The organism is Streptomyces sp. NPDC044064, assembly GCF_056434245.1.
This window is the reverse complement of sequence record NZ_JBWKFN010000001.1, coordinates 197,929-313,271: the sequence shown is the minus strand read 5'-3', so window position 1 is coordinate 313,271 and position 115,343 is coordinate 197,929. Positions and strand designations below refer to the sequence as shown.

Below are 115,343 nucleotides of genomic sequence, written 5' to 3'. Positions count from 1 at the left end.
GGCGGCGCACTGCTGCCGGACGTCCAGCAGCATCTCTCCGTCTGCCCCTACTGCCGGCACGCCGCCGAACAACTGGGCCAGATCGAGGCCGGACTCGGCGTGCTGCTCGCCGAGGCGGTCCTCGGCTGGGGCGCCCGCCGGTACCTGGAGTCGCGCCCCGGCCGTCGGCGGCCCGGCCCCGCGCGCACCCGGGGCACCTCCCGGCGCTCCGGCGGCCGCAGACGCGGCGGCGGCAAGCCCGGACTGCTCGGCAGGGTCGCGGTGCCCGGTGGCCGTCGGCGGGGCACGGCGGAGCCCGGGACTCTCACCCGGACCCGCGGGCGCCGGGCGGCGGACGACGGCTGGTCGTCCAGGACGCTGCTCACCGGAGTCGGGGTCGCCTCGGCCGGGCTGCTCGCGACCGTCCTCGCGATCAGCGTGTGGCCGGACAGCGGCGACGCCACCGACCCGGTCGCCTCGACGGGCGCCGCCCCCGGCACCGACGCCCAGTCCCCGACCGGCTCGGCCACCGCACCCGGCACGGCGGGTCTTCCCACGGCCGGCCGGCCGACCCGGCTGCACAACGCCGCCGCCGACCTGTGCCTGGACATCAAGGGCGAGCCCGCGGCCGGCGCGAGCGCCACGCTCGCCGTCTGCTCCTCCGCGCCCACGCAGCGGTGGACGTACGAGACCGACGGGCTGCTGCGCAGCGCGGCCGGCTCCGGCCTGTGTCTGGACTCGCACGCCGACGCTGGCGTCGTCATCCTCGGCACCTGCGCCGACGCGGGCGCGCGGCGCGGTGACGACGTGCGCTACGGCCTGACCGCGCAGGGCGAGTTGCTGCCCCGCTGGGACGAGACCCTCGTCCTCGCCACAGCCGGCGAGAGCGCGGGCGCCGACATCGTCGTCAAGGTCAGGGACCGCTCCGCCGGGCAGCGCTGGCTGACCGACGGGCCGTCGGCCGGCCCCGGCTCGCTGTCGATAGCCGGTACCCAAGGGCCGTCCGCACAGCCCGCGGAGCTGCCCGGAACGGGCACGTAGCAGCGATCGGTGTGTCCCGCCGCCGGCCGGCGGCGGGACACCCGCCCGTCAGCCGGCGGCCTCGACGAGGTCGTCCGCCGTGACGGTGGCCGGGGTGGCGTGCCCGGACAGGGCGAGCGTGAGGTCCAGCTCCGCGAGCACACAGCGGACGACGTGTTCCACGCCCGCCTGCCCCTCCAGGCCGAGCCCGTACACGTACGGCCGCCCCAGCAGCACCGCCCGGGCGCCGAGGGCGAGGGCCTTGAACACGTCGTCGCCGGTGCGCACCCCGCTGTCGAACAGCACCGTCAGCCGGTCGCCGACCGCGTCCGCGATCCGGGGCAGTGCGTCGGCCGCGGCGACGGAGCCGGCCACCTGCCGGCCCCCGTGGTTGGAGACCACCACCCCGTCCATCCCCGCGTCCGCGGCGAGCCGGGCGTCGTCCGGGTGCAGGACACCCTTGAGCACGATCGGCCCGTCCCAGTGCTCGCGCAGGAACGCCAGGTCGGGCCAGGTGTGGCTCGCGTCCCCGAACAGCCCGAGGAAGTGCAGCACCGCCGCGTTCGGGTCCACGTGCACCGGCTTGTCGAGACCCGACCGGAAGGCCGGGTCGGTGAAGTAGTTGGCGGTGCCCACCCCGTGCAGGAACGGCAGATACGCCTGGTCCAGATCGCGCGGCCGCCACGCCAGCAGCGGGGTGTCCAGGGTGACGACCAGTACCGAGTACCCGGCCGTCCTCGCCCGGGCGAGGAAGCTCCGGGTCACCTCACGGTCCTTGCCCCAGTACAGCTGGAACCACCGCTCGGCGTCCCCCATGGCCTCCGCCACCTGCTCCATCGGTGTACTCGACGCCGACGACAGGATGTAGGGCACCCCCTGCGCGGCGGCGGCCCGGGCGGCCGCGGACTCGGCGTCCGGATGCATGATCGAGAGCACGCCCACCGGGGCCAGGGCCAGCGGCGCCGGCAGGGAGCGGCCCAGCACCCGTACCGACAGATCGCGCTCCTGCACGTCCCTGAGCATGCGCGGCACGATGCGGCGCCGGGCCAGGGCCGCCCGGTTGGCGAGTGCCGTGCTGCCGTCGCCCGCGCTGCCCGCCACATAGCCCACCGGGCCGGGCCCGAGCCGGTGCGCGGCCAGCTCCTCCAGCCGGGTCAGGTCCGTAGGCAGCCGGGGCACGGCCCCTGACATCCCGTTGAGATAGATCTCGTACTGGAAGTCCGCCCAGTGCTTCGCCATCCGGCCGTCCGCCTCTCGTTGCTGAGTACGCGCTGCGGCCCGACCATACTGGCGAGTAGACGCACGTCGGCAGGGGGCCTCGGGCGCGGCCGGCCGCTTCGCCGGGGATTCCGGCCCGGCGGCCGGCGACGGCCCGTACGGCGCTCAGCCGGTCCGGGCGACCGCCCGGACCGGAGCGCCGTCCGCCCCGGGCAGCCGCAGCGGGAAGAGGAACACCTCCACCGCCGCCGCGCCCACCAGCCGCTCCAGCCCGGTGAGGTTCTCGGCGATCACCCCGCCGGCACCGCACAGCACCCGATGGGCGGGCAGCCCGAAGTCGGCCTGTGGATCACCCGGTTGGGGCGTGGGGTCGACACTGAGCGCGTCGACGGCCACCGTGCGTGCGCCCGCCGCCACCACGGCCCGGGCCGACTCCGGGGTCAGCCAGGGGTGCGCGAGGTACGCGTCCGTGCCCCAGTGCGCCGACCAGCCGGTGACGAGCAGCAGCAGCGCGCCCGGCGACTCGGCGAGCGCGTCGAGCGCGGGGGCCAGCAGGGCCGGGGTGATCGGCGCCTGGGCGGGCAGCCCGCGGACGTCGGCCACGACCGCGGGCCCCGCGAACCGGTCCAGCGGCAGCTCGTCCAGCCGGGGCCAGGCGTCGTCGACGTGGTACGGCGCGTCGACATGGGTGCCGGACTGCGAACCCATGTGCAGGGACAGGACGTTGACGCCGTCGGCCGGAGCCCGCAGGGCGGGCGAGACTGTGACCTCCGGGTCACCGGGATAGACGGGCATCCCGGTGACCACGGGCACCGACAGGTCGAACCACCCGGTCATCGGCCGCCCTCGGCCGCGAGCACGGTCGGCACCTCGTCCGCCGGAGCACCCGGACCGGTGATCGGCGGCACCGGGGCCTCGACGGTACGGGCCAGGCGCGCACCCTCGGGCCCGTACACCGCCCGGGGTTCGGGGAACAGCCGCAGCAGCGCCAGGAACAGCACGGCGGCGACCGCGAGCGACAGCGGCAGGCTGATGTCGACGCCGTTCGCCAGGTCGCCCAGCGGTCCGACGAACTGCCCCGGGATGTCGGTGAACAGCACGCCGATCACGGCGGCCACCCACCAGGCCGTCATACCGCGCCAGTTCCAGCCGTGCGCGAACCAGTAACGGCCGCCGCGCTGACGGCGGTTGAAGACCTGGAGGGCGTCCGGGTCGTACCAGCCGCGGCGGGTGTAGAAGCCGAGCATCATCACGACCATCCACGGTGTGGTGCACGTGATGATCATCGTGGCGAACGTCGAGATCGACTGCACCAGGTCGAGGCCGAACCGGCCGATGAAGATGAACCCGATGGACAGCACCCCGACCAGCAGCGTCGCCCGGACGCGGGACAGCTTCGGGAACACCGACGAGAAGTCCAGGCCGGTGCCGTACAGCGAGGTGGTGCCCGTCGACATGCCGCCGATCAGCGCGAGCAGGCACACCGGCAGGAAGAACCAGCTCGGCGAGATCGCCAGCAGTCCGCCCACGTAGTCGGGCGCGGCCGGGTCGACGTACTTCGGGGCCTTCGTCGCGATGATGCTCGCGGTCGCCAGACCGAAGACGAACGGCAGCAGCGTCGCGATCTGCGAGAGGAACGCGGCACCGACCACCTTGCGGCGCGGGGTGTCCGCCGGGATGTAGCGCGACCAGTCGCCCAGGAACGCCCCGAACGACACCGGGTTGGACAGCACGATCAGGGCCGCACCTATGAACGACGGCCAGAACAGCGACTTGGTCGCCGCGTCCGCCGAGGCCGTGAAGACACCGGCGTACGAGGCGTCGAAGTCACCGGCGAAGGCGATCGCGCCGAGCAGGAACAGCACGGTCGCCGAGGTCACGGCGATCTTGTTCACGAAGAGCATGAACCGGAAGCCGTAGACGCACACGGCGAGGACCAGCCCGGCGAACAGCGCGTAGGCGACGACGTAGGACAGCGTGCTGCGCTCCAGGCCGAACAGCCGGTGCGCGCCGCCGACCAGGGCGTCACCGGAGCTCCACACCGAGATGGAGAAGAACGCGACGGCCGTCAGCAGCGACAGGAACGAGCCCACCACCCGGCCGTGCACACCCAGGTGCGCGGAGGACGCCACGGCGTTGTTGGTGCCGTTGACCGGGCCGAACACGGCCATCGGACACAGGATCAGCGCGCCCGCGACGACCCCCAGGAGGGTGGCCGCGAGTCCTTGCCAGAAGGAGAGCCCGAACAGGATCGGGAACGCGCCGAGGACGCAGGTCGAGAACGTGTTGGCGCCGCCGAAGGCGACCCGGAACAGGTCGAGCGGGGTCGCGGTGCGGTCCGCGTCCGGGATGCGCTCGACGCCGTAGGGCTCGACCTCGGTCAGGGACGGCGGCGCGGCGGGGGAGTCGGGGGACTGAGCGGTCAAGGCAGGCTCCAGCGAGTATGCGGCGGTGGAGCGCTTCGTGGCGCGGCGGTGGCAGACGACCGGCGCAGCCGCAGGGGTGTGCGACGCGGGAGGGAGGACGTCCCGGAGGGGTCTGCTGACGGTAAGGCGCCGGAGAAGACCCCTGCCAGAGGACGTTTCATCCATCTTCGCCGTCATCACTGGAGGAATCGACCACCTCCTCGCCGTCCGGTCCCTGCGCCCTGACCCGCTGGACGTGTTCCAGGGACTCGCGCAGCTCGGTCAGCCAGTCGTCGGTGTGACGCTGCACCAGACGCACGCACCAGGCGAGGGCGTCGCTGCGGCTGCGCGCCACGCCCCCGGCGATCAGGGTGTCCAGGACCTGCCGCTCGGGCTGCCGCAGCCGGGTCATCACCGGCGCGGCCACATGCGTGAACAGGGCGCGCTCCGCACCGCACACCACGCCCCAGGACACCTTCCGGCGGAACAGGTGCTCGGCCTCGCGGGCCACCTCGATCCGGGCGTCGCGGGTCCGCTCCCGGAACTCCTGGATCCGCGCCCGTACGGCGGCCTCCCGCTCGGCGTCCGAGGCGCCCTCGGCGAGCCGCGGCTCCGGGACGCGCCCGATCACGGTGATCTCCTCGCGGTCGGGGGTCACCTCGACCAGTTCCTCGAAGAGATCGTCGGGCAGGCGGCCGGCGAACCAGCCGCGCAGCTTCTCTCTCTGCTCTGTTGTAATCATGTAATCACAATTACTCCGACCGTTTCATGAACACAAGGCGTCACGAAGGGGTTCGCCGAGGGCTGAGCCGGAATGTTTCAGGCCTATTAACTAAGCGGTGGTTTTCAGCCATCCGACCGCCATCGGCGATCAAGAACCGCTCAGTCATGGGGTCGACGCGGTCGATTTCCGTAACTTCACGCCACTGTTTCAACACGCAAGGTTACTGAAAGATGTGGGTTCGATGTGTGTTTCGTCGACGGACTCGGCAGAGTGTCGCTCGCCGCTCCGGCGCCGACCGGCCTGGAGCGCGAACCGTCTACTCGAGCGGAAGGATGCACACAATGCGGAACACCGCGCGCTGGGCAGCGACTCTCGGCCTCACGGCCGCCGCCGTCTGCGGACCCCTGACCGGGGCCGCCGGCGCTGCACCGGCTGCCGGCCCGTCGTCGCTCTACGCCCCTTCGGCGCTGGTCCTCACCACCGGCCACGGCGACAACGCGGCGACGGCCACTCCGGAGCGCGCCGTCACCCTGAACTGCGCGCCGACGGCCTCCGGCACTCACCCTGCCGCAGCCTCTGCCTGCGCCGAACTGCGTGGCATCGGCGGCGACTTCTCGGCCCTGCAGGCCCGGGACGACGTCTGGTGCACCAAGCTGTACGACCCCGTGGTCGTCACCGTCCAGGGCGTCTGGCAGGGCAAGCGCGTCTCCTACGAGCGCAGCTTCGGCAACACCTGCATGAAGGATGCGCTCAACAGCAGCGTCTTCTCCTTCTAGGGACCGGGATCGCGCGGTCCCCGCATCGCCGGATCAGGCTCGCAACTGGGGAGTGCGGCCCCTGGAGCGGGGAAACCGCGATCTCGCACCGGGACCGACGGGCGGAGTGGGGCCGCCCGCCGGCTTCCGGGCACCAAGCCGCTCCCTGGGCACGGCCTGTGGGGGGTCGTCCCGGGGAGCGGCGAAAAACAACTGGTTTCAACAGGTGTCCACACCACTGATTGGTGACTCGTGTCGTACACGGGGTGACGACGCCAACACCCGCCCGTGCACGGACAGTTGCCGTGCCGGGCGGCGACGTGTTCTCGGACGCCCCGCCACGGAGTGCGCAGCGGCCACCAGGCGCTGCCGACGCCTTGCGCGCATCTCCACCACGACAACGCGGAGGGGCCGCCGTCTCCCTGCTGACGGCGGCCCCTGCGGCCATGGACCCGGTCCTACATGTGGACGACGGGTGCGGCCCCGGCGTCCTGCTTCGGCACCCCGCGCCGGTAGAGCAGGAACGTGATGACCGTGCCCGCGGCGAAGAAGCCCGCCGACCACCAGAAGGCGGTGGTGTAGCTCTCGATCGTCGCCTGCGCCTGCACCAGCTTGCTCGCGGGGTTGTGGCCCGAGAGGTAGTCGGTGGCGGCGCTCGAGGCGAGGGTGCTCAGCAGAGCCGTACCGATCGACCCGCCCACCTGCTGCATGGCGTTGACGGTCGCCGAGGCGACACCCGCGTCCTCGGCCGCCACCCCGCCGGTGGCCAGCTGCATGGCCGGCGGCATCACCATGCCGAGGCCGACGCCGATCACGATCAGCTGCGGCAGTACCGCGCTGATGTAGTGGGAGCCGAGCCCGATGCCGGTGAGCCAGGCCATGCCGGCCGTGGCGATCGCGAAGCCCAGCGGGATGACCGCCTTCGGACCGATGCGGGGCATCAGGACCGTGGTGCCGACCTGTGCGGTCACCATCAGCGCGCCGACCATCGGCAGGAACGCCACGCCGGTCCTGGTGGGGCTGAAGCCGAGGTTGAGCTGGAGGTAGTAGGTCAGGAAGAGGAAGACGCCGAACATGCCCGCGCCGGTGATCAGCACCGCGAGGAACGAGGCGCCCCGGTCACGGTCGAGCAGGATGCGCAGCGGCAGCAGCGGGTGCGCGGCCCGGGTCTGCCACCAGGCGAAGGCCGTCAGCAGGAGCCCGCCCGCGATCAGGAAGCCCCAGGTCAGCGGCGAACCCCAGTCGTGGGTCTCGGCGTTGGAGAAGCCGTACACCAGGGAGAACAGGCCGGCGGCGACCAGGACCGTGCCCGGCACGTCGAGCTTGGCGTCCGCGGCGTCCCGGTGATTGCCGAGCAGTACCCAGCCGCCGGCGAAGGCGACGACCGCGATGGCCACGTTCACGTACAGGGTCCAGCGCCAGTCGAGCGCGTCGGTCAGCACACCGCCGAGCAGCAGGCCGACCGCGCCGCCGGCACCCGCGATGGCGCCGTACACGCTGAACGCGCGGGCCCGTTCCCGGGCGTCGGTGAAGGTGGTGTTGAGCAGGGACAGCGCGGCAGGCGCGAGCAGCGCACCGAAGGCGCCCTGCAGGGCGCGGGCGACGACCAGCATGGTGAAGCCGTTCGCGGCGCCGCCGAGCGCGGAGGCCGCGGCGAAGCCGACGACGCCGATGAGGAAGGCGGGCTTGCGGCCGAAGAGGTCGGCTATCCGCCCGCCCAGCAGCAGCAGTGAGGCGAAGGCCAGCGCGTAGGCGGTCACGATCCACTGCCGGCTGTCGTTGGAGAAGCCGAGGTCGGCCTGGGCGGACGGCAGGGCGATGTTCACGATCGTGGCGTCGAGGACCACCATCAGCTGGGCGACGGCGATGATCGCGAGGATCCACCACCGCCTGGCCGAGGCCTCGGCGTGAGCCTTCGCGAGGGCCCCCGTGCGGGGGCCGTCGGTCAGGGTGTTCTGGGGCATGGGGAACCACTCCAGGGAAGTCGTTCGAGGAGTTCGAGGGGGAGGCGCGACAACGGCATAAACGAAACCGTTTCGTACACATGGAGGCTAGAGGAGTTTCAGCGAAACGGCAACGTTTCGTTTTCCGGAGTAGTTCGACCTGGCCCCCTGGTGCTTCGGTGTCCGCTACGGTGGCGCCGTCGGCATGGGGGCTCTGAGTCGGGAATCGGTTACAGGTGGTAAACATTTCTTCTGGTCCCGTCGCGGTGATCCTGACCGCGCTGCAGGTCGAGTACGACGCGGTGCGGGGGCGACTCGAGGGCCTCACCAGGGACGACGTCGACGGTGGCACGATCTTCGAACGGGGTCGGCTGCCCGGAACCCCGTGGACCGTCGTCCTGGCGCAGACCGGTCCCGGCAACGACAACGCGGCCGTGGTCACCAAGCACGCCCACGATCTGTACCGGCCGAGGGTGCTGTTGTTCGTCGGCGTCGCCGGCGGGCTGAAGGACGACGTCCGGATCGGCGACGTGGTGATCGGCGAGCGCATCTACGACTACCGCGAGAAGCAGAGCCCCCGTGGCGACCACTACCGCCCGCGCGGCTGGGAGGCGCCGTGGCGGCTCGTCCAGCACGTCCAGCGCATGAGCTTCGGGCCCGATGTCGCCGGCCGGGTACGGGTCGCGCCGATCGCCTCCGGCAACGTCGTGCTCGACCGGGAGACCTCCGAGCTGGGCGAGGTGCTGCGCGGGAACTACGACGACGCCGTCGCCATCGAGATGGAGAGCGCCGGTGTCTGCCGGGCCGCCCATCTCATCGGCGGACTCGACACGTTGACGATCCGGGGGATCAGCGACAGGGCCGACGGGGGCAAGGGCCGGGCGGATGCGGGCGGTTCCCAGGAGATCGCGGCGTGGTGCGCGGCCGCGGTGGCGGTGCGGATCCTCGCATCGCTGGCTCCTGAGGGGGAGACTCCGACTCTTCCCGATGTCGGGCGTGTTGACGGTGCTCCCAGGGTGGGTTCGGCGTCCCGGGAACTCCTGGGCGAGTCGGCCGCCGGGACCGACGAGTCCGGGCCGCCGGAGGAGGGCGAGCCGCCCACCGTGCCCCCGCCTCGCCGCCGACGGACGCTGCTGTCGCGGGCCCGCTTAGGCAGGAGGGCACAGCCCGCCGGGCGTACCCGCACCACCCTCATGGCCTGTGGAGCGGTGGCCTTGGTCGGAGTGCTCGTCGCCGTCCTGCTCAAAGCCACGGCCGATGCCGGCCCTCCGGACGGGGACTCGGCGCTGAAGTCCTGCAAGGTGTCTCAGGCCCGTGTCAAGCTTCACATCGCCGCGTCCATCGACCTCTCGAAGTCTCTGAGCGACGCCGCCCGTGCCTACGGGGCGCGGCGAAGCCCCGACGGCACCTGTGTGCAGATCGACGTGTCGTCGGTCAACTCCGGTACGGCCATGCGCGCCCTGCGCGAAGGCTGGCCCGAGGGCGACGGGCCGCGCCCCGACGTGTGGTCGCCCGCCGGTAGCGAGTGGATCGACCTGGCCCAGACTCCCGCGACGAGTGCAGCGCCGCAACTCCTGCCGGAGGGTGAGCCGCAGTCCATTGTGACCAGCCCGTTGACCATCGCGATGCCGAGGCCGATGGCGGAGACCATGGGCTGGCCGGAGGCCACCATCGGCTGGAGCGACCTGGCCAAGTGGGCCGAGGACCCCACGCACTTCTGGGCGGAGCACGGAAACAAGCAGTGGGGCGCCCTCAAACTGGGGAAGACGAACCCCGATTACTCCACGTCCGGACTGAACGCCACCATCGGCGCCTTCTACGCGAAGACGGGGACCACCGGCGAGCTGTCCATCCGCGACGTCGACTCGTCCGCCAATCAGGCCTTCGTCCGCAACATCGAGAAGTCCGTGGTCCACTACGGCGACACCACCCTGACGTTCCTGGCCAATCTGCGTGCCGCCGATGACAAGGGCGGCCGCGAGGAGGTGCTCAAGTACATCTCGGCCGTGACGGTCGAGGAGAGCGCGGTCGTCGCCTACAACAAGGGGTATCCGTGTGGGGCCTACAGCTTCACGCGCGGCTGCGAGCAGCGGAGCAAACCGAAGACGCCCCTCGTCTCCTTCTATCCGAAGGACAGCGACCCGGCCAGCGACCACCCCTACGTCCAGCTGCGGGGTATCGGCACGGCGAAGCAGAAGGTGTCGGACGACTTCCTGACCTACCTGCACAGCACCGACGCGTACCGGAAGTACTTCGCGCCGTACGGTTACCGGACCTACAAGGGGCAAGCCCTCGCTCACACGGGGATCGACCAGGGCCACGGGGCCCTCGAAAAACCGCAGACCAAGGGCTACGACGCGCCCGACGGCAAGGTGCTCTACCGGCTGCAGCAGGTGTGGGCGGGTCTGCGCCGCAGGGCCAACGTGCTCGTGGTCATCGACACCTCCAAGTCGATGGACGACAAGGTGCCGGGCGCTGGCCGGACCAAGATGGAGCTGCTGCAGGACGCCGAACCGGCCCTGTTCGACGGTTTCGCCAAGACCGACCGCGTAGGACTGTGGGAGTTCTCGAACGCGGCCAATCTGGGCGGCAAGCACCACTACCTCCCCCTGGTGGACATCGGCCCGATGGGGGAGAAGCTGACGGACCACCACGGGCTGACCCGTAGCGACGCACTCAAGGGCGAGGTGAGCGGCCTTGTCCCCAACGGCGCGACCGGCCTGTACGGCACGGTCGACGCGGCGGTGGACACCATGCGTGAGGACTACGACCCGGCGGCCATCAACGCCATCGTGCTGCTCACCGACGGCCGCAACGAGGGTGTGCCGCCCACTCCGACCCTCAAGGACGTGCTCGCCAGGATCGGCACCCCGGACAAGCGCGTCCGCGTGTTCACCGTGGCCTACGGGTCGAAGGCCGACCAGCAGGACGTGAACGGCAGGACCGTGCTGGAGGAGATCGCTGCCGCCACCGGCGCGCACGCCTACGACGCCAAGGATCCGAAGATCCTCAGTGACGTGCTGACCAGCGTGATCTCCAACTTCTGAGGCCCGGCCCGCTGGTCCCACGACCATACATTCCTTGACGGGAATATAACTGAAGAGGCATATTGGTCCTATGTCCGACGCCGCGCTCTGGACCGCTCTCGCCGACCCCCACCGGCGGGCCATCGTCGCTCTGCTCCTGGAGCGGCCCCGGCCCGTCGGGGAGATCGTGGAGGCATGCGGACTGAGCCAGCCGAGCACCTCCAAGCATCTGAAGGTGCTCCGCGAGGCGGGTCTGGTGCGGGTCAGGCAGGACGCGCAGCGCCGCGTCTACGCCCTCGACCCGGCCCCGATCGCCGCCCTCGACGCCTGGCTCGCCCCGTACCGCAGGCTGTGGAACAGCAGCCTCGACGCGCTGGGCCGCCGCCTCGACGAGACGTCGGACGACACCTGACACCCCACGTCGCGAAGGACGAAACGCCATGTCCGTCGACCTCACCGGCACCTATCTGACCCTCGACGACGGCCGCCCCGCCGTCCGCTTCAGCCGCACCTACGACCATCCCGTCGACCGCGTATGGCAGTTCGTGACCGACCCGGACGAACTCGCCCAGTGGTTCCCCTCCCGCGCCGAGATGGACCTGCGCCCCGGCGGAGTCGTCCGGTTCAGCGGCGACCCCAACCTGCCGGAGTCCACCGGCAAGGTGCTCGCCGTCGACCCGCCCCGCCACCTCTCCTTCGAGTGGGGCGGCGACGAACTCCACTTCGACCTGGAGGCGGCAGGCGAGGGACGCACCCGGTTCACCCTCACCAACGTCCTCGTCGCCGAGAACACCGCCGCCCGCAACGGCGCCGGCTGGGAGGTCTGCCTCGCCGCCCTGGACGCCGAGGCCCGCGGCACGCGCCTCGAGGGGCCCCACACAGGGGCGAGCGCGCCCTGGAAGGAGTTCTACGACGGCTACGTCGGAGCCGGTGTGCCCTCGGGTGCGCCAGTGCCGGGCCTGGACTGACCCTCAGGCCCGGACCGGCCCGCGGGTGAACACCCGGATGAGCGCCGCGCGGAGCGGACCGGGGGCGGCCGGGGACACCCGCACGCCGAGATACCCGTCCGGGCGTACGAGGAACGCCTCGCTCCCGGATGCCCCGTACCGCTCGCGGAACTCACCACTGCCGTCGCGCAGCACCGGCACGGGCAGCGGGCCGGCGTCCACGCCTTCCGGCAGCACGCAGTAGAGGTCAGCCGGTCATGCGCGAGACTGCGCGCCGTCTCGGCCAGTTGCGCGAATCCCCTGGTCCCGTCGGCGGAGTCCGCGTGCAGCAGCAGGACGTGATCGCGCTCGCGCAGCACGTCGTACAGGCGCAGCGGAAAGGCCGCGAGCGGGTCCAGCAGGCCGCCGCAGTCCGGCGCGCGCTCGCCCGCGGCCGGACCGGGACCGGCGGCCGGGCCGGGCTCGACCAGCGGACTGTCCGGGTAGGCGACCAGCAGCTGTGCCTCCCGCAGCCCCACGGTCACGGGATCGTCCGGGTCGGCCTGGACACCCTGCGCCGCGTGCCGCAGGGTGCGGCCCACCACTTCGACCCCGACCGGTCTGCGCTCGGCGTGATAACTGTCCAGCAGCCCCGGGCGGGCGATGCCCCGCGTCGCGAGGGCCAGCTTCCACCCCAGGTTGTAGGCATCCTGGATACCGGTGTTCATGCCCTGGGCGCCGGTCGGCGGATGGATGTGCGCGGCGTCGCCGGCCACGAAGACCCGGCCCTCGCCGTAGCGGTCCACGATCCGGTGGCTGATGCGGAACACCGACGACCAGCGCATCCCCGACGCGGTCGTCGGCCAGGGGGACAGCCGGTCCAGGACCGCCTGGATGTGCTCCAGGCTCGGGGCGCGACCCGTGTCCAGGCCGTGTGCGACTGCGCCCTGCGCCTCCGCCCGGTCCTGCTGCGAGAGTTCCGGCGGGACCCGCATGGACATGCGGTAGCGGCACCGGCCGGGCAGCGGGATGCACACGAGCAGGTCGTCCACCCCTCCGTCGGGGGTGCGGTGCATCGAGCGCACGGTCCATCCCGGTGCCAGGTCCCAGTCCACCTCCACGTCCGCGAGCATGTACTCCTCCGGCAGCGCCCCGCCCTCGAAGGCGAGCCCCAGCGTCTTGCGCACGACGCTGTGCGCGCCGTCGCAGCCGACCAGGAAGAGAGAGCGGACCTCCGGCTCCTCGCCGTCCGCGGTGCGCAGCCTGCTGGTGACGCCGTCGGCGTCCTGGGCGAAGGACAGCAGCTCCGTGCCGCGCTCGATGCGTCCGCCGCAGCATGCCAGGCGCTCTTCGAGGATGCGCTCCGTCTCGTACTGCGGCAGCGCCGCGAACCCGTACGGCACCTCCGGCGGAAGTGACAGCTCCATGCGCCCCTGTTCGGCGCCGTTCACGTACGTGAGCTGTCCGAGCAGCGGGACGGCCGCGTCCAGGGCCGCGCGGGCCACGCCCGTCCGGTCCCAGACCTCCAGCGTCCTCGGCTGGATGCCGACCGCCTTGGCGTACGGCAACCGCTCCGGAAGCCTGTCGACGAGCCGGCAGGCGACACCTCGCCGGCTCAGTTCGAGGGCGGCGGTCAGGCCGACCGGTCCCGCACCGGCGATCAGTACCTCGGTGTCCGTCATGAGCGTCTCCCGTGCTGCCCCGGGCACCATGGTCGCCCGGGGGGACCGGCGCGGCGACCCGGCCCACCGGCGCCGGACGCCCTATGCCAGCTGCCTGCGCACCAGCTCGTGCAGCCGCCCCCCGGTGTCCGCGAGCAGCTGGGCGGGCGGGCCCTGCTGGATGACCTTGCCGTCCTCCATGACGACGACCCGGTCCGCGTCCAGCACCGTGGACAGGCGGTGGGCGATCACGATGCGCGTGGCGTTGAGCTTGCGGGTGCTGTCGATGACGATGCGCTGGGTGTCGTTGTCGAGGGCGCTGGTCGCCTCGTCGAAGAAGAGGATGCGCGGGCGCCGGATCAGCGCCTGGGCGATCATCAGGCGCTGCCGCTGCCCGCCGGAGATCGCTCCGTTGCCCGCGACGATCGTGTGCAGGCCCATGGGCATGCGCTTGATGTCCTCCGCGAGACCCGCCATCTCGGCCGCCGCCATCGCCTCCTCCGGCGTGTACGGCTCGGTGCCGCAGATGACGTCCAGGATGGAGCCGGTGAACGGCTGCGCGTGCTGGAGCACGACCCCGCACTGCCGGCGCACGGCCGACTGGTCCAGGGCCGCCAGGTCCTGCCCGTCGTACAGGACGCTGCCCGAGACCGGCTTGTCGAAGCCGATGAGCAGCCGCAGCAGCGTGGACTTGCCGCAGCCGCTGGGGCCGACGACCGCCACGAACTCGCCCGGCCGGACGGCGAAGGACACGTCGTCCAGGACGAGCGGGCCGTCGTCGGCGTACCGGAAGGAAAGCCGGCGGGCCTCCACCGCGCCGGACAGCGGGCCCGGCCGGGTGCTGGCCGTGCGCACCTCGGGCGTGGCGTCCAGGACCGGCTTGATCTCCTCGAACAGCGGCAGCGCGGCAACCGCCGAGACGAAGGAACCCGTGAGCTGGGTGACCGAGGTCAGCACCATCGTCACCGACGTGTTGAAGGTGAGGAAGGCCGCCGCCGACATCGCGCCCCTGGCCGGACCGGCCAGCAGCATGAACATCAGCAGGGTGCACACCGGCAGATAGACCGCGCCCAGCACGGTGGTGAGGTTCTTGATCCGGCCGACCTTCTGCTGGAGTTCCCGGCTGCGCGCGAACTCCCCCGCCCAGGCTGCGTAGGCGTAGTTCTCCGCCGCGGCGACTCGCAGCTTGGGCAGGCCGCGCAGGGTCTGGAACGCCTGGTTGTTCAGCTTGTTGCCGAGTGTCACGAGCCGTCGCTGCCAGCGCACCTGCCACAGCCCGAGTCCCAGGAACACGGCCGCGATGACGACGAGCATGCCGATCGCGGCGAGCGCCATGGGCACGCTGTACCAGAGCAGCAGACCCAGGTTCATCGCCCCGACCGTCACCGACTGCGCGACCACCGGGCCGACGCCCGCCAGCAGGCGGCGGATCGCACTGATGCCCATGGCGGCACTGGCGAGTTCACCGGTGGAGCGCTGGGTGAAGAACCGGGTCGGGAGCCTGAGCAGCCGGTCCCAGACGGCGGGTTGGAGCGCCGACTCGATGCGGCCCTCCAGACGCAGGATGGTCAGGTTCTCCAGCAGCGTGAACGCGGCCGACACGACTCCGCTGATCATCACCGCCAGACAGACCTGGACGATCAGACCGGTCTGGGCCCTGGGCACGTACTCGCCGAGCACCTTGCCCGTGGCGATCGGCACCAGTGCGCCGATCGCCACCGTGACCAGCCCGGCGAGCATCAGGTTCAGCAGGTCGCCGCGGGTTCCGCGCAGGCTGAACCGGAGCAGCCCGAGCGGGCTGAGCCCCCGCTCGGGCAGCGGCCGGTAGAACATCACCGCACGCGGCTCGAACTCCTCCGCGTTCGCCTTCTCGATCGGCGTCTCGCGTCCGGTGCCCGGGTGTACGGCGACATAGCCACCGCGCCGCCAGAGCAGGGCGACCGGCGCCCCGGACAGTGCCCGGTGTCCGACCAGCGGGCCCACGTTCTCCCGCCACCAGCGTCCGTTCAGACGGACGGCCCGGGTGCGCACCCGGGAGGCCAGGGCCACCCGCTCGACCGGGTCGAGACGTTCGCTCTCGGTGCCGCTCTGCGCGGGCTCGGCCAGGGTGATCCCGGCCGCCTCGGCGACGAGCTTGCAGGCCGCGTGACTGGCGTCGGCGTCCGCGGCCGTCGTACGCCGGGCCGGGCGTTTGCCGATGGAGGCGAGCAGGGTCTGGTCGGCCTGGGCGCGGACCGCCTCACCGGCCTTGATACCGGCGGCAGTACGCGTCTCGTGCGTGCGCTCCAGCTGCTCGATCCACCGGTCCAGCGCGGTCAGCAGCCGGTACTGCTGGTCGACCATGCTCTGCCACAGCGCCGGGTCCATCAACAGGTCTGCGGCGGCCTCCGCGCCGTACAGGGAGCCGTACTGCACGCTGCCCGGCGGGACCTGCATCCAGAACACGTCGTCGTCCGCCGGGGCGGCGGACCGCTCCTCGGCCATCGGGGCCTGGAAGAGGACGGACAGACCGCGGCCGACGCCCAGCGCGACCGCGTACTCCAGCGGGCTCGACGCCGGAGGCACGTACTGCGGGTTGCCGTACTCGTCGTACGACCACGTCTGGGTGTGGGCCGGCTGATACAACTCGCGCAGGTTGATCCGGTGCACCACACAGTCCCGCGCCGGGCGCGCGACCAGGGTGTGCTGCGGTCCGGCGACCGGGCCGAGCAGCAGCGCGCCCGCCTCCAGCCGGCCGAGGTGGTGCCAGTGGCCCTGCTGTGCGGCGTCCACCGCGAACAGGTCCAGCGCACCGGCCGTGACCAGCCACAGCACCTGCGGACCTTCCAGGTCCAGCCGGTTGGAGCCCGCGCAGTCGACGCGCGTGCCCATGGACCCCAGCGCACCGAGTACGAGATCGCCTTCGTATCCCTCCTGAACAGTCGTCATCTCACCGCTCCCTGACCAGTGCGGCGTACGCGCCGCCGTGCGCCACCAGCTCCTCGTGCCGCCCGCGCTCGACGACCGTGCCGTGCTGGAGCACCACGATCTCGTCGCTGTCGCGGACGGTGCTCAGCCGGTGGGCGATCACCACACAGGCGCAGCCGCGCCGGCGCAGGTTGTCCATCACGACCAGCTCGGTCTCCGCGTCCAGCGCGCTGGTCACCTCGTCCAGCACGAGGATGCTGGGCCGCCGAACCAACGCCCGGGCGATCTCCAGGCGCTGGCGCTGCCCGCCGGAGAAGTTCCGGCCGTCCTGCTCGACCTTGCTGTGCACGCCGCCGGGGCGGCGCATCACCACGTCGTACAGCGCCGCGTCCCGCAGCGCGTCCAGGACGGCCTCGTCCGGGATCGACGGGTCCCACAGGGCCACGTTGTCGCGGACCGAGCCCTCGAAGAGGAACACGTCCTGGTCCACGAAGGAGACCGAGGAGGCGAGCGTGCCGCGCGGGATGTCCTCCAGCCGGCGGCCGTCGATGCGGATCACACCGTCCCAGGGCGTGTAGAGACCCGAGATCAGCCGGGACACCGTCGACTTGCCGCTGCCCGAGCCGCCCACCAGCGCCACCTGCTGCCCGGGGCCCACGGTCAGGTCGAACCCGGTCAGCAGCGGCTTGTCCAGCGGGCTGTAGCCGAAGGTGACGTTCTCCAGCTCGACGTGCCCGTGCAGCCGCCGCGTGGAGTCGGCGCCGCCGGGGCGGGCGTAGAGCGGGTCGGCCTGGAAGTTCTCCACGTCCTTCAGCCGGGCCACGTCGGCCGCGAAGTCCTGGATGCGGCCCGCCACGCCGTTGAGCCGGGTGAGCGGCGCCGTGAAGCGGGTGACCAGCGCCTGGAAGGCGACCAGCAGACCGACCGAGATGTGCCCCTCGACCGCCCGCATTCCGCCGATCCACAGGATGAGCGCGCTGTTGAGCGTGGCGAGCGCCGGCGCGACCACCCCGAGCCAGGCGCTCGGCACGCCGAGCCGCTGCTGCTCCTCCAGCGTGGTGGCGTGCTGTCCGGCCCACTTGCGGAAGTAGCCGTCCTCGCCGCCGGTCGCCTTCATCGTCTCGATCAGCTGGAGACCGGTGTACGACGTGTTGGTGAGCCGTGCGGTGTCCGCGCGCAGCTTCGCCGTGCGGGTCGCGCGCAGCCGCACGACGAGCCGCATCGCCACCACGTTCAGCAGGGCCACGCCGATGCCGAGGAACGTCAGCTGTGGGTCGTAGGTGTACAGCAGCACGGCGTACAGCACGACCACGATCGCGTCCACGCCGGCCGCCGCGAGGTCGCGGGCCAGGGTCTCGGCGACCTGGTCGTTGGACTGCAGCCGCTGCACCAGATCGGCCGGGCTGCGCTGGGAGAAGAACGTGACCGGCAGCCGCAGCAGATGACGCAGGAACCGAGCGCTGGAGAGGGTGGAGGAGATGATCCGGCCGTGCAGCAGGTTGGCCTGCTGGAGCCAGGTCAGCACCAGGGTGAGCAGGACACAGGTGGCCATCGACGCGAACAGCACGCCCAGCAGCGAGGTCTGGCCGCCGATGAGGAACATGTCGATGTAGGTACGGCTGAGCGCGGGCACCGCCGCGCCCACCGCCACCAGCAGCAGACTGGCCAGCACGGCGGCGGGCAGGGTGCCCGCGGTGCCGCGCAGCCGGGCCGGCATCGCGCCGAGCACACCGGCCTTGCGGCCGCCCCTGGTGAAGCCGTCGCCGGGCTCCATCACGAGCACGACACCGGTGAAGCTGCCGTCGAACTCCTCCATGGGCACGAACCGGCGGCCCTTCGCGGGGTCGTTGATGTACACCCCGCGCCGGCCGAAACGGCGGCCCATGCCGTCGTAGACGACGTAGTGGTTGAACTCCCAGAAGAGGATGGCCGGTGCCGTCACCTCGGCGAGCGCGGCCAGGTCCATCTGCATGCCCTTGGCGGTCAGGCCGTAGCTGCGGGCCGCCTTCAGCAGGTTGCTGGCGCGCGAGCCGTCGCGGGAGACACCGCAGGCGATGCGCAGCTCCTCCAGCGGGACGTGCCGGCCGAAGTGGCCGAGCACCATCGCGAGGGAGGCGGCGCCGCACTCGACGGCCTCCATCTGCAGCACGGTCGGCGTACGGACCGCGCCGCCGCGGGCCTTGGGCACCGGGCGCCGGGCCGGGGCGGCTCTTCTGCGGCCGCGGGTTTCCTGAGTCGTGCTCACGGCAGCAGCCAATCGACGGGACGCTGGTCGGCCAGCCGGATCGAACCGGAGGCGAGGGTCATGGAGTCGAGCCGGTACGGCGGCCCGTCGGCGGAGGACCACCGGAAGCCGCTCTTCGTGCCGGACGACCGGTCGAGCGCGACCAGGACCGCCACCGGGCGGCCCTTCTTCGTGAACTGCTCGCCCAGCTGGCTGTCCCCGAGGAACGCGGCGATCGACTGGGCGGACTGGGCGGTCCGGTCCACCGACTTCACATGTCCGCGCAGCACGCCGTACTGCTGGGTCGGCACCGAGGACACGGTGAGGTCCACGGCGGCGTGCTCCGGGATGGCCGCGGCGTTCTCGGCGGGGACGTAGACGGTGGCGTACAGGGGATCGGAGGCGTGGGCGACCTTCTCCACCGCCGCGATGTTCGCACCGGTCCGGATGATCTGGCCGATGGTGGCGGCGAGTGCGGTGACGCGGCCCGCGGCGACCGTGCGGACCACGGAATCGCCCTGACTCGTGCGCACTTCGAGGACGGGAGCGTTCGCGGGCAGCCGTTCGCCCTGCTTGGCGAGTACGGCCGTGACCTGGCCGGCCACGGGGCTCTGCAGCAGATAGCTGCCCTGCCCGTGGGTGAGGATGGCCTGCGCGCTCAGCGTGGAGGCGACCGAGCCGGTCACCGCCCACACGGAGGCCGCCGCCATGACGACGACGGTGACGCCGAGCGCGAGCCAGCCCTGGGGGCGGGCCAGCCGCACCGGAAGGTCCAGCTCCTCCGGCGACTGGAGCTTGGCGAGGGCCTGTTGGCGGAACTGCACGGAACTTCCCTCACCCGAGGAGAGACATCGTTACGACCTGCATCGGGCACCCACGGGCACCCGAGAGTCCCGGAGCCGGGGGGCGGCTCCGGGACTTCGGTGACACCGAGGCGCGATCAGAGACCGGCGACCAGGCCGGTGACCGGGGCCACGTTCAGGCCGGTGACACCCTCGACGGTGCCGACGACCGTGTCGACCGCGCCGGAAACCGGGGCGATGCCGTTGACAGCACCGGTCACGGAGTTCAGGGCGTTCACGGAAAGGCCGCCGGAGACGTTGTCCAGCTCGGCGTCCGAGATCTCGACGGTCTCAACCTGGGGGGTGGAGTTCATGGTGGAACTTCCCTTCGTATGGATATTTCACAAGGGGGAAAGCGGCCCCCCTCTGGGGACAGACGACGGCCGCGACCGCGGGTGCCGGAACCCCCGTCTCCGGGAGCCCGGGGGACCCCCGCGGTGCGATGGATCAAAGCACGCACGCGGGCCGCGCTTCCAATCAAGCAGGCCTCTCACCAGCGCACTTGCCCCACTCGGAGACCCAACCGTGCAGGCGCGCGCACGGCTTGTCGGCGACTCCTTCACATGCCGCACGGCATCGCCCCACCCCGGCCCTTGTCCGCCGGGCGATGAATCCGGCACTGGGCGCCAAAGGCGCGCCGGGGGGCGCGCGGATGTGCAGAACCGGCGGCGTCGGTGACTTGGTTGAGTATTCAATGTGCAGATTCCCTGAAGCGGGGATTCCGCTAAGTGATCGGAACGGACCGCTACTGACCGGTAGCTGAGCGTGTCGATGCGTCCGTGCAGAGATGTGCCGGTGCGTCAGCGCAGAACTGTGCCGGTGCGTCAGTGCGCAGGCCTGTCAGCCCATCAGCGCGTAGACGGTGCTCGCGCGGGCTGCGAGCACGCCTGACGCGGCGTCGGTCAGCGTGATGTCCGCGAAGGCCATCCGTCGGCCCAGCTTGGTCAGGACCGCCTCGATCAGGACATCCGAACCGGTCACCGCCCGCTGGAAGGACGTCGACTGCTGGACCGTCGTCATCGGCACGAAGCCGCCCCGCGCGGCCGAGACCGCGATCACCGTCGCCGTGTCGGCGGCCGCCATGAGTGCCTGCCCCGACAGCCCGCCACCCTCCCGGGCCAGCCGCTCCGACCAGGGCAGACGCAGAACCGCGCGGTCCTCGCCCAAGGCCTGGACGGACAGTCCGAGGTCGAGCACCCAGGGAGCGAAGTTGGCGGAGAGGATCTTGTCGGCTTCGGCGGTGGTCATCGTCATATGGGGGATTCTTCCCGGCCGCCCGGCGCGACACGCGGAGCGTGGCTGATTCACCTCCCAGGGGCGGAAGTTGGCGAACGGAATTGAACGCACCGCATGACCCGGCCGTACCTACAGCCATCCAGGCGCCCCCGATCAACTGCCCTACAGCGGCAGACCCCCGTCCCCAGGAGGTCGAGAATTTTGAGTCACAAGCGAATGCCCAAGCGTAAGGCCGCGATAGCGGTGGGCGGTGTCGCGGCGCTCGGAGCGGCGGCCCTCCTGCTGCCCAACGCCAACGCGTCGCAGGACCAGAACAACACGGCGGGCGCCGCCGGCACCGCGAAGACCCTGAAGGCCTCGGACGCCTCGGACCTCTCCACACGGTTGCAGAAGCTGCTCGGAGACGCCCTTGCCGGGTCCTACTACGACAGCGGCAAGAAGCAGCTGGTCGTCAACGTGGTCAACGGCGACAACACCGTCATCCAGCAGGCGGAGAAGGCCGGGGCGGTCGTCCGCCAGGTCGAGAACAGCGCCTCCGAACTCAAGGCCGCCGCAGGGACGCTGAAGACCAAGGCGACCATCCCGGGCACCGCCTGGGCCGTGGACCCGCGCACCGACAAGGTCGTGGTCACCGCCGACTCCAGTGTCACCGGCGCCAAGTGGAACCGGCTCCAGTCGACCGTGCAGAGCCTCGGCTCCGGCATGGCGACCCTCAAGAAGTCCGCCGGCACCTTCAAGACCTTCGTCTCCGGCGGCGACGCCATCTTCTCCCAGGTGCAGGGCGGCAACGTGCGCTGCTCCCTCGGCTTCAACGTCAAGGCCTCGGACGGCAGTCCCGCCTTCCTGACGGCCGGTCACTGCGGGGTCGCCGCCAAGGACTGGTCCGACTCGCAGAACGGCCAGCCCATCGCCACCGTGGACCAGGCCAAGTTCCCGGGCAACGACTTCTCCCTCGTGAAGTACAACGACGCCACCACCCAGGCGCCCAGCGAGGTCAACGCCGGCAACGGCCAGACCGTCCAGATCACCCAGGCCCAGGACGCCACCGTCGGCGAGACCGTGTTCCGGATGGGCTCCACCACCGGGCTGCACAACGGCCAGGTGACCGGTCTCGACGCCACCGTCAACTTCCAGAGCGAGACCGACCCCAACGGCGTCGACACCGTCAACGGCCTCATCCAGACCAACGTCTGCGCCGAGGCCGGCGACAGCGGCGGCTCCCTGTTCACGCAGGACGGCGGCGCGGTCGGCCTCACCTCCGGCGGCAGCGGCGACTGCACCAGCGGCGGCGAGACCTTCTTCCAGCCGGTCACCGCCGCCCTGCAGGCCACCGGCGCCACCCTCGGCGACGGCGGCAACGGCGCGGGCGACCAGGCGGGCACCGCCGACCCCTCGGCCTCGGCGGGTGACCAGGCCGGGGCCGGTGACCAGGCGGGCGGCGACCAGGTCGGCGGCTCCGCCGACCCGTCCGCCTCGGCCGGCGACCAGAGCGGCACCGGCGAGGGTGCGGGTACCGGAGACCAGTCCGGCGCCGGTACGGGCGACCAGTCCGGCGCGGGCACGGGCGACCAGTCCGGTGCCGGTACGGGCGACCAGTCCGGTGCCGGTACGGGCGACGGGTCCTCGTCCCAGACCGACAGCCACTGACCCTCCTCCGGCGGGGACGCCGAGCCGTCCCACAGCGGGATCCGGCGGCCGGCCTCCGGACGCAACCGTGAGGCCGGCCTCTTGAGGGGGTCGGCCGAGCGGCCTGCGGCGTGAGGGTCGGGTCGTTCCCAGGGTCCCTGGCCGGCCCACGTCGGTTCCGGTCGGCAGGGGTGGTCCGGCCCTCCGGCGGGAGGGCCGGGCCACGGGCGTCGGGGGCGGTGGCTCAGCCGTCCTCGTGGGCCCGCAGCAGCAGGACCGCCACGTCGTCCACCCGCTCCCGGGCCGCCGCGCTGTGCCGTACGAGTTCGTCGGCCAGGTTCTCCAGCGGCTGGTCGCCCGCATCGGCGAGCAGCGCGCCGAGGTCGACGAGGGAGTCCTCGATGTCCACGTCGGGAGACTCCACGAGACCGTCCGTGTAGAGGACGAGGACCGAGCCCGGGGCCAGGGCCACCTCGGTCGTCGGGTACGTGGCCGACGCGTCGATCCCGAGCAGCGGGCCGCCGGCGAGGTCCAGCACCCGCACCTGTCCGTCCGGGCGCCGGAGCAGCGGTGGCGGATGCCCCGCGCGTGCCATCACGGCCTGGCCCTGTGCCGGGTCCAGCCGCAGGTACAGGCAACTGGCGAACAGGTCGGCGCCCAGGTCGATGAGCAGCCTGTTGGTGCTGCTCATCACGTCCTGCGGCGCCTGGCCCACCGTGGTGTACGCCCGTACCCCGGTGCGGATCTGTCCCATCAGCGCGGCCGCCGTCACGTTGTGCCCCTGGACGTCCCCGATCACCGCCGCGGCCAGCGGCCGGGTCGGCACCAGGTCGTAGAAGTCGCCGCCGATCTCCATGCCCTGAGTGGCCGGCAGATAGCGGGCGGCCGCCTCGATTCCGGGCAGCGCCGCCAGCGTGCGCGGCAGCAGCGACTCCTGCAGCCCCTGCGCCAGCCGGTGCTTCGCGTCGTACAGCTGGGCGCGCTCCAGCGCCTGCGCGATCAGACCGCCGAGGCTGGTGAGGACCGCCCGTTCGTCGGTGGGGAAGGCATGCGGGTCGGTGTACGCCAGCACGCACGTGCCCACCGGCCGGCCGGACGCGATCAGCGGCAGATACGCCCAGGACCCGAACCCGTCCGGGGGCCGGTTCGGGTACAGGCGCACCAGCTGCTCCCACGAGTCGAAGAACGCCGGCACCCCGCTGTTCAGGGCCTGGGTGCCCGGGGTGCGTTCGCTCAGCGGCAGCCCGTCGAAGCGCTCCACCACGTACGGGTCCGCGTACCCGCGGTGCCCGAGCACGTGCAGCCGCCCCGCCTGCGAAGCGAGGATCACCAGCGCCTGGCAGCCGACCGACGGGGCGACCTCGTCCCACACCAACTGCACGACGTCCTGCACTCCCACCGCCTCGGTCAGCGCCGCGGCCAGGCTCAGCACCTGAGTGATGGTCACCAGCCGCGAGGGCCCCGGCCCCGTCCGCGGCGCCTCCCGTGCCATCTCCGCAACCGCCCGCGCCCGGCTGATCCGCACACTCAGCCCCGTCGTGCTCGGATACATCCGGAACGACAGCCACTCGCCCGGCGGGCGCAGCGCCACGAACGACGTCACCTGCTGGCTGATCAGCGCGGCCCGGTACAGGTCTTCGTACATCGGGTCGTTCAGCCACGGCACGGACACCCACGGCAGGGTGCCGAGCAGCTCCCCGGCCGGTCGCCCGAGCAGTTCGGCGGTGGCCGGGTTGACGAAGACGATCCGGCCGTGCAGGTCCAGCGACATCAGCCCGTACGGCAGCCGGGACACCATGCGCGCCGCCTCCAACGAGCCCAGCGTGTCCGACACGCCCGACAGCGGCGTGGCCAGCAGGTCGACCTCGGGGCCTATCCGCCGGTTCTCCGCGGCGGCCCGCTCCAGCCGCAGCGCCAGCCGCTCGCAGGCCGCCGTCAGAATGTCGCGCTCCCGGCCGGACAGCTCCGGCGGATGCACACCGGGCCAGGTCACGAACACGGCGCCGTACACGGTCCCGGCCGTCGCCACCGGCAGCGCGGCAAGGGCGAACGGGTACGGCAGCACCACCGAGATCCGCGGATAGCGGCGCGCCATCTGCTCCTCGCCGCCCACCCACACCAGCTGCCGGTCGCGCACCGCGTCCGCCACCGGGATCGGCGCGTTCAGCCCGACCCGCTCCCACGGCGCCGCGAACGCCCGGGGCATGCCCGCCATCACCGCCATCTCGAGGACCGGCTCGTCGGGCCTGAGCAGGTACACCGCCCCGGAGTGCGCGTGCACGTCCTCGATCATCGAGGCCAGCGCGATGGACAGCAGCGGATGGCCGCCCCGAGTGCGGTCGGCCGCCGGTGGCCGTGCCGGCCCTGCCCCGTCGGACACGCCGACCACCTCCTCGCCGGGCCGCGCGTCACGCCTCGGGGTCAAGGCTGCCCCTCGGGGGCGTGCGGCGCACGGCGAGCGCGTGTCGCGCGCCGTCGGCCGCGGCCGTGACCTGCGCAGGTGCCCGGGTACCGCGGGGCCCGCGCATACCCCGTCGGGACCGGACCATGCCCCCGCTGTCGATGCGCGCGGCAGCGTACGGGCGCCGTGTGTGCGCCCCCGCGCACCTTGATGGCCGATTCTCCGCGCCCGCGAACGGCGAAACGCGCCCAAGAATGGGGCACGCGCTGAACACCTGAAGATGCGATCCCGGCGATACGGGGCGAAGTACGGCCGACTGGAGGGGCGGGCATTGATCCGGGTACTGCTGGTGCACGACGCGTGTCTGGTGCGATCGGTTCTGGCCGAGTGGTTACGGGAGGAGCCTGGCCTGTACGTGGAGGACACACCCTGGCGTGGCGCGGCCGCGCGAGTACGGTCCGGGTGCCCGGACGTGTGCGCGGCGGACCTGGACTGCGCCGACGGCCATGGCGCGCCGCCGCTCGGCGACCTGTGCCCGCCCGGCACGGGCGGCCGGCCGCCGGCGCTGGTGGTGCTTGCGAGTACGAATCGCCCGGGGCTGCTGAAGCGGGCGGCCGAGGCGGGTGCGCTCGGCTTCGTCGACAAGGCGGGCTCGCCGGAGCGGCTGGTGCGCGCGATCCGCTGCGTCGCGGAGAGGGAACGTTTCGTCGATGCGTCGCTGGGCTTCGGCTTCCTCAAGGCGGCGCAGATGCCGCTCACCAGACGCGAGCTGAGCGTGCTGTCCCTGGCGGCCGGCGGGGCGTCCATCGCGGAGATCGCCGGCAGCCTGCACCTGTCCCACGGCACGGTGCGCAACTACATGGCGGCGATCACCCGTAAGACGGGGGCACGCAACCGCATCGACGCGATCCGGATATCCCGCGGTGAGGGATGGGTGTGATCACCGGACGGGTGCGGTGGGCCGCGCCGTCCAGCCGCCGACCAGGTCCCGGTACAGGGCCGAGGTCCGCAGCAGTTCGTCATGGGGGCCGCAGGCGGTGCGGGAGCCGTCCAGCACCAGGACGCGGTCCGCGCGGCGGGCCGAGCTGATGCGGTGGGCGACGACCACCAGGCTGCCGCCCGGCCGCGCCCCGAACGCCCGCTCGGCCCGTGCCTCCGCCGCCGGGTCCAGATGACAGGTCGCCTCGTCCAGCAGGGCGAGCGGGGCGGGTGACAGATAGGCCCGGGTCAACGCGATCAGCTGCCGCTCGCCCGCCGACAGCGCGACCGGATCGACCCGGCCGCCGGGCCCGCCCAGCGCCCGCAGCAGCGGCGTCAGCCCGACCGCCTCGGCAGCGGCCAGCAGCTCCGCCTCGGGCACCGGGTCCCGGCGGAACAGGCCCAGGTTCTCGGCTAGGGTCCCGCCGTGCACGTACGCCTCCTGCGGGATCAGCACGCGGGAGGCGGCCGCTTCCGCTCCCGGCACGGCGTGCCCGTACACCCGGATCGCCCCCTCCCGCGCCTCCAGGAGCCCGGCGACGAGCCCCGTGAGGGTCGACTTGCCGACCCCGCTCGGCCCCACGACGGCGAGGTGCGACCCCGCCGGGACGGTGAGGTCCAGTCCGTCGAGTACGGGCTCGCTCGCGGGGCCGTAGGCGAAGGTGACGGAGGTGAGGGCCAGGGCGGGGGCGGCGGGCGGCGGGGTTTCCGTGGTCCGGGGGGACCCGGTCCGGACCACGGGCCGCCGTTCCCCGAAGACCGTCGGCGGCGCCAGACGCCGCAGCACGACCGTGAGCCGGGACCCGCTGGTGCCCAGGCCGTGGACGAGGTTCTGGAGGGCGGGGAGCAGGGACTGGGCGACGTAGGCGAGGGCGCCCACCAGTGCACCCGGCGTCACGCCGTGGCGCAGCAGCCAGGGCGCGGTGGCGAGCAGCAGGACCACCGGCAGCTCGCCGCCCACCGCGAGCGCGGCCACCCGGGCCACGCTCCAGCGGGCCAGGGCGCGGGCGGCCCGCTGTTCCGCGTCGACCGACTCCGCGACGGTGGCCGCCACCCGCGCCTCGGCACCGGCGGCCGTGACGTCCCGCAGCCCCTGGCACACCGCGCCCAGCTCCTCGGCCAGCGCCTCGTCGGCGGCCAGGAAGGCCTCCTGGCGCCGGGCCAGCGGCCGAAGCGTCGCCGCGAACAGGCACAGCCCGGCCAGCAGCGGGGGCACGACGATCGTCAGCAGCAGCGGGGCCAGCGAGAACAGGCCGACCAGCGCGCCGGCGACGGTGAACAGGAAGGAGCGGGAGACCAGCACGAGTCCGGCCAGTGTGTCCCGGGCGATCTCCACCTGCTGGGTGAGCCCGGACAGCGCCCCGGCGTCCGCCTCCCGCACCCCGCGCCCGACCACGCTCGCCACCAGCCGGTCCCGTACCGGCTCGACCAGTGCCGCGACCACGCCGTACACCCGCCCGGTCCCGTACGCGCCGGCGGTCACCGCGAGCCCGGCCGCGCCGAGCCACAGCAGACCGATCCGGGTGTCCCCGGCGAGGAACCCGTCGTCCAGGGCGCGGGCCAGGGCATAGCCGGCCAGGAAGGTCTGCCCGGCCTCCAGGACCGACCAGAGACCCAGCCGGACCAGCACCCGCCGGCGCGTCCGCACCGCCTCCAGGGCCCGTGCCCGCGCCTTCATGCCCCGAACACCGCCCGGTACTCGGCGTCCCGCCACAGCTCGGCATGCGGGCCCACCGCTCGTATCCGGCCCCCGTCCAGCCAGGCGACGGCGTCGGCGCGGGCCGCCGTGGCCGTGCGGTGGGCGATCAGCAGGCGGGTCGGGCCCGCTCCCGGGGCCAGCAGGGACTGGGCGATCCGGTGTTCGGTGACCGTGTCGAGGCTGGAGAGGGCGTCGTCCAGGATCAGCAGGCGGCCACCGTGGGCGAAGGCGCGGGCGAGGCCCAGGCGCTGGGACTCGCCGCCGGACCGGGGCGCGTCGGCGCAGCGGGTGGCGTAGCCGTCGGGCAGCCGGCGGACGAAGTCGTCGGCGTGGGCCGTGCGCGCGGCCGACCGGATCCGGTCGGGGGAGGGCGTGGTGAGCCCGAACCCGATGACGTCCTCGACGGTCGTGCCCAGCAGGGCGGGCCGTTCGAAGGCGTAGGAGACCGCGCCGCGCAGGTCGGCATGGCCGAGGTCGCGCAGCGGCATCCCGTCGAGCAGGACCTCGCCCGCGTCGGGGTCGGCGAGCCGGCCGGCGAGTTCGGCCAGCAGGGACTTGCCCGCGCCGGAGCGGCCGACCACGGCGAGGGTCGTGCCGCCGGGGACGAGCAGGTCCACGCCGTCCAGGACGGTGCGGTCGCCCCGGCCCGCCGTCACACCGCGCAGCTCCAGCTGCCCGCGACCGGCCGGCAGCTCTCGCGTGCCGTGCCCGGACGCCGGCTCGTCCAGCACCTCGGCGAGCCGTCCGGTCGCCGCCCGGGCCCGGGAGAGCGCGGCCAGTTGTCCGACCAGCACGCCGACTCCCGTGGCGAGGACGGCGTACCGCGAGGCGGCCAGCACCTCGCCCACCGACACACGATGGCGGGCGAGCAGCAGCCCGGCCACCGCGACCACGCCCAGGTTCAGCAGCGGTGCCACGGTGACCGCCTGTGCGGCGGCCCGCCCCTGCACCCGCCACATGCGGTGCCCGGCGCGGGACAGTTCGGGCAGCGGTGCGAGGATCCGGGCCGTTTCGCGGTCCTCCGCGCCCGCGGCCCGGATGGTCCGGAAGCCGCCGACCGCCTCCGTGAGGGCGGCCGCCATCCGCCCCTGCACGCACTGGTAGTCGGCCACGCACGCCGAGGTGTCCCGGGCGAAGGCCCGCAGCAGCAGCGCCAGTACCGGTGCGCCGGCGAGGAGCACGGCCGCCAGCCACGGGTCGATGAGGCCGAGCGCCACCACGCCCCCGACCGGCCCGGCGAGCGCGGCGACCAGCGCGGCCACCGCGGCCGGCGCCGTCCCCGCCTGCGCCGCGTTGCCGACCAGCCGCGCCACCAGGTCCCCGGCGCCGAACCGGGCGCCCGCGCGCGGGCCCAGGGCCAGCACCTGCCCGGTGACCCGGCGGCGCAGCCACGCGGTGGACCGGGCGTCGACCGTGCCGGTGAGCACGCCCGCGCATCCGTCGAGCACGGTGATCAGCAGCACCAGTCCGGCGCAGCAGGCCACCCAGCGGGCTGCCGGAGCGTGGGCGAGCACCAGGTCGAGGGTCCGGCCGAGCGCGGCGGGCAGCAGCAGTGCGGCGGCCGAGGCGGCCGTGCTCACGGCGCACAGGGCCGCGCAGCGGGCGCCTGCGTGCCGGAGCACGGCACGCGGCAGACGAGCGGGGGCTTCGCGGGAGGGCGTCATCGGCTGCGGCCTCGTGTCGGGGCGGACGGGAAGGCTCCGGGCAGCCTCCTCCCGGACGGGGAGGAGGACTGCCCGGAGCCGTGGACTCACCGGTCCGGTCAGAGACAGAGCAGGACGCTCGCCGCCGAGACGCACGAGAGCAGGCTCACCGTGCTCGCGCCGGTGTGGGACAGCTCGTCGGACTCCAGGGTCTGCAGGTCGAGAAGTGCCATGATCGTGTCCTTTCCCTTCATTGGGGACGGGGTTGTGTCACGACTCCGTCAGATCGCGGAGCCGCGGGTGGGGGCCGCCGGTGGCGGCGGAAGGAACGGCAGGTGCGCGGTGCGCCCGGCTTCGTGAGCCGCCGCGAGCGCGAGCAGGCAGCCTGCCGTTCCGGTGGCGAGGTCCATGGAGAGCCGCATCATCTGGTGCCCGGGGAAGGCGAGTTGGCCCTGATAAGCCATCGCCAGCCAGCCGAGCCCGTCGATCTGCTGCGCGAGCCGCTCCGGGCCGGCGCCCGGCGCGGTGCTCCGGGCGAGGTGCAGCACCATGCCGGCGCGGCCCTGGAACAGGCCGGGCTGTGCGTAGAAGCGGGAGGTGGCGGCGGTCAGGATGCCTGTCCTGGCGCGCTCGAACTCCCTTGTGGTGTCGGCTGATCCGGCGAGTGCGCCGCCCGCGCGCGCCAGGTAGTCGTCGAGGACCAGCCCGATCCCCACGCTCCCGTCGCCGAGGTACGGCAGCGTCCGCCAGCCCTCGTCCACCTCCAGGGCGCCGCTCGCCGTCTGGACGACGCAGCAGGCCAGGTCGCGCCGGAGCGCCTCGGCCGCAGCCGCCAGCAGCCGGGGTTCACCGGTCTCCTCGTACCGCCGCAGCAGGAACAGTGCCGGCCCGCTCGCGCCCCGCAGCAGCCCGGCCCGCCGCCGGGGCGCGTCCGGGACCGGTTCGGCGAGGCGTCGCAGAAGGATCTCGGCGGCCTCGGCGGCACGATCGCGCAGCGCCGGGTCGCCGGTCGCGGCGGCCAGCCGGCCGAGGACCAGGCCGAGTCCGGCCAGGCCGCCGTGCAGGTCGGAGGAGAGGTTGCGCCAGTTCTCCCGCAGCACGCCGCCGATCAGCTCCAGCGCCCGCTCCCGGTGGCCGAGCCGGTCCAGGACCAGGGCCACGCCCGCGAGACCGTCGTACAGGCCGAGCGGGGTGCCGGGCGGCGGCGGGGCGGTGTGGTCCAGCAGCCAGCGCTCGCCCTCGTCGTACCGGCCGGCACCGGACACTTCCAGCGCGTACAGCACCCCGGCCGCGCCGTGCGCGAGTCCGAGGCCGCCGCCGTCGGAGAACTGGGCGATGTCGCCCGGGAAGAGCCGGTCGTCGCGCTCCGGGGTCGCGGCGGCGAGGATCGCCTTGACCATCGAGTCCCGGCTGTAGGGCCAGTCGCCCGGCACCACCGGCGGAGCGGACGTGCGACGGGCGTGTCCGCCCGCGGTGTCCCGGGTGATCTCGGCGACCGCCTCGTCCAGGAAGGCGCGCGGCACGTCAGGGAACTGCTCCGCGATGACGTCCGCCAGATGGGCCGCCTTGCCGCGGTCCACCACGAACAGCGTGGTCACCGGCAGGAACAGGGCCAGGCGCAGACAGGCCAGCGCGTACCGGTCGACGTCGATGCCCCGGCGGTCCGGCGGGGCGAAGAAGCCGGGGTGGGCCACCGTCTGCCGGCCGTTCTCCGCGGCCGGGGCGGCCGCCTCGAAGTCGATGAGGTACACCGTCTCCTCGTCCGGGGCGACCATGACGTTGAAGACGTGCAGGTCGTGGAAGACCAGCCCGCGCGCGTGCACCGCCGCCACCGCCCGCTCCACCGCCCGGTGGATGCGCAGCGCCCACGCCGTGTACGAGGCGACCTTCGCCGGATCCGGGTCGGACGTGAGCAGCGGATGCCGTTCGGCGAAGAACGAGTTGAGCGGGCGGCCCTCGAGGAAGTCCATCACCAGGAACCGGTGGTCGCCGAGCGTGAACCAGTCCCGTACCTCCGGCACCACGCCCGTCCCGGCTGCCCGCTCCAGCGCGGCCTTCTCCCGGGCCAGCCGTTCCACCGCGTCCGCCCCGTCGGCGGCGAGCCCCGCGTGCGGGCGCCCCTCCTTCAGCACCACCCGGCGCCCGTCCCGGGTGTCCGTGCCGACGTACACACCGCCGCCGTTGGAGAAGTGCAGCGCCTTCTCGATGCGGTACGGCAGCTCGCCCACCGTCGTGGTGTTGCGGGCCTCCAGGTGCGGGCGCAGGAACTCCGGGAGCGTCACCCACTCGGGCACCTGGAAGGACGGGGCCCGCCGGTCCGGGACCAGCCGGTCCTCGCCGTCGGTCACGGCCAGGACCAGCGAACCGCGCTCGTCGACGACGAACCGGCGCGCGAAGGCGCCGTAGCGGACGTAGAGCGGACCGTCGTGCCAGCGCAGGTCGGTCAGGATGTACGGCCCCTCGCAGCCCTCCAGCAGTGCGCCCAGCTCGCGCAGCACCTCGTGCAGCTGTTCCTCGTCGGCGGGGTAGACGGTGACGAACTTGCCGCTGGTGTCGCGGCCCGCGTACTTCGCGTTGCGCAGGTGCAGCAGATGCGGGGACGGCACGAACTTGAACGGAATGCGGCGCGGCACGCAGTAGTCCCACACGATCCCGGCGATCCGCTCCGCGTCGGCCGCCGTCGCCGAGGAGTGGATCTTCCAGCCCTGGGCCGGCGACGGGAGCGGCTCGCCGTCCCCGCCGAGCGGGGTCAGCGTCAGCCAGTCGCCGGTGCGCCCCGCGTGCCAGCCGTCGGGCACCGCGCGACGCGCCGTCGGGAACTGCGGCGCGGACTCGCTCCCGGCCGCCGAGAGCCGGTCGGGCGTGTCGTAGAAGTGCCCGTCGGCCAGCGCGTACACCTCGTACCGCTTGTCCATGCGTCTCCCGCCCCCTCTTCCGGCTGACCCGGTAGACACTCGCAGCAGGCGGGTGGTCGCGGACAGTCACGACTGTCACGAGATCGCCGTGCGGAACGCATGGGTAAAGATGTGTTCGGCGGCTTTCGAGCCGCGTCCTTCACGGACGGCACGCGGAGCGTTCACAGGGGCTGCGCAGGCGGCTCATACGCGCTGTAATGGCCAAGTGGCCAGTGAGGGTGCTGCGGTGCGCAGAACGAGAGCCGAGCGTGCCGAAATCGCCCTTGAAACACTCTTCGCCGTGCCCGCCTCTCCCGACCGGCTGCGCCGGGTCCTCGAACAGGCACTCGTGTTCGCCGGGGCGGCGTTCGTGGGCGTCTACGTGCCCGGCGCCGACCCCTCCTTGCTGTGTCTGACAGAGTCGGCGGGGCTGCCCCGCACGCTGTACGGCCTGCGCGACGGCTATCCGGCCACGGGCGGCTCGCCGGTCGCCGGGGCCCACCGCACCGGGCGGCCACGATGGCTCGGCCCGGACGAGCTGGCCGACTGCGCCGAGGCACGCCGCACTCCGTCGACCGAGTTCTCCGTCGGTGTGCTGCCGCTCGGCCCGGCCGGCAGCGGCTGTCTGCTCGCCGTCAGCGAGCACCCGGGCGGCTTCGGCAGCGACGACCGCGCCTGCCTGGAGCTGATCGCCCGCGCGGTCGCCGTGCCCGTGCCGGCCGGCCCGGGCGCCGACAGCGGTGAGCTGCCCGGCGACGCGTTCAGCCTGGCCATGGACACCGGGCGGGTCGAGGTCGGCGACGAGATCCTGCGCCTCTTCGGGATCGGCCGCGACACCTTCGACGGCAAGGTGGAGACACTGCTCGCCCTCACCGTGCCCGAGGACCTGCCCGCGCTGATGTCGGTGGTCGAGGCCGACCACATGTCGATCGGCGACCGCGAGCTGGAGTTCCGCGCCCTGCAGCCCTCCGGACCGCCCAGATGGCTGCGGTTGAGCGGCCGGCTGCTGCCCGGCGGCGAAGGGCATCCGGCCCGGCTCGTCGGCACCGTCGCGGACGCCTCCACCGTGCGCTCCGGCGTCACCGACGTGGCCCGCGTGCAGCGGCTGGCCGCCGCCCTCGCCATGGCCGGCACCGTCAAGGACGTCGGCAAGGCAGTCGTCGACGCCCTGCGCAAACCCCTCAAGGCCGACCGCATCGCCCTCGCCGAACTGGAGAACGACCGCCTCGTCGTCACCGTCCTCGACCCGCCCGAACCCGAGGCCTGGCCCGAGCTGTGGCGCTCCGAGTGGCGCACCGAATGGCCCGACGCGCCGGTGCGCGCCATGCCCACCCTCGCCGCCGCCCTGCGCGAGGGCCGCGCCCGGATCTGGCCCGCGGGCTCTCCGCTGGAGCCCGCCCTGGCCGGCGTCGGTCCCGGCGGCCTGGCCGTGCTGCCGCTGCCCGCGGGCGGCCGCATGGCCGGCGCCTGCCTGGTCGGCTGGGACCAGCCGCACGAGTTCGCCCCCGACGAGCGCGCCCTGCTCACCGCCTCCGCCGGCCTCGCCGGGCAGGCCCTGCTGCGCGCCCACGCCTTCGACGCCGAACACGAACTCGTCGGCATGCTCCAGCGCACCCTGCTGCCCCGCCGGCTGCCCCGGCTGCCCGGCGCGGTCGCCGTCGCCCGGTACCTGCCCACCACCGCGGGGCTCGAGGTCGGCGGCGACTGGTACGACGTGATCCCGCTCGCCGACAACCACGTGGCCTTCGTCATCGGCGACGTCCAGGGCCACAACGCGGGCGCCGCCACCCTGATGGGCCAGATGCGCACCGCCCTGCGCGCCTACGCCGCCGAGGGCCACGCCCCGGACATCGTCGTCGCGCACGCCAACCGGCTGCTGATGGACATGGAGACCGACCTCTTCGCCACCTGCTGCTACGTCGACGTCGACATGGAGCAGGGCACCGCCTGGTGCGTGCGTGCCGGTCATCTGCCGCCGGTGCTGCGCCACCCCGACGGCTCCACCGAGATCGTCGAGGCCGAGGGCGGCCCGCCGCTCGGTGTACTCAACCAGACCGAGTTCCCGATCACTCTGCTGCGCCTCCAGCCCGGCACGGTCCTCGCGCTCACCACCGACGGCCTGGTGGAGTCCGCCGAGACCGACATGGACGTGGGCCTGGAGCGGCTCACGGGCGAACTCGCCGCCGCCGACCCCGGCCACCTCGGAATGGTCGCCGACGCCCTGCTCACCGGCGCCCACCGCGGCGACGACGTCGCCCTGCTGCTGATGCGCTACGACGGCATGGCCGTACGCCCGCTGCGCGAGACCTGGACCGTGTGGCGGGTCCCCGAAGCGGTCCGGCACGCCCGCCGCTTCACCCGGCGCACCCTGCGCACCTGGGGCGTCGCGGCCGACACCATGGACACGGCCCTCCTGGTCGTCTCCGAGCTGGTCACCAACGCGCTGGTGCACACCGACGGCCAGGTCCGTCTCGACCTCAGCCTGGTCAACCACCGGCTGCGGCTGGCCGTCGCCGACGCCTCGCCGCGCAGCCCCCTCAAGAACACCAACGTCGGCTGGGAGGCCACCGGCGGCCGCGGCATCCTGCTCGTGGAGGCGGTGTCCGAGGCCTGGGGGACGGTGCCGGTCAGCGGCGGCAAACAGGTGTGGGCCGACCTCGTCCCCGAGACCTGACGGCCACTCGGGTACCGGTCGGGGCCGCTCCCGGCAGGTCGGAGGAGCCCGCAGGCCCGCCGTGCCTAGGGTCTCCTGTCGTGGCACACACCTTCGAAGAACTGGTGGAGAAGCAGCGCGCGGCCGACGCGGCGCACCGCATGGTCGAGGAATTGCGCGACACCTACGGTCCGCCCGCCGAGCGCGGGATGACGGGCGCTCAGTCCGACACCTACGAGACGGCCCTGCGCGCCTGGCGGGAGCTCGCGCGGGACGTGCAGACCGCGGTGAACGACTACGCCAGGCAGGCGGACCGGCCCCGTGCGGAGGTGGAGGCCGACGTGGAGCGGGCGGCGGCAGCGGAGGACACATGAGCCGAGCCGGCCGCCGCGCCGAACGGCTCGCGGACGTGGCGGACGCCCGGCTTCCGGTCCTGGAGGGCGGGCAGCTGCTGCGCAAGGCGTTCCCCGAGCACTGGTCGTTCCTGCTCGGCGAGATCGCCCTCTACAGCCTCCTGGTGCTGATCCTGACCGGGGTGTGGCTGACCTTCTTCTTCCAGCCGGAGATGCGCGAGGTCGTCTATCACGGCTCCTACGAGCCGCTGCAGGGCGTGCTCATGTCGGCGGCCTTCGACTCCACCCTGCGCATCAGCTTCGACGTGCGCGGCGGACTGCTGATCCGGCAGGCCCACCACTGGGCCGCGCTCGTCTTCGTCGCCGCGATCGGCCTGCACATGCTGCGGATCTTCTTCACCGGCGCCTTCCGCCGGCCCCGCGAGCTGAACTGGGCGATCGGACTCACCCTGTTCGTCCTGGCGCTCGCCGAGGGCTTCGCCGGCTACTCGCTCCCCGACGACCTGCTCTCCGGCACCGGTCTGCGCATCGCCGAGGGCATCATGCTGTCCCTCCCGGTGGTCGGGACGTACGTCGCCTTCTTCGTCTTCGGCGGCCAGTACCCGGGCCACGACATCATCACCCGGCTCTACCCGGTGCACATCCTGCTGCTGCCGGGCGCGCTCATCGGCCTGGTGACGGTGCATCTGACCCTCGTCTTCTACTTGAAGCACACCCAGTGGCGCGGCCCCCGCCGCAGCAACCGCAACGCCGTCGGCAAGCCGCTCCTCCCGCACTTCACCGCCCTCACCACAGGCCTCGCCATGACCGTCTCCGGCGTGGTCGTGCTGCTGTCCGGCCTCGCCCAGATCAACCCGATCTGGAACTACGGCCCGTACCGCCCCGACGTGGTCTCCACCGGCTCCCAGCCCGACTGGTACGTCGGCTTCCTGGAGGGCGCCCTGCGGCTGGTGCCGCCGTGGGAGACCGACTTCGCCGGACACACCCTCATGTGGAACGTGCTGCTCCCGGCCGTCGTCCTGCCCGGGCTGCTGTTCACCGTGCTGTACGCCTACCCGTTCGTGGAACAGCGCCTGACGGGGGAGTGGCACTACGAGCAGCACCTGTGCGACCGGCCGCGCGAGCGCCCCCTGCGCACCGGCCTCGGCGTGGCGGGCATCGTCTTCTACGCCGTGCTGCTGCTGGCCGGCGGCAACGACATCATCGCCCAGACCTTCCGTATCTCCGTCAACGCCCTGACCTGGGTGCTGCGCGTCGCCCTCGTGGTCGCGCCGGTCCTCGCCCTCCTGGTGACCCGGTGGCTGTGCCGGGCGCTGACGGAGGCCGAGTCCGCGCGCCTGGCCGAGGGCGTGTCCACCGGCGAGATCCGCCAGAGCGTGACCGGCGGCTACGAGAGCGGCCACGAGCCCGTCGAGCGGTTCCGGCCCGGCGCGCCGCGCAGGCCGCTCACCGGTGCGCGTACTGGAACACCATCCCGAAAACCCCGCGCGCCAGAACCCCCAGACCGATGAGGAACAGCCAGAGCCCGAAGACCACGCCGGTCGCCGCCACCGCGAACCCGAGCGCGGTGACGACCGGCCACGGGCTCTCGTGCGGGAAGAACGCCACCGGCCCGGCCCCGTCCACCACCTCCGCGTCCTTGCGGTCCTGTGCCCGGCGCCCCCGGCGCCGGTACTGGATCAGGTAGAAGAAGGCGTCCAGCGCCGCCATCCCGCACGCGACGACCAGCACGGTCGTGCCCGTGTCGTCCTTGGACCACACCCCGTACAGGACGGCGGACCCGCCGAAGAACAGGGCCACGCCGCCGAACAGCATCGCCTCGGCCTTCATCGCAGGCCCTCCCGCTCGGTGTCCTCGGCCGTCCGCCCGACCTCCGGATGGTGCAGGTCGAAGGCCGGCGACTCCGACCGCACCCGGGGCAGTGCCAGGAAGTTGTGGCGCGGCGGCGGGCAGGAGGTCGCCCACTCCAGGCCACGTCCCCACCCCCACGGGTCGTCCTCGGTGACCTGCTCGGCCGTCGTGGAGGTGCGCCAGACGTTGTAGAGGAACGGCAGCGTGGAGAGGCCGAGCAGGAACGCACCCACCGACGACAGGGTGTTGAGCAGCGTGAAGCCGTCCGAGGGCAGATAGTCCGCGTACCGGCGGGGCATCCCCTCCTCGCCGAGCCAGTGCTGCACGAAGAAGGTCAGCTGGAACGAGGGGAACAGCAGCCAGAAGTGCAGCTTCCCGAGCCGCTCGTCCAGCATCTTCCCGGTGAACTTCGGCCACCAGAAGTAGAAGCCGGCGAACATCGCGAACACCACCGTCCCGAACAGCACGTAGTGCAGATGCGCGACGATGAAGTAGGAGTCGGTGAGGTGGAAGTCCAGCGGCGGCGAGGCGATCAGCACCCCGCTCAGCCCGCCCAGCAGGAAGGTCACCAGGAACCCCAGGGACCACAGCATCGGCGTCTCGAACGACACCGACCCGTGGACCATCGTTCCGATCCACGCGAAGAACTTGATGCCCGTGGGTACAGCGATCAGGAACGACATGATGGCGAAGAACGGCAGCAACACCGCGCCGGTCGCGAACATGTGATGCGCCCACACCACCGCCGACAGCATGGTGATCGAGATCGTCGCTCCGATCATCGGCAGATAGCCGAACAGCGGCTTGCGGGAGAACACCGGAATGATCTCGGAGATGATCCCGAAGAACGGCAGCGCCACGATGTAGACCTCCGGATGCCCGAAGAACCAGAACAGGTGCTGCCACAGCACAGCGCCCCCGTTCGCCGCGTCGAAGACGTGCGAGCCGAACTTCCGGTCCGACTCCAGCACCAGCAGATCCGCCGTCAGTACCGGGAACGCGGGCAGCACCAGGATCGAGGTGAACAGCACGTTCCAGGTGAACATAGGCATCCGGAACATGGTCATGCCCGGGGCGCGCAGGCACACGATCGTCGCGACGAAGTTGACGGCGCCCAGCGTCGTGGACACACCGGCCACCACCAGTCCCATCGTCCACAGGTCGCCGCCCGCGCCGGGGGAGAAGTAGGCGCTGTTCAGCGGCGCGTACGCGAACCAGCCGAACGCGGCCGCACCGCCCGGGACCAGGAACCCGGACACCACCATCAGCCCGCCGAACAGGTACATCCAGTACGACAGCGCGTTCAGCCGGGGGAAGGCCACGTCCGGCGCGCCGATCTGCAGCGGCATCACCGCGTTGGTGAATCCGGCGAACATCGGCGTCGCGAACAGCAGCATCATGATCGTGCCGTGGACGGTGAAGAACTCGTTGTAGCCCTGCTCGGACAGGAACTGCAGACCCGGCCGAGCCAGTTCGGCGCGCATCGCGAGGGCCAGCAGCCCGGCGAGGAGAAAGAAGCAGAACGCCGTGACCATGTAGAGCCGGCCGATCACCTTGTGGTCGGTCGTGCGGACCCAGCGCAGCAGGGTCCGGCCGGGCCGTGGGGCGGGGGCCGTGTACCGCGCGACGATCTCTCTTGTGTCGGACATTTCGGGTAGTTCCGTCATCGTCGGTGACGCTATCGCATGGACACCACATGAACCGCCGACGGCACCAGAGCCACAGCGTCGTGACAAACCGGTAGGACAAACGAAGGTCCGATCCGGACGATCGCCGTTAGGGTGGGGCCGATGAAGGCTCTGGTCCTCTCCGGCGGAGCCGGTACCCGACTGCGCCCCATCACGCACACCTCGGCGAAACAGCTGGTGCCGGTTGCCAACAAGCCCGTGCTGTTCTACGGCCTCGAATCCCTCGCGGAAGCGGGGATCACCCAGGTCGGGATGATCGTCGGAGACACCGCGGCGGAGATCGAGGAGGCGGTCGGCGACGGGTCGAAATTCGGCCTCGACGTCACCTACATCCCCCAGGAGCGCCCCCTCGGACTCGCCCACGCGGTGCTGATCGCCCGGGACTTCCTCGGCGACGACGACTTCGTGATGTACCTCGGGGACAACTTCGTCGTCGGCGGCATCCGCGACCTCGTCGACGAGTTCCGAGCCGACCGCCCCGACGCCCAGATCCTCCTCACCCACGTCCCCGACCCGCGCTCCTTCGGCGTCGCCGAACTCGACGCGGACGGCCAGGTGATCGCCCTGGAGGAAAAGCCGGAGCACCCCAGGAGCGATCTCGCGCTCGTCGGTGTCTACCTGTTCACGCCGGCGGTCCACGAGGCCGTACGCGCCATCCGCCCGTCCTGGCGTGGTGAGCTGGAGATCACCCACGCCCTCCAGCACCTCATCGACGCGCGGGCCGACGTGCGCTGCACGGTCATCGAGGGGTACTGGAAGGACACCGGCAACGTCGACGACATGCTGGAGGTCAACCGGACCGTCCTCGAAGGCGTGCGGCGGCGCATCGACGGCGAGGTGGACGCGGCGTCGGAGACCGTCGGCCGGGTGGTGATCGAGGAGGGCGCGCGGATCACCCACTCCCGGATCGTCGGCCCGGCCGTCATAGGAGCCGGGACCGTCGTCAGCGACTCCTACGTCGGCCCCTTCACCTCGATCGCGGAGAACTGCCGGATCACCGACAGCGAACTGGAGTTCTCCATCGTGCTGCGGGACTCCTCCATCGCCGGGGTGGGCCGGATCGAGTCCTCGCTGATCGGCCGGCACGTCGAGGTCACCCCGGCCGCCGGAGTCCCCAGCGCCCACCGTCTGGTTCTCGGAGACCACAGCAAGGTGCAGATACGTTCATGAACCTCCTCGTCACCGGCGCCGCCGGGTTCATCGGCTCCACGTACGTCCGCACGCTCCTCGCCGACGACTCGCCCGACGCGCCCCGCATCACCGTGCTGGACAAGCTGACCTACGCCGGCACACCGGCCAACCTGCCTTCCGGTCATCCCCGGCTCGACCTCGTCCGGGGCGACATCTGTGACGCGGCCCTGGTGGACAAGCTGATGGCGCAGGCCGACCAGGTGGTGCACTTCGCCGCCGAGTCGCACGTCGACCGGTCCATCGAGGGGGCGGGGGAGTTCGTCCTGACCAACGTGGTGGGGACGCAGACCCTGCTGGACGCGGCGCTGCGGTACGGCGTCGGCCCGTTCGTGCACATCTCCACCGACGAGGTCTACGGCTCCATCGAGTGCGGCTCCTGGCCGGAGACGCACCCGCTGGCCCCCAACTCCCCGTACTCGGCGTCCAAGGCGTCCTCCGACCTGCTGGCCCTGGCCTGTCACCGCACCCACGGGCTGGACGTCCGGGTCACCCGCTGCTCGAACAACTACGGCCCGCACCAGTTCCCGGAGAAGGTGATCCCGCTCTTCGTCACCAACCTCCTGGACGGCCTGGACGTCCCGCTGTACGGCGACGGGCGCAACGTCCGCGACTGGCTGCACGTCGACGACCACTGCCAGGGCATCGACCTGGTGCGCACCAGGGGCCGGTCCGGTGAGGTGTACAACATCGGTGGCGGCACCGAGCTGAGCAACCGGGACCTGACCGGCCTGCTCCTGGACGCGTGCGGCGCCGGCTGGGGCCGGGTCGAGTACGTGAGCGACCGCAAGGGCCACGACCTGCGGTACTCGGTCGACTGGAGCAAGGCCCGCGACGAACTGGGCTACCGTCCGCGCCGCGACTTCACCACCGGGCTCGCCGACACGGTCGCCTGGTACCGGGACAACCGCGCCTGGTGGCAGCCGCTGAAGCAGCAGGGTGCACGATGAGGTGGCTGGTCACCGGCGCGGGCGGGATGCTCGGCCACGACACCGTGCAGGAACTGCTGGACCGCGGCGAGCAGGTCACCGGACTCGACCGGGCGGCGCTCGACATCACCGAACCCGCCGCCGTGCGGCGCGCGTTCGACGCCCAGCGCCCCGACGTCGTCGTCAATTGCGCCGCCTACACGGCCGTGGACGACGCCGAGAGCGACGAGCCACGCGCCCTGCGCGTCAACGCCGACGGCCCCCGGCTGCTCGCCCGCGCCTGCGCCGGGCACGGCGCCCGTCTGATCCACGTCTCCACCGACTACGTCTTCTCCGGCGAGCCCCTCCCCGAGGCTCCCGGCTCCACTCGAACAGGGGGGACCCCCATGACCCCCTACCCAGAGGACCACCCGCCGGCGCCGCGCACCGCCTACGGCCGCACCAAGCTCGCCGGGGAGCGGGCCGTCCTGGCCGAGCTTCCGGGCGCCGCGGCCGTGGTGCGCACCGCCTGGCTGTACGGCGTCCACGGCCGCAGCTTCGTGCGCACGATGCTCGAACTGGAGGCCCGCCGCGACACCGTCGACGTCGTCGACGACCAGCGCGGGCAGCCGACCTGGAGCGCAGACGTGGCCGCCCGGATCGCCGACCTGGGAGCCACCGCCGCGCACGGCGTCTTCCACGCCACCGGTTCCGGCGAGTGCAGCTGGTACGAGCTGGCCCGCGAGGTGTTCCGGCTGGCCGGCGCCGACCCGGACCGGGTGCGCCCCACCGACGGCCGGACCTTCACCCGGCCCGCGCCCCGACCCGCCTACAGCGCCCTCGGGCACGCCCGCTGGCGGGAGGCCGGTCTGGCGCCGCCGCGGGACTGGCGGTCCGCCCTGTCCGAAGCCCTGCCTCTCATCCGCAAGGAGATGTCCCAGTGAAACGGCACGAGTTCCTGCGGGAGCTCCACAAGGTCACCGCGAACCGCAACTACCTGGAGATAGGCGTCAACGACGGCCGCAGCCTGACGCTGTCCCGGGTGCCCAGCATCGCGATCGACCCGGCGTTCAAGGTGGTCACGGAGATCCGTTGCGACGTGCACCTGGCGAAGGCGACCAGCGACGACTTCTTCGCCCGCGACAATCCCCTCGCGCACCTGCGGGGCGGCCGCCACCCGCTGCGCAACCTGGCCCGCAACCGCAGCCCCTTCGGCTACTGGAAGCGCACCACGCTGGACCTGTCGTTCATCGACGGCATGCATCTGTTCGAGTACGCGCTGCGGGACTTCATCAACATCGAGGGCCACTCCGGCTGGGCAAGCGTGATCGTCTTCGACGACATGCTGCCGCGCAACATCGACGAGGCCGCCCGTGACCGGCACACCAACGCCTGGACCGGGGACGTCTACAAGCTCGTCGAGATCCTGCGCCGGCACCGCCCCGACCTGGTGACGGTCCTGGTCGACACCGCGCCCACCGGCCAGTTGGTGGTCTTCGGCGCCGACCCCGAGAACACCGCGCTCAAGGACAACTACGACGAGATCGTCGCGGAGTTCGAGGTGCCCGACCCGCAGAAGGTCCCCGAGTCCGTCCTGGGGCGCACCACGGCCGTCGAACCGGAGGAGTTCCTCGGCGCGGGCTTCTGGAAGCCGCTCGTCGCGGCCCGCAACCGGGGGACCGGGCGTTCCCGCGGCTGGGAGCAGCTGCGCCGCGCGGTGTCCCCGTACGGCGCCGACCGCTGAACCCGGCCTACCGGCCGCGCAGCCGCTCGTAGTGGGCGGAGCAGTCCGCGTAGGTGGGCAGCAGCCCGGACCGCTCCGCCTCGGCGAGGGTGGGCGCCTCGGCGTCCTTGGCCGACAGGACCGGCTCGATGCCCTCCGGCCAGGCGATGCCCAGCCCCGGATCGAGGGGGTGCACGGCGTGCTCGCGCTTCGGTGCGTACCCGGCCGAGCACAGGTACACCACGGCCGCGTCGTCGGTCAGCGCCATGAAGGCGTGCCCGAGGCCCTCAGCGAGGAACACGGCGTACCGGTTGCCGTCGTCGAGACGTACGGCCTCCCACTGCCCGAAGGTGGGCGAGCCGACACGGAGGTCCACCACGACGTCCAGGACGGCACCGCGCACACAGGTGATGTACTTGGCCTGACCGGGCGGTACGTCGGCGAAGTGGACGCCGCGCAGCACGCCCCGCCGGGACACCGAGCAGTTGGCCTGGGCGAGTGCGAGGTCGTAACCGGTGGCCTCCCGGAACTCCTCGCCCCGGTACCACTCGTGGAAGCTGCCCCGCTCGTCCGGGAACGCCTTGGGCTCCAGCACCCAGGTGTCCGCCATGCCCAGCTGCCGCACTCCGTCACACCTTCCCGGTCGTCTTCTTCGGCGCCGCTCCCAGCAGGCGCCGTGCCGCGCGCAGCAGCCGCTGCGGGAGGCCGGGCGGCGCCGTGGGCGTCACCTCCACCGCACCGGGCCTGCGGCCCACCTTCAACAGCAGCGGCAGGCCGAGCGCGCGCTCCTGCCCGCCGTCCCGGGGCAGCACGAGTGCCGCCCGCCACCCGGCGTTCCTCAGGAGCGGCACCGGCAGCCGCACCTCGAGCAGCGACCGCTCGCCGTTCGCGGGGGTCAGCACGGAGGCCCGGTCGACGCTGCGGTGCGACGCGCCGTCCTTGAGCCGCACCAGGACCTCGGTGGTGTCCGGGACGTACAACGGCAGCGCGACGGTCAGCACCTCGGCGTCCGAGACGGCCGCGTCCGCCGGGGTGAGCCGGTGCAGGCCCAGTGACCTGACGGCCCGGTCGACGTCCAGGGAGAGGTTGCGGTACTGCTTCGTCCAGTACGGCAGCACGAGCCGGACGGCGCCGAACATACCGGCGGGCGGCAGCGCGAGTCCCTGCGCCGGGCCTGGTCCCAGCCGGCTCTCCTTGGTCCAGCCGCCGAGACCGACCCGTACGTAGGCATCCCACAGCCCGCCGTGCAGCGGGGCGCCGCCCGCCGCCGTGGCGGGGTCGACGGTGGCCGTGCCGCGCAGCACCAGCCGGGTCCGGCCGTCCCCGGCCGCCACGCGTTCCCGGGTGACCTCCACGGGCTGGAAGAAGGAGGCGGCGCTCTCCCGCTCGCGCAGGATCAGGTCGGCGGTCGCCTGCTCGAAGCCGTCGGCGGCGGCCGTGGCCAGCCAGGACACCGCCTCGGCGAGGTCGGCGGGCGCACCGTCCGCGGGAGGCCGCGGCCCGTCGGGGCGCACGGCCAGCGGGCCGTCGGCGTCGGTGAACTCGGCGCTGAACCGCACCCGCAGGGTCCCGTCCTGCCACTCGACGCCCGTCGGGGCGGCCTCGGGACGGACGCCCGCCTCCCACTCGGCGTAGGCGACCAGGTCGTCGTAACGGTCGTCCCGGATCAGCGCGGCGACGACCCGCCCGCCCGGCCGCAGCCCGGGGGCGACGCCGGGGCCGAAGCGCTCCAGGACCAGCGCGTGCATCTCCCGGAACAGCTCGCGCCGGTAGTCGTCCGGCAGGGCCAGCAGCCGGGGCCCGCTCATCCGCTCGACCAGCTCCACCCGGAGCCAGCGGCGCAGCAGTCTGTCGCGCAGCGGGCCCGGCTCGGTGTACCGCTCGACGACGTCCAGGGCCTCACGGAGGTTCTTGAAGTAGCCGGCCGGCTCGAAGCGCTGGATACCGGCGTTGGCGGCGTCCTCGCGTTTGACGTGGTAGTAGCAGACGTAGTCGCTCAGTACCGAGACGTTGTCGGCGCGCAGATAGGCCTCGGTGATGAAGACGTGGTCCTCCAGGCGCCGCCGGCCCTCGGGAAACCTGAGCCCCGTGCGGTCCAGGAAGGAGCGCCGGAGCATCTTGTGCGGGGTGAGGCTGTCGATCAGCGGGGCGTTGTCCACCGTGGCGTACGGGTGGTTGCGGCGGAACAGCTCCACCGGCACCGGGCGGCCCTTCCCGGCCATCTTGCCGACGATCACGTCGGCCTTGTGGGCGACCCCGTACTCGTACATCCGCTCCAGGGCCTCGTCGCCGAGGTGGTCGTCGTTGTCGACGAACATCACGAACTCGCCCCGGGAGGCCTCGATGCCCACGTTGCGGGGCTTGCCGGACCAGCCGGAGTTCTCCTGGTGGACGACCCTGATGTGCGGGTGCTCGGCGGCGAGCGCGTCCAGCCGGGCCGGAGTGGCGTCGGTGGAGCCGTCGTCGACGAAGAGGACCTCGAACTCCTCGGGGGGCAGCGACTGTCGCAGCAGCGAGGCGACGCAGTCCTCGATGTACGGCCCGGGGTTGTACACGGGCACGACGACGCTGACCTTGACCGGCATCCGGCTTCCAAGCCCCCTTGGTTCGCTTTCCGTCGCCTGGGTGGCACGGTGCGCGTGGCCGAATGTTAACCCGGGCCCTTGCGCGGACGGACGTCCGCCCGCACAAGGGATTTCCCAACTGGCCGGTCAGGCGTGGGTCTTGGCGAGCAGCTCCAGGATCTCCGCCGTCGTACCGCTCTCGCCGAGCCGGGGGAAGATCCGTTCCACGCTGCCCCGGTGCGCCTCGGCGTCGCTGTCGGCCATGGCGTCGGTGGCGAGGGTGACGTGGTAGCCGTGGGCGTAGGCGTCGCGGGCGGTGGACTCGACACCGATGCTGGTGGCGATGCCGGTCAGCACGATCTGCGTGACGCCGCGGCGGCGCAGCTGGACATCCAGGTCGGTGCCGTGCAGGGCGCTCCAGTTGTGCTTGGTGACGTGGATGTCGCCGGGGTGGCCGGACAGTTCGTCGACGATGACGTCCCAGCCCGCCGGGAAGGCGAGACCGCGTGCCTGGCGCTCGGTCCGGCCGGGGACGGCGTCCGCCCAGTCGGGTGCGAAGGAGACCCGGACCAGGACCACGGGCAGGTCGCGGGCCCGGAAGGCGTCGGCGAGCTCGGTCGTACGGGCCACCACGTCCGCTGCGGCGTGCGGCTGGGTGGGCATGCCCACGATGCCGCTCTGCAGGTCGATGACGACGAGGGCGGTGCGGGGGTCGAGGGTGCTGACGGACATGGGTCGATCAGGCCTTTCGGGGGGTGGGTTTCGGTCTCACGGCTGCGAGAGCCGTTCCAGCAGTTCAAGGGCGCTGAGGACCGTCTGCCGCTCCTCCTCGGTGTAGCGGTCCTCGAAGGCGCGGGCCAGCCACTCCTCGCGCAGCTGTCTGTTGCCCTCGACCCGGGCCAGGCCGGCCTCGGTCAGGGTGATCAGCTGGCGGCGGCCGTCGTCGGGGTCCGGGGCGCGCCGGATCAGGTCGTGCTGCTCCAGGGCGGCCAGCGTGGCCGCCATCGACTGGGGCCGCACGCCCTCCGCGGCCGCCAGGGCGCTGGCCGTGGCCGCGCCGTGCTTGCCGACGAGGGAGAGCGCCGACTCCTGCGACGGGGTCAGGTCGGAGTCCTGCGCGACCTCGCGGATACGGCGCCGCAGCCGGCTGAACACCACGCGCAGGTCGCGCGCGGTGCGGATGGCGGAGTCCGAGATGTGAGCCATGCCGTCAGCGTAGAACCATCAGGGGAGGCTGTCCAGCTGAAACTGTTCAGTCATGCCTGAATAGTATCGGGTGCGCCTCCAGGCCGCATACGCTGATGGCGTGCGCCTCCTGTTGATGTCGGACACCCACCTCCCTAAGCGCGCCAAGCGGCTCCCGGACGAGCTGCTCGCCGAACTCCCGCACGCGGACGTCGTGTTCCACGCCGGGGACTGGGTCGACACCGCCACTCTCGACCTGCTGGAGAGCCGCAGCCGCCGGCTGGTCGGCGTGTACGGCAACAACGACGGCCCCGAGCTGCGGGCCAGGCTCCCCGAGGTGGCGTACGCCGAACTGGGCGGCCTGCGCTTCGGCGTGGTGCACGAGACCGGCCCCGCGCAGGGCCGCGAGGCCCGCTGTGCCGCCCGCTTCCCCGACCTGGACGTGCTGGTCTTCGGGCACAGCCACATCCCCTGGGACACCGTCGGCCCCGGCGGGCTGCGGCTGCTCAATCCCGGTTCCCCGACCGACCGCCGCCGCCGGCCGCACTGCACCTACCTCACGGCGACCCTCACCGACGGCACGCTCACCGACGTCACTCTGCGACGGCTGCCCCCGCGCCGGCCGGCCTGTGGCACGATGCGTCGATGATCTCCGACTACGACATACCCGACGTCGTACCCGCGGGCAGCATGGCCGAGTGCGACCAGCCCGTCCTCGGACTCCCGGGCGGTCTGGAGCTTCGGCCCTGGCGGACCGAGGACGCCGACGCCGACGCGCTGCTCACCGCCGGGTCGGACCGGGCGATCCAGCTGTGGAACCTGTTCTCCGTCCGCACCCGTGACGAGGCCCGGGCCCGGATCGAGCGCATGCACGAGCGGTGGCGCGCCGAGACCGGCGCCGTATGGGCGATCGCCCGGCCCGGCGGCCCGCCCCAGGGGCTCGCCGGGTTCCACGACATCAGTCTGGCGGGCGGCAACGCCGAGATCATGTACTGGGTGCTGCCCGAGTCGCGCGGCGGCGGCATCGTCGTCGAGGCGGCCCGGCGGCTGAGCCGGTGGGCGCTGGACGACCTGGGCCTGCACCGGCTGCGGCTGTGCCACGCGGTCGGCAACCCGGCGTCCTGTCGCGTCGCGGAGAAGGCCGGCTACGCCTTCGAGGGCACGATGCGCTCCTCCCTGCTGCACGCCGACGGCTGGCACGACGAGCATCTGCACGCACTGGTGGCAAAGGGCGTCTGATCCCCGCGGGGGAGGCGGGGCGACGACTACCGGTGCAGGGCCCGCCTGCACCGCCGTGCCCCCGCGGCGACCATCACCAGCACGGCGAGCACCACGGCCGCCTCCGCGGCCCGCTTGGCCACCGGTACCGCGGCCGCTCGCAGGAGGTCGAGCGGCTCGGCCGCCTCCTCCTCGGCGGGCGGCTCCGGTTGCTCGTCGATGCCGGTGATCTGCGGGGGACGCTCGGTCAGCCGCTCGGCGAGGCATGCCGCGAACTGGCCCACCAGACGGTCTCCCACCTCCGACAGGAGGCCGCGGCCGAACTGCGCGGGGCGCCCGGTCACCGTCAGATCGGTCCGCACCGACACCGCAGTACCGCCGTCGCGTCCGCTCAGCGCGCCGGTGACGGTCGCCCGGGCCGTGCCCTGCCCCCGGGTCTCCCGGCCGCTCGCCACGAGCACCATCCGGTGCGCCGCCTCGTCCTGCTCCTCGAAGACCGCGGTGCCCCGGTAGGTCAGGGTGACCGGGCCGACCTTGACCTTCACCGAGCCGGTCACGGTCGTGCCGTCGTACTCCTCCACCACCGCGCCCGGCAGACAGGGCGCGACGCGTTCGATGTCGAGGAGCGCGCGCCAGGCGTCGTCGACCGCGACCGGGACGGTGAACTCGTGGTGCAGCTCCATGACTTCCTCCTCGCACTCAGGCTGTGGCACGTGGGTGGATGGCCCCCGCGGTCGTGGTCAGGGGCGAGCCGCTGCCGCCCCAGCGCAGGGCGACGATCTCGGCGGCGACGGACACGGCGACCTCCTCGGGCGTACGGGCGCCGAGGTCGAGCCCGAGCGGCGAGCGCAGCCGGGACAGCTCGGCCTCGGTGAGACCGGTCTCGGTCAGCCGGGCGCGCCGTTCGTCGTGGGTACGGCGGCTGCCCATCGCCCCGATGTAGGCGGCCGGCCGGCGCAGCGCCTCCTCCAGCAGCGGCACGTCGAACTTCGGGTCGTGGGTGAGGACGCAGATCACCGTGCGCTCGTCGGTCTCGGTACTCGCGAGGTAGCGGTGCGGCCATTCGACGACGACCTCCACGCCCGCCGGGAAGCGCTTGGGCGTGGCGAAGACCGGGCGGGCGTCGCACACGGTGACCCGGTAGCCGAGGAAGTCGCCGATGCGGGCCACCGAGGCCGCGTAGTCGATCGCGCCGAAGACCAGCATGCGCGGCGGTGGTGCGAACGACTGCAGGAACACGGTGACCGCGTCCTCGCGGCGCTCGCCGTGCGGCCCGTAGTGCCTGAGCGCCGAGGCGCCGAGGGCGAGTTCGCCGCGCGCGTCGGCGGTGACCGCGACGTCGAGCCCGGCCGTGCCGAGCGTGCCGGCCTCGGTGCCCGGCCAGACGGCCAGCGTGGCCCCGCGCGGGGCGGGCCCGTCGACCACCGTGGCGACGGTCACGGGCTCACCCGCGGCGACGGACGTGGCGACCGCCCCGAACGCCGGGTCGGTCGCGGACGTCACGGGCCGTACCAGCAGGGTGATCTCGCCGCCGCAGGTGAGCCCGACCGCGAACGCGTCCTCGTCGCTGTACCCGAAGGTCTCCAGCCGGGCCTCGCCGCTCGCCACCACCTCCTGCGCGAGCTCGAACACAGCCCCTTCCACGCAGCCCCCGGACACGCTTCCCACGACCTCGTCGTCCGCCCCCACCGCCATGGCGGCGCCGGGTCCGCGCGGTGCGCTGCGGCTGACCGCGACGACCGTCGCCAGACCGAACGGGATCCGGGCCGCGTACCAGCGCTCCAGCGCCGGCAGAATCTCACGCACGCTCCGCTCCTCTCACCCGGACCACCGGGACCCTCTCGGCCTCCGCCCCGCGCACCACCGCGGCCAGCCGCTCCAGTGCCGCCAGGCTGTGCCCCTCGACGAAGTCGTCCACGCTGGGCAGGGCCGCCGCCATCCCGGCCGCGAGGGGCGCGTAACCCGGGCGTGCCTTGCGCGGGTTCGCCCAGACCACCCGGTGCGCCAGTCCGTGCAGACGGCGCATCTGCGCGCCGAGCAGCTCCGGGTCATCGCGCTCCCAGCCGTCCGAGAGCAGGACGACGACCGCGCCGCGCGCCATGCCGCGCTGTCCCCAGCGGTTGAGGAACTCGCGCAGCAGCTCGCCCAGCCGGGTGCCGCCGCGCCAGTCGGGGACGGCCTGCGCCAGCGCGGCCATCGCCAGGTCCGGGTCGCGGTGCGAGAGTTCCCGGGTCACCCGGGTCAGCCGGGTGCCGATCGTGAACACCTCCGTGCGGCCCCCGCGCACAGCCGCGTGCGCGAACCTGAGCAGTGCGTCGGCGTACGGCGCCATCGACCCGCTCACGTCGACGAGCAGCACGATCCGGCGGGGCCGCTGCACGCGCGCGTGCCGCCGCAGCCGGGCCGGCTCACCGCCCCGCCGCAGCAGCTCCCGTACGGTGCGGCGCGGGTCCACGGCCCCGCGCCGGGCCGGCCGCCGCCGCGCGGAGCGACGGGTCTGCCCGGACAGCGCGAACGCGGCCAGCAGCCGGTTGAGATGGGCGCGTTCGGTCGCGTCCAGCTCGCCGACGTCGCGATGCCGCAGCACCTCGGTGGCACTGGCGAGCGCGGCCGTCGGCGGTCCGGAAGGCTCGCTCTCGCCCGGGGCGCGATTCCCGGCGGGCGCGTCCCGCACGACGAGCCGCAGCCGGGGCGGGGGAGCGTGCCGCGCCGCCTGCCGGGCGGGCTCGTCCGAGGGCCCGAAGTAGGCGGCGAACACCCGCTCGTAGCGCTCCAGGTCGTCGTGGCCGCCGCACAGCGTCGCCCGCCCCGCCACGTACACGTCGGCCCGCACGCCGGGCCGCAGCACGTCCACGGCACGCAGGAAGGCGTACGCCCGCTCGGTGCTCGCGTCGACCCCGGCGGCCCGCACCGCCCGCACGAACCCGAGCAGCACGGCATCCGCCCCTACGGCCCCGCCCGCTCCGGCCGACACATCCGCCGGTCGGCCCGAGGGCCGGTCCCCGGCACCGGAGGGTCCGCTCGTGCCGGGCGTCGGCGGACCGGCGCGGGTGACGTCTTCCGGTCCGTCCCAAGGCCGATCTCCGCCCCCGGTCCCCGAAGTCCGCGTTCCCCCGCGTCCCGGTCCGGCCATGGCCATCACGTCCCCCGCGCCGCCAGGACCGCCGTGAGATCGAGCGCCCGCGCCCGGTCCACGTCCTCCCGGTACTTCAGCGCCGAGCCCAGCGTCGCCACGGCCAGTTCCGCGTCCACCTCGTTCGCGCCCAGCGCGTCGAGGGCCTCGGCCCAGTCGATCGTCTCGGCCACCCCGGGCGGCTTGAGCAGGTCCGCGCCCCGCAGCGCCTGCACCAGCGCGGTGACCTGCTCGGCCAGCCGTGCCGACACCTGCGGCAACCGGGTGCGCACGATGGCCAGTTCGCGGGCGAAGGAGGGATGGTCGAACCAGTGGTAGAGGCACCGCCGTTTCAGCGCGTCGTGCACCTCCCGGGTCCGGTTCGAGGTCAGCACGACCACCGGCGGCTCCTCGGCCCGCAGGGTGCCCAGCTCCGGGATCGTGACGGAGTACTCGGAGAGCAGCTCCAGCAGGAACGCCTCGAACTCGTCGTCGGCCCGGTCGATCTCGTCGACCAGCAGCACCGACGGCTGCGTCTGCAACGCCAGCAGCAGCGGCCGGGCGATGAGGAAACGCCGGTCGTACAGCTCGCTCTCCAGCCGGTCGGCGTCCTGGACGCCCGCCGCCTCGGCGGCCCTGAGGTGCAGCAGCTGGCGCGGGAAGTCCCAGTCGTACAGGGCCTGGGAGGCGTCGATGCCCTCGTGGCACTGCAGGCGGATCAGCGGCGCGTCGAGCGCCGCGGCCAGGGCGGTCGCGAGCGCGGTCTTGCCCACGCCCGCGTCGCCCTCGCAGAAGAGCGGCCGGTGCAGCCTCAGTGCCAGGAAGCAGGTGACGCCGAGCCCTTCGTCGACGAGGTACCCCGTCTCCTCCAGGCGGGCCCGCACCTGCTCCGGGTCGTCCATGCGGGTGATCGGCGCTCACCCCATTCCGCCGGCGGTCAGCACCGCCCGCCTGGTCAGCACCCGTGCGAGGTGCTCCCGGTACTCGGGCGAGGCCGACAGGTCCTGCGCCGGCCGGGTGCCCTCGGCGGCCGCCTCGGCGGCCCGTGCCACGGCCTCGGGACCATCGGCACCGGACAGCGCCTCCTCGGCCGCCGTGGCCCGCAGCGGGGTGGTGCCCATGTTGGTCAGTCCGATGCGCGCCTCGGCGATCCGTCCGTCGTCGCGCCGTACGAGCGCCGCGACGCCGACGATCGCCCACGCCTGCGCGACCCGGTGGAACTTCTCGTAGTGGAAGCCCCAGCCGTCCGCCTTCGGCACCCGCACCTCCACCAGGAGTTCGTCGGGGGCCAGGGCCGACTGGAGGTAGTCGACGAAGAAGTCCCGGGCCGGGATCGTCCGGCGCCCGTCCGGCCCGGCGACGACCATCTCGCCGTCCATCGCCAGCAGCACCGCGGGCAGGTCGCCGGCGGGATCGGCGTGCGCGAGCGAGCCGCCGAGGGTGCCCCGGTGCCGTACCGCGGGGTCGGCGACCGTGGCCGTCGCCTCCGCGAGCAGACCGGCGTGCCGGCGCACCAGCGGGTCACGGATCACGTCGTGGTGCGTGGTCAGCGCGCCGATGACGAGCGCGTCGCCGACCTCGCGGACCCCGTGCAGTTCGGGGATCCGGCCCACGTCCACCACCAGCTCCGGGAAGGCGAGCCGCAGCCGCAGAAGCGGCAGCAGGCTCTGCCCGCCGGCCAGCACCTTCGCCTCCTCGCCCGCGTCGGCGAGCGCGCGGACCGCCTCGTCGACGCTGGTCGGACGGGCGTACTCGAACACCGGGGGAATCATGCCGACGCCTCCCTCACCGCTCGCCACACCCGCTCCGGGGTGCAGGGCATCCGCACGTCGTGCACGCCCAGCGGCCTGAGCGCGTCCACCACGGCGTTGACCACGGCGGGCGTCGACGCGATCGTCCCGGCCTCGCCGACTCCCTTGACCCCCATGGCGTTCGAGGCCGCCGGGGTCTCCGTCCGGTCGGTCACGAACTCCGGCAGGTCCGCCGCCGACGGCACGAGGTAGTCGGCCATCGTGCCGGAGACGAGGTTGCCCTCGTCGTCGTACACGGCCTCCTCGTACAGCGCCTGCGCGATGCCCTGCGCGAGGCCGCCGTGCACCTGTCCCTCGACGATCATCGGGTTGACGACCCGGCCGACGTCGTCGACGCAGACGTACGACCTGATTTGTGTCTGCCCGGTCTCCGTGTCGATCTCGACCGCGCACAGGTGGGTGCCGTGCGGGTAGGAGAAGTTCTCCGGGTCGACCAGGGTCTCGGCGTTGATGGACGGCTCGACGCCGTCGGGCAGGTCGTGCGAGGTGAACGTCTCGAAGGCGATCTCCTGGATGGTCTTCTGCGCCTCCGGGGAGCCCTTCACCGAGAACACGCCGTTCGTGAACTCCAGGTCCTGCTCGCTCGCCTCCAGCAGATGCGCGGCGACCTTCCGCGCCTTCTCGACCACCTTCGTGGCCGCCCGGTGCACGGCCTCGCCGCCGACCGCCAGCGACCGCGAGCCGTAGGTGTCCATGCCCTGGGGGGCCGCCAGCGTGTCGCCGTGCACCACCTCGACGTCCTCGAACGGCACGCCCAGCACATCGGCGGCGATCTGGCTCCAGCAGGTCTCGTGGCCCTGCCCGTGCGGGCTGGTGCCGGTGACCACCTCGACCTTGCCGGTGGGCAGCATGCGGATGCTCGCCGCCTCCCAGCCGCCGGCCCCGTACCGCAGGTCGCGCAGCACCCGGCTCGGCGCGAGCCCGCACATCTCGGTGTACGTCGACACGCCGATGCCGAGGCGTACGGGGTCGCCGCGCTCGTTGCGCTGCCGCTGCTCGGCGCGCAGCTCGTCGTACCCGAACAGGGCCAGCGCCTTCTCGGTCGCCGCCTCGTAGTTGCCGCTGTCGTAGGTCAGCCCGGCGACCGAGGTGTACGGGAACTCCTCGTGCCGGATCCAGTTGCGGCGCCGCACCTCCACCGGGTCCAGGCCGAGTTCGGCGGCCAGCTCGTCCATCATCCGCTCGATGGCGAACGTCGCCTCCGGGCGTCCGGCGCCGCGGTAGGCGTCGGTGGGCGTGCGGGTCGTGAAGACGCCGGTGCAGTTGAACTCGTAGGCGTCCATCTTGTAGATCGCCGGGTACATGAAGGCGCCGAGAATCGGGATGCCCGGGGTGACGAGCATCAGGTAGGCGCCCATGTCGGCCAGCAGGTCGACCTTCAGGCCGAGGAGCTTTCCGTCCCTGGTGGCGGCGATCTCCACGTCCTGGATCATGCCGCGGCCGTGGTGGGTCGCGAGGTAGCCCTCGGAGCGGGACTCGGTCCACTTCACCGGACGGCCGAGCTTGCGCGCGACGGCGAGCGCGAGGGCCTCCTCGCCGTACACCTGGAGCTTGGAGCCGAAGCCGCCGCCCACGTCCGGGGCGACCACGCGCAGCTTCTGCTCGGGGATGCCGGTGACCACGGCGAGCATGATCCGCAGGATGTGCGGGATCTGGGTCGCCGAATAGACGGTGTACTCGCCGGAGGCGGCCAGCGGGGTGACGACGACCGCGCGCGGCTCCATGGCGTTGGGGATGAGCCGCTGCTGGTGGTAGCGGCGCTTGAGCGTGACGTCGGCGCGCTGCCGCACCGACTCGAAGCTCTCGCCGGTGGCGAGCGGCCAGGTGTAGCAGTGGTTGGTGCCCTTGTCGGAGTGGACCAGCGGGGCGCCGTCCGCCAGGGCGGCCTCCAGGTCCAGGACCGGCGGCAGCGGGTCGTAGTCGACCTCGACGGCCTCCAGCGCGTCGGCGGCCGCGTACCGGTCGCGGGCCACCACGACCGCCACCGGGTCACCGGCGTAGCGGACCTCGTCGACGGCGACCGGCGGGTGGTCGGGGTGCACGATGTCCTCGGTCACCGGCCAGGCGCAGGGCAGGGAGCCCATCCCCTCGGCGAGGTCGGCACCGCTGAACGCCGCGACGACACCTGGGCGTTGCAGGGCGGGGGAGACGTCGACGCGGGTGAGGCGGGCGTGCGCCATCGGGCTGCGCAGCACGGCCAGGTGCAGCAGCCCGGCGACCTGGATGTTGTCGGTCCAGTTGGTCTGGCCCGTGACCAGGTGGGCGTCCTCCTTGCGCAGCCGGGGCCGGCCCACCTCGTGTTCTACGGCCTGGTCGGTCATGCCGTGGCCTCCTCGGGAAGCTGCTGCCCGGAGGCGGCGAGCACCGCGCGGACGATGTTCTGGTAGCCGGTGCACCGGCACAGGTTGCCCTCCAGGGCCTCCCGGACCTCGTCCGCGGTGGGCTGCGGGTTCTCGCGCAGCAGATCGCGTGCCGCCATGATCATCCCGGGGGTGCAGTAGCCGCACTGGAGAGCGTGCCGCTCGTGGAAGGCGTGCTGCAGCGCGGTCCACTCGCCGTTCTCGGCCAGCCCCTGGACGGTGGTCACCGTGCCGCCGTCCGCCTGCACGGCCAGTACCGAGCAGCTCTTGACGGTCGCCCCGTCCAGGTCGACCGTGCACGTGCCGCAGTTCGAGGTGTCGCAGCCGATCGGGGTGCCGGTCAGGCCGAGGCGGTCGCGCAGATAGTGGGCCAGGAGCAGACGGGGTTCGACGTCGTCCTCGTACGTCGTGCCGTCCACGTTCACCTTGATGTGGGTCATGTGCCCTCCAGGCCGTGCGGGCAGGAGCGAGAATCAGCCAGATCGACGTGATGTACGTCACTCTATGGCTGCGCCCTGGAGGCGGCGAGTGCTGCGGTGCGGGTTTTGTTGAACATTAATCCATTGCTGTCCAGTGGCCGCCCTGCTGCACTTCCCCTGACCCGACGGCACACGGAGAGGACCAGCGATGCGCACTGCGTGCATGTCCACCCAGGAAGGAATCCCACCCATGCCGAAGGACATCACGCTCAGTGCACCTGCTCAATCTCGGAATTCTCGCGCACGTAGACGCCGGTAAGACCAGCCTGACCGAACGGCTGCTGCACGCGGCCGGAGTCACCGACGAGGTAGGCAGCGTCGACGCCGGCAGCACCCGGACGGACACCCTCGCGCTGGAGCGGCAGCGCGGGATCACCATCAAGTCGGCGGTCGTCTCGTTCCCCCTGGACTCGGTCACCGTCAACCTCATCGACACCCCCGGTCACCCGGACTTCATCGCCGAGGTCGAGCGGGTGCTCGGCGTGCTGGACGGCGCCGTCCTGGTCGTCTCGGCCGTCGAGGGCGTCCAGGCGCAGACCAGGGTGCTGATGCGGACCCTGCGCCGGCTGCGCATCCCCACCCTCGTCTTCGTCAACAAGATCGACCGGCTGGGCGCCCGCGAGGAGTCGGTCCTGCACGACCTGGCCCGCAGGCTGTCCGTACCGCTCGTGCCCATGGGGGCGGCCGCCGCGCCCGGTACCCGCGAGGCCCGCTTCGTCCCCGGCCTGCTCCCGTCCGCCCTGGACACGCTGGCCGACCACGACGACGACCTGCTCCGCGCCTACGTGGCGCGCGGCGTCCCCGACAACCGTCTCCACGCCGCCCTCGCTGCCCAGACCCGGCAGTGCCTGGTCCACCCGGTCTACTTCGGCTCCGCCATCACCGGCGCCGGCGTGCCCGAGCTGATCGCCGGAATCGAAAGCCTGCTGCCGACCGCCTCCGGCGACCCGGACGGCCCCCTGTCCGGCACGGTGTTCAAGGTCGAACGGGGCCCGGCGGGCGAGAAGATCGCCTACGCGCGGATCCTCTCCGGCGCGCTGCACGTGCGCGAGCGGGTCCTGTTCGGGGACGGTCGCGAGGTGGGCGGGGCCGGCCGGAAGGAGGGCAGGGACGGCAAGGAGGACAAGGGCGCTCGGGAGGAAGGGCGGATCACCGCACTCACCGTCTTCGAGAACGGCACCGACCTCCGGCAGGACCGTGTCGGCGCCGGGCGGATCGCCAAGGTGTGGGGGCTCGGCGGCGTCCGGATCGGTGACGCGATCGGTGCGCCGGGCCGGGCGTACGAACACCACTTCGCGCCGCCCACCCTGGAGACCGTCGTCGTGCCGGGGGCCGGTACGGACCGGCGCTCCCTGCACCTCGCGCTCACCCAGCTGGCCGAACAGGACCCGCTCATCGGCGTCCGCCACGACGAGCTGCGGGGCGAGACCTCGGTCTCCCTCTACGGCGAGGTGCAGAAGGAGGTCGTCCAGGCCACCCTCGCCGACGAGTACGGCCTGGACGTCACCTTCCGGGAGACCACCACCCTGTGCATCGAACGGCCGGCCGGCGCCGGACAGGCCGTGGAGTTCAACAAGAAGGACCCCAACCCCTTCCTGGCGACGGTAGGCCTGCGTGTCGACCCCGCCCCGCCCGGCTCCGGCGTGCGGTTCCGGCTGGAGGTGGAGCTGGGCTCCATGCCCTACGCCTTCTTCAAGGCGGTCGAGGACACCGTCCGCGAGACACTCGGCCAGGGCCTGCACGGCTGGCGGATCCCCGACTGCACCGTCACCATGACCCACTCCGGCTACTCGCCCCGGCAGAGCCATGCCCACCAGGGTTTCGACAAGAGCATGTCGAGCACCGGCTACGACTTCCGCTGCCTGACCCCGCTCGTCCTGACCGAGGCGCTGCGCCGGGCGGGCACCCAGGTGTACGAGCCGATGCACCGCTTCCGCATCGAGGCCCCGGCGGACACGCTGGGCGCCCTGCTGCCGATGCTGGCCCGGCTGGGCGCGGTGGCGGAGAGCACCGAGGCGCACGGGCAGGAAGGTGTCCTGGAGGGTGTCGTGCCCGCCGCCCGGGTCCATGAACTGGAGCAGCGGCTGCCGGGGCTGACCCGGGGCGAGGGCGAGCTGGAGTCCGCCTTCGACCACTACGCACCGGTCACCCGCGGCCCGCTGCCCGAGCGCCCGCGCACCGACCACAACCCGCTCGACCGGAAGGAGTACCTGCTGAACGTCACGCGCCGGGTGGGCGACTGAGGAAGCAGTGCTGACTGAGAGTCAACTTACTTCTGAGTCAGTAGTATTGACGCTCTCCTGGCATCCCCGGACTGTGGTGTACATGTCCACCATCAGGGCGCGTCTGCTTCCTGTACTGGTCGTCCTCTGCGGACTCCTGACGGTGGCGGGCGCCCCGCCCGCCACCGCCGCCACCCCTGCCGATTCCCTCTGGTTCGACGGCACCCCGCTCACCGTCCGGAACGGCCGCTTCACCGACGGCCAGGGACGCGAGGTGGTGCTGCGCGGCTACAACGTCTCCGGCGAGACCAAACTGGAGGAGAACGGCGGCCTGCCCTTCGCCTCGGTCGCCGACGCCCGCAGGTCGGCGACCGCGCTGCGCGCCCTCGGTGGCGGCGACGCGGTCCGCTTCCTGCTCTCCTGGGCGCACGCCGAACCCGCGCGCGGCCAGGTGGACACCGCCTACCTGGCCGCGGTGACCGAGCAGATGCGTGCCTTCCTGGACGCGGGCATCCGGGTCTACCCCGACTTCCACCAGGACCTCTACTCCCGCCACCTCTTCAACACCGGCAGCTGGTACACGGGCGACGGAGCGCCCGAGTGGGCGGTGGACGCCGGGAGTTATCCCAGGGAGTCCTGCGGGATCTGCCTCTTCTGGGGGCAGAACATCACCCAGAACGCGGCCGTGCAGAAGGCGCAGTACGACTTCTGGCACAACAGCCACGGTCTGCAGGACGCCTTCCTCGCCACGGCTCAGACCGCCATGGCCTACCTCCAGCAGCACCTCACCGACGGCGAGTTCGCGGGCGTCGTCGGCTTCGACCCGTACAACGAGCCGTACGCGGGCAGCTACGACTCCGGGCAGACCTCCCGCACCTGGGAACGCGACCTGCTCCTGCCGTTCTACGTGAAGTTCCGGGCCCGCATGGACGCCGCCGGCTGGCAGGACAAGCCCGCCTTCGTCGAGCCCAACCTCTTCTGGAACGCGAACATCTCCACCCAGAAGCAGGAGGGCGGGCTGCTGGACGCGGGCACGCTCGGCCCGCGTTATGTCTTCAACACCCACTTCTACGACCAGAAGGCCATCTCCGGAATCCTGATGTGGGGCAAGGCGGCCGACGGCCAGTACGCCGCCGACTTCGGCACGGTCCGCGACCGCGCCTCGGCCGCCGGGACCGCGGCCGTGGTCAGCGAGTTCGGGCACCCGCTGTCCGGCACGGTGTCCGACAAGGCGCCCACCGTGCTCAAGGCGATGTACCAGGCGCTCGATGCACGCCTCCCCGGCGCGAGTTGGTGGACGAACCCGGCCGCCTCCGGACCGGTGCTGTCCGGCTCGCAGTGGCAGTGGGATCTCTACAACGGCCGTCACCACGAGCTGATGAACGGCAACCCCGGCAAGGTCCTCACCTCCGGCGACGCCTGGAACGACGAGGATCTGTCCGCCGTGCGGCTCGACGACTCCGGGAACGCGACCCTCCGTCAGGACGCCCGGCTGCTCGACCGTGTCTACCCGAGCGCCGTCGCAGGCTCGACGCTCGCCTTCACCTACGAGGACCGTTCCCGGGACGGTTCGACCACTCTGACCTGGAACCCGGTGCCGAGTTCGCTGCCGAACGTGGCGCGGCTGGTGGGCTCGGGACAGTACGGGCTGCTGGTGTGGCGCTCCGGCGACGGCACCGCACCCACCGAACTGCACCTGCCGGCGTCGTTCCCCACCTCGGCGACCACGGTCGTCTCCGACCTGGGCACGGTGTACGCACCGCCCGCGTACACCGCCCGGACCCCGGTCGGCGCGGCCCCCGAGCCGGGCGGCACCGGCAGCCGCCGGCTGCTGCTCACCGACACGGACTCCGGCGTCCTGCACTACGCCCTGGTGACCAACGGGGCCACGGCGCCGTCGCCGGACCTGCTGGGCGCCGCCGGTTCCGAGCTGAGCTCCTGGGCGAAGGCGCACTTCTGACAGCGCTGCGGCCTCCGGGGCGAGTGGGGCACCCCGGAGGCCGCACGGCAGCGGCTCAGCTTCCGCCGGGCCCCGTCCAGTCGGCCTGCACATGCCCCAGCCGGACGCGCTGCGGATGGTCGCCGACCGGGATCGACGTCACCTTCTGGCCGGTGGCGAAGTCGATGGCCGTGACCTGGTCGGCGCCGCTCTCGGAGACGATGCAGTCCTTGCCGTCACCGCTGACCGTGGCCCAGTACGGCTTGGAGGCCGGGACCAGTGTGCCCTCCTGGAGGGTGGCCCGGTCCACCACCGTGGCGTAGTCGTCCATGGTGCCCGCGACGCACAGCTTGGTGCCCGCGGGGTTCATCGAGATGCCGTGGTGGCGCGAGTCGTTGACCCAGGTGGTGCGGTCCTCGCTGGTCGCCGGGTTCTTCGGCAGCGTCTTGACCCGGGTGATCTTGTCGGCGGCCACGTCGTACTCCAGGAATCCGTTGAAGAACGACACCTGGAAGTACAGCTTCGACTCGTCGGGGGAGAAGACGGCCGGACGCACGGCGTCGGAGAAGTCCTTCAGTCCGATCGCGTCCAGCCGCTGACGCATGTCGATGACCTTGACCTGCTTGTACGTGGTCGCGTCCACGACCGTGATGTGCCGGTCGCCCTTGGTCCAGTCCCAGGCCGGGTCGTCCAGAGCGGTGTTGACGTCCCCGATGGCCATGTTCCAGATGTACTTGCCGTCCTTGGTGAAGATGTTCTCGTGCGGCTTGTCGCCGGTCGCGAACGAGCCCAGCTGCTTGCCCGTGGCGATGTCCAGCACGTGCACGGTGTTCGCGGTGGAGGCGGAGACGGCCACCCGGGTGCCGTCCGGCGAGACGGCCATGTGGTCCGCTCGGTAACCGGACACCGGGAAACGCCAGTTGATCTTCCCGGTCGCCAGGTCGATGGAGACGACGTCGGCGAAGCTGGGGCGGGAGACCACGACCGACCTGCCGTCGGGTGTGGAGTACATGTCGTCGGCGAACTGGTCGTGGCCCTCGCCGACGCTGTTGCGGATCGCCATGAAGTAGATCCACTTGATGGGGTCCGCGTTGATCTCCGCCATCCGCCGGTCCTTGTCCGGGACGACGTTGATCCGGCCGACCTTCGCGAAGTCGCCGGAGGACTTGATGACATCGGCGGTGCCGTCCCAGTTGTTGCCCACGAACAGCACCTCGCGCAGATCCGCGGCGTCGGACGAGGCTGCGGAGGCGGCGGTCGCCGGTCCGGCGACGGTCAGCACGAGGGCGGCGGCCACGGAGCAAAGGTGCCTGGTTCTGGAGGCAGGCATGACTGCTCTCTTTCCTCGGGGAAATCTGAACACGGGCGGATTCACAGTGAACTTACTGAAAAGTAAGGACGGGGCGCCCTTCTCGACAAGATGTGTGCACGACAAGATTGGTCATCGGTGGATGACGGAGGGGGAAGCGTGGCGGGGAGGCTCAAGGCGCCGACGGGCCGCTACGGCGGCAGGTCCGCCGAGGAACGGAAGGCCGACCGGCGCCGCCGGTTCCTGGAGGCGGCACTGCAGACGTTCGGTGACAGCCCGGGCTACCGTGCCACGACGGTCGCCGCGCTGAGCCAGGCCGCGGGCCTGTCCACCCGCCAGTTCTACGAGGAGTTCCGCACCCTGGAGGACGTCCTCGCCGCGCTGCACCTGGAGGTCAACGGCTGGGCGGAAGGGGCGGTGCTGGACGCGCTCGCGGCGGCCGGGGGGCTGCCGCTGGCCGAGCGGGTGGCCGTGCTGTTCCACGCCTACGCCCGCGACGTCACCTCCGACCCGCGCCGCATCCGGATCGCCTTCGTGGAGATCATCGGCGTCAGCGCCCGCCTGGAGGAGCAGCGGCTGGCCCGCCGGGCCCGCTGGGTCGACCTGATCCGCTCGGAGGCGGATGCGGCGGTGGCCCGCGGGGAGGCGGCGCCGCGCGACTACCGCCTCGCGGCCACGGCCTTCATCGGCAGCGTCAACGGTCTGCTGCACGACTGGAGCGCCGGCTGGGTGGACGCGAGCCTGGACGAGGTCGTCGACGAACTCGTCCGCCAACTGCTGGGCATCCTGCGCCCGCAGGGCTGGCACCCCGAGTCCGGCTGACCGGCCGGATCGGGCCGACCGGGACACGTTTCCCCAGGTCAGCGTGGGTGTGATCGCAGGACTCGCGGGGTTCGACGCGCGGGATCGGTCCGGAGCTGGTCTGCTGGACCGGGGGGCCTACGTACCCGTTCTCCGGAGTGACGCATGAGTACCTACCGAGTCGCGCAGGTGACCGCCCCGGGCGGCACGTTCGAGCTGGCCGAGCGGGAGGTGCCGCAGCCCGGGCCCGGCGAGGTGCGGATCGCCGTGGAGGCCTGCGGGATCTGCCACAGCGACGCCATCTTCTGGAGCGCGGGACTACCGGGCGTGACGTTCCCGGAAGTGCCCGGGCACGAGATCGCCGGGCAGGTCGAGGAGCTGGGCCCGGGGGCCCATGAGCGCGGCTGGCGGGTGGGCGACCGGGTGGCCGTCGGCTGGTTCGGCGGCAGCTGCGGCCACTGCGTGCCCTGCCGTGAGGGGGACTTCGTCGTGTGCCAGAACCTGAAGGTCCCGGGATGGGCGTACGACGGAGGCTTCGGCGAGAAGGTGATCGCGCCCGTCGACGCCCTGGCCCGGATCCCCGAGGGGCTGTCCGCGAGCGACGCCGGGCCCATGGCCTGCGCGGGCGTGACCACGTACAACGGGCTGCGGCGCAGCTCCGCCCGGCCGGGGGACCTGGTGGCCGTGCTCGGCCTCGGTGGCCTCGGGCACCTCGGGGTGCAGTACGCGGTCGCGATGGGCTTCGAGACCGTGGCGATCGCCCGCGGCCCCGACAAGGCCGACTTCGCCAAACAGCTCGGCGCCCACCACTACGTCGACAGCACCTCCGCCACCCCGGTCGCCGAGGCGCTGCAGTCCCTCGGCGGCGCCAAGGTCGTCCTCGCCACCGCCGGGAACTCCGAGGCCATCACGTCCACCGTGGACGGTCTTGCCCACCGCGGTGAGCTGGTGGTCATCGGAGCGGACGTCGAACCGCTGGGCATCACCCCGGTCCAGTTGCTGATGAGCGGACGGATCGTCCGCGGCCACCCGTCCGGCACCGCGCAGGACGTCGAGGACACCATGGCGTTCAGCGCCCTGCACGGCATCCGCCCGATGACCGAGCCCGTGCCGCTGGACCGCGCGGACGAGGCCTTCCAGAAGATGCTGGCCGGCGCCGCCCGCTTCCGCATGGTGCTCACCAACGGCTGAGGATCAGCCGCCCAGCGCGTTCACCGCCTCCAGCACCGGCGCCACCCCGTCCTCCGCGCGGATCCGCTCACCGAGCGCTCGGGCCCGCTCGGCGTACGACCGCTCGCGCGTCGCGCGCAGCAGCGCCGTGGACAGTGCGCCGACGGTCAGCCGGCGCAGCGGTACGGCGGCCGGAGCGACGCCCAGCGACACCAGCCGGGCGGACCAGAATCCCTCGTCGAACTGGATCGGGACCGGCACGGCCGGCACCCCGGCGCGCAGGCCCGCCGCGGTCGTGCCCGCCCCGGCGTGGTGGACCACGGCGGCCGTCCGCGGGAACAGCGCCGAGTGCGGTACCTCACCGATGGTCAGCATGTCGTCGCCGTCCGCCGCGAGGCCGCCCCAGCCGCGCTGGATCACCCCGCGCAGCCCGGCCCGCCGCAGCGCCGCCACGACCTGCGCGCTCAGCCGGCCGGCGTCCGGCACGGTGGCGCTGCCCAGCCCGACGAACACCGGCGGCGGTCCGGCGTCGAGGAACTCCCGCAGCCTGTGAGGAAGTCCGGTCCCGGAGTCGTACGGCCACCAGTAGCCGCACACGCCAAGGCCCGGCCGCCAGTCCCGGGGCCTTGGCACCACCAGCGGGCTGAAGCCGTGGTGCACCGGCCACAGCCGCCGCTCCCGGGCGCGCCGGGCGGAGCCGGCGCCGACCGGGGGCAGCCCGAGGCGGGCGCGGACCGCGGGCACGGTCGCCGCGAAGACGCGCTCCACGGCGAGGTTCACCCCGTGCCCGGCGAGCCGGTTGACCGGCGCCCCGAACGTGCCGCCACCGAGCACCGGAGGGGCGAACTCCTCGGTGGGGGCGAGCGGTTGCAGATAGAGGCCCATGCTGGGCAGTCGCAGCCCCTCGGCGACGGCATGTCCGAGCGGTGCCAGGGAGGCCGACAGCAGCAGCACATCGCTCTGCCGTGCCGCCGCCACCAGGTCGTCGGTCATCCGCCCGACCAGCCGCCGGGCCAGCTCGACCACCCGCACCAGCTTTCCGGCGCCGCTGGTGCTGCGATGCAGCCCCCGGCCCCGCGGTGACTCCAGCTCCGCGCGCGGATCGACCGGCAGCGCGTGGAAGCGCACCCCCGACCCCGCCACCAGCGGCTCGAAGCAGCCGTGTGTGACCAGGGTGACCTGGTGCCCGGCACGGCCGAGCCGGTACCCGAGACCGGTGTAGGGGGCCACGTCGCCCCGGGATCCCGCCGTCATGATGGCAACCCGCATGGCGGCCAGTATGACGGCGCCGCGCCGCGCGGCGGCCCAACGACCCGGCCCGCCCGGCGACTTCACGCCTGTCGCAGCCGTTGACTTCACCCCCGGGCGGCTCTACCGTCGGCGCGCGCAGCACGTTCGGTTAGCCGACCTTCGTTCGAAATATCGATCATTGATGCATTTCGTCCCGCACGCGGAGGAGCCGATGTACCCCCCACCCGGTCTCGCAAGACGCTGCAGAACCGCAGCCGTACGCGCCCTGGTCCTCGTCCTGACCGCGGCAGCCGCCCTCGTGTTCGCCCAGCCGGGCCCGGCGCAGGCGGCGACCATCCGCCAGGTGTCCGTCCCCACCGCCCCCATGGGCTGGGCCTCCTGGAACAGCTTCGCCGCGAAGATCGACCACGACGTCATCGAGCGGCAGGTCGACGCGTTCGTCTCGGCCGGACTCCCCGCCGCCGGATACCGGTACGTCAACATCGACGAAGGATGGTGGCAGGGCACCCGGGACAGTGCCGGCAACATCACCGTCGACACCGCCGAGTGGCCCGGCGGCATGAGCGCCGTCGCCGACTACATCCACAGCAAGGGTCTGAAGGCCGGCATCTACACCGACGCCGGCAAGAACGGCTGCGGCTACTACTACCCCACCGGCCGCCCCGCCGCCGCGAACACCGGCAGCGAGGGCCACTACGACCAGGACATGCTGCAGTTCTCCAAGTGGGGCTTCGACTTCGTGAAGGTCGACTGGTGCGGCGGTGACGCCGAAGGGCTGGACGCGGCGACCACGTACGAGGCGATCAGCTCCGCCGTCACCGAGGCCAGCGCCACCACCGGCCGCCCGCTGACCCTCTCGGTCTGCAACTGGGGCAGGCAGAACCCCTGGAACTGGGCGCCGGGCCTCGCCCCCATGTGGCGGACCAGCACCGACATCGTCTACTACGGCGACGCGCCCTCGCAGACCGGCATGCTGTCCAACTTCGACCAGGCCCTGCACCCGGCCGCACAGCACACGGGCTACTACAACGACCCCGACATGCTGATGGTCGGCATGCCCGGCTTCACCGCCGCGCAGAACCGCACCCACATGTCCCTGTGGGCGATCTCCGGCGCCCCGCTGCTGGCCGGCAACGACCTCACCACCATGTCGAGCGAGACGGCGGCCGTCCTCGAGAACCCGGACGTCATCGCCGTCGACCAGGACCCGCGCGGCCTCCAGGGCGTCAAGGTCGCCGAGGACACCACGGGCCTTCAGGTGTACGGCAAGGTCCTCGCCGGCACCGGGAACCGGGCCGTCGTGCTCCTCAACCGCACCTCCTCCGCCAAGGACATCACCGTCCGCTGGTCCGACCTCGGCCTCACCGGCGCCGCGGCGAGCGTCCGCGACCTGTGGGCACAGCAGAACCTCGGCTCCTCCGCGACGAGTTACACCACCAGCGTCCCGGCGGGCGGCTCGGTGATGCTCAAGGTGACCGGCACCGAGGCGGCGAGCAGCGGCTACAGCGCCACGTCCACCGGCAAGTACACCGGCGTCGGTGCGGCGAGCACCGGCCTGGACGTGGTCGACCTCGCCTACACCAACACGTCGTCCACCGCCGTCACCGGCACGCTCCAGGTCAACGGGCAGACCGCCACCGCCGTCTCCTTCCCGCCCACCGGATCCACCCCGGGCACGGTCTCGGTCCAGGTCCACCTCACCAAGGGATCCGGCAACTCCCTCACCCTGACCGGCGGTCCCGCCCTGGGCACCCTCACGGTGAGACCCGTCCCCGGCACCGACGGCACCCTGCTCGCCGGCAAGCAGTCCGGCCGCTGCGCCGACATCTACGACAACACGATCACCAACGGCACCCAGGCCGAACTCCGGGACTGCAACGGCGGCGCCAACCAGGCCTGGACCTACACCTCCCGCAAGGAGCTCGTGGTCTACGGCGGCAAGTGCCTCGACGCCTACAACCTCGGCACCACCAACGGCACCAAGGTGGTGATCTGGGACTGCAACGGCCAGACCAACCAGCAGTGGAACGTCAACGCCGACGGCACGATCACCGACGTCAACGCGGGCCTGTGCCTGGACGCGTACAACGGTGGCACCGGCAACGGCACGTCCCTGGTGCTGTGGGCCTGCAACGGCGGCGACAACCAGAAGTGGTCCAGGACCTGAAGTTCCGGACCTGGGTGCTTGAAGCCACTCTCAGTCGCAAGGGGGCGTGCGGAGGGACTGTTCTGCCCAGATGGACTTGCCGCGCGCGTGGTAGCGGGTGCCCCAGAGATCGGCCATCTGGGAGACCAGGAACAGTCCCCTGCCTCCCTCGTCCGTGTCCAGGGCCCGCCGTACATGAGGGGAGGTGCTGCTGTGGTCGGACACCTCGCAGATCAGATTGCGGTCGCGTATCAGGCGCAGCCGGATGGGGGGCAGGCCGTAGCGGACGGCGTTGGTGACCAGTTCGCTCACCAGCAGTTCCGTGGTGAATCGCATCTCATCGAGGTCCCACTCCCGCAGTGCCCGTCCGGCCAGCTCCCGGGCCTTCCCGACGACCTCGAACTCAGCCGGCAGGTCCCAGGCGACATGGCGTTCCGATTCGAGCCCGCGGACCCGCGCCACGAGCAGCGCCACGTCCTGCTGCGCGGGGCAGGGAACCATCCGCCGCAGCACCTCGTCACAGAACTCACCGAGCCCTTGGCGAGGACTCGCGGCCGGGGACGGCCGGGCGGCACCGGCCGCGGACAGCAGGTCACGGAGCCGTTCCAGGCCTGTGCCGACATCACCCCCGTCGAGGTTCGCCAGGCCCATGGTGTCCAGGACGAGCAGGTCCCCATCGGTGAGTGTCAGCCCACCGCACTCGTAGGGCGCACCGCTGGTGCCCAGCGGAGGGCCTACCGGCATCTCGATCAAAGTGGCCTCGCCGAGCTCCGGCAGCAGGGCGGGGGACGGGTGCCCCGCACTGGCCAACTCACAGTGCCGCGAGAGGGGATCGAAGACAGCGTAGGTGCAGGTCGTTCCGACGGCGTCGTTGCCGGCGCCCTCCTCGTGCTGGAACCGCTTGATCTGTTCATTGAGTTCGGTGAGCAGTTCCCCCGGCGAGAGATCCAGGTCGGCCAGCGTCCGTACGGCGGTCCGCAGCGCGCTCATGGTCACCGCGGACCGCAGCCCCTGGCCCACGGCATTCGCGACCACCAGGCCCACGCGTGCGCTGGACAACCGGATGACGTCGAACCAGGCGCCCCCCAGCATGGTGTGGCCGTTCGCCGGCAGGTAGCGCGAGGCCGTCTCGACACACCGCAGTGCCGGGAGGCGCTGCGGCAGCAGACTGCGCTGCAGTGCCAGGGCCCTGGACCGTTCATGGGTGTAGCGGCTGGCGTTGTCGATGCACACCCCGGCGCGCGCGGCGAACTCCTTGGCCAGCAGAATGTCATCGGCCTCGAACGGCTGGAGTCTTTGGTACCTGGCGAACGTCACCGTGCCCAGTGCCTCTCCCCGGGCGTACATCGGCACCAGCAACCAGGAGTGGACGCGTCGACTGCGGTGCAGAGCGGCCCGAGCCGGGTCACTGATGAACTCCTCGAACAGTTCGTCGCCCGTCAGCAGCACATGGTTGCCGTCTGCCAGCGCCTTGGTGGCCGAGGACTCGGGGGCGGAGGCGATCAGGTCGATCTCTCCCCGGGCGACCCTGGTGTCCAGCGGTCCGCCGGCACGTATCGTGTGCGCCGCCCGGCGCAGTGGCACCCCCTCGCCCAAGGGGCCGACATCGGCGTTCCTGCCACCGAGGACGGGGTCGAGCAGATCTACATAGGCGTAGTCGGCGAACTGCGGCACGGCCACGTCCGTCAGCTCCTGCGCGGTCTGCATGACGTCCAGGCTGCTTCCGATCCTGGCACTCGCCTCGTTGATCAGGTCCAGTCGCTCACGCGCCCGGGTCTCCTCGGTCACGTTGATCACCAAGTGCACCAGGCCGACCACGTCACCGGAGCCGCTGCGCAGCGGGACGATGGTCTCCGACCAGACGGATTCCCCGTCCGGGCTTTCCGGGATGCCACCTCGTACCTCGGCGCCGATGCTTGCCCGGCCGGTGTTGAGCACCCGTCGCTGCCGCTCCTCCAGAGCGTCGACGTCCAGCAGGCCGGAGGGCGCCGCTTCCCGCATGGTGCGGCCGACGACGTCGTCGGCGAAGCCTCCCGAACGACTCCGGGACTCGTTCTGCCCAAGGAATCGCAGATCGCTGTCGAAGACGTCGATGATGTACGGCGATTCGGTGAACAGTCCCCGCAGCAGAGCGCGGCGGAGGTCGTTTCGACACGCGTCCTCAAGGGGCTCGGCCTGGATGAGCCACTGCGCACCGGCCGGTGTCACCAAGCCGTGTGCCCAGATCCTCGCCTCGACTCCGGAGCCGCTGCTGTGACGCAGACGAGCGGGCGAGAAGACGATCGGCCGGCTGTCGGGCCGGCGATCGAGGAGCTCGGCGGCCTCCGTCCCGGGCTCGACGAGATCGGCCCAGCGAAGTTCCCAGAGCTCGGACGCGGAGTATCCGAGCAGTTGCTGCGCAGCGGGGCCCCAGCCGAGGAGCGAACCGTGTTCGCCGACCACGACGCAGATGTCACCTGCGGGTTCCGGCGCGTCACTCGGCGTGCCCAAGAGCGCGGTGTCCCGCATTCCCATGAGTCCAGGCTACCCGGACACCCACAGGGGTCCCCCGGAGATCCACCGAACCCGTCGACGCAGGTACCTTCCGGCATCGGCGCAGAGCCGGGCGCCGCGGCGGACGACGATTCGGGTGCGGCCGCCCTCGGCCTCGTCCGGCTGATGAACCTTGCTCCCGCTGCCCCATGGACCGAGAGGCCACCCGGCCCGAGACCGGACAGCCCCTCGACAAGATCTTCATGAGCCCGCTAGGCGGCGGCGAGCACGAGCAGGCTCGCCGCCGCCAGCAGGGCGCAGCCCAGCACGCACCAGGCCACCAGCCGCTGCCGCAGCGCCCGGTACCTAGCCTCGTAGGTGTCCCGCAGCTCCTCGGCGCGTTCTGCGGTGCGCCGCCACGAGGCGCGGGACAGGGCCAGGTACTCCGTCTCGAAGAGCCGCTCCAGGTCGTCCCGTTGGGTGTCGGTGAGCCAGCCGAGCCGGGCGGCCGCACGGGCCGCGGCCGTACGACCCTCCTCCCGGGCGGCGGCGAGCAGCAGATGGCCCTCGATCTCCTGGACGAGCGCCCGTTCCTCTCCCGTGCTCATCGCGCGGTCAGCTCCCGCTCCTGCTGCCCCACCTGCGGATGGTGCAGGTCGAACGCCGGCGACTCGCTGCGGATCTGCGGGAGGGAGAGGAAGTTGTGCCGGGGCGGCGGGCAGGAGGTCGCCCATTCGAGCGAACGGCCGTAGCCCCAGGGGTCGTCGGTCTCGACCTTCGCGCCGTACTTGGCCGTCTTCCAGACGTTGTAGAAGAACGGCAGCATCGACGAGCCGAGCAGGAACGAGAAGACCGTCGAGACCGTGTTGAGCGTGGTGAGCCCCTCGACCGCCAGATAGTCGGGGATCCGGCGCTGCATGCCGTTCACGCCCAGCCAGTGCTGCACGAGGAACGTGCCGTGGAAGCCGATGAACAGCGTCCAGAAGGTGATCTTGCCGAGGCGCTCGTCCAGCATCCTGCCGGTCATCTTCGGCCACCAGAAGTGGAAGCCCGCGAACATCGCGAAGACCACCGTGCCGAAGATGACGTAGTGGAAGTGGGCCACCACGAAATAGGTGTCGGAGGTCGGGAAGTCCAGCGGCGGCGAGGCCAGCATCACCCCGGTCAGGCCACCGAACACGAACGTCACCAGGAAGCCCGTCACCCACAGCATCGGCGTCTCGAAGGAGAGGCTGCCGCGCCACATCGTGCCGATCCAGTTGAAGAACTTCACACCGGTCGGTACGGCGATCAGGAACGTCATGAAGGAGAAGAACGGCAGCAGCACACCGCCGGTGACGTACATGTGGTGGGCCCACACCGTCACGGACAGACCGGCGATCGCGATGGTGGCCGCGATCAGACCCATGTAGCCGAACATCGGCTTGCGGGAGAAGACCGGGATGACCTCGGAGACGATGCCGAAGAACGGCAGCGCGATGATGTACACCTCTGGGTGTCCGAAGAACCAGAAGAGGTGTTGCCAGAGCAGTGCTCCGCCGTTCGCCGCGTCGAACACATGCGCACCGAACTTGCGGTCCGCCTCCAGCGCGAACAGCGCGGCCGCCAGGACCGGGAAGGCCAGCAGGACGAGCACACCGGTCAGCAGCACGTTCCACACGAAGATCGGCATGCGGAACATGGTCATGCCCGGGGCACGCATGCAGATGATCGTGGTGATGAAGTTGACCGCGCCGAGGATGGTGCCGAAGCCGGAGAAGGCCAGACCCATGATCCACATGTCGGCGCCGATGCCCGGGCTGCGGACCGCGTCCGACAGCGGGGAGTAGGCGAACCAGCCGAAGTCGGCCGCACCCTGCGGGGTGAGGAAACCGCCCACGGCGATGGTCGAGCCGAACAGGTAGAGCCAGTAGGCGAACATGTTCAGCCGCGGGAACGCCACGTCCGGCGCGCCGATCTGCAGCGGCATGATCCAGTTCGCGAAACCGGCGAACAACGGCGTCGCGAACATCAGCAGCATGATCGTGCCGTGCATCGTGAACGCCTGGTTGAACTGCTCGTTCGACATGATCTGCAGACCCGGACGGGCCAGCTCGGCGCGCATCAGCAGCGCCATCACACCACCGATCAGGAAGAACGCGAACGCGGTGACCAAGTAGAGCGTTCCGATCGTCTTGTGATCGGTGGTCGTCAGCCACCGCACGGCCCTGATGTCTCTGATCCTCTTCACGCCCCGCCTGTGTCCGCGCCCGGCCCGTCGGTCACACTCGGACGGCGCGACGAGCATCACGCAAGAAGGGTGTGACGATCCGGGGGGTGCCGGACACGAACCGAACATGAGCAACGACGAGATCTTCGCCGCTGCCTATCGCGAGCACTACTGGGCGGTCAGCCGCTATGTCGCCAGGCGACTGCAGGGGCGGGCCGACGAGGTGGAGGAAGTGGTGGCGGAGGTGTTCACGGTGGCCTGGCGCCGCCGGTCCGACCTGCCCGAGGCGCCGCTGCCCTGGCTGTACGGCGTGGCACGCAACTGCCTGGCCAACGCGGTACGCGGCTACGGACGGCGGCGCCGGCTGGTGGACCGGCTGGGCAACGACGAGGCGGCGCACGGCCGGCACGTCGTGGACAGCCCCGACGCCGAGGCCCCCGGCGCCTGGGTGCACGAGGCGCTGGCCCGGCTCTCCCCGGCGGACCGGGAGGTGCTCCGCCTCGCGGCATGGGAGGAACTCGACGCCGAGCAGATCGCGGTGGCCCTGGACTGCGGCAGACGGGCGGCGGTCATGCGCCTGCACCGGGCCCGGCGCCGGCTGAGAGCCGAGATCGACCGGATGCGGCCCACCGCGGCAGCCCTGCCCGCCCCCGCCGACGCGACCCTCTGCGAGGACCACCGACATGGCTGACGAACTCGAACTCCTGCGCCGCGCCAACCCGGTGCCGACCGACGGCCCCCACTTCGGCGACGGGCCGCTGGACCACCGCGCCGAGCGGCAACTGGAGCGGCTGCTGCACGAGGACCGCCCAAGGCGCCGTCTCCGGCTGCTTCCGGCGCTCCCCGGCCGTACCCCGCGGGCCCGGCTGGCCTGGGGCCTCGCCGCCACCGCCGTCGTCCTGGTGGTCGCCGGCAATGCCGTGCTGGGCGGTCCGAGCACACCGCGGGCCGTCGCCGCGCCGCGCCCGCTGACCGTCCGCCTCCACGCCACACCTGTACCCCTGAAGGAGATGGTCGCCCTGGCCGACGCGGCCGCGTCGGGCGGCTCCCCGCGCCTGCGCAGGGGCACGCACGTGCAGTCGTGGAGCCTCGGCATGAGCGACGGCAAGCACCCCGTCACCGTCCCCGAGGAGCGGGTGGTGCGCTGGCGGGCGGACGACAGCCACACCGAACTGGCCGTCGCGACCGACCCGCGCAGGCCGGGCCGCCCGGTCCTCACGGACGCGGGCGACGACCCGCACGAGGTGGCGGACGGACATGTGATCAGCCGGACCACCTACCCGCCGACGTGGAGCGACGCCCCGCCCGAGGGAACCCCGCCGCACACCGCGGCGCGTCTGCGGGCCTACCTCACCGAGATCGCCCGGCCCCAGATCAACCGCAGCAAGGCCCCGCTGAGCAGTGCCGAACTCTTCGACGCCGTCGGGGAACTGCTCGACCACTGGACCCTGGGTGCCCGTGAGTCGGCGGCCCTCGTCCGGCTGTTCGCCGAGGCCGAGGGGCTGCGGCCGGCCGGCGAGGTGACCGACCGCCTGGGCCGCCCCGGCCATGCGTACGTGTACGACACCGGGGGCGTCCGCCACATGCTGATCCTGGAGCCGCGCACCGGCGCCGTCCTCGGCATGGAGACCACCTTCACCCGGGCCCGGCCCGAGTACCGGGTCAGGGCCGGGGACGTCATGGAGTACCGCGCCTGGATGCGCTGATCACACCCCGAGCCGCCGGGCGGCGGCGGCCGCGGCTTCAACGGTCTGCTCCAGCAGCGTGGCGATCGTCATCGGACCGACACCGCCCGGCACCGGCGTGATCAACGAGGCCCGCTCCACGGCCGAGTCGAAGTCGACGTCGCCGACGTTCCCCGCGTTGTAGCCCGCGTCGACGACGACCGCGCCCGGCTTGATGTCCTGGCCCCGGATGAGACGCGGCCGGCCCACGGCGGCGACCACGATGTCCGCCTCGCGGACCGCGGCCGACAGGTCCCGGGTGCGCGAGTGGCAGTACGTCACGGTCGCGTCGCGGGCCAGGAGCAGCATGCCCACCGGCTTGCCGAGGATCGCGCTGCGGCCCACCACCACGGCCCGCTTCCCGGCCGGGTCGACGCCGTACTCGTCGAGCAGCCGGACGATGCCGCCGGGCGTGCAGGAGACGAAGCCCGGCAGGCCGAAGCTCATCGTGGCGAACGAGGCGAAGGTGACGCCGTCGACGTCCTTCTCCGGCGCGATCGCCTCGAACGCGGCCCGCTCGTCGATGTGGTCGCCCACCGGGTGCTGGAGCAGGATGCCGTGCACGGCCGGATCGGCCGACAACTCCCGCAGCGTGCCGACGAGTTCGGCGGTGGTCGTGGCGGCGGGCAGTGCCACGTGCCGGGACTCGATGCCGGCCTTGCGGCAGCGGTTCTGCTTCATGCGGACGTAGGTGACGGACGCCGGGTCCTCGCCGACCAGCACCGTGGCCAGACAGGGCGCGCTGCCCGTCCGTTCGGTGAGATCGGCGGCCTTCTTCGCGGTCTCCTCGACGATGCGGCGGGCGAGGGCGGTGCCGTCCATGAGCCGGGCCTGTGTCATCTGCACTCCTGAGCTGGGTTGACCTTCATCGCCCAGGCGCGCGGCATGCTCCACGGGCCGCTCCCCGGTGGTGATCCACCTCAGCGCCAGTCACGGCCCGTCCACAGCCTAACCGAGAGTGCGGGCTGCGCTCAGTCCGCGTCCGTGGGCCCCGGCGCCGTGGGATCCGCCCCGGTGAGGAAGGCGTCCGCCTGGGCGGCCAGCCGGTCCGCGCCGATCGCCCCGGCCCAGCGGACGATCTCCGTCGCCAGCGCGACGGCGCCCGCCTCGTCGCCCGCGTCCCGGGCCAGCACGGCCAGCAGCAACTGCTGGGAGAGGGTGCCCGGCACCGTGCCGGCCCGGGCGCCCAGCGCGGTGGCTCGCCGCCAGCGTTCCCCGGCCCGCTCGCCGTCACCGGCGTCGTGGTCGTGGTCGCCGAGATGCCGCAGCGCCTCGCGGGCCAGCAGACCGTCCGCGCCGGCCTCCCCGGCGCGCAGCGCGGCCGTGTAGTGCCCGGCGGCGGCCGCCCGCTCGGCGAAGTGGTTCTCCGTGATCAGCCCCCGGTACATCGCCGCCCAGCCCCGCCGCACCTCGTCCGGGGCGCTGTCGTGCAGTTCCCGCGCCCGGTCGAGGAGGGCGGCGAGCGCCGCTGGGTCCTTGCCGTCCGGGCCGATGCGCAGGGTGCCGTCGACCAGGAGCAGCCGGCCGTAGGTGTGCCTCAGCCGGAGGAAGCCGGTGTCCCAGTCGCCGACCGGGAACTCCTTCTCCGCCGCCTCCAGCCGCTCGGCCGCGGTGTCCGTCCCCGCGAACCAGTCGCGGTCCAGAGCGACTTCGGCCGCTGCCCGGGTGATCCGCGCGCGAGCGGCGGGGTCGTCGGTGGCGGCCGCGCCGAGCAGTCGCGCGGCCCGCTCCCAGCGGCCGCTGACGCTCAACTCACGTACTGCAAAAAGGAGTTCATCGATATCGACGAGTGGGTGCGGTGCAGAGGTCATGCCGGGCAAGGTAGTTGGGCAAAAAATGATCCACAAGAAAACCACTGCGGGAGGCAGGCAGTGCAGGACTCGGTGGACCGGCACGTGGCCGTCTGGGCGCGCGAGCTGGACTGGCTCGACCCGGTCAAGGAGGCGATCGTCGCGAGGCTGGCGATCCTCGGCCGGCACACCGCACAGGCCCGCCGGGACGTGCTGGACTCCGACGGCCTCAAGTACTGGCAGTACAAGGTGCTGTTGATGCTGCGCAGGTCCGGGCCGCCGTACGAGTCGAGTCCCTCGCAGCTCGCCGAACGGCTCGGCCTGACCCGGGGAGCGCTGTCGGCGCGGCTCGGGGCCGTCGAGGAGGCCGGGCTGATCACCCGTACCCACGAGACCGGTGACCGCCGTAGGGTGCGGGTACGGCTCACCGAGGCCGGGCACGCCGCGTTCGAGGCGCATGCGGCAGCGGAGGACGCGGGTGAGGGTGCGCTGCTCGCAGCACTGACCGAAGAAGAGCGGCGGTCACTTGCAGACCTGCTGCGGAAGCTGGTCCTGGCAGCCGAGAGCGGCCACGCGCCCGGCCCAGCGTCGCCCGGGCCGAGAAGGTCCAGGTCAGCCGGGAGGTGACCTGGACCCTCGCGACCTTCCTGCCTACTCGTCCCATGCCTGGATGAGAATCTGTTCGGCGATCTTCCCGTCACGCAGGGTGATCATGGACTCGGCGAGGACACGCGTGCCGTCCTCGTACTCGCAGGACTCGGAGAAGGCGGCGCGGTCGCCCTGGATGACGCAGTGGTCCAGCTTGTGCGTCATGTCGCGGCTGTAGACGTCGTCGAGCAGCTCGGCTATCTCGCGCCGGCCGTGCAGGACCTTGGGATGACTGGGCTGGGAGTTGCGGTCGATGATGCGGATCTCGGCGTCGTCCGCGTAGAGGGCGAGCAGGGAGTTCCCGGTGTTCCCTTCTATGCCCCGGCGCAGTGTCTCGGTGTCGAAGGCGGAGCCTGTCGCAGCGCCCATGGTGACCTCCTTAAGGCACCCTTGGCCCGGCGGGAACAGGCCGCACGGGCCCCACCTCCGAGACTCCTCCGCACCGGCGCCAACGGCAAGCGCAGCCGAGGCGGTCCGCCTGACGGGTGAGCGGCGCCCGGGGGCCGTGTCCGGGCGGGGCCCGCCGCCGTTGCTGAGGGCATGATCTCAACACGACGTATCGTTGCCGCCGTCGGTCTGGCCGTCGGTGTCACGGGCCTCGCCGCGCCGCTGGCGAACGCGGCCGACGCGAGCGCATCGAACTCCGGGCAGATCAACCCGATGACCATGGTGGACTCGCTCGCCGTCAGTGAACTCCCCGCGGAGCACCAGGGACAGATCCCGCGGGTCTCGGACCAGCTCCGCCCGCTGAACCAGGTGAGCGAACTGCAGAAGCTGAACGAGCTGCACCAGCTCACCGACCTCGTCGCGCCCGTGACCGGTCTGCTGCCCGCCGTCCAGGCCTGAGCGCCCCACGCACCCGAGGGCCGTCCCGACCGGGACGGCCCTCACCGCTGCCCGCACCGGCGAAGCGGCGGCGCCCGAAAGATCCACTTCCGCCGCCGTGGTCCATGCGGCCGACGGGCCCGCGCGCGTAGGGTCGGCTCCGAAGGCACATCGAGGAAAAGGGGCCAGGCCATGGCGCAGGAAGTACGCGGCGTGATCGCACCGGGCAAGGACGAGCCCGTACGGGTCGAGACGATCGTGGTCCCGGACCCGGGGCCCGGCGAAGCCGTCGTACGCGTCCAGGCCTGCGGTGTCTGTCACACCGATCTGCACTACAAACAGGGCGGCATCTCGGACGACTTCCCCTTCCTGCTCGGCCACGAGGCCGCCGGTGTGGTGGAGTCGGTCGGCGAGGGAGTCACCGACGTGACACCCGGTGACTTCGTGATCCTGAACTGGCGTGCTGTCTGCGGAAATTGCCGGGCCTGTCTGCGCGGCCGCCCCTGGTACTGCTTCAACACCCACAACGCGAAGCAGAAGATGACCCTGACCGACGGCACGGAGCTGTCGCCGGCGCTCGGCATCGGCGCCTTCGCGGAGAAGACGCTGGTGGCGGCCGGACAGTGCACCAAGGTCGACCCGGCCGTCTCCCCGGCCGTCGCCGGGCTGCTCGGCTGTGGCGTGATGGCCGGCATCGGCGCCGCCATCAACACCGGTGGCGTCGGCCGCGGCGACTCGGTCGCCGTCATCGGCTGCGGCGGCGTCGGTGACGCGGCCATCGCCGGGTCGAACCTCGCGGGCGCGGCCCGGATCATCGCCGTGGACATCGACGACCGCAAGCTGGAGCAGGCCCGTACGCTGGGCGCCACCCACACGGTCAACTCCAGGGAGACGGACCCGGTCGAGGCCATCCGCGAGCTGACCGGCGGCTTCGGCGCCGACGTCGTCATCGAGGCGGTCGGCAGGCCCGAGACGTACAAGCAGGCCTTCTACGCCCGCGACCTGGCCGGCACCGTCGTCCTCGTCGGCGTCCCCACCCCCGAGATGAAGCTGGAACTGCCGCTGCTGGACGTCTTCGGGCGCGGCGGCGCGCTCAAGTCCAGCTGGTACGGCGACTGCCTGCCCTCCCGGGACTTCCCGATGCTGATCGACCTCCACCTCCAGGGCCGCCTGCCGCTGGACGTGTTCGTCACCGAGACGATCCAGCTCGACGAGGTGGAGAAGGCGTTCGAGCGGATGCACCAGGGCGACGTGCTGCGCTCGGTGGTGGTGCTGTGATGACCGCCCGCATCGAACGCCTGGTCACCTCGGGCCGGTTCACCCTCGACGGCGGCACCTGGGACGTGGACAACAACGTGTGGATCGTCGGCGACGACCACGAGGTGGTCGTCATCGACGCCGCCCACGACGCCGAGGCCATCGCCCGCGCCGTCGGCGACCGCCGACTCACCGCCATCCTGTGCACCCACGCCCACAACGACCACATCGACGCGGCCCCCGCCCTCGCCGACCTCACCGGCGCCACCATCTGGCTCCACCCCGACGACCTGCCGCTGTGGAAGCTCACCCACCCCCACCGCGACCCCGACCGCCATCTCGACGACGGCCAGGTCATCGAGGCCGCCGGCGCCGACCTGACCGTCCTGCACACCCCGGGCCACGCCCCCGGCGCCGTCTGTCTGTACGACCCCGGGCTCGGTGTCGTCTTCAGCGGCGACACCCTCTTCCAGGGCGGTCCCGGCGCCACGGGACGCTCGTACTCCCACTTCCCGACGATCATCGAGTCCATCCGTGACCGGCTCCTCACCCTGCCGCCGGAGACCAAGGTCCTGACCGGACACGGCGAATCCACCACGATCGGCGCCGAGGCACCCCACCTGGAGGAGTGGATCGGACGCGGGCACTGACAAGACCGCACCGCTGAGAAAAGGCGACAGGAGATGTCCGGCTTTGCCGTGAGAGTGGTCGACGATGAGAGTCGTACCGCACGGGAGGTCGGACATGTCAGGGCCGCTGGAAGGCAAGGTAGCGCTGGTCGCAGGGGCGACCCGGGGCGCGGGGCGGGGTATCGCCGTGGAACTCGGCGCGGCCGGGGCCACCGTCTACGTCACCGGACGCAGCACCCGCGCCCGTCGCTCCGAGTACGACCGCCCCGAGACTGTCGAGGACACCGCCGACCTCGTCTCGGCGGCGGGCGGACACGGCATCGCCGTCCCCGTCGATCACCTCGACAAGTCCGCGGTACGGGCCCTCGTGGACCGTGTCGCGGACGAACAGGGCCGCCTGGATCTCCTCGTCAACGACATCTGGGGTGGCGAGAAGCTCTTCGAGTGGGACACACCGGTGTGGGAGCACGACCTCGACAACGGGCTCCGGCTGCTCCGGCTCGCCGTCGAAACGCACGCCGTCACCAGCCACTTCGCGCTGCCGCTCCTGCTGCGCCACCCGGGCGGCCTGGTCGTGGAGGTCACCGACGGCACCGCCGAGTACAACCGCGACACCTACCGCGTGAACCTCTTCTACGACCTCGCCAAGGCCTCCGTGCTGCGCATGGCCTTCGCGCTCGGCCACGAACTCGGCCCGCGCGGCGCCACCGCCCTCGCGCTGACCCCCGGCTGGATGCGCTCGGAGATCATGCTCGACGCCTTCGGCGTACGCGAGGACAACTGGCGCGACGCCCTCGACCGCGAACCGCACTTCGCCGTGTCCGAGACCCCCCGCTTCGTCGGCCGCGCCGTCGCCGCGCTGGCCGGCGACCCCGAGGTGGCCCGCTTCAACGGGCGGTCCCTCTCCAGCGGCGGCCTCGCCCGGGAGTACGGATTCACCGACCTCGACGGCAGCCGTCCCGACGCCTGGCGGTACCTGGTCGAGGTGCAGGACCCGGGCAAGCCGGCGGACGTGACCGGATACCGGTGAAACCGTGCCTCCTCGCGGGTTCCGCACGGCTCCCGAACAGTCCTGAGCCGTCAGGCGGAGGCCGCCGCCAGCACGTGCAGGACCCGGTCGACGTCGGCCTCGGTGGTGCGCCAGTTGCTGAACGCGGCCCGCAGCGCGGGCACCCCGCCGTACACGGTCGGCGTCACGAAGGCCTCCCCGGACTCGGCGACAGCTCGCGCCAGCGCGGCCACCCGCTCCTGCGTCGGCTCCTCCCCGGCGAGCGTGAAGCAGACGACGTTGAGCCGGACCGGGGCCACCGGACGCAGGCCCGGCAGGGCGTCGACACCCTCGCCCAGCTGGCGGGCGAGGGCGACGTTCCGCTCGACGATCTCGCGGTGCCCGGCCCGGCCGTAGGCCACCAGGGAGAACCAGGCCGGCAGGGCGCGCAGCCGCCGGGAGTTCTCCGGGGTGAGATGCAGGAAGTCCGGTTCACCGGTGGGCAGGCCCAGGTACGGCGAGGCGTTGTGGAAGACCGCCACCTGGAGGTCGCGGCGGCGGGTGAACTGGACGGCCGCGTCGTAGGGCACGTTGAGCCACTTGTGCAGGTCCACGCAGACCGAGTCGGCCGCGTCCAGCCCGTCGACCAGAGCCGCGTACTCGGGGGAGAGGGCGGCGAAGCCGCCGAACGCGGCGTCCACGTGCAGCCAGAAGTCGTGGCGCTCCTTCAGCGCGGCGATCGCCCGCAGGTCGTCGAAGTCGACGGTGTCCACGGTCCCCGCGTTCGCGACGACGATCGCGGGCCGCCCGCCGAGCTCCGCCAGCGCCGCCTCCAGCGCGGCCACGTCCACGGCCTCCCGGCCGCCCGGCAGCAGCGGGACCCGCCGCAGCCGGTCCCGGCCGATGCCCAGCACCGACAGGGCCTTCACCACACTGGAGTGCGGACTGCCGGAGAGCACGTCGACCGGGCCGAGCGCGGCCGCCCCCGCCCGGGATACGTCCACTCCGAGCCGCTCGCCCAGCCACTCGCGGGCGATCGCGAGACCGACGGTGTTGGACACCGTCGCCCCGGTCACGAACGCCCCACTGTGCGCCTCGCCCAGCCCGAACAGCTCGCGCAGCCACGCCACGGTCTCCCGTTCCAGCTCCGCCGCCCAGGAGCCGACCGCCCCGGACACGTTCTGGTCGAACGCGGACGTCAGCCAGTCCCCGGCGACCGACGCGGGGGTCGCGCCGCCGGTGACGAAGCCCAGGTAGCGGGGCCCGGCCGAGCCGGAGAAGCCCGGCGCCCACCGCTCGGCGAACCGCGCGAGGGCGCCCGCGCCGCCCGCGCCGTCGTCCGGGAGTGGCGCACGCCCGGGCGGCCGGCCGGGTGCGGCGACCGGCCGCTCGGCCAGGCCCGCCACCTCGCCGGCGGCGAAGTCGCGGGCGGACTGCAGGAGTTCGGGGAGCCGGGAGAGATCGTCGGCGAGTGTGGGGTGCATGAGCCGCAGCGTAGGCCCGACGCGCGCCCGCATGACTGGTCCACTTGAGCGAAACTGGACCAGTGGACACAGGTTTCGTCGCCGCGCTGGGTGACTGGAGTGCCCGGCCCGGCCCCCGCGCCCGCGCCCTCGCCGCGGCGGTGCGCGAGGCGGTCGTCGACGGGCGGCTGCCGGCCGGCTCCCGGCTGCCCTCGGAGCGGGAACTCGCCCGCATCCTGCACCTGAGCCGCGGCACGGTGGTGGCCGCGCTGACCCTGCTGCGCGACGACGGCTGGCTGGCCACCCGGCAGGGCAGCGGCAGCGTGGTCCGCCTGCCCGCCCGGCTCACGGAACGCACCACGCCCTGGTCCCAGGACCGGGGCGGCGCCCCGGGCGCCGACCTCGACCTCACCCTCGCCGTCACCGCCGCACCCCACGAGGCCTTCCGCACGGCCCTCGCCCACGCCGCCGAACGCGGCGCCGCCCTGCTCGTCGACTCCGGCGTCACCGGCGCCGGCCTGCCCCGCCTGCGCGAACTGCTCGCCGACCGCTACACCCGCGCCGGCCTCGCCACCCGCCCCGAGCAGATCCTCGTCACCGCGGGCGCCCAGGCGGCCCTCACCCTGCTCCTCGACCACCTCCACACCGACCGCCGCTCGCCCGTCGTGGTGGAGAACCCCACCTACCCCGGCGCCCTCGCGGTCCTGCGCGCCCGCCGCGCCCGTCTGCTGGCCGTCCCCGTCACGGCACCCGGCGGCTGGGACACCGCCCGCCTCACGGACGCCGTACGCCGCCACGGTCCCCGACTCGCCTATCTGATGCCCGACTTCCACAACCCGACCGGTACGCACATGGACTCGGGGACGCGCCGTACGACCGCCGCCCTCGCCGACCGGTACGGGATGACCGTCCTCGCCGACGAGACGATGCGCGACCTGGACCTGAGGACACCGCCCGGCACCGAACCCCACCTCGCCGGGGCCCGGGTGATCCAGATCGGCTCGGCGAGCAAGACCCTGTGGAGCGGCCTCAGGGTCGGCTGGATCAGGGCGGGCGCGGACCTCGTACGACAGCTGCGGCTGAACCCGCTCCAGGCCCAGCTCTCCCCGCCCCCGCTGGAGCAGCTCATCGCCGCCGAACTCCTCGGCGCACCGCTCCCGGACCTCCTCGCCGACCGCCGCGACCGGCTGCGCGCCCAGCGCGACCACCTCGCCGGCCTGCTCACCGCGACCGGATGGACGTACACCGTCCCGGACGGCGGCCTGACCCTGTGGGTGCGTCTCGGCGCGGGCACGAGCGCCACCGGCCTCGCGGAGCGGGCCGCCGCACGCGGGCTCGCCGTGACCCCCGGCCCGCACTTCGCCGCCGACCGCACCACCCTCACCCACCATCTGCGCCTGCCGTTCACGGCGACGAAGGAGACGCTGACGCGGGCGGTGGGCCTCTTGCGCGCGTGCTCGGGGAGCCCCGAAACCGCCTGACCCGGCCCCGGCATGACGACGAAGCGGTGACGAAGTTCACCGTTCCGTCACAGCGTGGCCGGAACTACAACCGTCGGCCCGGCCGGCGGGTCTAGTAGGCCGAGAGCGCGGGAATCCGAAGGGGACCACCCGGGGGATCCCCGGGAACACAGGGGAGAAGGGGAAGGGGTCGGCATGGGGGACATACGCAGACGAGGTGTCGTCGCGCTCGGCGTCACCGCACTGGTGGCGCCGCTCACGCTCGCCTTCACCGCGGCTCCGGCCCAGGCCGCGAGCTGCACCACGCAGGCGGGGCCGTACCAGAAGCAGGTGGAGAAGTTCCTCGGCCGCCCGGTCGACGGAAAGCAGTCCACCACCGACTGCAGGGCCATCCAGGCCTTCCAGAACAAGCACGGCATCACGCCCGCCATCGGCTACGCCGGGCCCGTCACCTGGGGCGTGATGGACCTGATGAACAAGCAGAAGGCCGTCGGGAACAACCCGAACAAGGACGGCAAGTGCCCGGTGAACAAGGGCCGTATCGCCTGTGTGAACCTGTCGCTCCAGCTGAGCTGGATCCAGGACGGCAACAGGCTGGTCTACGGGCCCGTGCCGGTGCGCACCGGACGTGACAAGTACGAGACCCGCACCGGCCTGAAGAAGATCTACTGGCGGGACATCGACCACGTCTCGGACATCTACGACGTGCCGATGCCCTACAGCCAGTTCTTCGACGGCGGTCAGGCCTTCCACTCCGTCAACCTCAGCATGTGGAACCCGCCGGGCTCCCACGGCTGCGTCAACATGACCACGAAGGACGCCAAGAAGTACTGGTCGCTGCTGAGGACGGGCGACGACGTCTTCGTGTACGGCCGCAAGCCGGGCACCTGAGCCGGCCCGGGCGCCCGCTCACCGGCCTCAGTTGTCCGGCGCGTCCCCGAAGTCGGGGATCTCCAGCCGGACCCCGCCCTGCCGCGCGGACTCGTGCGCGACGATGCCCGGCAGGGTGTAGCGGGCGGCCACCCACGCGTTCACCGAGGGAAGTGTGCCGGTGCCGACCGCGGTGACGAAGTCGTCCACCAGGAAGTGGTGGCTGCCCTCGTGCCCGTTGTGCAACTGGTCGAACTCCCGCGGCAGCCGGGCGCGGTCGTGCACCGGCGCCGACCCGGAGGTGAAGGCGGCCCGCAGTTCCGGCGCGATGTGCTGCAGTGACGGATCGTCGGGCGACAGGGTCGGCCTGGGCTCCAGCAGTTCGCTGATGTCCTTCACGCCGTTCTTGTCCTGCCACAGCGCCACCGTCGCCAGCTGCTCCATGCTCGCCTCCGTCCCGAAGAACCGGAAACGGGACTCGCGGATGTGCGAGGGGTAGCCGACCCGCCGGAACTCGTTGGTACGGAACGAGCCGCCGCCCGCCACCTCGAACAGCGCGGTCGCGTTGGAGACGTCGTTGTCGAACTGGCTGACCGAACGGTCGAAGACGCCGTCACCGCGCTCGTCCCGCACGCCGATCGCGGAGACGCTCACGGCGTGCGTCCGCCAGGCGCCCAGCACCCCGCCGACCGAGTGCGTCGGGTACAGCAGCGGGGGATAGCTGGCGGTCGCCTCCCAGTTCTCCCCGCCGCTGTACCGGTAGGCGTCGTAGAAGCCGAGGTCCATGTCGTGGACGTAGTCGCCCTCGGCGTAGAACAGCCGGCCGAAGGCGCCCTCGGCGATCCGGTTGCGGGCGTGCACGGTCGCCGGGTTGTACTGGCTGGTCTCGCCCATCATGTACGTCAGACCGGTCGCCCTGACCGCGTCGATGATCGCCGCGATCTCCTCCGTGGTGATCGCCATCGGAACCGCCGAGTACACGTGCTTGCCCGCGTTCAGGCCCTGCAGGACCAGCGGGCCGTGCGTCCAGCGCTGGGTGAAGATCGCGACCGCGTCGACCGCCGGCGACTCCAGCATGGCTTCGTACGACGGGAACGTGCCCGCGAGCCCGTGTGCGGCGGCCAGCCGCTCGGCCCGCTCGGGCAGCAGGTCGGTGATGTGGACCTCGCCGACGCCGGGATGGGCCTGGAACAGCGAGGCGAACTGACCGGAGAACTGGCCGGCACCGACGATGCCGAGGGAGAAAGTCATGCTGATTACTTTTGCTTCAGAAGAATCAGAGCGTCAAGAGGGCGCCCGGAGCTTACTTCTGCGGGAAGGGTCCCAGTAGGGTGACCTGGTTGCTTCAACCTCAAAAGAAACGGAAGGGTCGGCCTTCATGAGCAGCTGGCTGCCGCTGAGCCCGGGGGAACGCTCCGTGGCGATCGAGGTCCTGGTGCACGGCCCGCTGTCCCGCACCGAGCTGGCCCGCAGGCTGGATCTCTCGCAGGGCAGCCTCACCCGGCTGACCAAGCCGCTGATCGAGTCCGGCCTGCTGGTGGAGGTGCCGGAGGCGGGCGCCCCGGCCCAGGTGCGCCAGGGCCGGCCCTCGCAGCCGCTCGACGTCGTCGCCGAGTCCCGCACCTTCCTCGGCTTCAAGATCACTGAGGACATGGTCCACGGCGTCGTCACCACGCTGCGCAGCGAGGTCGTCGCCCGCCTCGACCGGCCGCTGACCAGCCATGACCCCGCTGCCGTCGCCGACCTGCTCGCGGAGATGGCCGCCGAACCGGCCGTACGCCATCCCGCCCTCGCGGGCATCGGCATCGGTGTGGGCGGGCTGGTGCGTGAGCGTGCGGTGGTGGGTGAGTCGCCCTTCCTGGGATGGCGGAACGTACCGCTCGCCGAGCTGGTCCGGGAGCGCACCGGGCTGCCGGTGGTCGTGGAGAACGACGTGGCCGCCCTCGTCGAGGCCGAGACCTGGTTCGGCGCCGGACGTGGCCTCGACCGCTTCGTCGTCCTGACCATCGGCGCGGGCTTCGGCTACGGGCTGGTCCTCGGCGGCAGGCGGGTGCCCTACGCCGAGGAGGACCGCGGCTTCGGCCGGCATCTGATCGTCGATCCCGGCGGCCCGCTCACCCCGGACGGTGTGCGCGGCAGTGCCGTGTCCCTGCTCGGCATCCCCAGCATCCGCTACCAGATCCGCGCCGCCACCGGCCGCGACGCCACCTACGAGGAGATCCTCGCCGCCGCGGCCGCGGGAGAGCCCATGGCCTCCCGGGTGATCGACGAAGCCGCCCGGGCCCTGGGCACGCTGATCGCGCAGATCGCCAACTTCGCGATGCCGCAGAAGATTCTGCTCGCCGGGGAGGGTGTGGGCCTCATGGATGTGGCGGGGGACACGGTGCGCGGGACCATCGCCGCACACCGGCACCCGCAGGCCGCTCCGGTAGGCCTGGAGACCAAGACCTCCGACTTCCACGACTGGGCTCGTGGAGCAGCGGTGTTGGCGATCCAGGTGCTCGTGCTCGGCGCGGACCGGGCGTGAACTCCCGCCGCCGCTTGACATATTGACGTGATGAGTAACACGGTCCGAAATGTCCGTATCAGGGGTACTTACTCACAGCGCCTTCACGTCGTCCGGCATATGCTTCACAGCATGTCCACCACTGTTGAAGCCGTCTCCGAGCGATCGGCCGACGAGGTCAACGAGGAGATCAGGGCCTTGTGGCGCCGGTCGGGCGGGACACTGACCACCGAGCAGCGCGCGGAGTACCAGCGCCTCGTGATGGAGTGGGCCGCGGCGACTCCGTAGTCGCACCAGGCGCCTGAAACCTCTCTCGTCAGCCCCACGTCGCCGAGTAGTACCGCTGGTACGCCTTGCGGTCCTGCTCGGCGCGGATGTAGCGGGTCGCGACCAGCGCGATCAGACTCCCCGCGATGACCAGCAGCCCGGGACCGACGTTCCGGGTGTCCGTGAGCCGCGCCAGCAGCGTCTCGCCCTGCGCGGCGGCGCTCGTGACCGGCGCCGCGGAACCGGGGGAGGCCGCGCTCGACGCGACCGCGCCCTGGCCGGCCGGGGCGGACTGCGCGGGTGCCGCGCCCTGGGCGCCCCCCGCGTTCTGAGCCGACACGAGGAGCCGTACGTTCAGCGCCGCCATCGCCTTGGTGATCGGCTGGAAGAACGTCGTCCCGCCCGTCTTGCAGTCCCCGTTGCCGCCCGAGGTGACGCCCAGCGCGACGCCCTCGGAGAACAGCGGGCCGCCACTGTCGCCCGGTTCGGCGCACACGTTGGTCTCGATGAGTCCGGTGACCGTGCCCTCGGGATAGTTCACGGTCGAGTTCAGCCCGGTCACCTGGCCGTCGTGCAGCCCGCTGGTGCTGCCACTGCGGAACACCCGCTGCCCGACCGTCGGATCGGCCGCGCCGGTGATCCGCACACCCTTGCCGCCGCCGATCGCGACCACGTCGGCACCCTCGCCGGCCTTGCCGGAGTTGTACTGGACGAGCGAGAAGTCGTTGCCGGGGAAGTTGCTGCTGACCGTCTTGCCCAGCTGCTGATTGCCCTGGTTGTCGGCGAACCAGATCGAACCGGCGGGCCCGCAGTGGCCGGCGGTCAGGATGAAGTCGCTCTGCCCGTTGCTCACGTTGAAGCCCGCCGAGCAGCGGCCGCCCGTCGACAGGATCGGCTGCGCCCCGTTCAGCCGCGTGGTGAACTTGCCGTCCGTGCGTTCCATCTGCACGAAAGTGCCGATCCTCGCGGCGACTTGGCTCATCCGGGACCAGTCGTCGGCCGACACCGTACGGTCGGCCTGCACCACGATCCGGTTGGTCCGGTAGTCCATCGACCAGGCCGTGCCCGCCACACGGGGCGCCGAACGCAGCGTAGACGTGGCCGACTTGAGCTCGTTCATGCTGTGCGACACGACCTTCGCCCGGGCCCCCGCACGGCGTACCGTCTGCGCCGCCTGCGCGTCGGTCACCGCGACGACGGGCCGCCCGTCGTCGCCGATCCAGCTGCCCGCCGTCCGCGCCGATCCGAGCTTCGCGACCAGCGCCGCGCCCGTGCCACCGGCCGTCCCGGCCGAGCTGAGCGTTCTGGCGGACGCAGGGGGAGTCTCGCTCGCCATGGCCGCCTGGGCGACCATGGCACCTCCCAGGAGGAGTCCGCCGACCGCCGCCAGGCGTGTCACTCGCCGGACGACCCGTCGTCGTGCGTGCCTCATGCATGGCTCCCGAACCCGAACGCGCGATGCCCCTACCGGCACCACGGGGCCCTCCGGTCGTCGAGCGCCCGACCCTCAGTACGTGCCCCGGCCCGGTGGTGTTCACCGGCGGCGGTGATCTTCCCGACCCGCACCCGCCGCCGGCTCACGCGGGCCGCCGTCAGGCCTTGCGCGCCACCCCGCCGAACATGGCGACCTCCTCCGGCTCGGCGCCCTCGCCGTCCTCCGGGCGCCAGCGCGAGCAGGACACCACACCGGGCTCCAGCAGCTCGAGACCGTCGAAGAAACGGGTGACGTCCTCGGGCCTGCGCTGGGTCAGCTTCGGAGTGCCGTGCTCGTTCCAGAACTTGACCGCCTCGTCCACGTCCGGCATCGACGGGCTGGTGATGGTGTGCGACAGCACCAGATGGCTGCCCGAGGGCAGCCGGTCCGTCAACTGCCGCACCAGGCCGTACGGATCCTCGTCGTCGCCGATGAAGATGACCACGCCGAGCAGTATCAACGCCACCGGCCGGCTGAAGTCCAGCGTCTTCGAGGCGTGTTCGAGGATGGCGTCGACGTTGCGCAGGTCCTCGTCCAGATAGTCGGTCCGGCCCTCGGGCGTGCTGGTGAGCAGGGCGCGGGCGTGCGCGAGGACGAGCGGGTCGTTGTCGACGTACACGATCCGGGCGTCCGGCGCGACGCGCTGGGCGACCTCGTGCGTGTTGTCGGCGGTGGGCAGCCCGGTACCGATGTCCAGGAACTGGCGGATGCCGAGCTCGCCTGCCAGGTGGCGCACGGCCCGGCCCAGGAACAGCCGGTCGGCGCGCGCGTACTCCCCGATGCCCGGGTGGAGCCGGCGGATCTGGTCGCCGGCCGCGCGGTCGACCTCGTAGTTGTCCTTGCCGCCGAGCCAGTAGTTCCAGATCCGGGCCGTGTGCGGCTGGCCGGTGTTGATACGGGCGCGCAGCGACACGGCCACGTCGTTGGTGGCTGCCGGGTTGTCGGTCACGTGGGTTCAGCTCCTGGATGCCTGAAGAGAGGTGCGCCATTCAAGACGCAATCTAGACGCCCGAGTTGATCTGTGCCGCACGTCCCGGGCTTTCCGCGCCCGGACCGCGGGGACCGGCCGGCGGGGAGGCCGGCGACCCGCACCCCTGCGGCCGGCCGAGAGAGTGCCGCCGCACCCCGGCGAGGCTCTCCTGTCCGTGCCCGGCCCGCCCCGTTTCCGGTCACGCCGCAGCCGCCTATCTTGAGCCCCATGACCAGCATCCCGCACGACACACCCGGCGAACCCGACCCGCTGCGCGTCCTCGGCCTGGATCAGCTGCGACGTCGTACGAGCATGAAGTGGCGCGCCTACCCCGAGGACGTGCTGCCGCTGTGGGTGGCCGAGATGGACGTACCCCTCGCCGAGCCGGTCGTCCGGGCCGTCACCGACGCACTCGCCCTCGGGGACACCGGATATCCCGCGGGCACCGCCTACGCCGAGGCGCTGGCCGGGTTCGCCGCCAAGCGCTGGAACTGGCAGGGGATCGCCGTGGAGCACACCGCGATCGTTCCGGACGTGATGCTCGGTGTGGTCGAGATGCTCGGACTGGTCACCGGCCCCGGGGATCCGGTGATCGTGAACGCGCCCGTGTATCCGCCGTTCTACCAGTTCGTGAGCCATATGGACCGCCGCGTGGTCGAGGCCCGGCTCGGCGCCGACCTGCGCATCGACCTCGATCGGCTGGCGCAGACGTTCCGGGAGGCGAGCGCGGGCGGCGGCCGGGCCGCCTACCTGCTGTGCAGCCCGCACAACCCCACCGGCACCGTGCACACGGCCGCCGAACTGGCCGCCGTGGCCGACCTCGCCGAGCGGTACGGCGTCCGTGTCGTCGCGGACGAGATCCACGCCCCGCTCGTCGCCCCCGGTGTCACCTACGTGCCGTATCTGAGCGTGCCCGGCGCCGAGCGCGGCCTGTCGCTGATGTCGGCCTCCAAGGGCTGGAACCTGGCCGGACTCAAGGCCGCGCTGGCCGTCGCCGGACCCGGCGCCGCCGCCGACCTCGCCCGGCTGCCCGAGGAGGTCAGCCACGGCCCCAGCCACCTCGGCGTCATCGCCCACACTGCCGCCCTGAACGAGGGCACCGAATGGCTGGACGCCCTGCTGGCCGGTCTCGACGCCAACCGGCGCCTGCTCACCGGTCTGCTCGCCGAGCACCTGCCCGCTGTCCGTCCGTGCCCCGCCGAGGCCACCTACCTGGCCTGGCTCGACTGCCGTGCGCTCGGCCTCGGCGACGACCCCGCCGAGGTGTTCCTCGACCGCGGCCGGGTCGCCCTCAGCCCCGGTGTGCTCTTCGGCACCGGCGGCGCCGGGCACGTGCGCCTCAACCTGGCGACCTCTCCGGAGATCCTCACGGAGGGGGTACGCCGGATGGCGGCGGCCCTGACCTGAACCGTCGGCGCGCGGCCTCCTAGACTGCCAGGATGGACGACACGCAGCTGGACCGGCTCGGCTCCGGCAAGTACCTGCTGGTCACCAGCTACCGCAAGGACGGCACCCCCGTCGCGACTCCGGTGTGGGTGATCCGGGACGGGGACGCCCTGGGCGCGTGGACGGCCGCCGACAGCTGGAAGGTCAAGCGCATCCGCCGGCGCGCCGACGTCCTCGTCGGCCCCTGCGACCTGCGTGGCAATCCCACCGGTGACCAGGTCCCGGCCACCGCCGAGATCGCCGACACGGCCACCACCGCCCGCTACCGCACCCTCATCGCCCGCAAGTACGGCATCGTCGGCCGGCTCACCCTGCTGGGCAGCCGGCTGCGGCGCGGGCTGGAGGGCACCGTCGGGATCCGGGTGACGCTGAAGCCCTGAGGAGGCTGCTGCTTCCCCAGGGCTTCGGGCGGCTACGACGAGGGCTTCGAGCGGCTACGACGCGTCGAGCACCGAGCCGTTCAACTCCAGCCCGCCGGGCTGCGGTTTGCCCGTCTGGTCGTCGATCTGCTGGAACCGCACCGACTCCGCGGACTCCCGCACCCGGTCCTTGACCGTGGGAACGGTGATGTCCGCACTGGTTTTGCCCGCCGGGATGTCCACCCACAGGTAGAGACCGCCGGGCAGCTTGGACAGCGGCCGCTCCGGGTCCGGCGAGACACCCGTGTGGTCCCGCAGCCAGCGCGCGGACACGTCCTTGGTGGACAGCTCGGCCCCGTCGGGCTTCACCGCGAGGAAGAACGCGCTCATGTCCACGTCGACGGCCTCGGACAGCGAGACCCGCCACTTCAGGGTCTGCCCCTCGGTCACCTTGTCGGCGACGGGGGTGACGGTCATCCTGGGCGCCGGGTCGTCGTCGTGCACGGTGATCCCGCCACGGTACGAGCCGACGACCGCGCCGCGGACCGCCTTGACGCCGACGTCGTACTGCACGTCCCGGCCGTAGCGCGTGTTGCCCTTCACCTCGACCGGCACATCGATGTCGTGACCGCCGGGACGCACGGTGACCAGCCGGTTCGTGACCTTGCCGGTGGCCGGGTCGAAGACGTACACCCGGACCTGTCCGCTGCCCTGCCCCGACACCTCCACCGGAACCCGGTAGGTGCGGGTGCCGGAGTCACCCTCGTCCACCGTCGTGCGGCCGACGTCCACGCGCGGCAGACCGGCCGCCTGCAGCGCCGACAGACCGGGCCGCCAGCCCCACGCGTCCATCAGCCAGGCCCGGCCGGAGCCCGAACGGGGCGTCAGTTCGAGGGACTTGATCCGATGCAGGTCCAGCCCGGCGCGGGTGGCCGCCGTCAGCGGCACCCGGATCTCCCGCGCCCAGTAGGACGCGGTGCTCTGGCTGCCCGGCAGCCCGTCGGCCTTCACCTTGCCGAGGACCGCCCTGTGGCCGGAGGCGTCGGTGACGGACACGTCCAGGCGCGTGCCCCGGGAGTTCGGCGGCACGAACAGCCGCAGCGCGACCGCCTTGTCACCGGCCATCGAGACCGGGTCCTTCACCGCCACCCGTGCCGGAGTGCCCGCGTGGGTCCAGCGCAGCGCGATCGCGTGCCGGCCCGGCTCACGGTCGGTCTCCCACTGCACGAAGTGCGGAGAGCTCCCCTTGGCACCCCGGCCCAGGCAGGCCTTGGCCGGGGAGGGGTCCACCGCCGCGCACAGCCTGGCACCCGTCACGGACACCCCGCCGTCCGGCAGGAACGCGGCGTCACGGCGTCCGCCCACCGCGTGGCTGAGGACCCGCGCCGGGTCCGCCGACGGGGCCCGCTTGCCGGAACCGTCCAGCAGCGGCCGCACCTTGTCGTCACCGGCGAGGAACAGCCGCGCGGCGGCCGCGATGTAGGTCGAACCGGCCCGGTGCTGCTGGTCGGCGGTCAGCCGGGTCGCGGCACGCTTGGCGCACACCGGGTCGGGGTGCTGCGGGTCGTCCGAGAAGTCGTCCTGGGCGGGCGCGGTGGCCTGCCCCGGCGTCCACTCGGAGTTGAAGAAGTTGTGGTTGGCGCCGATGACGTACACCGCACTGTGCAGCGCGGCACCGCGGCTCACCCCACGCGTGCCGTCGACGTACACCTCGCCCTGGAGGTCGGAGACGTCACCGTCGCAGCCCGGCAGGACCGACACGGACGGTACGTCGGGCACCGGGTTCTGGCCGAAGACGGTGGGGCCGATGAGGACCAGACCGCGGATCGTCCAGCGCACCGGCCCGTGGTAGCCGTCCTGGGCGGCGGGCGGCGGGTACAGGCTGTCCATCGCGGCCCGGTCGACGCCCTCGCCGCCGCGCGAGTGCCCGACCAGCAGGACGCGGGACAGGTCGGCGCGGGGCGCGTCCTTAACGATCTGCGGAGCGGTCTCGGGGTGCGCGGCCCAGTCGGCCCACTGGGCCAGGTGCAGCCGGACCAGGGACGAACGCGCCTGCGCGCCGCCGTCCTCGACGTCCCCGTCCTGGCCGTTGATGCCGTTCGCGGAGATCGACACGGTCACATAGCCCTGGGAGGCCAGCAGCTTCTGGTCGCGCAGGTAACCGCGGTGGCTCGGCACCGCCTTCGTCCCGGCCGGGCAGGGCCAGTCGCCGGTGATGTCCTGGCCCTTGTAGCACGTGAAGTGGCGGCCGTGCAGGAACAGCGCGAGCGGACGGGGGCCACGGGCGCCGGTGGGCGCGACGACCACCGCGCGCATCTCCACCGGGGCGGAGAAGCCCGGCAGCCGGACCGACTTCAGGCTGTACTCACCGGTCTTGGTGCCGTACGAACCGGGCTTGCCCGGGTCCACGGAGTTGGCCGGCAGTGGGGCCGGCGGCTGTACCGGAGATCCGGTCGGAACCGCTGCCTCGGCGTCCAGTCGCCGTCCGCCGGACCAGACCTGCAGCCCGCCCAGCCCGCCCAGCTCGTCGGGGTGCCGTCCGGCGAGCGGCAGCCGGAAGGTGCGTCCGTCCTCGGCCGGCTGCGGAATCCCCAGGAGACGTCCGCCCGCACGGAATTCGACCCGCGCGTCCCCCATGGGCACCGGCCGGTCGGACCGCCACACCAGCTGCTGCGACGCCGACCGGCCGCCGGTGATCCCCCACCCCGGCGGCAGCTTCCCGTCGGCCGCCGCGGTCAACGCCGCCGACTGTGATGATGGTTGACCCTGTGCGACTGCCGCCCCTGGGGATGCACCCGCCACCGCGAGCAACGCGGCGGCGGTGACCCATATGCGCCGGGCACGGACCACAGTTCCTCCTCTGACCCCGTCCTTCGGGCGTCCCGGCGGTCCCGGGCGCCCCTCGTCCCGGGAGGACGGGAAGGAGACACTGTGGGTTGCCTGTGAAGGGCAAGTGTTGGATCACATCGCGCGGCCGGCGGTCCGGCGCACGGCAAGGCGGGGCCGGTGGTCGGATGGCACGGCAACTTCCGCCCGCTGTCGGTGAGTTGGCGGCGGAGCGACTACCCGGCCGGGGGCGGCACCGGGGTGGCCTGGTGGTAGTACATCCGCCAGCCCGACCGTTCGTCCCGCCGGCGCCACAGCGAACTGCGGCGCGCGTGACGCCCGTCGAGCACGGTCTCGTACGTCAGATGCACCAGACCCGGCGCCAGCAGGACGCCGTTCATCTCCGCGGGCTCGTAACGGGGACCCTCGTCCGTGCTGCCCGCCATGTCCGGCAGCGCGGCCAGGATGTCCTGCAGGGTCCAGCGCCTGCCGGAGGCGCCGACCTCGGTGAACTCCGGGTCGAGCCACTGCCGGGTCAGGTCCCGTGAGGAGCGCACGCGGGGATCCAGGAGCGCGAGTTCACCCTCGATCGCCGCGTTCACCTGCTCCGATTCCGATTCGGAGGTCGGTTCCGATACCGATGCCATGTCCATGGGGGCATCTTCGCGCAGGCCGTGGGAGGGCGGCCCGGCGGCCTCAGGTCCAGGCCCGGTACGGCTCGTCGATCAGCTGGAAGACCGGCTCGCCCCGGACCGGGTCCTTGGCCGTGGACAGCCGTACCCGGTCCCCGCTGTGGATGCCGACGGGCGGGCCCATGACCCGGCCCCGTACGACGAACCCCTCGGCCATCTCGATCAGCGACACATTGCGCGCCGCGGGAGTGTTGCGGTGCACCACCGTGGAGTGGCGCACCGTCCCGGCGCCCTCGCTGCGCTCCGTGCGCAGCTCGCTGCCCTGGCACACCGGACACAGCAGCCGGTGGTACATCGCGGTGCCGCACCAGGTGCAGCGCTGGAAGACGATGGCGTCCTTGGAGTCCACGACGGCGGGGTCGAGGACACCCGTCCCCGCGGAGCCTGCCGCCGGATGCGAGGCGCTCGCTGAGTGGTGGTACACGCTGGTCAACTCCCTGCCCTCGGCCGGAATCCGTGCGCCCGGAGCGAACCGCGCGCGTGTGTGCCCGGTTGCCGTGCCGCCGTGCACGCCGACAGAGTATGGCACTCAGTGTCACTCGTAAAGGCACTCCGTACCCCAAATCTGCGGAGGCTTTGTGAGTGAGGGGCTCCAGGGGTGTGCGGGTCAGGCGCGACCGACGGCCGACTCGAACTCCCGCACCACCCGCCACAGCGGTGCGTCCCGGCGGGTGACGAGGACGATCACGTCGTCGGGACGCTCGATGCCGAGCGGCGCCGCTTGCGGGTGCTCGCCTTCGGTGTGCGTGACACCAAAGTGCGCGATCTCCGGGTGCTCGCCGGCCGGGGTGGGGCGTGGGTGTGCCGGCGGGGCGAAGGCGGCCTGGACGTACCCCAGGGCATGGTCCACCGCCGTGCCCGCGTCGCCCTTGCCGTCCGAACGCAGCCAGGAGCGCAGGGCGTTGTTGTGCGCGGCGACGACCGCCGCCGCGATGACGTCGGCGTGCAGCGTCCCGTCGTGCTGACCGGCGAACCGCCCCCGCAGATACTCGGCGAGCGCGCGCTCGTAGCGCCAGACCACGGACAGCTCGTACGCGCGCAGCCCCGGCACCTTCTTGGTGAGCCGGTAGCGCTGTACGGAGAAGGTCGGGTTCTCCGCATACATCCGCAGCACGAGCCGGGCCGCGTCGCACACCCGCCGGACCGGTTCGTCCGCCTCGTCGCTCGCGGCGAGGAACGCGGTCATGTCGGCGAGGCAGCGCTCGTGGTCGGGGAAGACCACGTCCTCCTTGGAGGGGAAGTAGCGGAAGAACGAGCGGCGGCCGACCCCGGCCAGCGCCACGATGTCGTCCACGGTGGTCTGTTCGTACCCGCGTTCCAGGAAGAGCTGGAAGGCCGCCGCGACCAGGGCGTCCCGCATCGGCGGCTTCGCGGTCGGCGCCGCGCTGCTGGAGCTCATGAACGGGAACGTAGCACTCGGCCCGGTTTCATGACACTCAGTGCAGCGGAAGGGGTGCGTCAGGGGAACTGAGTGCTCTGAGCTGAGCCACCCACCGGGTGGCGCGTTACGCCAAGGGCCTTCCGTTCGCTTATGGAGTAGGGCCGGAGGAGCTGTCCCGGTCCGCCTGATCGATCGTAAGGAGCGCCATGCCCGTCGCCGCACGCCGCGTCCTCGTCGTCGGCATCGACGGCGTACGTCTCGACGTACTGCACCGCCAGCCCACGCCGCACCTCGACGCCGTCGCCGCCGAAGGATTCCTCACGCCCGTGGAGGTCGCGGACGACACGCCCACCATGTCCGGACCCTGCTGGGCGACGATCGTCACCGGTGTGGGCCCCGCCAAACACGGAGTGTGGAGCGACGACTTCGGCGGCCACCGCCTCGACGTGTTCCCCGACTTCGCCACCCGCCTCGACCACCACGACGGCCGGCGCACCTTCGTCGCCGCGGGCTGGCGGCCCCTGCTGCAGCCGCGCGACGGCGGACCCCTGTTCCGGGCGGCGTCCCGGACGGCGTTCATCGCTCCGGAGGCCGACACCCCCGAGGGCTGGGAGGAGTGCGACGAGCGGATCACCGAGGCCGCGGCGCAGATCCTGGCCGAGGAGGACGTCGAGGCGTCGTTCGTCCATCTTGGCGCGCCCGACGAGACCGCGCACGTCCTCGGCTGCGGGGCGGTCTACGAGGCGTCGGTCCGCCGCGCCGACGCCCGCGTGGGCCGGCTGCTCGCGGCCGTACGTGCCCGTCGCACGTTCGCCGAGGAGGACTGGACGTACCTGGTGGTCACCGACCACGGTCACGTCGACGCGGGCGGCCACGGCGGCCGCTCCGCCGAGGAGCGCACGGCCTGGCTGGCGGCGGCGGGCCCCGGTATCGGCCAGGCACCCCCGCGGGTACGGCACGCCGATGTCGCCGCACAGGTCTTCGCCGCCCTCGGCCGGCACCCCGACCGGCACTGGACCCTGGACGGCCACCCCTTCGCGGCCGAGCCGCACGCCGTACTCCTCGACATGGACGGCACGCTCGTCGACACCGAGTCGCTGTGGCTGCGCACGGTCCGGGAGCGGGTGCCGGGGATCGGCATCGACGACCTCTTCGACGCCCTGGGCCGGTCCACCGCGGACACCGCCCGGCACCTGCACCGGCTGACCGGAGCCGACCCGCGGGACCTCGCTGAACACCTCGACGCACGGTTCCTGGAGACGGTGCAGCAGGAGGCCACCCCGCTCCCGGGTGCTCTCGAACTCCTCGACACGATCGCGGAGCTGGACCTTCCCATGGCGCTGGTCTCGGCGTCCGCGCGGCCCGTCGTGGACGCCGCGCTCAAGGTGCTGGGTGCCGACAGGTTCCGTACGACCCTCGCCGGGGGCGAGACACCCCGCACCAAACCGGCTGCCGACCCCTACCTCGCCGCCGCCCGGGCCCTCGGCGTGGACCCCGCCGCCTGTCTGGCGGTCGAGGACTCGCCCAGCGGGGTCACGGCGGCCGAGGCGGCCGGCTGCAGGGTGCTCGCCGTCCCGTCGTACACGCCGATCGGGAAAGCACCCCGGCGCACGGTGCGCCGGGGCCTTTCGGGGATCGACCGGGAGGAGCTGTGGGCGGCGGGGCTGTGAGGCCGCCCGCCGTCAGGCGAGGGTGACCTCCACCGGCAGCTTCTTGATGCCATTGACGAAGTTCGAGCGCACGCGCGGGACGTCACCGGTCAGGCGGATGTCCGCGAGGCGCGGGATCAGTTCCTCGAACATGATCCGGATCTCGGTGCGGGCGAGCAGGTTGCCGAGGCACAGGTGCGGGCTGCCCTTGCCGAAGGCGACGTGGTCGTTGTCCTGCCGGGCCACGTCGAACGCGTACGGGTTGCCGAAGACCTCCTCGTCGCGGTTTCCGGAGGCGTACCACATGACGACCTTGTCGCCCTCCCTGATCCGCTTGCCGCCGAGCTCCACGTCCCGGTTCGCGGTACGGCGGAAGTGGTAGACGGGGGAGGCCCAGCGCAGGAACTCCTCGACGGCCGTGGGGATCAGGGAGGGATCGTCCCGGAGGCGGGCGAGCTGCTCCGGGTGCTGGAGGAGGGCCAGCATGGAGTGGGTGATGGTGTGCCGGGTCGTCTCGTTGCCGGCCACCACCAGGAGCAGGAAGTAGTTGTCGAAGTCCTGTGCGGAGAGCGGGACGCCGTCGCGCGGGGTGGTGTTGACGAGCTTGGACACCAGGTCGGTGCCGTCCCTGCCACGCCGCTGCCGGGCCAGCTCCCGCCCGTACTCGAAGACTTCGAGCGAGGCGGGGGAACGGAACGGCAGGTCGCGGTACTTCTCGCTCTCCTCGCTGTGCAGCAGGACGTCCGCGTAGTCGGGGTCGGTGTTGCCGATGATGCGGTTGCCCCAGTCGATGAGCTGCTGGTTGTCCTCCGGCGGCACGTCCAGGAGGCGGGCCAGCACGTTGATGGGGAAGTCGGCGGAGACGTCCGCGACGAAGTCGAAGCGGCCCTTGGCGAGCGCCGTGTCCAGGGTCTTCGCCGTCAGTCCGCGCAGGAAGCCGGCGTAGCTGTTGATCACGCTCGCGCCGAACTGCCGCTGGATCAGGCTGCGCAGCGCGCGGTGGCGGACGCCGTCCAGCTCCAGGATGGAGGCCCGCTTCTTGATCTGGTCGTCGTCCAGCTCCTCCAGGTTGACGAACCGGGCCGAGGTGAACGTCTCCGCGTCCCGGTCGACCCGGGCGATGTCGGCATGCCGGGTGACCGCCCAGAAACCGGAGTTGGGCGCCTCCTCCGGCTGCCAGTGCACCGGGTCCTCGTGGCGCAGCGTGTGGAACATCCGCCACGGGGTGATGCCGTCGGTGAAGTTGTCGAGATCGGCGAGGTCGACGTCCGCCAGGGGCATCGGCTCGCTCGCGGCGGCGGTCGGGGTCTCGGTGGTCATCGGTGGCTCCTCGGTGTCACAGGTGGTAGGCGTACTCGGTGAACTCCCAGTCGGTGACGAACCGTTGGAAGCGCTCGACCTCGTTGCGCTTGTAGGAGAGGAAGGACGTGGTGAAGTCCTTGCCGAGGATCTCGGCCAGCGCGGTGTCCGCCTCCAGTGCGTCCAGGGCGGCGGACAGGGTCGCCGGCAGCAGCGCGGACCTGGCGGCGTCGTAGCCGTAGCCCTCCAGCGGGGCGGGTGGCTCCTCTCCGGCCAGCACGCCCAGCAGGGCGGCGGCGATCGTGCCGGCGATCGCGAGGTACGGGTTGGCGCTCGCGTCGCCCAGTCGCAGCTCCAGGCGTGCGCCGCTGCCGCGCTCCGGCGGGATGCGGACCATGGCGCTGCGGTTGTCCAGCCCCCAGTCGATCAGCCAGGGAGCGAGGGTGTCCGGGCCGAACCGCTTGTACGAGTTCACGGTCGGGTTGAGCAGTGCGGCGAGTGCCGGGGCGTGGGCGAGGACACCGGCCACGGCGTGGCGGGCGGTGGCGGACAGGCCGTACGGGCTCGAGGCGTCGTCGAAGGCGTTGCGGCCGTCGGCGTCGTCGCAGGACAGGTGCAGATGGAAGCCGGAACCGCCGGAGTCGTTGAACGGCTTGGCCATGAAGGTGGCCAGCCTGCCCTCCCGGCGGGCCAGCTCCTTGATCGCGGCCTTGAAGCGGAAGGAGCGGTCGGCCGCCGACAGGGCGTCCGAATGGATCAGGTTGATCTCGAACTGGCCGCCGTCGAACTCGTGGTTTCCGCTGATCACACCGATGTTCAGATCGCGCACCTGGCGCAGGGTGCGCAGCAGGTGGTTCTCGGGGTCGGCGCGCAGGCCGGCGGTGTAGACGACACCGGGGTCGCGGGCGTAGCGGCGCCAGCCTCCGGCGGGGTCCGGTTCGCACAGGTAGTACTCCAGCTCCGGTCCCACGACCGGGCGCAGCCCGTGCTCCCCGCACCGCTCCAGGACCGTGCGCAGCAGGTCGCGCGGCGATTCGGGCGCCGCCGACCCGGTGGCCGGGTCGACGATCTCCGCGAGACAGGCCGCGACACCGGGCTCCCACGGCAGCGCGGTCAGCGTGTCGAGGTCCGGTCGTACGGCGATGTCGGGCAGCCCCGCGTCCAGCCCGCCGCTCACCGGGACGACATCGCCCTGCGGGCTGGTGTGGTAGACGGCCCGGCAGAAGGCCAGCCCGTGCTCCACGGCCCGGGGCAGCTCCGCCAGCAGGACGTCGCGCGCCCGCTCGGTGCCGATCAGGTCGGGATAGGTCACCCGGACGACGTCGATGCCGTCGGCGGCGAGCCGGTCCATGTGGCGGCGGACTTCCTGGATGTCATGAGCGCTCACCGTTGTCTCCTGGGGCGGACGTCGGGCACCTCCGGGACCGTGCTGTCCGGGAGGCGGGTGGCGTGGCGGAGAAGGCCGGGATGCGGCGGGGGAGGGGCCCGTGCGGGGCGGCTCCCGGGCAGCCCCGGGCGTGTTGTTTGAAGCCAAACGGTAGGCAGCGTCATGCCGGACCGCAAGGTCTCCGTGACAAGAATTTATCCATCCGGATAGGTATTGACCAGGGGGTGGTGCCTGCCTACCTTGTTTGAAGCCAAACGAGTTCGGGGTGCGGTCATCGCACCCCGTTGGCCGGGGCCCTTCCTGAGCCGGACGGGCCCCACTTCTCCCCTTCACTCCGCTTCGACGCCCTCACCCTCAGGAGGACCGGCCATGAAGGTCGTCGTCGACATGAACAAGTGCCAGGACCACGGCCAGTGCGTCTTCGCGGCACCCGACGTCTTCCAGCTCGACACCGACGGGCGCCTCGCCCACGTCAGCGACCCCGACGACGCCCTGCGCGACGAGGTCGAGGAGGCCGCCGACGTCTGCCCGCTCCAGGCCATCCGGATCGAGGACTGACCCATGAGCGGTCGCATCCTCGTCGCCGGCGCCTCCATGGCCGGCCTGCGCGCCGCCGAACAACTGCGTGCGGCCGGCTGGACCGGGGCGATCACCCTGGTCGGGGACGAGCCCCACATGCCCTACAACCGCCCGCCGCTCTCCAAGGAGGTCCTCGCGGGCAGGGCGCCCTTCGAGTCGCTGGCCTTCCGCCCCCGGGCGAGCGTCGCCGACGTCGAGTGGCGCCTCGGACGCAGAGCCGTCGCGGCCCGGCTCGACGAGCGGACCCTGGAACTCGACGGCGGCGAGGTGCTCGCGTACGACGGACTGGTCGTCGCCACCGGCATGCGGCCCCGCCGGCTGCGCTGCCCCGGCCCGCTCGCCGGCCGCCACACGCTCCGCACCCTCGCCGACGCCCAGGGCCTGCGTGAGGCGCTGACCCGGCCCGGGGCCCGGGTGGTCGTGGTCGGCGCCGGGTTCATCGGCTGCGAGGTCGCCGCCACCGCGGTCGGACTCGGCGTCGCCGAGGTGACCGTCGTCGACCCGCTGCCCCTGCCCATGGTCGGCCCGCTCGGTGAGCTGCTCGCCCGGTCGCTGCTGCGGCGGCACGAGGCGCGGGGCGTACGGTTCCGGCTCGGCACCGGTGTCCAGGGCTTCGAGGGCGATCGAACGGTCACCGGCGTGGTGCTGGACGACGGCTCGGTCCTGCCGGCGGACGTCGTGGTCGAATCGGTCGGTTCGATCGCCAACACCGAGTGGCTGGACGGGAACGGCGTCGACCTGAGCGACGGTGTCCTCGCGGACGGGCTGCTGCGGGTCGGCGGCCGCCCGGAGGTCGTGGCCGTCGGTGACGTCGCCCGCTTCCCCAACGCCCGCTACGACGGCGTACCCCGCCGGGTCGAGCACTGGTCCATCCCCACGGACACCGCGAAGCAGGCCGCGAAGGCCCTGGCCGCCCAGCTCGTCGGCAGTGAGCCGGTACCGGCGCCGTTCGCGCCGCTGCCCACCTTCTGGAGCGACCAGCACGACTTCCGGCTGCAGTCCTTCGGCGCGCCCACGCTCGGCCTCGCCGACGTCCGGGTCCTCGAGGGCGACACCGACGGCGACCTCCTCGCCGGCCACCACCGCGACGGCCGCCTGGTCGGCGTCGTCGCGCTCGGCGGCCCCGGAGTCGCCTCCGCCGCCGCCCGCTACCGCGCCGAACTGCTGAAGCAGCCCGCTCTCACCGCGTAAGGAGCCCCAAGTGACCAGTGTCCGCGGTTACTTCCACCCCAAGACGGCGACGGGTGCCTCGTCGCTGATCCCCTCGCCGCCCTGGCGCTACTCCGGCGACCTGCTCACCGTCGAATACCGTACGGATCCCGCGCGGGTGCGTGAACTGCTGCCCGAGCCACTTGAGTTGGCCGACGAAGACCCCGGCGCGGTCGCCCTGGTCTGGGCCGACTGGCAGTCCTGCTCCCAGTCGGGTTCGGAGCTGCTCGATCCGGTGCTCTCGCAGTACAAGGAGGCCTTCGCCGTCGTCCGGTGCAAGTACCGGGGGCAGACGTACTCGCGGTGCGTGTACATCTGGGTGGACAAGGACTTCGCGATCGCGCGGGGGCTGCACCAGGGGTATCCGAAGAAGCTCGGGTCCATCCACCAGACGCGGCCGCATCCGTACGGGCCCGCTCCGCGGATCGAGGCGGGGGCGCGGTTCGGGGCGACGCTCGCTGCCGCGGACCGGCGGTTGGCCCAGGCCGTGGTGACTCTGCGGGAGCCGTCGGACACGAATGGGTTCGTCAACGGGCACCCCATGGCCCACCATCGGTGGCTGCCCTCGATCGAGAAGGGCAAGGGGCTTGCGCTGGATGAGTTGATCGAGTCGGGGGCCGCCTCCTTCGAAGGTGGGCAACCGTGGCTCGCTGATGCCGAGTTGGAGTTGTTCGAGGCGCCGACGGAGGAGTTGGCGCGGCTGGAGATTCGTGAACCGATCGCTGCGTACTACCGACAGGTCGGGGTGGTCTGGGACGGCGGTCGGCTGCTTGAGTCCGGTACGTCGGGGGCGTCTGCCGAGTGAGGTCGATCGTCTGCTGCGGGTTCGTTGTGGCTGGTCGCGCAGTTCCCCGCGCCCCTGGGGCGGCTGCACATCCCCTCTCTTGAATGGAGCCCTTCTCATGTCTCACAAGATCACTGTCGCTGGAATCACCGTCGACACCCGGCACTGGATCGGCGGCAGGCGCGTCGCCTCCCGGGACACCTTCACCGACCACTCGCCCATAGACGGCACCGCCCTCGGCGAGATCGCCCGCGGCGGCCCCGCAGAAGCCGAAGCCGCCGTTTCGGCCGCCAAGGCCGCCTTCCCCGCCTGGGCAGCCACCCCCCGTGCCGAGCGGGCCCGGATCCTGCACGCCATCGCCGACGGTGTCGAGAAGCGGATCGAAGAGCTGGCCGTCGTGGAGACCGCCGACAACGGTGCTCTGCTGCGCTCGCACCGCCGGGGCGTCATGCCCCGCGTCGCCCACAACTTCCGCTTCTTCGCCGACTGGCTGCTCCAGCTCGACCACGAGGACTTCGAGACGCGGGGGCACCGCAACCACGTCAGCTGGGACCCGGCCGGCCCCTGTGTGCTGATCACGCCGTGGAACGCCCCCTTGATGCTGGCCACCTGGAAGGTCGCCCCGGCTCTCGCCGCGGGCAACACCGTGGTTCTGAAGCCGGCCGAGTGGTCTCCGCTGACCGCCTCGCTGCTCGCCGACATCGCCGCCGAGGCGGGGCTGCCCGCCGGGGTTCTGAACGTCGTGCAGGGATACGGTGCCGAGATCGGTGACGCCCTCACCGCGCACCGGGACGTGCGCCGGATCAGCTTCACCGGTTCCGTGCCGACCGCTCGCCGCATCGCCGCCTCGGCCGCCGCCAACCTCACCCCGCTCAGCCTCGAACTCGGCGGCAAGTCACCGCTGCTGGTGTTCGCCGACGCCGACCTCGACCTCGCCGTCGACCTCGCGGTGGAGCAGTACGACAACGCCGGCCAGGTGTGCCTCGCCGCCACGCGGATCCTCGTCGAGGAGTCGGTCGCCGAGGAGTTCACCCGGCGCTTCGTGGAGAAGGCCGGACGGCTCACGCAGGGGGATCCGCGGGACGAGGGCACCGACATCGGGCCCAACATCCACCCACGCCAGCTGGAGAAGATCGACGGGTTCGTACGCCGGGCGATCGAGGAGGGCGCCCGTGCCGTCATCGGCGGGCACCCGCAGGACGGCCAGTACTACGCGCCGACGCTCCTCACCGACGTCGCCCAGGACTCGGAGATCGTGCAGGAGGAGGTCTTCGGGCCCGTCCTGACCCTGCAGACCTTCGCCACCGAGGACGAGGCCGTCCGGCTCGCCGACGACACCCGCTTCGGCCTCGCCGCCACCGTCGCCACCGGCGACCGTGCGCGCGCCGAGCGCGTCACCGGGCGGCTCGTCGCCGGCACCGTCTGGGTCAACTGCTTCTTCGTACGCGACCTGCAGGCACCGTTCGGTGGCTCCCGCCTCTCCGGTGTCGGACGCGAGGGCGGGACCTGGAGCTTCGACTTCTACTGCGACCTGAAGAACACCGTCACCGCCCCGAAGGGATGGAAGGACCATGGGTGAGATCGTCGGGGCGGGGCTGCTCGCCCACGTCCCCACCATCGTGCTGCCGGAGGCCGACCGGCTGGAGCTGAACGAGGGCAAGGAGATCACCCTCGTCACGGGCCTGCGACAGCTCCGCGAGGACGTCTTCGAGCGGGGTGCCGCCCATGAGTACGACACCGTCGTCGTCCTCGACTCGCACTGGGCGACCACCGTCGAGTTCGTCGTCACCGCACAGCGGCGCCGGGCCGGGCTCTTCACCTCCGAGGAGCTGCCGCGCGGCATGTGCCGGATGCCGTACGACTTCCCCGGCGACCCCGAACTCGCCCACAACATCGCCTCGTTCGCAGACCGGCACGGCACCTGGATCACCCCGATCGAGGACGACTACCTGCCGATCTACTACGCCACCATCAACCTCTGGAAGTTCCTCGGTGAGGGTCTTCCCGACAAGCGGTGGGTGACCATCGGCGTCTGCCAGACCGGTGACATGGAGGACCATCTGCGGCTCGGGCGTGCCCTCGCCGACGGTATCGCCGCCACCCCGGGGCGCCGGGTGCTGCTCATCGCCTCCGGTGCGCTCTCGCACACCTTCTGGCCGCTGCGCGAGCTGCGCGACCACGAGTCCAGCGACCCGGTGCACATCCGCACGCCCCAGGCCCGGGAGGCGGACCAGGAGCGCATCGAATGGTTCAAGGAGGGCCGCCACGACAAGGTCCTCGACACCATGGACGAGTTCTGGAGGTTCAAGCCCGAGGCGAAGTTCTCCCACTACCTGATGATGGCCGGCGCCCTCGGCGAGCGGGCCTGCGTCGCCAGGGCCCGCCAGTACGGCGAGTACGAGAACTCCGTCGGCACCGGCCAGGTGCACCTCTGGTTCGACCGCCCGGCCGCCGGCTGGACCGGCACCGGCCGGCCCGCAGCACCGTCCCCGCGCACCCCGCACAGCCGCGTCTAGGAGAACCGTCATGCCCGAGTACCGCCGCATCCTCCTCGACGGTGCCGCCGTCCAGGTCACCGTCGACGGAGACGGACTCGTCGCCGGTGACGGCCGCCGCGTCAGGATCGAGGACGCCGCGCACCTGCCCCCGGCGGTCCCCTCCAAGGTCATCGCCGTCCACCTCAACCACCGCAGCCGCGTGGAGGAGTTCCGCATCGAACTCCCGGACACACCGACCTACTTCCACAAGCCGACCTCCTCCCTCAACTCCCACCGGGGCGCGATCGTCCGCCCCGAGGGCTGCAAGTGGCTCAACTACGAGGGTGAGGTGGCCATCGTGATCGGGCGGACGGCCCGCAACATCTCGCCCGCCGAGGCGGGGGAGTACATCGCGGGCTACACGGTCGCCAACGACTACGGCCTGCACGACTTCCGCGACACCGACGCGGGCTCCATGCTCCGGGTCAAGGGCTCCGACACCCTGTGCCCGCTCGGTCCGGGTCTGGTCACCGACTGGGACTTCCACGGCAAGCGGCTGCGGACCTATGTCAACGGTGAGGTCGTCCAGGACGGTTCGACCGACGAGATGAAGTGGGACATGCACTACCTCGTCGCCGACATCGCCCGCACGATCACCCTGTACCCCGGTGACGTGCTGCTGTCCGGCACCCCCGCCAACTCGCGGCCCGTGCGGCCGGGCGACGTCGTGGAGGTGGAGGTCGAGGGCCTCGGCCGGCTCACCAACCACGTCGTCACCGGACCCACCCCGGTCCGGACCGACGTCGGCGCGCAGCCCACCGAGTCCGAGGAGGTGCTGTCCACCGCGCTGGGCGGCGACTGGGAGTTCCGCGGCATCAGGCCGCCGCGGCGGTGAACGGCGGACCCTGCGCGGCACGGGCGGCGGGTAGGGTCACCGCCATGACCGAATCCGCCGGGACCTCGCAGGAACGCCGCCCGCCCTCCCGCAAGCGGCTCGGTTACGGCGAGGGCCGCGAGGCGCTGCTCAGGGCCGCCGTGCGGGTCGTCGGGCGCCGGGGTCTGCGCCACCTGACCTACCGGGCGGTCGCCGAGGAGGCGGGTGTCACCCACGGTCTGGTCGTGCACCACTTCGGGTCCCGGGACGCGCTGATCGAGGAGTCGCTGGCCTACGCGATCCGCACCAGCCTCAGCAGCAGCCTCCTGGAACCCGGCACCGGCCGCCCCGAGGACTTCGTCGCCGGTCTCACGGACATGGTGGAGGAGGACGCGGACGGGCAGGCGTACCAGTACGAGCTGCTGCTGGAGGCCCGTCGCCGCCCCGAGCTGCTGCCGCAGGCGCGTGAGCTGTACGCCGAGTACTTCGGTGCCTCGCAGCGCGAGCTGGACCGAATCCTGCCGCCCGGGGCGGACCCGGCCTTCAACCGGCTGGTCTTCGCCGCCCTGGACGGGCTCGTCCTGCACCAGCTGACCGGCATCACCGACCGGGCGGACACCGAGGCCTGCCTCGCCGAGCTGCGGGCCCTCCTGCGCGACCTGGGCGAGCGGCCCCCGGACGCCGACTGAGCGTGCCCGGTAGGGACCCCCCGTCGCGGTCGCGGCGGGGGGTTTCTCATGCGATCCCACAGGTGGTTTCCGGACCGTAAATTCCCCGCCCCCACCCCTTGCCAGATGGATAGTTCCGGCCCACCATGAGGCAACTCGTTTGGCTCAAAACGAAACCTCCCTCCCCTCCTCAGCAGGTGATCCGAGTGGACAGTCAGACGGTCGACGCAGCGCCCCGGGCCGGAGAGGCCCCGCAGCCCGCAGGAACCCTCAAGCGCAACGCCCTGGGAGTCCTGGGCATCCTCTTCTTCGTCCTCTCCGCCCAGGCGCCGCTCACCGGCATCGCCGGCGCCGTCCCGATCGCCGTCGCCGTCGGCAACGGACCCGGGGCCCCGGCCGCCTACGCCGTCGCGGGCGCGGTGATCCTGCTGTTCTCGGTGGGATTCGTGGCGATGGGCCGGCACGTGGTGAACGCGGGCGCCTTCTACACGTACATCGGCAAGGGCCTCGGCCGGACCACCGGCAGCGGCAGCGCCGCCGTGGCACTCTTCGCCTACTGCACGGTCCAGGCCGCGATGTACGGCCTGTACGGCTTCACGGTCGCCGGCCTGGTCGGGCACTATGCCGGTGTCCACCTCGCCTGGTGGGTGTGGGCCCTGGTGACCATGGCCGTCGTCCAGGCGCTCGGCGCCACGGGCATCGAGATCGGTGCCAAGGTGCTCGCCGTGTTCGTGCTGGCCGAGTTCAGCATCCTGCTCGCCTTCGCCCTCGTCACCCTCTTCAAGGGCGGCGGCCCCGAGGGCCTCGGCGTCGCCGACACCTTCTCCCCGAGCGCCGTCCTGCAGGGCGCCCCGGGCGTGGCCCTGATGTTCGCCGTCGCGTCCATGTTCGGCTTCGAGGCCACCGCGATCTACGGCGAGGAGGCCCGTGAGCCGCACCGGACGGTGCCCCGGGCCACCTACCTGTCGGTCGCCGTGGTGACCGGCTTCTTCGCCTTCACCTCGTGGATGCTGGTCTCCTCGTACGGCGCCACGAAGGTCACCGGGGCGGCGGGCAAGGCACTGGAGGGCGGCGACGCCACCGTGTTCGTCTTCGCGCCCATCGCGCGGCTCTTCGGCGGCTGGGCCGGTGACGTGCTGCCCGTCCTGCTGGGCACCTCCCTGTTCGCCGGCATCCTCGCCTTCCACAACTCCGCCAACCGCTACCTGTTCTCCCTCAGCCGCGAGGGTCTGCTGCCCCGCAGACTGCGCTCGCTCAACAAGCGGCACTCGCCGTGGGCGGCGGGCATCGTCCAGACGACGATCGCGGTGCTGCTGGTGATCCCGTTCGCCCTCGCGGGCAAGGACCCGGTCCTCACCCTCTTCTCCTGGCTCAGCGGCGTCGGGGTCCTGGCCTGCATGCTCCTGTACTTCCTGACCTCGCTCTCCGTGATCGTCTTCTTCCGCCGCGAGCGCCTCGACACCCGGCGCTGGAACACCCTGATCGCGCCGTCCCTCGGCGCCCTCGGCATCGCCGCCGTGATCTGGGTGGTCCTCGCCAACTTCACGACCCTCATCGGCGGCGACGCCACCACCGCCGCCTGGCTCGTCGCGGCCGTACCCGCGGTGCTGCTCCTGGGCGCCGGGACCGCGCGCGTGGTCCACTCCCGGACCGCCGGGAATCGCTGACGCACCCCACCGGGCCCGGCTCCGTCAGGGGCCGGGCCCTCTACCCCGGACAGGAACACCATGCTGGACGTCACCCATGACGAACTGCTGCGCCGGGCCAAGACCCTCGGCCTGCCCGCGCCGCACCACATCGACGGGACCGACGAACCCGGGGGAGGGACGACCTTCGCCGTCGTCTCGCCCCGCGACGGACAGATCCTCACCGAGGTCGCCGACGCGCGGCAGGCCGAGGTCGACCACGCCGTCGCCGCCGCCCGCCGCGCCTTCGACTCAGGACCGTGGCCGCGCCTGGCCCCCGCCGAACGCGGCCGTGTGCTGCTCCGCATCGCCGAGCTCCTCGAAGAACAGCGGGAGAAGCTCGCCCTCACCGTCACCCTGGAGATGGGCAAACCGATCACCGACGCGTACGCCGTCGAACTGCGCGCCGCGGTCAACACCTTCCGCTGGTACGGCCAGCTGGCCGACAAGCTCACCGACGAGTCCCCGCACACCGCTCCCGACGCCCTCGCCCTCGTCACCCGCGAACCGGCGGGTGTGGTCGGCGCGGTCGTCCCCTGGAACTTCCCGCTCACGCTGGCGAGCTGGAAGGTGGCCCCGGCACTCGCGGCCGGCTGCACGGTCGTCCTGAAGCCGTCCGAGTCGTCCCCGCTGTCGGCGCTGCTGCTCGGCCGGATCGGCACCGAGGCCGGGCTGCCCCCGGGCGTGCTCAACGTCGTCACCGGCGACGGCCCCACCGCGGGCCGCGCGATCGGCCTGCACCCGGACGTCGACGTCCTCGCCTTCACCGGCTCCACCGCCGTCGGCCGGCACTTCCTGCGCTACTCCGCCGACTCCAACCTCAAGCGGGTCTGGCTCGAACTCGGCGGCAAGTCGCCCAACATCGTGCTGCCCGACGCACCCGACCTCGACCGCGCGGCCGCCACCGCGGCCTGGGGCATCTTCTTCAACCAGGGCGAGATGTGCACCGCGCCCTCCCGGCTCCTCGTGCACTCCTCGATCGCCGAGCGCGTCACCGACGCCGTCGTGCGAAGGGCCCGGGAAATCCGCGTCGGCGACCCGCTCGACCCCGCCACCGAGATGGGCGCCCTCGTCGGCGAGGCGCACCTGGACCGCGTCCTGGACCACGTCACCACCGCCGGCGCCGAGGGCGCCCGTCTGCGCACCGGCGGCGCCCGCACCCTCGTCGAGACCGGCGGCAGCTACCTCGCCCCCACCGTCTTCGACCGCGTCACCCCCGGGATGCGGCTGGCCCGCGAGGAGGTCTTCGGCCCGGTCCTCTCCGTCCTCACCTTCGACGACCTCGACGAGGCGGTACGGCTCGCCAACGCCACCGAGTACGGACTCGCCGCCGGCCTGTGGACGTCCGACCTGGCCACCGCCCACCGGGTCTCCCGCCGGCTGAAGGCGGGCACGGTGTGGGTCAACTGCTACGAGGAGGGCGACCTGACCGTCCCCTTCGGCGGCATGAAGCAGTCCGGCAACGGCCGCGACAAGTCCGCGCACGCCCTGGAGAAGTACACCGAGCTCAAAACGACCTGGATCCAGCTGTGACCCACCGCCCGCTGATCGCCGTACCCGCCCGCTTCTCCGCCACCACCTCCGCCCTGCGGTACGCCGCCGAGGTCAACGCCCGCGCCCTGATCGAGGCCGTCTGGCGGGCCGGCGGAGAACCCGTGGGCATCCACCCCGCCGAGAGCGACGTCGCCGCCCGGCTCGCCCGCTTCGACGGCGTCCTGCTCCCCGGCGGCGGCGACCTCGCCCCGCACCGCTACGGCGCCGCCACCACCCATGACAGCGTCTACGACGTCGACGAACTCCAGGACACCTTCGACCTCCGGGTCGCCCGCCACGCCCTCGGCACGGGCCTGCCCCTGCTGGCCGTCTGCCGGGGACTGCAGGTCGTCAACGTGGCCCTCGGCGGCAGCCTGGAGCAGGACATGGGCGGCCCGGAACACGAACACCGGCACCTCGTGCACCCGGTACGGATCAGGCGCGGCACCCTGCTCGAAGAAGCCACCGGCGCCGGGAAGGCGGACGCCTCCTGCTACCACCACCAGCGAGTGGACCGCCCGGGCGAGGGTCTGGCCGTCACGGCCACCGCCGCCGACGGCACCGTCGAAGGGCTCGAACTCCCGGATGCACACGGCTGGTTCACCGCCGTGCAGTGGCACCCCGAGGACACGGCGCACGAAGACCCCGCCCAGCAGGGCCTGTTCGACGCCCTGGTGAGCGCCGCCCGTACCCGCCGGTGAGCGCCGCTCAGTTCCTGGCGCGCCGCCCACTTCGCCGGGGCGCCGGCTCGGCCCCGCCGAGCAGCTCCCGGCGACGCTCCTCACCGTGCTCCTCGACCTGCAGGACGACCCGTCGCAGCCCCTCCGCGAGGCTGCGGCACTCGGCGTCGCTCAGACCGGCGGTGACGAACGCCTCCTCCTCGTTGAACTGCGGGAACACCCGCTGCATCAGGTCCTCGCCCTTGTCGGTGAGGCTCAGCAGCACAAGCCGCCCGTCGTCCGGATGCCCGGCCCGGGCGAGGAGCCCGCGCGACTCCAGCGTGCGCGCCACACCGGTGAGCGTGCCCTTGGAGATCCCGGCCTCCTCCGCCACGTGCCGGGTCTCCGACTCACCCCACACCCACACCACCCAGAGCACGACGAACGCCGTCCAGGTCAGGTCGGAGCCGCGCAGCACCGAGTTCTCCAGGTGCTGCCGCACCGCGGAGGCGGCCCGGTAGATGTTGGCCACGGCCGCCATCTGCTCCCGGCGGATCGGGACGCCGCCGAGCTTCGCCGACGCGAGCCGTTCGGCTTCGGTGATGGATCGCTGGCCGGGCACGGGCGCTCCTCGGGTCGCTGAGCGGGACACCCACGGCCGGGTCCCCGCCACGGGAGATCGTTCGGCCTCAAATTGTACGGAGGAACGGGCCGGGGGCGGGAGCGGCCACCCCTGGACGTAACCTTTCTGCACGCCAGCTGTCCGAGGAGATCCCCATGTCCGCCGCACGTCCCCGCGTCCTCTACGTCACCGACCTGGCGTACCCGGCCAGCGGGCGCCGCTACGGCGACGAGGACGTCTTCCTGACCTCGCGGCTGCGTACGCACTTCGACCTCGCCCTGTGCCATCCGCTGGACGCGGCCGCGCTGATGGACGCCTACGACGCGGTCGTCGTCCGCAACAGCGGGCCCGTGCTCGGCTACCAGAAGGAGTACGCGGCCTTCCGCGCGCGTGCGCTCGACAGCGGGGCCCTGGTGTACAACCCGCTCAGCGGCAAGGCGGACATGGCCGGCAAGCAGTACCTGCTCGACCTGAGCGCCGCCGGCTTCCCGGTCATCCCCACCGTCGACCGTGCCGAGGACCTGCACAAGCTGCCCGTGGCCGACCGCTACGTGGTGAAGCCCAAGACCGGCGCCGACTCCCTCGGCCTGCGGATCCTGCCCGCCGCCGGCCTCGCCGACGGCACCGTCCTCGTCCAGCCGTGCGTCGACTTCGCCTACGAGGTGTCCTTCTATTTCGTCGACGACGACTTCCAGTACGCCCTCTACGCACCCGACCCGGCGCGCCGCTGGGAGCTGCGGCCGTACGCCGCCACCGCCGCCGACCTGGAGTTCGCCCGCCACTTCATCGACTGGAACGGCCTCGGCCACGGCATCCAGCGCGTCGACGCCTGCCGCGCGCCGGACGGCGAGCTGCTTCTGGTCGAGCTGGAGGACCTCAACCCCTACCTGTCCCTGGACGCCCTCCCTGAGGAGGCCCGGGACGCCTTCGTCACCGCGCTGACGGCGTCCCTGAGCCGGTTCGTCCAGGGAGCGCTCACCCCGGCCTGACGGTGATCCGCTGCGTCGCGCCCGCCGTCGCGGTCAGGGGTCGGGGGAGAGGGGCGGGGCTGAACGGCTGTGGTGTGTGCGCCGTATCTCAGCACGGGGACCGCGGATCCCGTACGCACGGGACGGAAGGAGAGCAGGGTGCCGACACCGCCCGATCCTGAACAGCCGCACCCCGGACCGGTCCTCGAACCCGTCCGCGTCGTACGACTGCGCCGCTTCGACGCCCTCGCGGAGCTGATGCGGGAGATGCTCCCGGAACGCGAGACGTTCGAGTCCTTCGGCACGGCACCCCTGCCCGGTGCCGGCGCGCCCCGGACATCCGTCCCCGAGGACGACACCCAGGAGTTGCCCCCCTTCCCGCCCACCCGGCAGACCTCGCGCAACGGCAACGGCAACGGCAACGGCAACGGCAACGGCAACGGCAACGGCAACGGCAACGGCAACGGCCGTTCGGCCCCGGGGCTGCGGCGTGCCGCTGTCGCCGTGGCCGTCGGAGCGGCCGCGGTGGTCGGCTTCGGCTGCGCCCTCCTGCTCCCCACGCGGCAGGAGGCGGACGCGAGCCCACAGCCGTCCCACACCACCACGACCACACCGACGGCCACCGCTCCGGCCGCGCCCGCCACCACACCGGGCACCACCCCGGCCGCCGACCCCGACGGCGTGGGCACCCTCCGGCAGGGCGACACCGGTCCCGAGGTCGCCGAACTGCAGCAGCGCCTGCTGCGCGTCCCCGACGTCTACCGGGACGGATCGACCGACGGCACCTACGACACCGTCCTCACGGAGGCCGTGGCCCGCTTCCAGCTCTGGTACGGCATCAGCGGCGACGAGACGGGCGTCTACGGCAACGACACGCGCCGCGCACTGGAGTCCCGGACGAGCCCCGACGGCGGAGGCTGAGCGGCCGGGCTCGAACACCGGGCAAGGCCTCGGGAAAACATCGTGGACGACCGGCCCGCGGGCCCCACCATGGGCTCACCCTGCGGCCCGCCGCCGGGCGCACCTCGCACCACGAACGAAGGCCATGCCGATGACCGGCTCCCGCATCCCGGGCCTGCTAGTGCCCGCCGTCCTCCTGCTGGCCCTGGTTGTCGGCGCCTGCTGGTACTGGCGACACCGCAACGACGACTGACGACATCGTGCCGACAGGCGAGATGGTGACGACAGGCGACCAGCGCCGACCGGTGACGACTCAGCGGGGCATGCCGCGGGCTGCCAGCGCCTCGCTGACCGCGCGGACACTGCGCGCGATGTGCTGCAGCTGAAGCACCTCGGCCGCGTACATCTTGATCGTGTGCTCGATGACCGACTCGGGCAGGCCGAGGACGGGCAGTTCGGCCCGCGCGGTCTGCAGTGCCGTCCGGGCCACCCGGATCTCCTGCTGGACCTGGATCTGCGCGTGCCGGGCGAGCAGGACGGGGTGCCGGATCAGCGCCGGGTAGCTGGCGTAGCGCGCCGGGACCAGCTCGCGCAGCCACTTGGCCGCCGAGCGTTCCCAGTCGTAGCTGCCGGGCATCTTGACCTGGCAGGGCCAGTCGGGGCTGAGGCGCGTGGTGGTGGTCAAGGACATGGGCAATCGCTTCCGGTGTGCGGCGTCGTGAGGGTGGTCCGACGGTTGGGGCGGCCCCGGCCTAGGGGATGGCCGGGGCCGCCACGGGCGCATCGCCTGGGCGGTGCGCCACCGGACACCCTGTTCGCCGACGTGGGTAGGGGACGGCGGCTGAGGGTGTCCGAGCGGGGGCCCCGGACGCGGAGGACCTGCGCGGCTGGAGTGCTTGCGTGCGCATGGGCGGTCCGTCGGCTTTCTCGGGGCGGTGTGCGAGCGGTGAGTCCCGCGGGTGTGGAACGAGCCCGGAGTCGACCGGGCGAGATCCGTGAGCAGTATTTATATATACCGACGGGTTTGCAAGACGTATGAAAACATTCATGCGGGATATGCGTTGAATGATCCTCTGACGGCGAAAGATCCCCGTGCGGGGCGCGTGGGACCGGAAGAACTGCGGGATGCGTCTTTCGCGGGCGGAAGGTTCAGTCCTTCAGGAAGAACTGCTGCTGGTCGGCGCCCTGTTCGTACTTCTCCAGGCGGGCCTGGGTGCGTTCCGGATCGGCGTCGGTCATGGCCTGAAGCAGGGCCGCGGCCATCACTCCGGGCGCCGCGTAGGAGTCGAAGACCAGGCGGGAGCCGGTGCCGGTGGCGAAGGTGACGTCGGCCTCGTCGGCCAGCGGACCCAGTGCCAGGTCGGTGATCAGGGCAACCTTCAGGCCGGCCTCGCGGGCGACCCGGAGCGCGGTGAGCGTCTCCTGCGCGTGCCGGGGCATGGCGAACGCCAGCACCCAGGTGCCGCCGGCCTCGCGTGACTGGAGCAGCGCGTCGTAGGCCACGCTGCCGCCGCGCGTCACCAGCCGTACGTCGGGATGGATACGACGGGCGGCATAGCCGAAGTACTCGGCGAGTGACACGGAGATGCGCAGCCCCAGCACGGTCAGCGGGGTGGAGCGGGACAGCGCGCGGCCGACCTGGATCACCCGGTCGGGGTCGGCGAAGTCGCGGCGCATGTTCTCCAGGTTCTGGATCTCGGCGTCGACGGCCGCCTGGAGCTCGTTGGCGCGGTCCACCTCGCCGGGCCCGCCCGCCAGCGTGCTCAGCGCGATCGACTGGAGCTTCTCCCGAAGCGCCGGGTAGCCGCTGAAGCCGACGGCGGCGGCGAAGCGGGTGACCGAGGGCTGGCTGACGCCCACGCGGTCCGCCAGCTCGGTGATCGACAGGAACGCCGCCTCGGTGATGTGCTCGATCAGGTACTGGGCCACGCGGCGCTGTCCCGGGGACAGCCGGGGGCCGTCGAAGAGTTCCCTGAGCTGGGAGGTCGGTGCGGCCCCGGCCTCCGGTGCACTCTTGCCCGAGGTGATCGCTGATGCCTGGGCGCGTGCCTGCTGCGGCGAGGGCACCGACCCGTCTCCTTTGTCTCCCACGACCACTCAACATAGCTCACCGACCGTCATGACCAGGGGCTGTGACGGGCTGGCAGGCTCACCGCCGGTACAAGGTGATCGAATGACCCACTTGATCGATCGGTCGGCTGGACTCGATCAATTCGGCCAGCCGGCCACGTGCCTTGGCCACCGCGGAGTCCGACACGACGAGCAGTCCGTGCACCCGGCCGGGCGGCACCGTGCGCGGATCGGCGGCAGGGATGCCGTAGTACGACGGCACACCGCTGCCCTTGTAGACCAGCCACACCCGCTCGCCCGGGTACCGCTGCCGGAGGCGGTCGGCGAGCCGGCCGAGGTCCTGGCCCCAGTCCACGTTGGAGTCGTGCAGCAGCCGATGGGTGTTGGCCGGCCCGCCGAACGCCTCGTTGGCATAAGGCAGGTAGTACGGGAACGTGCGCAGTGAACTCACCGCCACCCACAGCACCAGCAGCCCCGTCAGCACACCCGACCGGCGCCACCGCAGCGCGGGCACACAGGCTCCCGCCACCGCGAGGAACACCGGCACGAACAGTGCGTACCGGGTACCGAAGTCCCGCGAGCCCGTCATCGCCGCCGCCAGCAGCACCACGGGCGGCAGCAGCAGATAGGGCGCGGCGGGCCGCAGCCGTCGCACCGTCAGTACGGCCATGACACCGGCCGCGCCCAGCGCGAGCAGCCCGAGCGGGGTCTTCACCAGCAGAGCCGCGGGCAGGTAGTACCAGAGCGACCCCGTGTACAGGCGCCCGAACAGATAGCCCTGCCAGGGGTAGTCCTCCAGGCCGAACTGCACCCGCATCCCGGCCCGGTACGCCTCCGGCAGCGGCAGCAGGTCCGTCACGCGCCCGCGCAGGCCGTGCACGGCCGGCACCGGCTCGGCGGGCGTGAACCGCAGCCCGGGATCGACCGCCAGATACGTGACCCACACGACGGCGACGGCCACCAGTGCCACGGCCGCCGCCCCCGCGAGCCCCAGGAGCACCTTCCGGCGCCGCTCGGCACCCCGCCGGGCGGCCCACACCGACACCGCCGCGAGGAGCATCACCACGGGGATCGCGGGCAGGGCGCTCATCTTCGTCGCGACCGCCGCCCCGAGGGCCGCCCCACAGAGCGGCAGGTACAACCGGGGCCGGTCCCGGGCCCGCCAGGCCAGCCAGGCGGACGTCAGCACGAACCCGGCGGCCGGCATGTCCAGCGTGGCCAGCGAGCCGTGCGCGATCACGTCCGGCGAGAAGGCGTACAGCGCGAGCGCCGTCAGCCCGCCCGCAGCGCCCCTCAGCTCATGCGCGAACGCGAACACGACCAGCCCGAACAGCAGGGTCAACGCGATCACCGGCAGTCGTGCCCACAGCATCAGCCGCCATGGATCGTTGCCCGACTCGTACAGCAGATGCCGGCCCACCTCGCCCTGCGTGCCGGTGTACGACGGGTCGTAGTGCGGGTCGGCCACCGACACCCCGGCCGCGATCAGCAGCTTGCCGAGCGGCGGGTGCTCGGGGTTGTAGCGCACCCGGTGCTCATGCACATAGTCGGTGGCCGTCGCCACGTACACGGGCTCGTCGATGGTGGGCGTCTGCCGGACCGCCGTGGTGACCATCGCGGCGGCCATCTGGGCCAGCAGCAGTGCCACCAGGAGCGGCACCAGCCACCGCCGCCGGCGGCGCAGCC

The 115,343-nt window shown here is 72.2% G+C and carries 97 protein-coding genes, 1 pseudogene and 1 riboswitch (2 of these 99 only partly in view); of the genes and pseudogenes, 47 read left to right on the top strand and 51 right to left on the bottom strand.

From position 1 onward, the window contains the following. Positions 1–1,020: the 3' portion of an RICIN domain-containing protein gene (locus AC07DS_RS01400; protein ID WP_479141550.1), read on the top strand. Its footprint begins 666 nt before the window's first position; the window shows 1,020 of its 1,686 coding nt (coding positions 667–1,686); its start codon lies off the left edge, out of view; its stop codon occupies positions 1,018–1,020. A gap of 48 nt (positions 1,021–1,068) precedes the next feature. Here the strand turns inward: AC07DS_RS01400 and AC07DS_RS01395 are convergent, their stop codons facing one another. The 4 genes from AC07DS_RS01395 to AC07DS_RS01380 form a co-directional block, all read right to left on the bottom strand. Next, complete coding sequence (locus AC07DS_RS01395) at positions 1,069–2,238, bottom strand: lactate 2-monooxygenase (protein WP_479141549.1); 1,170 nt, start codon at positions 2,236–2,238, stop codon at positions 1,069–1,071. 144 nt (positions 2,239–2,382) lie between these two features. Next, the gene (locus AC07DS_RS01390; protein WP_479141548.1) at positions 2,383–3,054 is read right to left on the bottom strand and encodes a cyclase family protein; all 672 of its coding nucleotides are present in this window, start codon (positions 3,052–3,054) and stop codon (positions 2,383–2,385) included. Beyond that, positions 3,051–4,643, bottom strand: a complete 1,593-nt coding sequence (locus tag AC07DS_RS01385; RefSeq protein WP_479141546.1) for a purine-cytosine permease family protein — start codon at positions 4,641–4,643, stop codon at positions 3,051–3,053. Before AC07DS_RS01385 ends, AC07DS_RS01390 begins: the two co-directional genes overlap by 4 nt. Before the next feature lie 157 nt (positions 4,644–4,800). Continuing rightward, positions 4,801–5,364, bottom strand: a complete 564-nt coding sequence (locus tag AC07DS_RS01380; RefSeq protein WP_479141544.1) for a hypothetical protein — start codon at positions 5,362–5,364, stop codon at positions 4,801–4,803. Positions 5,365–5,687: 323 nt separating this feature from the next. Between AC07DS_RS01380 and AC07DS_RS01375 the strand changes: the two genes are divergently transcribed. Next, complete coding sequence (locus tag AC07DS_RS01375) at positions 5,688–6,122, top strand: protease inhibitor (RefSeq protein ID WP_145882149.1); 435 nt, start codon at positions 5,688–5,690, stop codon at positions 6,120–6,122. A 437-nt stretch (positions 6,123–6,559) separates the two neighbouring features. Here the strand turns inward: AC07DS_RS01375 and AC07DS_RS01370 are convergent, their stop codons facing one another. Continuing rightward, on the bottom strand, positions 6,560–8,065 hold the full coding sequence (locus tag AC07DS_RS01370; RefSeq protein WP_479141542.1) for an MFS transporter: 1,506 nt from the start codon (positions 8,063–8,065) through the stop codon (positions 6,560–6,562). Between the two features lie 245 nt (positions 8,066–8,310). Here AC07DS_RS01370 and AC07DS_RS01365 point away from each other — a divergent pair, with 245 nt between their 5' ends. The 3 genes from AC07DS_RS01365 (at position 8,311) to AC07DS_RS01355 (ending at position 12,038) form a co-directional block, all read left to right on the top strand. Then, positions 8,311–11,091 (top strand): phosphorylase family protein, encoded by a 2,781-nt coding sequence (locus tag AC07DS_RS01365; protein ID WP_479141541.1) that lies wholly within the window; start codon positions 8,311–8,313, stop codon positions 11,089–11,091. 70 nt (positions 11,092–11,161) lie between these two features. After that, complete coding sequence (locus AC07DS_RS01360) at positions 11,162–11,482, top strand: ArsR/SmtB family transcription factor (RefSeq protein WP_467812962.1); 321 nt, start codon at positions 11,162–11,164, stop codon at positions 11,480–11,482. Between the two features lie 28 nt (positions 11,483–11,510). Further along, positions 11,511–12,038: an SRPBCC family protein gene (locus AC07DS_RS01355; protein ID WP_479141539.1), complete on the top strand. Its 528-nt coding sequence runs from the start codon at positions 11,511–11,513 to the stop codon at positions 12,036–12,038. A 3-nt stretch (positions 12,039–12,041) separates the two neighbouring features. Here AC07DS_RS01355 and AC07DS_RS01350 read toward each other — a convergent pair. From AC07DS_RS01350 to AC07DS_RS01325, 6 genes and pseudogenes are all read right to left on the bottom strand, one after another. Then, a pseudogene (locus AC07DS_RS01350) lies at positions 12,042–13,678 on the bottom strand (FAD-dependent monooxygenase). A gap of 81 nt (positions 13,679–13,759) precedes the next feature. Continuing rightward, on the bottom strand, positions 13,760–16,585 hold the full coding sequence (locus AC07DS_RS01345; RefSeq protein WP_479141538.1) for an NHLP bacteriocin export ABC transporter permease/ATPase subunit: 2,826 nt from the start codon (positions 16,583–16,585) through the stop codon (positions 13,760–13,762). Between the two features lies 1 nt (position 16,586). Next, positions 16,587–18,809 (bottom strand): NHLP family bacteriocin export ABC transporter peptidase/permease/ATPase subunit, encoded by a 2,223-nt coding sequence (locus AC07DS_RS01340; RefSeq protein WP_479141536.1) that lies wholly within the window; start codon positions 18,807–18,809, stop codon positions 16,587–16,589. After that, complete coding sequence (locus tag AC07DS_RS01335; protein WP_479141534.1) at positions 18,806–19,612, bottom strand: hypothetical protein; 807 nt, start codon at positions 19,610–19,612, stop codon at positions 18,806–18,808. The genes AC07DS_RS01340 and AC07DS_RS01335 overlap by 4 nt, the downstream gene beginning before the upstream one ends. Positions 19,613–19,728: 116 nt before the next feature. Continuing rightward, complete coding sequence (locus AC07DS_RS01330; protein WP_479141533.1) at positions 19,729–19,944, bottom strand: type A2 lantipeptide; 216 nt, start codon at positions 19,942–19,944, stop codon at positions 19,729–19,731. Positions 19,945–20,470: 526 nt separating this feature from the next. Further along, positions 20,471–20,884, bottom strand: coding sequence for a PaaI family thioesterase (locus AC07DS_RS01325; RefSeq protein WP_479141531.1), 414 nt, complete (start codon positions 20,882–20,884; stop codon positions 20,471–20,473). Between the two features lie 198 nt (positions 20,885–21,082). On the opposite strand from AC07DS_RS01325, the gene AC07DS_RS01320 reads away from it, so the two are divergent. Beyond that, the gene (locus AC07DS_RS01320; RefSeq protein WP_479141529.1) at positions 21,083–22,513 is read left to right on the top strand and encodes a S1 family peptidase; all 1,431 of its coding nucleotides are present in this window, start codon (positions 21,083–21,085) and stop codon (positions 22,511–22,513) included. A gap of 223 nt (positions 22,514–22,736) precedes the next feature. Here the strand turns inward: AC07DS_RS01320 and AC07DS_RS01315 are convergent, their stop codons facing one another. Further along, positions 22,737–24,881, bottom strand: a complete 2,145-nt coding sequence (locus AC07DS_RS01315) for a SpoIIE family protein phosphatase (RefSeq protein WP_479142125.1) — start codon at positions 24,879–24,881, stop codon at positions 22,737–22,739. A gap of 292 nt (positions 24,882–25,173) precedes the next feature. On the opposite strand from AC07DS_RS01315, the gene AC07DS_RS01310 reads away from it, so the two are divergent. Continuing rightward, on the top strand, positions 25,174–25,833 hold the full coding sequence (locus AC07DS_RS01310; protein WP_336109404.1) for a response regulator transcription factor: 660 nt from the start codon (positions 25,174–25,176) through the stop codon (positions 25,831–25,833). On the opposite strand, the gene AC07DS_RS01305 is transcribed toward AC07DS_RS01310, so the two are convergent. The 4 genes from AC07DS_RS01305 to lanKC all read right to left on the bottom strand — a co-directional run bounded on the left by AC07DS_RS01305 (position 25,834) and on the right by lanKC (position 32,128). Next, positions 25,834–27,549: an ATP-binding cassette domain-containing protein gene (locus AC07DS_RS01305; RefSeq protein WP_479141527.1), complete on the bottom strand. Its 1,716-nt coding sequence runs from the start codon at positions 27,547–27,549 to the stop codon at positions 25,834–25,836. Beyond that, positions 27,546–29,234: an ABC transporter ATP-binding protein gene (locus AC07DS_RS01300; protein WP_479141525.1), complete on the bottom strand. Its 1,689-nt coding sequence runs from the start codon at positions 29,232–29,234 to the stop codon at positions 27,546–27,548. Before AC07DS_RS01300 ends, AC07DS_RS01305 begins: the two co-directional genes overlap by 4 nt. Before the next feature lie 98 nt (positions 29,235–29,332). After that, entirely contained in the window at positions 29,333–29,446 is a 114-nt protein-coding gene (locus AC07DS_RS01295; RefSeq protein ID WP_359072654.1) for a SapB/AmfS family lanthipeptide, read from the bottom strand. Between the two features lie 48 nt (positions 29,447–29,494). After that, entirely contained in the window at positions 29,495–32,128 is a 2,634-nt protein-coding gene (gene lanKC / locus AC07DS_RS01290; RefSeq protein WP_479141522.1) for a class III lanthionine synthetase LanKC, read from the bottom strand. A gap of 205 nt (positions 32,129–32,333) precedes the next feature. On the opposite strand from lanKC, the gene AC07DS_RS01285 reads away from it, so the two are divergent. The 3 genes from AC07DS_RS01285 (at position 32,334) to qcrB (ending at position 36,624) form a co-directional block, all read left to right on the top strand. Then, the gene (locus AC07DS_RS01285) at positions 32,334–34,781 is read left to right on the top strand and encodes a SpoIIE family protein phosphatase (RefSeq protein ID WP_479141521.1); all 2,448 of its coding nucleotides are present in this window, start codon (positions 32,334–32,336) and stop codon (positions 34,779–34,781) included. 80 nt (positions 34,782–34,861) lie between these two features. Continuing rightward, the gene (locus AC07DS_RS01280; RefSeq protein WP_479141519.1) at positions 34,862–35,134 is read left to right on the top strand and encodes a hypothetical protein; all 273 of its coding nucleotides are present in this window, start codon (positions 34,862–34,864) and stop codon (positions 35,132–35,134) included. After that, complete coding sequence (qcrB, locus tag AC07DS_RS01275) at positions 35,131–36,624, top strand: cytochrome bc1 complex cytochrome b subunit (protein ID WP_479141517.1); 1,494 nt, start codon at positions 35,131–35,133, stop codon at positions 36,622–36,624. Before AC07DS_RS01280 ends, qcrB begins: the two co-directional genes overlap by 4 nt. Here the strand turns inward: qcrB and ctaF are convergent. Beyond that, a complete protein-coding gene (ctaF, locus tag AC07DS_RS01270; RefSeq protein ID WP_479141515.1) occupies positions 36,560–36,943 on the bottom strand; it encodes an aa3-type cytochrome oxidase subunit IV in 384 nt (127 codons plus the stop codon). The two genes, qcrB and ctaF, sit on opposite strands and share 65 nt — an antisense overlap. Continuing rightward, positions 36,940–38,613 (bottom strand): aa3-type cytochrome oxidase subunit I, encoded by a 1,674-nt coding sequence (gene ctaD / locus AC07DS_RS01265; RefSeq protein ID WP_479141514.1) that lies wholly within the window; start codon positions 38,611–38,613, stop codon positions 36,940–36,942. The genes ctaF and ctaD (AC07DS_RS01265) overlap by 4 nt, the downstream gene beginning before the upstream one ends. 141 nt (positions 38,614–38,754) lie before the next feature. On the opposite strand from ctaD (AC07DS_RS01265), the gene AC07DS_RS01260 reads away from it, so the two are divergent. The 4 genes from AC07DS_RS01260 to AC07DS_RS01245 are packed head-to-tail and all read left to right on the top strand — an operon-like array spanning position 38,755 to position 42,492. Beyond that, entirely contained in the window at positions 38,755–39,822 is a 1,068-nt protein-coding gene (locus AC07DS_RS01260) for a glucose-1-phosphate thymidylyltransferase (RefSeq protein WP_479141512.1), read from the top strand. Further along, the gene (gene rfbB / locus AC07DS_RS01255) at positions 39,819–40,790 is read left to right on the top strand and encodes a dTDP-glucose 4,6-dehydratase (RefSeq protein ID WP_479141511.1); all 972 of its coding nucleotides are present in this window, start codon (positions 39,819–39,821) and stop codon (positions 40,788–40,790) included. Before AC07DS_RS01260 ends, rfbB begins: the two co-directional genes overlap by 4 nt. Next, positions 40,787–41,692: a dTDP-4-dehydrorhamnose reductase gene (gene rfbD, locus AC07DS_RS01250; protein ID WP_479141510.1), complete on the top strand. Its 906-nt coding sequence runs from the start codon at positions 40,787–40,789 to the stop codon at positions 41,690–41,692. Before rfbB ends, rfbD begins: the two co-directional genes overlap by 4 nt. Further along, complete coding sequence (locus AC07DS_RS01245; RefSeq protein ID WP_479141509.1) at positions 41,689–42,492, top strand: O-methyltransferase; 804 nt, start codon at positions 41,689–41,691, stop codon at positions 42,490–42,492. Before rfbD ends, AC07DS_RS01245 begins: the two co-directional genes overlap by 4 nt. A gap of 7 nt (positions 42,493–42,499) precedes the next feature. Here the strand turns inward: AC07DS_RS01245 and rfbC are convergent, their stop codons facing one another. The 4 genes from rfbC to AC07DS_RS01225 form a co-directional block, all read right to left on the bottom strand. Next, complete coding sequence (rfbC, locus tag AC07DS_RS01240) at positions 42,500–43,081, bottom strand: dTDP-4-dehydrorhamnose 3,5-epimerase (RefSeq protein ID WP_479142123.1); 582 nt, start codon at positions 43,079–43,081, stop codon at positions 42,500–42,502. A gap of 19 nt (positions 43,082–43,100) precedes the next feature. Next, a complete protein-coding gene (locus AC07DS_RS01235; RefSeq protein ID WP_479141507.1) occupies positions 43,101–45,056 on the bottom strand; it encodes a glycosyltransferase family 2 protein in 1,956 nt (651 codons plus the stop codon). 126 nt (positions 45,057–45,182) lie between these two features. Next, complete coding sequence (locus tag AC07DS_RS01230) at positions 45,183–45,767, bottom strand: hydrolase (RefSeq protein WP_145882183.1); 585 nt, start codon at positions 45,765–45,767, stop codon at positions 45,183–45,185. Positions 45,768–45,803: 36 nt separating this feature from the next. Beyond that, positions 45,804–46,241 carry a MarR family winged helix-turn-helix transcriptional regulator gene (locus AC07DS_RS01225; protein WP_479141504.1) on the bottom strand — a complete coding sequence of 146 codons (438 nt, stop codon included), beginning with the start codon at positions 46,239–46,241 and terminating at the stop codon, positions 45,804–45,806. 100 nt (positions 46,242–46,341) lie between these two features. Here AC07DS_RS01225 and AC07DS_RS01220 point away from each other — a divergent pair, with 100 nt between their 5' ends. After that, positions 46,342–46,869 carry a metallophosphoesterase family protein gene (locus AC07DS_RS01220; protein ID WP_479141503.1) on the top strand — a complete coding sequence of 176 codons (528 nt, stop codon included), beginning with the start codon at positions 46,342–46,344 and terminating at the stop codon, positions 46,867–46,869. Next, positions 46,866–47,459 carry a GNAT family N-acetyltransferase gene (locus tag AC07DS_RS01215; protein WP_479141501.1) on the top strand — a complete coding sequence of 198 codons (594 nt, stop codon included), beginning with the start codon at positions 46,866–46,868 and terminating at the stop codon, positions 47,457–47,459. The genes AC07DS_RS01220 and AC07DS_RS01215 overlap by 4 nt, the downstream gene beginning before the upstream one ends. Before the next feature lie 26 nt (positions 47,460–47,485). Here AC07DS_RS01215 and AC07DS_RS01210 read toward each other — a convergent pair whose 3' ends face one another. From AC07DS_RS01210 to AC07DS_RS01180, 7 genes are all read right to left on the bottom strand, one after another. Beyond that, entirely contained in the window at positions 47,486–48,121 is a 636-nt protein-coding gene (locus AC07DS_RS01210) for an SRPBCC family protein (RefSeq protein WP_479141500.1), read from the bottom strand. 16 nt (positions 48,122–48,137) lie between these two features. Next, the gene (locus tag AC07DS_RS01205; RefSeq protein WP_479141498.1) at positions 48,138–49,244 is read right to left on the bottom strand and encodes an XdhC family protein; all 1,107 of its coding nucleotides are present in this window, start codon (positions 49,242–49,244) and stop codon (positions 48,138–48,140) included. Beyond that, complete coding sequence (locus AC07DS_RS01200) at positions 49,237–50,373, bottom strand: vWA domain-containing protein (RefSeq protein ID WP_479141496.1); 1,137 nt, start codon at positions 50,371–50,373, stop codon at positions 49,237–49,239. Before AC07DS_RS01200 ends, AC07DS_RS01205 begins: the two co-directional genes overlap by 8 nt. Before the next feature lie 203 nt (positions 50,374–50,576). After that, positions 50,577–51,452 carry an AAA family ATPase gene (locus AC07DS_RS01195; RefSeq protein WP_479141495.1) on the bottom strand — a complete coding sequence of 292 codons (876 nt, stop codon included), beginning with the start codon at positions 51,450–51,452 and terminating at the stop codon, positions 50,577–50,579. Positions 51,453–51,467: 15 nt separating this feature from the next. Further along, a complete protein-coding gene (locus tag AC07DS_RS01190; RefSeq protein WP_479141494.1) occupies positions 51,468–52,322 on the bottom strand; it encodes an FAD binding domain-containing protein in 855 nt (284 codons plus the stop codon). After that, entirely contained in the window at positions 52,319–54,682 is a 2,364-nt protein-coding gene (locus AC07DS_RS01185) for a xanthine dehydrogenase family protein molybdopterin-binding subunit (protein WP_479141492.1), read from the bottom strand. Before AC07DS_RS01185 ends, AC07DS_RS01190 begins: the two co-directional genes overlap by 4 nt. Next, positions 54,679–55,161 (bottom strand): (2Fe-2S)-binding protein, encoded by a 483-nt coding sequence (locus AC07DS_RS01180; RefSeq protein ID WP_479141491.1) that lies wholly within the window; start codon positions 55,159–55,161, stop codon positions 54,679–54,681. The genes AC07DS_RS01185 and AC07DS_RS01180 overlap by 4 nt, the downstream gene beginning before the upstream one ends. A gap of 251 nt (positions 55,162–55,412) precedes the next feature. Between AC07DS_RS01180 and AC07DS_RS01175 the strand changes: the two genes are divergently transcribed. Then, a complete protein-coding gene (locus tag AC07DS_RS01175; RefSeq protein WP_479141489.1) occupies positions 55,413–57,443 on the top strand; it encodes a GTP-binding protein in 2,031 nt (676 codons plus the stop codon). A gap of 82 nt (positions 57,444–57,525) precedes the next feature. Continuing rightward, positions 57,526–59,382: a cellulase family glycosylhydrolase gene (locus AC07DS_RS01170; RefSeq protein ID WP_479141488.1), complete on the top strand. Its 1,857-nt coding sequence runs from the start codon at positions 57,526–57,528 to the stop codon at positions 59,380–59,382. Between the two features lie 55 nt (positions 59,383–59,437). Here the strand turns inward: AC07DS_RS01170 and AC07DS_RS01165 are convergent, their stop codons facing one another. Beyond that, positions 59,438–60,691 carry a YncE family protein gene (locus AC07DS_RS01165; RefSeq protein WP_479141487.1) on the bottom strand — a complete coding sequence of 418 codons (1,254 nt, stop codon included), beginning with the start codon at positions 60,689–60,691 and terminating at the stop codon, positions 59,438–59,440. 138 nt (positions 60,692–60,829) lie between these two features. Here AC07DS_RS01165 and AC07DS_RS01160 point away from each other — a divergent pair, with 138 nt between their 5' ends. Together AC07DS_RS01160 and AC07DS_RS01155 are read left to right on the top strand one after the other, a co-directional pair. Further along, complete coding sequence (locus tag AC07DS_RS01160; protein WP_479141486.1) at positions 60,830–61,492, top strand: TetR/AcrR family transcriptional regulator; 663 nt, start codon at positions 60,830–60,832, stop codon at positions 61,490–61,492. Between the two features lie 144 nt (positions 61,493–61,636). Beyond that, positions 61,637–62,662, top strand: coding sequence for an alcohol dehydrogenase (locus tag AC07DS_RS01155; protein WP_479141484.1), 1,026 nt, complete (start codon positions 61,637–61,639; stop codon positions 62,660–62,662). Between the two features lie 3 nt (positions 62,663–62,665). On the opposite strand, the gene AC07DS_RS01150 is transcribed toward AC07DS_RS01155, so the two are convergent. Next, on the bottom strand, positions 62,666–63,895 hold the full coding sequence (locus tag AC07DS_RS01150; protein WP_479142121.1) for a glycosyltransferase: 1,230 nt from the start codon (positions 63,893–63,895) through the stop codon (positions 62,666–62,668). Between the two features lie 208 nt (positions 63,896–64,103). On the opposite strand from AC07DS_RS01150, the gene AC07DS_RS01145 reads away from it, so the two are divergent. Continuing rightward, the gene (locus AC07DS_RS01145; RefSeq protein ID WP_479141483.1) at positions 64,104–66,059 is read left to right on the top strand and encodes a ricin-type beta-trefoil lectin domain protein; all 1,956 of its coding nucleotides are present in this window, start codon (positions 64,104–64,106) and stop codon (positions 66,057–66,059) included. Between the two features lie 30 nt (positions 66,060–66,089). Here the strand turns inward: AC07DS_RS01145 and AC07DS_RS01140 are convergent, their stop codons facing one another. From AC07DS_RS01140 to ctaD (AC07DS_RS01130), 3 genes are all read right to left on the bottom strand, one after another. Next, a complete protein-coding gene (locus AC07DS_RS01140; protein WP_479141481.1) occupies positions 66,090–68,552 on the bottom strand; it encodes an ATP-binding SpoIIE family protein phosphatase in 2,463 nt (820 codons plus the stop codon). 230 nt (positions 68,553–68,782) lie between these two features. Continuing rightward, positions 68,783–69,118 (bottom strand): hypothetical protein, encoded by a 336-nt coding sequence (locus tag AC07DS_RS01135; RefSeq protein WP_479141479.1) that lies wholly within the window; start codon positions 69,116–69,118, stop codon positions 68,783–68,785. Continuing rightward, positions 69,115–70,740 (bottom strand): aa3-type cytochrome oxidase subunit I, encoded by a 1,626-nt coding sequence (ctaD, locus tag AC07DS_RS01130; RefSeq protein WP_479141478.1) that lies wholly within the window; start codon positions 70,738–70,740, stop codon positions 69,115–69,117. The genes AC07DS_RS01135 and ctaD (AC07DS_RS01130) overlap by 4 nt, the downstream gene beginning before the upstream one ends. A 106-nt stretch (positions 70,741–70,846) precedes the next feature. On the opposite strand from ctaD (AC07DS_RS01130), the gene AC07DS_RS01125 reads away from it, so the two are divergent. Then, the gene (locus AC07DS_RS01125; protein ID WP_479141476.1) at positions 70,847–71,410 is read left to right on the top strand and encodes an RNA polymerase sigma factor; all 564 of its coding nucleotides are present in this window, start codon (positions 70,847–70,849) and stop codon (positions 71,408–71,410) included. Continuing rightward, a complete protein-coding gene (locus tag AC07DS_RS01120; protein ID WP_479141474.1) occupies positions 71,403–72,425 on the top strand; it encodes a CU044_5270 family protein in 1,023 nt (340 codons plus the stop codon). The genes AC07DS_RS01125 and AC07DS_RS01120 overlap by 8 nt, the downstream gene beginning before the upstream one ends. Here the strand turns inward: AC07DS_RS01120 and AC07DS_RS01115 are convergent, their stop codons facing one another. Together AC07DS_RS01115 and AC07DS_RS01110 are read right to left on the bottom strand one after the other, a co-directional pair. Beyond that, positions 72,426–73,283, bottom strand: coding sequence for a bifunctional 5,10-methylenetetrahydrofolate dehydrogenase/5,10-methenyltetrahydrofolate cyclohydrolase (locus tag AC07DS_RS01115; RefSeq protein WP_479141472.1), 858 nt, complete (start codon positions 73,281–73,283; stop codon positions 72,426–72,428). It abuts the gene before it with no gap. A 23-nt stretch (positions 73,284–73,306) separates the two neighbouring features. Further along, positions 73,307–73,387: riboswitch (ZMP/ZTP riboswitch) on the bottom strand. A gap of 27 nt (positions 73,388–73,414) precedes the next feature. Next, positions 73,415–74,194 (bottom strand): hypothetical protein, encoded by a 780-nt coding sequence (locus AC07DS_RS01110; RefSeq protein ID WP_479141470.1) that lies wholly within the window; start codon positions 74,192–74,194, stop codon positions 73,415–73,417. A gap of 120 nt (positions 74,195–74,314) precedes the next feature. On the opposite strand from AC07DS_RS01110, the gene AC07DS_RS01105 reads away from it, so the two are divergent. After that, positions 74,315–74,860, top strand: a complete 546-nt coding sequence (locus tag AC07DS_RS01105; protein WP_479141469.1) for a MarR family winged helix-turn-helix transcriptional regulator — start codon at positions 74,315–74,317, stop codon at positions 74,858–74,860. A gap of 24 nt (positions 74,861–74,884) precedes the next feature. Here AC07DS_RS01105 and AC07DS_RS01100 read toward each other — a convergent pair whose 3' ends face one another. Continuing rightward, positions 74,885–75,250: a nuclear transport factor 2 family protein gene (locus AC07DS_RS01100; protein ID WP_145882225.1), complete on the bottom strand. Its 366-nt coding sequence runs from the start codon at positions 75,248–75,250 to the stop codon at positions 74,885–74,887. 171 nt (positions 75,251–75,421) lie between these two features. On the opposite strand from AC07DS_RS01100, the gene AC07DS_RS01095 reads away from it, so the two are divergent. The 4 genes from AC07DS_RS01095 (at position 75,422) to AC07DS_RS01080 (ending at position 78,622) form a co-directional block, all read left to right on the top strand. After that, positions 75,422–75,727, top strand: a complete 306-nt coding sequence (locus tag AC07DS_RS01095; protein ID WP_145882227.1) for a hypothetical protein — start codon at positions 75,422–75,424, stop codon at positions 75,725–75,727. 171 nt (positions 75,728–75,898) lie between these two features. Next, positions 75,899–76,984 carry an S-(hydroxymethyl)mycothiol dehydrogenase gene (locus tag AC07DS_RS01090; protein ID WP_479141466.1) on the top strand — a complete coding sequence of 362 codons (1,086 nt, stop codon included), beginning with the start codon at positions 75,899–75,901 and terminating at the stop codon, positions 76,982–76,984. Then, the gene (locus tag AC07DS_RS01085) at positions 76,984–77,613 is read left to right on the top strand and encodes an MBL fold metallo-hydrolase (RefSeq protein WP_479141464.1); all 630 of its coding nucleotides are present in this window, start codon (positions 76,984–76,986) and stop codon (positions 77,611–77,613) included. The genes AC07DS_RS01090 and AC07DS_RS01085 overlap by 1 nt, the downstream gene beginning before the upstream one ends. A gap of 94 nt (positions 77,614–77,707) precedes the next feature. Beyond that, a complete protein-coding gene (locus AC07DS_RS01080; RefSeq protein WP_479141462.1) occupies positions 77,708–78,622 on the top strand; it encodes an SDR family oxidoreductase in 915 nt (304 codons plus the stop codon). A gap of 50 nt (positions 78,623–78,672) precedes the next feature. Here AC07DS_RS01080 and AC07DS_RS01075 read toward each other — a convergent pair whose 3' ends face one another. Next, positions 78,673–80,064 carry a pyridoxal phosphate-dependent decarboxylase family protein gene (locus AC07DS_RS01075; protein WP_479141461.1) on the bottom strand — a complete coding sequence of 464 codons (1,392 nt, stop codon included), beginning with the start codon at positions 80,062–80,064 and terminating at the stop codon, positions 78,673–78,675. 62 nt (positions 80,065–80,126) lie between these two features. Between AC07DS_RS01075 and AC07DS_RS01070 the strand changes: the two genes are divergently transcribed. Both AC07DS_RS01070 and AC07DS_RS01065 read left to right on the top strand, forming a co-directional pair. Beyond that, positions 80,127–81,524: an aminotransferase-like domain-containing protein gene (locus AC07DS_RS01070; protein WP_479141460.1), complete on the top strand. Its 1,398-nt coding sequence runs from the start codon at positions 80,127–80,129 to the stop codon at positions 81,522–81,524. A gap of 174 nt (positions 81,525–81,698) precedes the next feature. Beyond that, positions 81,699–82,394, top strand: coding sequence for a L,D-transpeptidase (locus AC07DS_RS01065; RefSeq protein WP_479141458.1), 696 nt, complete (start codon positions 81,699–81,701; stop codon positions 82,392–82,394). 27 nt (positions 82,395–82,421) lie between these two features. On the opposite strand, the gene AC07DS_RS01060 is transcribed toward AC07DS_RS01065, so the two are convergent. Further along, on the bottom strand, positions 82,422–83,624 hold the full coding sequence (locus tag AC07DS_RS01060; RefSeq protein WP_479141457.1) for a Gfo/Idh/MocA family protein: 1,203 nt from the start codon (positions 83,622–83,624) through the stop codon (positions 82,422–82,424). A 127-nt stretch (positions 83,625–83,751) separates the two neighbouring features. Between AC07DS_RS01060 and AC07DS_RS01055 the strand changes: the two genes are divergently transcribed. Then, positions 83,752–84,900, top strand: coding sequence for an ROK family transcriptional regulator (locus AC07DS_RS01055; RefSeq protein ID WP_479141455.1), 1,149 nt, complete (start codon positions 83,752–83,754; stop codon positions 84,898–84,900). Between the two features lie 111 nt (positions 84,901–85,011). Beyond that, positions 85,012–85,167 carry a hypothetical protein gene (locus AC07DS_RS01050; RefSeq protein WP_186581637.1) on the top strand — a complete coding sequence of 52 codons (156 nt, stop codon included), beginning with the start codon at positions 85,012–85,014 and terminating at the stop codon, positions 85,165–85,167. 28 nt (positions 85,168–85,195) lie between these two features. Here the strand turns inward: AC07DS_RS01050 and AC07DS_RS01045 are convergent, their stop codons facing one another. Further along, positions 85,196–86,578, bottom strand: coding sequence for a S1 family peptidase (locus AC07DS_RS01045; RefSeq protein WP_479141453.1), 1,383 nt, complete (start codon positions 86,576–86,578; stop codon positions 85,196–85,198). Positions 86,579–86,738: 160 nt separating this feature from the next. Beyond that, positions 86,739–87,569, bottom strand: a complete 831-nt coding sequence (locus tag AC07DS_RS01040; protein WP_479141451.1) for an SAM-dependent methyltransferase — start codon at positions 87,567–87,569, stop codon at positions 86,739–86,741. A gap of 249 nt (positions 87,570–87,818) precedes the next feature. On the opposite strand from AC07DS_RS01040, the gene AC07DS_RS01035 reads away from it, so the two are divergent. Both AC07DS_RS01035 and AC07DS_RS01030 read left to right on the top strand, forming a co-directional pair. Next, positions 87,819–88,997, top strand: coding sequence for a MalY/PatB family protein (locus AC07DS_RS01035; protein ID WP_479141449.1), 1,179 nt, complete (start codon positions 87,819–87,821; stop codon positions 88,995–88,997). A gap of 32 nt (positions 88,998–89,029) precedes the next feature. Continuing rightward, complete coding sequence (locus AC07DS_RS01030) at positions 89,030–89,416, top strand: PPOX class F420-dependent oxidoreductase (RefSeq protein ID WP_479141447.1); 387 nt, start codon at positions 89,030–89,032, stop codon at positions 89,414–89,416. 54 nt (positions 89,417–89,470) lie between these two features. Here the strand turns inward: AC07DS_RS01030 and AC07DS_RS01025 are convergent, their stop codons facing one another. From AC07DS_RS01025 to AC07DS_RS01010, 4 genes are all read right to left on the bottom strand, one after another. Further along, a complete protein-coding gene (locus AC07DS_RS01025) occupies positions 89,471–92,245 on the bottom strand; it encodes an alpha/beta hydrolase family protein (RefSeq protein WP_479141445.1) in 2,775 nt (924 codons plus the stop codon). Between the two features lie 212 nt (positions 92,246–92,457). After that, positions 92,458–92,868, bottom strand: coding sequence for a nuclear transport factor 2 family protein (locus AC07DS_RS01020; protein ID WP_479141443.1), 411 nt, complete (start codon positions 92,866–92,868; stop codon positions 92,458–92,460). 49 nt (positions 92,869–92,917) lie between these two features. Then, positions 92,918–93,337 carry a Zn-ribbon domain-containing OB-fold protein gene (locus AC07DS_RS01015; RefSeq protein WP_468811293.1) on the bottom strand — a complete coding sequence of 140 codons (420 nt, stop codon included), beginning with the start codon at positions 93,335–93,337 and terminating at the stop codon, positions 92,918–92,920. A 183-nt stretch (positions 93,338–93,520) separates the two neighbouring features. Then, positions 93,521–94,312, bottom strand: coding sequence for a TetR family transcriptional regulator (locus tag AC07DS_RS01010; protein WP_479141441.1), 792 nt, complete (start codon positions 94,310–94,312; stop codon positions 93,521–93,523). Positions 94,313–94,500: 188 nt separating this feature from the next. Here AC07DS_RS01010 and AC07DS_RS01005 point away from each other — a divergent pair, with 188 nt between their 5' ends. After that, positions 94,501–95,964, top strand: a complete 1,464-nt coding sequence (locus AC07DS_RS01005) for an HAD-IA family hydrolase (protein WP_479141439.1) — start codon at positions 94,501–94,503, stop codon at positions 95,962–95,964. Between the two features lie 12 nt (positions 95,965–95,976). Here the strand turns inward: AC07DS_RS01005 and AC07DS_RS01000 are convergent, their stop codons facing one another. Next, positions 95,977–97,263, bottom strand: coding sequence for a cytochrome P450 (locus AC07DS_RS01000; protein WP_479141437.1), 1,287 nt, complete (start codon positions 97,261–97,263; stop codon positions 95,977–95,979). Positions 97,264–97,279: 16 nt separating this feature from the next. Next, positions 97,280–98,629: a glutamine synthetase family protein gene (locus tag AC07DS_RS00995; RefSeq protein WP_479141436.1), complete on the bottom strand. Its 1,350-nt coding sequence runs from the start codon at positions 98,627–98,629 to the stop codon at positions 97,280–97,282. A 369-nt stretch (positions 98,630–98,998) separates the two neighbouring features. On the opposite strand from AC07DS_RS00995, the gene AC07DS_RS00990 reads away from it, so the two are divergent. From AC07DS_RS00990 to AC07DS_RS00945, 10 genes are all read left to right on the top strand, one after another. Continuing rightward, positions 98,999–99,187: a ferredoxin gene (locus tag AC07DS_RS00990; protein ID WP_479141435.1), complete on the top strand. Its 189-nt coding sequence runs from the start codon at positions 98,999–99,001 to the stop codon at positions 99,185–99,187. 3 nt (positions 99,188–99,190) lie between these two features. Continuing rightward, the gene (locus AC07DS_RS00985) at positions 99,191–100,399 is read left to right on the top strand and encodes an NAD(P)/FAD-dependent oxidoreductase (protein WP_479141433.1); all 1,209 of its coding nucleotides are present in this window, start codon (positions 99,191–99,193) and stop codon (positions 100,397–100,399) included. A gap of 10 nt (positions 100,400–100,409) precedes the next feature. Next, positions 100,410–101,222 carry an acetoacetate decarboxylase family protein gene (locus AC07DS_RS00980; protein WP_479141431.1) on the top strand — a complete coding sequence of 271 codons (813 nt, stop codon included), beginning with the start codon at positions 100,410–100,412 and terminating at the stop codon, positions 101,220–101,222. Positions 101,223–101,319: 97 nt separating this feature from the next. Beyond that, a complete protein-coding gene (locus tag AC07DS_RS00975) occupies positions 101,320–102,780 on the top strand; it encodes an aldehyde dehydrogenase (RefSeq protein ID WP_479141429.1) in 1,461 nt (486 codons plus the stop codon). Next, complete coding sequence (locus AC07DS_RS00970; RefSeq protein ID WP_479141428.1) at positions 102,773–103,717, top strand: 3,4-dihydroxyphenylacetate 2,3-dioxygenase; 945 nt, start codon at positions 102,773–102,775, stop codon at positions 103,715–103,717. Before AC07DS_RS00975 ends, AC07DS_RS00970 begins: the two co-directional genes overlap by 8 nt. A gap of 10 nt (positions 103,718–103,727) precedes the next feature. Further along, on the top strand, positions 103,728–104,573 hold the full coding sequence (locus tag AC07DS_RS00965) for a fumarylacetoacetate hydrolase family protein (protein WP_479141426.1): 846 nt from the start codon (positions 103,728–103,730) through the stop codon (positions 104,571–104,573). Between the two features lie 44 nt (positions 104,574–104,617). Beyond that, the gene (locus AC07DS_RS00960) at positions 104,618–105,241 is read left to right on the top strand and encodes a TetR/AcrR family transcriptional regulator (protein WP_479141424.1); all 624 of its coding nucleotides are present in this window, start codon (positions 104,618–104,620) and stop codon (positions 105,239–105,241) included. A gap of 185 nt (positions 105,242–105,426) precedes the next feature. Then, positions 105,427–106,887, top strand: a complete 1,461-nt coding sequence (locus AC07DS_RS00955; protein WP_479141423.1) for an APC family permease — start codon at positions 105,427–105,429, stop codon at positions 106,885–106,887. 60 nt (positions 106,888–106,947) lie between these two features. Further along, positions 106,948–108,438 carry an aldehyde dehydrogenase gene (locus tag AC07DS_RS00950; RefSeq protein WP_479141421.1) on the top strand — a complete coding sequence of 497 codons (1,491 nt, stop codon included), beginning with the start codon at positions 106,948–106,950 and terminating at the stop codon, positions 108,436–108,438. Then, entirely contained in the window at positions 108,435–109,139 is a 705-nt protein-coding gene (locus tag AC07DS_RS00945) for a gamma-glutamyl-gamma-aminobutyrate hydrolase family protein (RefSeq protein ID WP_479141420.1), read from the top strand. The genes AC07DS_RS00950 and AC07DS_RS00945 overlap by 4 nt, the downstream gene beginning before the upstream one ends. A gap of 7 nt (positions 109,140–109,146) precedes the next feature. On the opposite strand, the gene AC07DS_RS00940 is transcribed toward AC07DS_RS00945, so the two are convergent. Then, entirely contained in the window at positions 109,147–109,719 is a 573-nt protein-coding gene (locus AC07DS_RS00940; RefSeq protein ID WP_391333486.1) for a MarR family winged helix-turn-helix transcriptional regulator, read from the bottom strand. A 155-nt stretch (positions 109,720–109,874) separates the two neighbouring features. Between AC07DS_RS00940 and AC07DS_RS00935 the strand changes: the two genes are divergently transcribed. Beyond that, positions 109,875–110,708 (top strand): ATP-grasp domain-containing protein, encoded by an 834-nt coding sequence (locus AC07DS_RS00935; RefSeq protein ID WP_479141418.1) that lies wholly within the window; start codon positions 109,875–109,877, stop codon positions 110,706–110,708. Positions 110,709–110,846: 138 nt separating this feature from the next. Continuing rightward, complete coding sequence (locus tag AC07DS_RS00930; protein ID WP_479141417.1) at positions 110,847–111,608, top strand: peptidoglycan-binding domain-containing protein; 762 nt, start codon at positions 110,847–110,849, stop codon at positions 111,606–111,608. A 292-nt stretch (positions 111,609–111,900) separates the two neighbouring features. On the opposite strand, the gene AC07DS_RS00925 is transcribed toward AC07DS_RS00930, so the two are convergent. From AC07DS_RS00925 to AC07DS_RS00915, 3 genes are all read right to left on the bottom strand, one after another. Then, positions 111,901–112,278: a hypothetical protein gene (locus AC07DS_RS00925; RefSeq protein WP_479141415.1), complete on the bottom strand. Its 378-nt coding sequence runs from the start codon at positions 112,276–112,278 to the stop codon at positions 111,901–111,903. Positions 112,279–112,736: 458 nt separating this feature from the next. Beyond that, positions 112,737–113,654, bottom strand: a complete 918-nt coding sequence (locus tag AC07DS_RS00920) for a MurR/RpiR family transcriptional regulator (RefSeq protein ID WP_479141414.1) — start codon at positions 113,652–113,654, stop codon at positions 112,737–112,739. A gap of 82 nt (positions 113,655–113,736) precedes the next feature. Beyond that, positions 113,737–115,343: the 3' portion of an ArnT family glycosyltransferase gene (locus AC07DS_RS00915; protein ID WP_479141412.1), read on the bottom strand. 100 nt of this gene lie beyond the right edge of the window; only the last 1,607 of its 1,707 coding nucleotides appear in the window; its start codon lies off the right edge, out of view; it ends in the stop codon at positions 113,737–113,739.

Bases quoted from the DNA above. Each gene is read 5' to 3' on its own strand.
- AC07DS_RS01235 (WP_479141507.1), bottom strand. From the start codon at position 45,056: ATGCCGGTCAAGGTCAGCGTCGTCGTGCCCGTGTACAACCCCGGGCCG.
- AC07DS_RS00935 (WP_479141418.1), top strand. From the start codon at position 109,875: ATGTCCGCCGCACGTCCCCGCGTCCTCTACGTCACCGACCTGGCGTAC.
- AC07DS_RS01095 (WP_145882227.1), top strand. From the start codon at position 75,422: ATGATCTCAACACGACGTATCGTTGCCGCCGTCGGTCTGGCCGTCGGT.
- AC07DS_RS01075 (WP_479141461.1), bottom strand. From the start codon at position 80,064: ATGCACCCCACACTCGCCGACGATCTCTCCCGGCTCCCCGAACTCCTG.
- AC07DS_RS01005 (WP_479141439.1), top strand. From the start codon at position 94,501: ATGCCCGTCGCCGCACGCCGCGTCCTCGTCGTCGGCATCGACGGCGTA.
- AC07DS_RS01360 (WP_467812962.1), top strand. From the start codon at position 11,162: ATGTCCGACGCCGCGCTCTGGACCGCTCTCGCCGACCCCCACCGGCGG.
- AC07DS_RS01180 (WP_479141491.1), bottom strand. From the start codon at position 55,161: ATGACCCACATCAAGGTGAACGTGGACGGCACGACGTACGAGGACGAC.
- qcrB (WP_479141517.1), top strand. From the start codon at position 35,131: ATGAGCCGAGCCGGCCGCCGCGCCGAACGGCTCGCGGACGTGGCGGAC.
- AC07DS_RS01085 (WP_479141464.1), top strand. From the start codon at position 76,984: ATGACCGCCCGCATCGAACGCCTGGTCACCTCGGGCCGGTTCACCCTC.
- AC07DS_RS01370 (WP_479141542.1), bottom strand. From the start codon at position 8,065: ATGCCCCAGAACACCCTGACCGACGGCCCCCGCACGGGGGCCCTCGCG.
- AC07DS_RS01100 (WP_145882225.1), bottom strand. From the start codon at position 75,250: ATGGGCGCTGCGACAGGCTCCGCCTTCGACACCGAGACACTGCGCCGG.
- AC07DS_RS01120 (WP_479141474.1), top strand. From the start codon at position 71,403: ATGGCTGACGAACTCGAACTCCTGCGCCGCGCCAACCCGGTGCCGACC.
- rfbB (WP_479141511.1), top strand. From the start codon at position 39,819: ATGAACCTCCTCGTCACCGGCGCCGCCGGGTTCATCGGCTCCACGTAC.
- AC07DS_RS00985 (WP_479141433.1), top strand. From the start codon at position 99,191: ATGAGCGGTCGCATCCTCGTCGCCGGCGCCTCCATGGCCGGCCTGCGC.
- AC07DS_RS00960 (WP_479141424.1), top strand. From the start codon at position 104,618: ATGACCGAATCCGCCGGGACCTCGCAGGAACGCCGCCCGCCCTCCCGC.
- AC07DS_RS01150 (WP_479142121.1), bottom strand. From the start codon at position 63,895: ATGACGGCGGGATCCCGGGGCGACGTGGCCCCCTACACCGGTCTCGGG.
- AC07DS_RS00925 (WP_479141415.1), bottom strand. From the start codon at position 112,278: ATGTCCTTGACCACCACCACGCGCCTCAGCCCCGACTGGCCCTGCCAG.
- AC07DS_RS01055 (WP_479141455.1), top strand. From the start codon at position 83,752: ATGAGCAGCTGGCTGCCGCTGAGCCCGGGGGAACGCTCCGTGGCGATC.
- AC07DS_RS01375 (WP_145882149.1), top strand. From the start codon at position 5,688: ATGCGGAACACCGCGCGCTGGGCAGCGACTCTCGGCCTCACGGCCGCC.
- AC07DS_RS01020 (WP_479141443.1), bottom strand. From the start codon at position 92,868: ATGGCATCGGTATCGGAACCGACCTCCGAATCGGAATCGGAGCAGGTG.
- AC07DS_RS01225 (WP_479141504.1), bottom strand. From the start codon at position 46,241: ATGGCTCACATCTCGGACTCCGCCATCCGCACCGCGCGCGACCTGCGC.
- AC07DS_RS01185 (WP_479141492.1), bottom strand. From the start codon at position 54,682: ATGACCGACCAGGCCGTAGAACACGAGGTGGGCCGGCCCCGGCTGCGC.
- AC07DS_RS00990 (WP_479141435.1), top strand. From the start codon at position 98,999: ATGAAGGTCGTCGTCGACATGAACAAGTGCCAGGACCACGGCCAGTGC.
- AC07DS_RS01035 (WP_479141449.1), top strand. From the start codon at position 87,819: ATGACCAGCATCCCGCACGACACACCCGGCGAACCCGACCCGCTGCGC.
- AC07DS_RS01140 (WP_479141481.1), bottom strand. From the start codon at position 68,552: ATGGGAATGCGGGACACCGCGCTCTTGGGCACGCCGAGTGACGCGCCG.
- rfbC (WP_479142123.1), bottom strand. From the start codon at position 43,081: ATGGCGGACACCTGGGTGCTGGAGCCCAAGGCGTTCCCGGACGAGCGG.
- AC07DS_RS01195 (WP_479141495.1), bottom strand. From the start codon at position 51,452: ATGGACGACCCGGAGCAGGTGCGGGCCCGCCTGGAGGAGACGGGGTAC.
- AC07DS_RS01260 (WP_479141512.1), top strand. From the start codon at position 38,755: ATGAAGGCTCTGGTCCTCTCCGGCGGAGCCGGTACCCGACTGCGCCCC.
- AC07DS_RS01135 (WP_479141479.1), bottom strand. From the start codon at position 69,118: ATGAGCACGGGAGAGGAACGGGCGCTCGTCCAGGAGATCGAGGGCCAT.
- AC07DS_RS01170 (WP_479141488.1), top strand. From the start codon at position 57,526: ATGTCCACCATCAGGGCGCGTCTGCTTCCTGTACTGGTCGTCCTCTGC.
- AC07DS_RS01300 (WP_479141525.1), bottom strand. From the start codon at position 29,234: ATGACGCCCTCCCGCGAAGCCCCCGCTCGTCTGCCGCGTGCCGTGCTC.
- AC07DS_RS01345 (WP_479141538.1), bottom strand. From the start codon at position 16,585: ATGACGACTGTTCAGGAGGGATACGAAGGCGATCTCGTACTCGGTGCG.
- AC07DS_RS01010 (WP_479141441.1), bottom strand. From the start codon at position 94,312: ATGAGCTCCAGCAGCGCGGCGCCGACCGCGAAGCCGCCGATGCGGGAC.
- AC07DS_RS01210 (WP_479141500.1), bottom strand. From the start codon at position 48,121: ATGGAGCTGCACCACGAGTTCACCGTCCCGGTCGCGGTCGACGACGCC.
- AC07DS_RS01355 (WP_479141539.1), top strand. From the start codon at position 11,511: ATGTCCGTCGACCTCACCGGCACCTATCTGACCCTCGACGACGGCCGC.
- ctaF (WP_479141515.1), bottom strand. From the start codon at position 36,943: ATGAAGGCCGAGGCGATGCTGTTCGGCGGCGTGGCCCTGTTCTTCGGC.
- AC07DS_RS01380 (WP_479141544.1), bottom strand. From the start codon at position 5,364: ATGATTACAACAGAGCAGAGAGAGAAGCTGCGCGGCTGGTTCGCCGGC.
- AC07DS_RS00975 (WP_479141429.1), top strand. From the start codon at position 101,320: ATGTCTCACAAGATCACTGTCGCTGGAATCACCGTCGACACCCGGCAC.
- ctaD (WP_479141514.1), bottom strand. From the start codon at position 38,613: ATGTCCGACACAAGAGAGATCGTCGCGCGGTACACGGCCCCCGCCCCA.
- AC07DS_RS01305 (WP_479141527.1), bottom strand. From the start codon at position 27,549: ATGAAGGCGCGGGCACGGGCCCTGGAGGCGGTGCGGACGCGCCGGCGG.
- AC07DS_RS01115 (WP_479141472.1), bottom strand. From the start codon at position 73,283: ATGACACAGGCCCGGCTCATGGACGGCACCGCCCTCGCCCGCCGCATC.
- AC07DS_RS01065 (WP_479141458.1), top strand. From the start codon at position 81,699: ATGGGGGACATACGCAGACGAGGTGTCGTCGCGCTCGGCGTCACCGCA.
- AC07DS_RS01000 (WP_479141437.1), bottom strand. From the start codon at position 97,263: ATGACCACCGAGACCCCGACCGCCGCCGCGAGCGAGCCGATGCCCCTG.
- AC07DS_RS01155 (WP_479141484.1), top strand. From the start codon at position 61,637: ATGAGTACCTACCGAGTCGCGCAGGTGACCGCCCCGGGCGGCACGTTC.
- AC07DS_RS00950 (WP_479141421.1), top strand. From the start codon at position 106,948: ATGCTGGACGTCACCCATGACGAACTGCTGCGCCGGGCCAAGACCCTC.
- AC07DS_RS01230 (WP_145882183.1), bottom strand. From the start codon at position 45,767: ATGTCCGTCAGCACCCTCGACCCCCGCACCGCCCTCGTCGTCATCGAC.
- AC07DS_RS01190 (WP_479141494.1), bottom strand. From the start codon at position 52,322: ATGATTCCCCCGGTGTTCGAGTACGCCCGTCCGACCAGCGTCGACGAG.
- AC07DS_RS01320 (WP_479141529.1), top strand. From the start codon at position 21,083: ATGCCCAAGCGTAAGGCCGCGATAGCGGTGGGCGGTGTCGCGGCGCTC.
- AC07DS_RS01165 (WP_479141487.1), bottom strand. From the start codon at position 60,691: ATGCCTGCCTCCAGAACCAGGCACCTTTGCTCCGTGGCCGCCGCCCTC.
- AC07DS_RS00965 (WP_479141426.1), top strand. From the start codon at position 103,728: ATGCCCGAGTACCGCCGCATCCTCCTCGACGGTGCCGCCGTCCAGGTC.
- AC07DS_RS01060 (WP_479141457.1), bottom strand. From the start codon at position 83,624: ATGACTTTCTCCCTCGGCATCGTCGGTGCCGGCCAGTTCTCCGGTCAG.
- AC07DS_RS01310 (WP_336109404.1), top strand. From the start codon at position 25,174: ATGCGATCCCGGCGATACGGGGCGAAGTACGGCCGACTGGAGGGGCGG.
- lanKC (WP_479141522.1), bottom strand. From the start codon at position 32,128: ATGGACAAGCGGTACGAGGTGTACGCGCTGGCCGACGGGCACTTCTAC.
- AC07DS_RS00970 (WP_479141428.1), top strand. From the start codon at position 102,773: ATGGGTGAGATCGTCGGGGCGGGGCTGCTCGCCCACGTCCCCACCATC.
- AC07DS_RS01045 (WP_479141453.1), bottom strand. From the start codon at position 86,578: ATGAGGCACGCACGACGACGGGTCGTCCGGCGAGTGACACGCCTGGCG.
- rfbD (WP_479141510.1), top strand. From the start codon at position 40,787: ATGAGGTGGCTGGTCACCGGCGCGGGCGGGATGCTCGGCCACGACACC.
- AC07DS_RS01090 (WP_479141466.1), top strand. From the start codon at position 75,899: ATGGCGCAGGAAGTACGCGGCGTGATCGCACCGGGCAAGGACGAGCCC.
- AC07DS_RS01125 (WP_479141476.1), top strand. From the start codon at position 70,847: ATGAGCAACGACGAGATCTTCGCCGCTGCCTATCGCGAGCACTACTGG.
- AC07DS_RS01390 (WP_479141548.1), bottom strand. From the start codon at position 3,054: ATGACCGGGTGGTTCGACCTGTCGGTGCCCGTGGTCACCGGGATGCCC.
- AC07DS_RS01295 (WP_359072654.1), bottom strand. From the start codon at position 29,446: ATGGCACTTCTCGACCTGCAGACCCTGGAGTCCGACGAGCTGTCCCAC.
- AC07DS_RS01325 (WP_479141531.1), bottom strand. From the start codon at position 20,884: ATGACGATGACCACCGCCGAAGCCGACAAGATCCTCTCCGCCAACTTC.
- AC07DS_RS01050 (WP_186581637.1), top strand. From the start codon at position 85,012: ATGTCCACCACTGTTGAAGCCGTCTCCGAGCGATCGGCCGACGAGGTC.
- AC07DS_RS01145 (WP_479141483.1), top strand. From the start codon at position 64,104: ATGTACCCCCCACCCGGTCTCGCAAGACGCTGCAGAACCGCAGCCGTA.
- AC07DS_RS01215 (WP_479141501.1), top strand. From the start codon at position 46,866: ATGATCTCCGACTACGACATACCCGACGTCGTACCCGCGGGCAGCATG.
- AC07DS_RS01330 (WP_479141533.1), bottom strand. From the start codon at position 19,944: ATGAACTCCACCCCCCAGGTTGAGACCGTCGAGATCTCGGACGCCGAG.
- AC07DS_RS01395 (WP_479141549.1), bottom strand. From the start codon at position 2,238: ATGGCGAAGCACTGGGCGGACTTCCAGTACGAGATCTATCTCAACGGG.
- AC07DS_RS01080 (WP_479141462.1), top strand. From the start codon at position 77,708: ATGTCAGGGCCGCTGGAAGGCAAGGTAGCGCTGGTCGCAGGGGCGACC.
- AC07DS_RS01030 (WP_479141447.1), top strand. From the start codon at position 89,030: ATGGACGACACGCAGCTGGACCGGCTCGGCTCCGGCAAGTACCTGCTG.